Here is a 115,343-nt window from a genome sequence, read left to right as displayed (position 1 = left end):
GACTCCGCGGCACACCGCCGACCACAGGGCCCGGTGCCCCGGCGAGCCGCTGAGGCTGTACTCGTGGGCGGCGAAGCGTCCGCCCGGCCTCAGGAGTTGCCGGACGGCCCGCAGGACCGCGTCCGGGTCGGTGACGTTGCGGAACAGGTAGGCGGCGAAGACGGCGTCGAAGGGGCCTTCGTCCTCACGGGTCGTGGCGAACTCCTCGGCGGTCAGGTGGAGGAAGCGCACGCGGGCGGGCCACGGTTTGACCAGTGCTCGGCGCAGCATGCCCGCGGAGGCGTCCACGGCCGTGATCCGGGCTCGTGGCGCGGCCCTGAGGAGGGCCCGGGTGGAGGCGCCGGTACCGCACCCGAGGTCGAGCAGATGCAGTCCGGCTCCGTCGGCGGGGAGCGCGAGACGGCGGGCGGAACGCAGGAGGCCCGTGCGGTAGCCGGGGTTCAGGGCCGTGAGGCCGTCGTAGGTGTGGGAAGCGTGGTCGAAGGCGCGGGCCAGGTCGTGGTCGCGCAGGAGTGTCATCGGTTGTTCCCTCCGGTTCGGGCGAGGGGCTGGGACCGGCGTGGCAGGAAGGGCACTTCGGCCGCGGTGCGCAGCATCGGCCGGACGGGAGTGCGCAACCCGATGCCCCACTCCTCCCGGAGGGAGGTCGTGCCGTCGAGGAACCTCAGCAGGCGCTCGGCCGGGACCCGGCGGAACAGGTCGGTGAAGAAGCGCGGTCCGTCGATGCGACCGGTGTCCAGCGCACGCAGCAGGACCGCGTCCATGGCCCGCGCCCGTCGCCCGTGCGGTGCCGGGACGCGGTCGTGGCCGTCCCGCAGGGCGGCGGCGATGGCTCCGCTGTGCCGTTGCACCGCGGCGAACGTGTAGCCGGTGGCGGGGCGAGTGGCACCGCCCGCGGTCCCGATGCGGTACACGGCCGGCCCGGCACGTCCCGGGAAGCGGGCGTCGGTCATGGGGATGACGCCTTGTTCCGTCCGTTCCACGGTGAGTTCGCCCAGTCCGAGGATGTCGCGGCAGTAGCGCCCGAGTGCCGACTCGTATTCCTCGGTGGTCAGCGGGGCGCGGGAGAACTCGGTGTACTCCACGAGCGCCCGGTCCGGCGCCAGCGGCAGGACGTAGCCGAAGGCGAGTCCGTGGGTCGGCTGGGGCACGCGGAAGTCCATCAGGTCCGCGACCGCCGGGTCGAACCGGTCGGTGCGGGTGTGTACGAACCAGCCGCGGAAGTGCTGCAGCAGACACGTACGCGCCGGCGGCAGCTCGGGAAGCGGCCGTGAGTCGAAGACCCGCCGGGCGTACAGCGTCAGCGGCCGGCCTCCGGGCAGCGTGCAGCGGACCTCCGTGCCCGCGGGCACGGCGCGAACCGATTCCGCCGTACCCCGCAGAAGGCGCGCACCGTCCGTGCGGGCCAGGCGGCCGTGGACCATCCGCTCGAAGTCGGCGGAACGCACCATGCGGTAGGTGAACGGGGCCGGATCGACGGTGACCGACCCGCCGTCGGCGCCGTGCAGACGCAGCACGGACCAGGACGCGCCGACCGCCTCTTCCAGGCCGTCGGCGGCCGCCCCCCAGTAGCACCAGGTGCGCTCCGCGGGGCGCAGCGGACCGTCCGGCGGCTCGATCAGGGTCACGGCAGGGGCCGTGCCGTTCTCCGTCAGCCGGTGGGCGAGGCTGAGTCCGGCCGCACCGCCACCGATGACGAGCACGTCGGAGTCCTGGGCGGAACGGGGTGTCACCACAGTCGCCGTTCGACGACCGGGCTTCCGTCGGGACCCGGGTGCGGCGGCTCGGCGGGCGTCGGGCGGTCGGCCTCCATCAGTACCCCACCACCCCGTCACCGGCCTTCGCGGCCGCGCCGCAGGCCCGTGCGGCGCCTGCCACCGGGACACGCACACGCTTCGGTTCCACGCTTCACCCCTCGTACGGACGGCGGGTCCGTCCGGTCGCCCTGGCTTCGGGACCGAGGCCGTCCTTGGATGCGGCCGGGCACGACTTCGTCATCGGCCTCACCTCTGCGGTTCCCGGTCGGCCCGAACCTCCCGCGCCGCGCGCGTGCCCGAGGCCAGCGCGCCCTGTACGGAGCCGGTCGCCCGGTGGTCTCCGCACACGTACCGGCCGGAGCCGATGCGGGTGGTGCGGCTCAGCGGCCAGGGGGGAAGCATCGCCGGCAGCGCGCCGTCGACCGTGCGGGCCGCGACCTGCTCCCACCCGCTCGTGTCGGTGCCGTACAGCTCGGCCAGCCGCCGGAGCACCGCCTGTCCCCTGCCGGGCGGGTCCGTGCCCAGTACGGAAGTGGAGACCAGTCCGGTGCCGGGGGGCGCGTACGTGGGAGCGACCTGGCTGAGGACGCACGTGTTCAGGACGGCTCCGGTGCTGTCCACCGTGAGGATCGGTTCGGCCGTCGGCGGGCTGTCGGTGGCGTGGTAGTAGGTGGTGACGGTGCGGGTGTCCGGGACGGTCAGGTCCGGGAGCAGCCCGGCGGCGGTCGCCGGGTCCGTCGCCACCACGACGACCCGGGCCGGCACCTCGCCGCCGTCCCCGAGCAGTACTCCGGCGTCCGTGATCTCCGCGACGGGCGTGCCCAGGCGCAGGACGCCGTCGGGCAGGCCGTCGGCCAGCTGGGCCGGTACGGCGCCGATGCCCTCCGCCGGCAGGCACAGGGACCCTCGGACCATGCTCCGCCAGACCAGGTGGAAGAACCGGGCTGAGGTCTCCAGCCGGTCCTCCAGGAAGACGCCGGACAGGAACGGCCGCAGGATGCCGGCGATCGCCGCGTCCGACAGTCCCACCCGGGACAGGGCCGCCGAAGTGGGACGGTCCCGGCGCCGTCGGGTGACGGCCACGGGCAGAACGGCGTCCCGTGCGGTGAGTGCCGCCAGCGCGGCCAGATCGCGGGCCGGCAGAGCCCGCCCCGGCAGCAGCGTCCCCGCCGCGCGGGGCTCCCTGGTCGGATCGGCGAGGCGGACGGGCCCGTTCGACGTGTGGGCGACGACACCCGCCGTGAACGGCCTCAGTCGCAGACTCTTCAGCTCCATGCGCCGCTTCACCTGCGGATAGGAGGTGTTGAACACCTGGAACCCGCGGTCCAGCAGGAATCCGTCCCGCCGGTCCGTGCGCATCCGGCCGCCGACACCGTCGGAGGCCTCCAGCAGTGCCACCCGCCATCCGGCGCGGCACAGGTCGAGGGCGCACGCCAGGCCGGCCAGACCCGCGCCGACGACGACCGCGTCCGCTGCCCGGCGTTGTCCGTCGCTCATATGTCTCCTCACTCGACGTCACGTCCGTGATGCCCAGGGGCAAAGGCCGGCCGGTCGGCCTCTCCGCCCCGGCCGGTGCCCCGGACCGGTCGGCACGGTCGGGGGCCGGAAGCCGGTGCGAGTGCGGGGAAACTCCCGCCGGCCGACGACCGGGCCACGACCACCGGGTCAGCGGACCACGTCCCCCGGCCCATGCCCAGGCGCCACGACCAAGGACGGCCGGACGACAACACCTCACGGGTACACCGACGGCTCCAGAGCGGCGACCGCCTCGGCAAGCCCCGACGGACGCGCCAGACCGGCCACCGCCTGGCCCGCCCATCCAGGGCCCAGGGTCAGGACGACGGGCCGGCGCCGGGCCCCGCGCACTCCCCACTCCATGGCGGCCACGTGCTGGGCCAGCGGCCGGCTGGCGGTGGTGCGGGACTGCGACCACAGCCCCACCGCGGCGGGCCCGGTCCTGCGCACCGCCGCGACGAGCGACTCGACGGGCAGCGCACCGCCGAACATCCGCACCGGGACGCCTCGCTCCGTGAGTGCCGCGGACAGTACCTCCAACGGCAGAGTGTGGTTCTCCCCCGGTACACAGGCGAGCACCGTGGTGGAACCGGGACGGTCCTCGACCGCGGGGGGCGCGGCGCGGCGGAGCGCCCCGGACACGTGCCAGGACAGGAAGTGCTCGACCTCGACGTACTTCTCGCCGGACGTCTCCCACTTCCGGCCGACTGCCTGGAGCGTCGGCACGATCACCTCGGTCCAGGCCGCGACCAGCCCGTGTTCGGCGATCGCGGCGAGCAGCAGTTCGTCCAAGGCGGCGGCGTCCAGACGCAGGGCGGCCCTCGCGATCCCCCGGCACTCCTGTCGTACGTCGCCCAGTTGCAGGCCGCTGCCCGCCCGGCTCCGGCGCCCGGTGGGAGCACGTCGAGCCGCGTCGGTGTTTCGGGCTCCGGCCGCCGTCGGACGCTCTTCACTGCGCGCGAGCCGTGCCGCCTCGGCCGGTGGCAGCCCGGTCGCCGTCAGGGCGCACATCCGTTCCAGCCTCGCCAGGTCCGCCGCCGTCCAGCGCCGGTGCCGTCCGTCGACGTGCGCGTCCGGCCCCAGCCCGTACCGGCGGTCCCACGTGCGGACCGTGGTGGGCGCCACCCCCAGACGCCGGGCCACCTCGCCGGTGGTCAATCCGCCACGGGGCGGACCGCCGTCGTCGACCGGCTCGTCGCCGTCTCCCGTGTACGCGTTCACATGCTCACTATACGACGCACAAACGACGCATGTTGCTTGCGTCGTTTCCTCACCCAACACTGGGACCACGCACACGGCAGCCACGCAGGGCAGACCGGCGACGTGCCGCTCGGGGACGGCCCCTCCCGTCCCCGTACGACGCACGGCAGGAGGAACGGGCATGAACACGCGTACACGACCGACCACCACCCCGGTCCCGCCCGTGGAGGAGACGCGGTACGAGGAGGAGCTGGCGCAAGGCCTCGTGAAGGCCGACGAGGACGCGTTCGCGGCCATCTACCGGCGCTGGGGGTCGCTCGTGCACACTCTGGCCACCCGGTCCCTCGGCGACACCCACGAGGCGGAGGACGTGACTCAGCAGGTCTTCGTCGGCGCATGGCGCGGGCGGCACGGTTTCCGGCCCGAGCGGGGCACACTCGGCGCCTGGCTCGTCGGCATCACGCGTCGGAAGGTCGTCGACGCGCTGGCCGCCAGGACACGGCGCCTGGCGCTGGTCGAGTCGGCCGGGCAGGACATCGCGCCCGCCCGTCTCGTCCAGCCGGCACCGGACGAGGTACTCGACCGCGTACTGCTCGTGGAGGCCCTGTCCCGATTGCCGCAGGCCCAGCGGGATGTGCTGTGCATGGCCTTCTACGAGGACCTGACGCAGGCGCAGATCGCGGAACGCACGGGGGTTCCCCTGGGCACGGTCAAGAGCCACGCCCGCCGCGGCCTGCATCGGCTGCGCACGGCGGTCGGCCCGGGCGCCGCACATGACACGTGCGTCTGACCGGGCCGGAGCAGAGACGCCCCGGGGCGCATCCACGGCACCGGTCGCCGGCGAAACACCCTCGAGACCGCCCAGCAGACGGAAACTCCCTACGGAGGGGTGATTCCCATGATGTCCCGGACCACCATCGCCGTCGCCGGCTCGGCCGGGGCCTGTGCCCTGGCCCCGACCGCACCCGCCGCCACGGCTGCTCCCGAGCAGGCGCAGGACACGGGCCTGGTGTCCGTCTTCCACGGTATCCCCGGCACGACGGTCGACGTCCACGCCAACGGCGACGAACCACTCGGCGACTTCCAGCCCGGCACGGTGACCGATCCGCGGTCCCTCGACGCGGGGACCTACGACATCGAGGTCTTCGAGGCCGGTCGGGATCCCGATTCGACGCCCCTCGCGGTCCACCCGGGCGCCGGCGGCACGGCAGCCACCCCGAACTCGTCCGACCGGTGGCGTGCCCGGGCCGCGACGCCGGCACGATCGCGGTGACAGCCGTCCTCGCCGCCTCGAACCGGCCGCCGGAGCCCACGCCGGACCGCGCGACCGTGACGGCCCCCGTCCTCACACAGTCCGCGTGGAGAAGACGAAGCCCGAGACACAGGAGGGCGCAGTGGGTCACGTGCATCCGTCGCACCTGGTGGAGCTGGCACTCGGTCACGCCAGTGGCGAGGCGGACGTCGGCGCCCTGCGGCATGCCGCGTCATGCCCGCGCTGCCGCGAGGAACTGCTCCGGTTGACCCGCGTGGTGACGGCTGCGCGCGGCGCGGAAGCATCGGACCTGCCAGTGCCTCCGCCCGAGCGCGTGTGGCAGCGCATCGCCCTCGAAGTACTCCCGGAGACCGACCGGGTGCCCCGTCTCCGGGTATCCTCCGCTCACGGGTCCGCCGACGAGAGGGTTCGCGGTTCCCGGCGCCGGTGGACCGACCACGCGGGCGACGGCCTCCTCGGACTGGCTCTGGCCATCGCCGTCCTTCTGCTCCGGCGGTGGCGGATCAGGGCCGGCTCGGGGAACTGATCACCGAGGTCCGCGTCTCCCGCGTGCACCTGTCGTCCCGTCGACCGCCGTGCACGCAGCCCATGTCCGCACCCTTTCCGAGTCCGCCCGCACGTGGCGGCCTGTCGTGAACGGCGGGTTCAAGTGGGCGGGTCCAGTCCGTACAGGGTGCGGCCGCCGACCAGCTCCCGGCCGCTGACCAGGTCCGGCGCGATGCGCACGAAGACCTCCACGGGCCAGGGCACCCAGGAACGAGGACCGGTGCGAACGAGTTGCTCGTGTTCCCCGGGATCGGTGACCACCGAGGCGAGGCCGGTGACGACGACGCTCCAGCCGGAGTGCGTCACGGCGTCGACTTCGTCGGCCTCGAAAGCGACCACGGCACCGTCGACGGCACGGACCAGCTCCGAGGAAGCCGACGTGCGCAACAGCACGGCACCGCTCTCCTCCAGAATGAAGTTGACCGGCAGGACGGCGGGCAGGGCGTCGCGGGTGTGCACGATGCGGCCCACGGGCGCGTTGGCCAGCCGCTGGAGGCTCTCCTGTCGGTTCAGCTCGCGGAATCCGTCGTTGCGGTACATCAGCCGGGTGTCTCTCCGTGTGTCGTCCGGTGCGTTGCGCGTACTCCCATCCTGCAGCCCGTCGGCGACCGCGACGGCGAGTTCGGCGGTGTGCGGGGCGACGTGCTCGGCGTGGTACTCGACGAGGCCGACGCCCTGTCCCGCACGTTCGGCGAGCAGGGCCCGGTGCCCGCGCCGAGCCGGCGCGCACACGGTGTCCGCGGCCGGGCCGGCGGAGCGGGAGCCGGCCGAAAAGAAGCGCAGGCGGCGGTTGTCCGGTGACATCTCCGCGTAGAGCCCCTCCAGTTGCTCGTGGTCCCCGGCTCGACGGCGCGGATACGGACGGTGGTGCCGTCCGTGAGCAGCGCGTGGACTGCGGGGCGGTGTGGCGTGTCGTCCTTCATGGCGGTTCTCCTTCGAGCCGCTCGGGTCCTGTGTCCTGCCGAGCGTCCGTCACGACGTCGGACGCGCCCAGGGACCGACCGGGGGTGCCCGCGGGGCACGTCCGGCCCCCGGTCTCCCGCCGGCCGTCCCGGGCGGCGGCCTCGGGCGGTCATGTCGTGTCGGGTACGACCGCGACCGGACAGGCGGAGTGGTGCAGAAGGGTGTGGGCGACCCGGCCGAGGCGGTGCCCGAACTGCCCGGGACGCCGCCGGCCGACGACCAGCAGGTCCGCCTCGTGGGAGGCGGCCGACAGCACTCGGCTGGCCGGTCCCTCGGCCGTACGGCGGCGCAGGCGCACGTCCGCCGGGGCGTCGGCGAGCGCGGCCTCCAGCTCCTTGGCCGCCCGTTCCTCGTGAAGACGCTCGGGCGTGCCCGCGAGCAGCGGGTGGTCGACCGTGTCGTGGGTGGGGCATCTCCATGCCCGTACCGCGTCCAGGGCGGCGCCGCGCCGCCGGACCTCCTCGCAGGCGAAGCGCACCGCAGCGGTGGGCGCGTCGGCCACACCCACCACGATGCGGCCGCGCCGGCCGCCACCGGCGGCACGGTCGTCGTGGTCCCCCCGGGTCACGACGACCGGACAGTCCGCCATGGTGGCCACCGTCAGGCTGACGGAGCCGAGCAGCAGGCCGGCGAGTTCGCCCCGCCCGCGGGTGCCCAGGATCACGGCGGACGCGTTGCGCGCCTCGCGCAGGAGGACGTACTCCGGTTCCTCGGCCGTCGCTTCGGTGGTGACGGCGAGGTCCGGGTGGTGACGACGGGCGCGACGGGTGGCGACGGCGAGGATGTCGTCGGTGGTGACGTGACCGGACGGCTTGCCGAGCTCCCGGGCGAGGGAGGCGCCCTCGTAGCGGTCCCAGCGGTAGGCGTGGACGATCCGCAGGGGTACTTCGTGCAGGGCGGCCTCGTCAGCCGCCCAGTCGACTGCCCCGAGGCTCGACTCGGAGCCGTCGACTCCGACGACCATGGGCAGGTACATCGTTCTCAGCCTCCCGCGTTGAGATCGAACACGATCCGGGCCTTGACCTGTCCGCCGAGGACCTCGTCGATGCAGTCGTTGACGGCGGCGAGCGGACGGGTCTCCCGGATGACCTTCGTGCGGCCCTCGGCGTGGAGTTGGAAGACCTCGGCGAGATCCTGCCGGGTGCCGACGATGGAGCCGATGACCGAGGTGCCGTTGAGGACGGTGTCGAAGATCGGGACCTGGAGGGTGCCGTGCGCCGGCAGGGCAACCATGACGAGTTTCCCGCCGCGCCGCAGACCGGAGTTGACGGCCTGGAAGGCGGCCGGGTTCACCGCGAGGGCGAGGGCGGCGTGCGCGCCGCCGTGTCGCTTCAGCTCGGCGCCGACGTCCTGGGTGCGGGCGTCGATGACGAGGTCGGCGCCGAGTTCCCGGGCGAGTTGGAGTTTGTCGTCGGTGACGTCGATCGCGACGACCCGCGCTCCGGCGATCTTCGCGTACTGCACCGCGAGGTGCCCCAGTCCGCCCACGCCCGAGACGGCGACGAGCTGGGCGGGCCCGACTTCGGCGACCTTCAGTGCCTTGTAGGTGGTGACGCCCGCGCAGGTGAGCGGGGCGGCGTCGAGGGCGCTGACGCCCTCGGGCACCGGCTGCGCGAAGTCGGCCCAGGCAAGCATCTTCTCGGCGTACCCGCCGTCGCAGCCGTACCCGGTGTTGACCTGGTCCTCGCACAGGGTCTCCCAGCCGGACCGGCAGTGCTCGCACCGCCCGCACGCCTTGCCGAGCCAGGGCACGGCGACGCGTTGTCCGACGGCGAGGTGGGTCACGCCGTCGCCCAGCTTCTCGACCAGGCCGACGCCCTCGTGCCCGGGGACGAACGGCGGGGTGGGCTTGACCGGCCAGTCGCCGTGGGCGGCGTGGATGTCGGTGTGGCACAGGCCGGATGCCTCGACGGCCACGAGCACCTGCCCCGGACCGGGCTCCGGGTCGGGCCTGTCCTCGATGACCAGGGGCTTGCCGAACTCCCGGACGACCGCTGCCTTCATGGTCCTGCTCCTTCTGTGCTCGTCTTCGGTGGGCCGCGTCAGTCGTGCGCGACGACGGCGACGGGGGTGGTGGCGTGGTGCATGACCGCGTGGGCGACGGCGCCGATGTGCACACCGAACGGGCTGCGGCGGATACGGCGGCCGACGACGACGAGGGAGGCGTCGCGGGCCGCGTCGATGAGGTGCTCGGCGGGACTGCCGAGCCGGCACGTCTCGGTCACCTCGACGTCCGGGTACTTCTCCCGCCAGGGCAGCAGTGCCTCGCCGAGTGCTTCGGCCTGGGCGCGGGCCAGTTCCTCGCGCGGGTCGAACCCGGCGGCGATGCTGTAGGTGTAGGAGGACGGCAGGTTCCAGGCCCTCACGGCGGTCAGCGGGGCCCGCCGGCGCCGCGCCTCCTCGAAGGCGAAGGAGAGGACGGCCTCGTCCGGGCTGCCGGTGTCCAGTCCCACGACCACGGGCCGGAAGCCCGTGGCGGCGGACGGGATGCCGGTGGGGTCCTTGAGGTGTTCGTCGGCGGCCTGTTCCCCCGCGCGGACGAGGATCACCGGCGTCTCGGTGCGGGCGATCACGGACTGGCCGACGGATCCGACCAGGAAGCCCGTGAGCCCGCTGAGGGCGCGCGAGCCGAGCACCAGCAGTTCGGCGTCAAGGGTGCCGGCGAGCAGGGCGTCCGCCGGATTCCCGGTCGCCTGCTCGGTGGTCACCTCGACCCCCGGGTGCCGCAGCCTCAAGCCCTCGGCCGTGTCCCGGGGGATCCGTTCGGTCCAGTGCTGGTGGGTCTCGGCGCCGAGGAGCGGAGCCTGGGCCATGGGCTCCGGTACCGGCTGCCAGACGTGGAGCAGTCGTACCGGCACCCGGCGCAGCGTGCCCTCGCGGGCCGCCCACTCCGCGGCTGCCCGGCTCTCGGGCGAGCCGTCGAGTCCTACGGTGATCGTGCGGGCCATTCCGGCCACCTCCTGTGTCTTCTGTTCTGTTCTCAGCGTCTCTTCGGGCGGTCTACGGGGGCAGGGGCCTGTGGTCCCGGGACGGGGCCGACCGTCCCTGCCCGCAGGGTGATGGGACGGGTCCTCGGGCGGGCCCGCCCCACCGGTCGTGTTCAGCGCAGCCACGCGTGGTCGCGGACGATCGGGAGCCTGGCCCACAGCCGGCCCAGTCCCAGGGCGTCACCGGCCGAGACAGCGGCCAGCGCGATCAGCAGCACCGCGTACAGCACGTGGTAGTCGGCGAACGGATTCGTCGACATGCTCGCCGACCCGTCGGACAGGTGCTTCGCCGGCGGCCACTCCGCCGCCCACATCAGCGCCATCATCACCGTCCCCGCCACCGCGGCCGGCCGCAGCGCCACCCCCGCCGTCAACGCCAGCCCGACGCCGAGCAGGCCCAGCATGAACAGCCAGTCGGCCCACGCCGCCCCGGCCCACGAGTGGAACGTCGACTCCATCGGACCGACCGCCACGTGCCCGAGGAAGCCCTCGGTCGGCGAACCACCGTCGATCCAGCCCTTGCCGGAGGCGGTGGCGTAACCGAACCCGAACGTCTTGTCCAGGAACGCCCACAGGAAGACGAAGCCCATCAGCACCCGGGCCGACGCGAAGACGAAAGCCCGGGCGGTGAGCGCGCCGGCCTCCACCGAATCTGCCGCCCCCGGCACGGATACGGCGCCGTTACGGCGCGAGGACGGCAGGTGGAAACCCGAACCACGATGCGTGGACTGGTGCATGGCCATGACAGTGACCCCTTCGGAGAGGATGCGGTTGGTTCCTGACACCACTCACTCTCCCGGGCCCCGCCACCCCGCACCCGACGCCGAAAGTCCGCACCCCGGGGGCTCAACAGCCCCAATCCGCGGGGACCTTCGGCCGGCGGTGCCCGTACGGCCCTTACGCGCGCGTCCGCGAGGGCCGAGGCGGGGAGGTGTTCGCCCACCGGCCCGGCCGGCCTCGGACGTGGGCGGGAAGGAGGAGTAAGGAGGAGTTCCGATGAGTTCGTCAACCTCGACGCCCCGGTCGCGGAGCGGCTGGTCGCGACGGCCGTGGCCGCGCCGTCCCTGCGCACCACCCAGCCCTGGCGCTTCCGGCTCGATACCGACAGCCGCACGGTGCACATCCACGCCGCCGCGGATCGGGCGCGGCGCCACACCGACCAGGTGGGCCGCGCCTCGCACCTGTCGGAGGGTTGCGCGGTGCTCAATCTGCGCGTCGTCGCCGTCCACTTCGGCCGGGAGCCGGTGACCCGCCCGCTCCCCTGCCCGGACCGTCCCGCTCTGCTCGCCACGGTCCGTCTCGCCGAATCCGTGCGCGATGCACCGGAAACCGGCCTGTATGAGACGGTGTGGCGTCGGCACAGCAGCCGTTCCCCCCTCTCGGGGCGCCCGCTGCCGTCGGACCTGCTCACGGAGCTGATCGAGGCCGCTCACCTGGGGGGCGCGACCATGCGTTTCTCCGGACGCCACGACACCGAGCGGGAGCTGTGCGCCACGTGGGAGGTGGAGTGGCGCAATCGCGCGGACACCGACCGCTCGGCCCAGAGTCGCCGACTCGTCAGCGGCCCGCACTCCCCGTCGCTGGGACTCCCGTCGGCGGCGCTGGGTCCGCAGGACGCGCTGGACCCTCTGCCGATACGGAACCTCGGAGCCCACCGGCACCCGGAGGTGCTGCCCGCCCGCGCCTTCGAGCCCCGGCCGCTCCTCGCGCTCCCGTCCGCCGCGCACGACCGGCGGACGGACTGGCCGCGGGCCGGCCAGGCCCTGGACCGCGTACTTCTCCTGGCCACCCGGCGCGCAGTGCGCGCATCACTTCTGCACCAGGCCATGGAGTGGCCCGACCTGCGCCGGGCCCTCGACGGTCTCCCGGTCGACGGCCCCCGGGGGCACACGCAGATGGTGCTCCGGCTCGGATACGGACCGCGGGGGCCCGCCTCACCGCGCCGTCCGGTGGAGGAGACGACGGCGGACCACGAGTGATCGGGTGCCGTCCGTCCACCGACGCCGTGCGTCAACGGGCGGACCGGCCGCCTTCCGCCCTGTCGGGGGAGTCGGCCAGCGGCGCGTGCCACACCAGCCGCGTCCCCTTCCCGCCGGGGCTTTCCAGATCCATGCCGCCGCCGAGCTTCTGCGCTCGCTCGGCCATGTTGGTCAGGCCGCTGCGCCGGCCTCCGTCGGGGATGCCGACGCCGTTGTCCGTGACCGTCAGACGGACCTGCTTGCCGTCCGTCTCCAGCACGACGTCGGCCCGGTCGGCCCGGGCGTGCCGGGCGACGTTGGTCAGGGACTCGGTGAGAACGGCCATGACGTGGTCGGCGGTCCGGGCGGGCACGTGCGTGTCGAGCAGGCCCTCCATGCGGACGCTGGGAGCGAAGCCCAGGAGCGGGGCGGCCTCGCCGACCGCGCGCACCGCGCGGGAGCGCAGCCCGGGCACCGCGTCGTCGTCGCGGGAGCGGAGGCCGAAGATCGTCGACCTGATGATCTTGATGGTTTCGTCGAGATCGTCCACGGCCCGCAGGATCCTCTCGGAGGCCATCGGGTCCTGGACGCGGCGACCGGCGCTCTGCAGCGTCATACCGGTGGCGAAGAGCCGCTGGATGGCCAGGTCGTGCAGGTCGCGGGCGATGCGGTCGCGATCCTCCAACAGGGCGATCTGCTCGGCGTCCGCACGTCGTTCCGCCAGCTCCATCGCGACTGCGGCCTGGGCGGCGAAGACCAGGAGCGGCTCGGTCTCCTCCTCGGAGAACTCCTGACCACCCGACTGCCGGACCAGCAGCACGACACCGCGGGCCTCGGCGCTCGAACCGATCGGCACGGCGACGCCCGGCCCCAGCCCCTCGAAGCGCGGCGGACCGGCCGAAACCCGGGAGTCACGGCACACGTCCGCGCTGTGGACGGGCGCCCGCTGAACGAAGGCCTGCCCGATGAGCGTGCCCTCGACGGGCAGCACGATCCCGCGCCATGCGTCGGCCTCGTGACCGACCGCGAGTTCCACCGCGAGGGTGTCGGTCCCGCTCACCGGCGTGGCCACCACGCTCAGGGTGGACCCGGTGATTTCCCTGGCCCGCTCGGCGATCAGCGGCAGTACCCCACCCTGGTCCGCTCCGGACATCAGCGTGTGGGTGATCTCGGCGTTCACCTGGAGCCAGCGCTCGCGCAGCCGTGACTCCTCGTAGAGGCGGGCGTTGTCGATCGCCACGCCGGCCGCCACGGCCAGCGTCGCGAGCACCGACTCGTCGTCCTCGTCGAACTGCTGTCCGCCGCGCTTCTCCGTCAGGTACAGGTTGCCGAAGACGTGGTCCCGCACCCGGATCGGTACGCCGAGGAAGGTGTTCATCGGCGGGTGATGGGCCGGGAACCCGTAGGAAGCGGGGTGGTCGGAGAGTTTCGCCAGGCGCAGCGGCTCGGGATGTCGGATCAGCTCGCCCAGGATGCCGTGGCCCTCGGGATAGGGGCCGATACGCGCGATCTGCTGCGCGTCGACGCCCACGGTGTGGAAGGCCGACAGCCGCTTGCCGTCCGGGCCGATCACCCCGAGCGCCGCGTACTCCGCGTCGACCAGGGCCGCCGCGGCCTCGACGATGCTGCGCAGTGCCTGCTCCAGGTCGAGTTCGCGGCCGACCGACAGCACGGCCTCCAGGAGGCTGTGGACCCGGTCCCGGGTGCCACGCGCCGCGTCCAGACGGGCCTGCAGCTCCTCCAGCAGCTCGTCGAGCCGCAGCTGGGGCAGCCGCACCCTGGCCTCGCGGGTCTCCTCGGCGTTCTCCACCGCTGCTCCTCCAACGCCTCACCGCTTGCCGGCAGCCGTACCGTGCACCTGCCACGGTAGCGGCTCGAACAGGGAGACGATGAGAGATCGGCGCCGTCACGCGACCCGACCGGCCGGAATCGTCAGTTCTGGCCTTCGGTGCGCATCCGGTCCCGTGCCTGGGTGGCAATGACGGCGGCCTGGATACGGCGTTCCACGCCGAGCTTGGCGAGCAGGCGGGAGATGTGGTTCTTGACCGTCTTCTCGGCCAGGTAGAGCCGCTGGCCGATCTGCCGGTTGGTGAGCCCCTCACCGATCAGTTCGAGGATCTCGCGTTCCCGGTCGGTGAGCCCCGGCAGCATCTCGGGCTCCTCCGCCGGCTGCTGCCCGCCGCCGCGCAGCCGTGCCATCAGCTTGGTCGTGGCGCTGGCGTCCAGCAGCGACTGGCCGCGGGCCACCGTACGCACGGCCGAGACCAGGTCCGAGCCCTGGATCTGCTTCAGGACGTAGCCGGCCGCTCCCGCCATGATCGAGTCCAGCAGCGCCTCCTCGTCGTCGAAGGAGGTCAGCATCAGGCAGGCCAGGTCCGGCATCTGCGACCGCAGCTCCCGGCAGACGGTCACGCCGTCGCCGTCGGGCAGGCGCACGTCGAGGACGGCCACGTCGGGGCGCAGGGCGGGCACCCGGACGAGCGCCTGCTCCACCGTCGCCGCCTCTCCGACCACGGTGATGTCCGGTTCGTCGTCCAGCAGGTCGTGCACCCCGCGTCGTACCACTTCGTGGTCGTCCAGGAGGAAGACCCTGACCGGGCTTCCCGTAACGTCGCCCTGCTCGCTGTGCGCCATCGGATGCTCCTCGCGATGTCTCGGCCCGTGTCGGAATCCTTTCTTCCCAGGATGGCCGAGGTCCAGGGCCGGTCGGCCCCGTTTCGCCCGCGTCAGTGGGCCATGAGGCCGTGCTCGCGGAACCGGACCCGTACGCGGTCCACCAGCGTCCTGTCCGGGACCGGGGTGTCACGCAGCGGGAAGGGGACGCCCAGGGCGTCGTACTTGGCGGCGCCGAGCTTGTGGAAGGGCAGGATGTCGACCCGCTCCACGCAGGCGAGGCCGGAGAGGAAGGCGGCGAGTCCGTCGACGGCGTCCTCGTCGTCGGTCCAGCCGGGCACCAGGACGTACCTGATCCACACGCGCCTGCCCAGCCGGTCGAGACGGGTGGCGAAGTTCACGGTGGGGGCGAGGGCGCCGCCGGTCAGCTTCCGGTACATGGGGACGTCGAAGGACTTGACGTCCAGCAGCACCAGGTCGGTGTCGGCCAGGAGCTCGTCCGAGGCCCGGGCGCCGAGGAAGCCGGAGGTGTCGAGCGCGGTGTGCAGGGCGGCCTCCTTGCAGCGGCGCAGGACCGCCGCGGTGAACGCCGGCTGGAGCAGGGGCTCGCCGCCGGTGAGGGTCACGCCCCCGCCGGCGGTGGTGAGAAAAAAGGCGGTACTTGTCGATCTCCGCCATCACCTCGTCGACGCCGGCCTCCCGGCCGTCCCGCATGTGCCAGGTGTCGGGGTTGGCGCAGTAGAGGCAGCGCAGGGGCAGCCGCTGGTGAAGAGGACGAACCGGGTCCCGGGACCGTCCACGCCGGTGGACAGGTCCCAGGAGTGGATCCGGCCGGTGACCGTCCCGGGTGCCGTGGTCGGGAGCATGGTGCTCACAGCGATCCGTGGAAGGTGCGGCTGATCACGTCGAGCTGCTGCTCGCGGGTGAGGCGGACGAAGTTCACGGCGTAGCCGGAGACCCGGATCGTCAGTTCGGGGTACTTCTCCGGGTGCTCCATCGCGTCCTCCAGCACGGCGCGGTCCAGCACGTTGACGTTCATGTGGAAGCCGCCCGCGGACATGTAGGCCCGGAGCCGCGCCGCCGTGCGGCCTCGAAGGCGAAGTCGAGCACTTCGTCGCAGGGGCGGTCCACGCGCAGCCCGAGCACCACGTCGCGGTACGGGGTCTCGGGAATCTCTTCCGGAGCGAGGCCGTCGGCGGCGGGCAGATGCTCGTCGGCGGCGCTCCGCCCGGCCCGGACCAGCACCACGGGGTGGTCGGCCCGGGCGACGACGCGCTGGGAGACGGACCCGGTCACGAAGCCGCCGACCGGTCCCGGGCCGGGAGACCCGAGGACCAGCATCTCTGCGTCGTCGGCGGCGGTGACCAGGGCCGTGACCGTCGCGTCGCACACGAGGCGTTCGGTGATCCGCAGGCCGGGATGGGCCGAGCGCACACTGCGCACGGCCTCCTCGAGGGTCCGTTCGGCCCACGCTCGCTCGGTACCGCCGACGCGGAGGTACGGCGTGGGACGGGCGCGGCGGTGCCAGACGTGCACCAAGGTGATACCGCTCCCCCGCCGCCGGGCCTCGTGAGCCGCCCAGTGCGCGGCCGCGAGGCTCGCGGGCGACCGGTCGATCCCCACCGCGATGTCGTACTCCATGACGTTTCCCCTGCCTCGTCGATCGGTTTCCGGACGTCCCCGAGCCTCCTCCTCGCCGCGGCGGGGCCGCAGGGGCCGTCCAGCCCTCCTCCGAGCCCTTCGGACCCTGCGGGGCGGGGGCGGCACCGGGCCGACCGGCCCTCCGGCCGGGACCGCCGGTACCTCGCGCTCAGGAGGCCGGCGTTCGACGCTGGAAGGACCGAGCCCGCGACCGAGGAGCGCAGCGCCATGGCCCGTTACGTGTACGACTTCACCGAGGGCGGCCGTGACATGGCCGGACTGCTCGGTGGCAAGGGATCGAATCTGGCCGAGATGACCCGGCTCGGGCTGCCGGTGCCACCGGGGTTCACCCTCACCACCGAGGCGTGCCGGAGCGTCCTGGACACCGGTGGTGAGCCTCCCGGCCTGTGGGAGGAGGTTGCCGGGCATCTGACGGACCTGGAGACCGGCTCGGGCCGGCTGCTCGGACAACCGGACAACCCCCTGCTGCTGTCCGTCCGCTCCGGCGCGAGGTTCTCCATGCCCGGCATGATGGAGACGATCCTCGACATCGGTCTCGACGACGACTCCGTCCACGGGCTGGCCAAGGTCTCCGGGAACGAGCGCTTCGCCTGGGACTCCTACCGGCGTCTCGTACAGATGCTCGGCACCACCGTCATGGGCGTCGACCCGTCACTGTTCGAACGGGCCCTCACCCAGCTCAAGGAGGCGCGCGGCGTCCCGGACGACGTGCACCTGGACGCCGAAGACCTGGCCCGGCTCGTGGAAACGTACAAGAACGTCATCCACCAGGAGACCGGCGAGCGCTTCCCGCAGTCACCCGTCGAGCAGTTGCGCCGGGCGGTCCTGGCCGTCTTCGCGTCCTGGAACGGCGAACGGGCCCGCCTGTACCGGCGCCGCGAGCACATCGCCGACGACCTGGGCACCGCCGTCAACGTGCAGCGCATGGTGTTCGGCAACCTCGGCTCCGACTCCGGCAGCGGCGTCGCCTTCACCCGCGACCCGGCCACCGGGGCCCGGGGCCTGTACGGCGACTACCTGCCGAACGCCCAGGGCGAGGACGTCGTCGCCGGGATCCGCAACACCGTGCCGCTGACCGAACTGAAGCGCCTGGACCCCGGCGCGTACGGCCGGTTGCGGGCGCACATGGAGACCCTGGAGCGGCACTACCGCGATCTGTGCGACATCGAGTTCACCATCGAACGCGGCACCCTGTGGATGCTCCAGACCCGAGTGGGCAAGCGCACCGCCGAGGCCGCCTTCGTCCTCGGCGCCGATCTGGCCGACGAAGGGCTCATCACCGCGGACGAGGGCCTCGCCCGGGTCAGCGGCGAGGGCCTGGCCCGGTTGATGTTCCCGCGCTTCGACACCGCGGTGACCGGTGACGTGCTGGCCCGCGGTGTCCCGGCCTCGCCGGGTGCCGCGGTGGGTGCCGCGGTCTTCGACTCGGCTGAGGCCGTCCGCCGCGCCGCCGACGGGGAGAGGGTGGTCCTCGTCCGGCAGGAGACCACGCCCGACGACCTGCCCGGCATGATCGCCGCTCAGGCCGTGCTCACCAGTCGCGGAGGCAAGACGAGCCATGCCGCCGTCGTGGCGCGCGGCATGGGCAAGGTCTGCGTCTGCGGTGCCGACGAACTCACCGTGGACACCGGGGCCCGGCGCTGCACCGCACCGGACGGGACGATCGTCGAGGAGGGCACCGTCCTGTCCGTGGACGGTACCGCCGGGACGGTGTACGCGGGCGCGGTGCCGCTGGTCGACTCGGCCGTCATGCGCTACCTGGAGGCCGGGGCGGGCGGCCGGGCGACGACCGGTGTGGTCGACGCGGTGGCCCGGGCGCTGGCCCGCGCGGACGCCGTCCGGCGGCTGGAGGTGCGGGCCAACGCCGACACGCCTCAGGACGCCGTTCGCGCGCGCCGGTTCGGCGCACAGGGAATCGGTCTGTGCCGCACCGAGCACATGTTCCTCGGCGAGCGGCGCAAGCTGGTCGAGGAGATGATCCTGGCGGGGACGGACGCGGGGCGCGAGCGGGCGCTCGCAGCCCTGCTGCCGCTCCAGCGCGAGGACTTCACCGGCATCCTGGAGGCGATGGACGGCCTGCCGGTCACCATACGGCTCCTCGATCCGCCGCTGCATGAGTTCCTGCCGGACCGCGCCGACCTGGCGGTGCGGATCGCCACCGCCGAGGCCCGCGGCGAGGAACCGGACGCGCACGACGCCGAGCTGCTGGCCGCCGTCGGCCGCATGCACGAGGAGAACCCGATGCTCGGGCTGCGCGGGGTGCGCCTGGGCCTGGTGGTCCCCGGCCTGGTCGCCATGCAGGTGCGGGCGCTCGGTGAGGCCGTGGCGCAGCGCCTCGCGGCCGGGGGCGCCCCCCGGGCGGAGATCATGGTGCCGCTCGTCGGGGACGTGCGGGAACTGCGGCTCGTGAGGGAGGAGGTGGAGCGGGTCCTGGCCGAGGTCTCCGACACCTCGGGAGTGCCGGTCACGTGCCCCGTCGGCACCATGATCGAGTTGCCCAGGGCGGCGCTCACGGCCGGCCGGATCGCCGAGGACGCCGAGTTCTTCTCCTTCGGAACCAACGACCTGACCCAGACCACCTGGGGGTTCTCCCGCGACGACGTCGAGGCCGAGTTCTTCTCCGCCTACCTCGACAGGGGCGTCTTCCCCGTCTCGCCCTTCGAGACACTCGACCGCGACGGCGTGGGCCGGCTGGTCGGCATCGCCGTCGAAGAGGGCCGCGCCACCCGGCCGGACCTCACGATCGGCGTCTGCGGCGAGCACGGCGGTGACCCGGACTCGGTGCACTTCTTCCACTCCGCCGGCCTCGACTACGTCTCCTGCTCCCCGTTCCGGGTCCCGGTGGCTCGGCTGGAGGCCGGGCGGGCCGCGCTGGACCTCGCCGATGCCGGCGACAGCCGGTGAAGCGGGACCGTCGGCCCCGGCCTGGGGGGGGCCGGCCGCCCCTGGAGCGGCGGCACCGGGGCGCGACAGGCTGGAGCCGTTCCGTAGCGATCCCGAGGAGTTGAGCACATGGCTGCCAAGGACATCGGTGCACGCGGTCTCGGTGCCACCGTCCGGGTGCGCGCCGAGGGCGACGTGGACGAGGGGTCGCTCGCCCACCTCCGGGAATCGCTCGCCCACCTCCGGGAAAAGGTCGCCGCCGTGCTCGACCGTCCCGGCCTGCCGTCGGCGAGCGGCGAGGTGCGCGTCGTCCGGGCGGCGGCCCACCACGTCGAGCTGCCGTGGTCCGCCGGCGCGGAGATCCGGCTGGGCAACCACCTGGTGGTCGTCCACGCCCGCGAGGCGAGCGCCCGGGAACTCGCCGACCGGCTGGCGGACCGGCTGCGCGGCAACACGGACCGCGTCACACACCGCGGCGACGCCACTCCCAAGGCGGCCGCACCGCCCCCGTGGCGTGGCGGTCCGGGGCGCTAGATGTGTCGTTTGGATCAGGCCGGCCGCGGCCGACGGTGCCTTGTGGCCGACCCGAGCGGGGTCTGGTGCCTGCAGCTGCAAGGCGGAGGAGAGCGACAGGGCCAAGCCCTGGCAACCGACGACAACGCCGCAGATGCGCGTGCCAGACCCCGCGACCCCGGCAAGATCCAAACGCCCCCCAGGCGCCGCCCGGCGGGCCCGCCGACCTGGGGGGCGGGGGCGGGACCGGTCCGGTCCCCAGGCCCGCCGTGCTCAGAAGGAGGAACCGCCGTGCCCAGTCGCACTGTTGGCGAAGTGATGTCCAGGAACGTCGTACGGGCCGCTCGGACGACACCGTTCAAGGAAGTCGTCCGGCTCCTCGACCGGCACCGGATCAGCGGTGTGCCGGTACTCGACGACGACGACAAGGTGCTCGGAGTGGTCTCCGGGACCGACCTCGTGCGCGCGCAGGCGCACCGGGCGGGCCGTCGGCCGGCCCGTGCGGTCACCGCGGCGGACGTGATGTCGAGTCCCGCGATCACCGTGCACCCGGAGCAGACCGTCCCGGACGCGGCCCGGCTGATGGAGCGCCGGCGAGTCGAGCGGCTGCCCGTGGTGGACGAGGAGGACCGGCTCATCGGCATCGCCACCCGGCGGGACCTGCTCCGCGTCTTCCTGCGCACGGACGACGACATCCGCGACCAGGTGACCGCGGAGGTGGTCGTCGGCGGCCTGGGGCTGCGGTCCGGAGCCGTCCGCGTCCTCGTCCGCGACGGCGTCGTCACCCTCGACGGCCGGGTGGAGCGGCGCAGCCAGGTGCCGGAAGCCGTGCACGCCACCTGGCGGCTGGAAGGCGTCGTCGGTGTGGTGAACGCCCTGACCGCCCGCGTCGACGACTGCGCCCCGCCCTCCGGCCACGAGCCTCGGGCCCGCCTTCGCCGTTCCGCTGCGGACCCGTGAACGAGTGCGGGGCGCACGTGCTCGTGGACAACGCGCCGGGGGTCACCGTCTTCCCGTAGGCGGTCGTCGACCTGATCACCGCGTTCGGCGACCAGGCGGCGCTGGCTCTGCACGTGACGGGATCGCACGGGATGTGCACGACCTCGTCATCCAGCGGCTCTTCGCCGGTGCTCTCTCCCCGCAGCCGGCTCTCGGCAGGGTCACCGGCCGGCCGAAGGCGAGTGAGCGGATCCAGCGGGTCGTGGCGGACCTGGACGACACCATCAAGGTGATCCGGTCCACGATCCACGCCCTGCGGGAAAGCGACCGACAAACCGGCACCGCTCTGCGCTCCCGTCTGGTGGGCGTCACCGACCGGGCGGCCGAAGTCCTCGGTTTCGCCCCCGCCCTGCGCATGACCGACCTGCTGGACACGGCCGTACCGGCGGAGCACGGTGCACACCTGCTCGCCGTACTGGAGGAAGCCCGGTCGAACGCCGCCCGGCATGCCCGGGCGAGCGCGGTCGACGTCGGTGTCGACGTCGCAGGCGCCGTCACGCGGTTGCGGGTCGCCGACAACGGCCGCGGGATCGCCCCTCGGATGACTCGCCGCAGCGGACTGGCCAACCTCCGGGGGCGCGCCGAGGCACTGGGCGGCACGCTGGACCTGTCCGCCGAGGAGGGCGGGGGCACCCTCGCGCGGTGGACGGTACCGCTGCCTGCGTCCGCCGCCGCGGGCTGAACGCCGCGCCGCCATCCGGTGTCCGCCCCGGACCGGGCAGACCCTCGCGGTGCCGGATGCGCAGGGCGTCGGACTGCTCCCGCCCGGGTGAGGAACCGTCGGCTGCGCGCCGGCGCCTCGGAGAGCTGCCCGTCGAGCGCGGGCTGTTGCCCCGCTCGCCTGGGCGCGTTACGTGGAGCGGTCCGCCCGGCGCGGACTGCGCGCCGGGCGGAGCGGTGGGTGACGAGGGAGGGACATCACGGGTGCCGGACGGCGAGGGGATGCCCGGTGCGGCGCGGGTTACGGCAGCGATCGCGGCAGCGCGCTGCCGACCCGCGCGCGGACCTCCTCGACCACTTCCCAGTGCTCGGGGTCCAGGAAGGCGAGGGCCGCCGGGAAGACTCCGTCCTGTTCCTTGAGGATGTGTTCGCGCAGCAGGCCGAGTGCGTCGATCAGACGCCGCGGCCAGGTCGGGTCGTTCAGGAACGGCCCGTTCGCCTCGTACAGCACCGCCTCGATGCGGCGGTGCTCGTCCTCCAGTGCCGCGATCTGCTCGGGGAACTCGAGGGCCATCGCGGGAAAGAGCCCTCCCTCCTCGACCTCGGTGTGGGGTGCCAGCACGGCGCCGATCTCACGGGCGAGTTCGGCCATGGCGGTGACCCTGCCGTCGCGGTGGGCGTCGCGCACCCGGCCGATGAGGTCGACGACGGCATCGTGTTCACGGGTCAGTCCGTCGATCGCCGCGAGCGACTGGCAGCCGCAGTACTCACACATCGTTCCTCTCCGTCCGTGGTCAGTGCGAGTGCGCGGTCGCGCGACGAGAGACGGCATGGCTCAGTCCGGTGCCGGTGAAGGCAAGCGCCGCCGCCGCGACCGCGGCGAGCAGGATCAGGCCGATCGCGTACGAGCCGAAGGAACCGTACAGCGTCCCCATCACCAACGGCGGGAGGAAGCCGCCGAGTCCGCCGGCCGCGCCCACCATGCCGGTGACCGAACCGACCTTGTTCGCCGGCGAGAGGAAGGCGACCAGGGCGAACACGGCGCCGCTGCCCGCACCGAGCGCGGCGGCCATGGCGAGGAAGGCGATCGTACCGACCGGCATCAGGGCCGGGGTCGGCGACTGGGCGAGCGCTCCGGCCAGCACCACGGCCAACGAGCCGGCCAGGACCTTGACCGGCCCCAGTCGGTCGGAGAGCCAGCCGCCCATCGGGCGCATGGCGACCGCGAGCAGAACGAATCCCGCCATGCGGTTGGCCGCGTCGGCCTGGGTGAGGCCGTAGCCGGTCTTGAGGTAGGTGGGCAGGTAGACGGAGAAGGCGACGTAGCCGCCGAAGGCGACCGCGTAGAGCGCCGACGCCTGCCAGGTGATGCCCAACTTGCACGTGGCCGCCATGCGGTGGCCCAGGGACTCCGCGGGCACGGTCCGGCCGGGTGCGTCGCGCAGCAGCAGTGCCGCCACCACGGCGTAGACGGCCAGGACGGCGGCGGTGACGAGGAACGGGTTGGCCATGCCGTACGCGTCGACCAGCTTCACCGTGGTCAGGGCGCTGATGGCGGTGCCGCCCATGCCGGCGCCGAAGATGCCGATGGCCAGGCCCCGCCGCTCGGGCGGGAACCAGGCGCTGGTGAAGGGGACTCCGACGGCGAACGCGGTGCCGCCGATGCCGAGGAGGAAGCCTCCGACCAGCAGGGCGGTCAGGGAGGAGTGCCCGGCCAGCCCGAGGTAGAGGACCGGGACGATGGTGGCGGCGGAGACGAGCGGGAACATCACTCGTCCTCCGAACCGGTCGGTCAGCGCGCCGACGGGTATCCGCCCCAGCGAGCCGACCACCACCGGTACGGCGACCAGCAACGACTGCTGGAAGGAGCTCAGGTCCAGGCTGTCCTTGAACCGGGGGCCGAGCGGGCTCAGCAGTGCCCAGGCCCAGAAGTTGAGGGCGAAGCCCAGGGTGGCGAGTGCCAACATCAACCAGGCCCGACCGGGTACGGACTGCGATGTGATCTCGCTGTGCTGTGTCGACGGCTGGAGCATGCCGCCCTTCCCTCCTGGTAGCAGTGGACGCGGTCCCGTTGTGGACCGCCGGCCGCCGACCGCTCGACGCGGACCGGTGACGTGCCCTCACTATTCGTGGTCCGGTGCCTTCAGAGGGTGGGCCGAGGGTCCCCATCGAGAGGTCCGGCGGTCCCGGTTCTCCTTGTCCGCGGCGCAGCCCGCCCCGCCGACCGACACGGTGTACACGACCGGGCCCTGGAAGCCGGGACCCCATGGGGCCATCCGGCCCTAACACGGCGCCGGCCCCGGAGAGACGATGGGGGGATGAGTTCCGAAGACGGCTTCCGCGCACTGGAGCGGGCGGAGTGCCTGCGTCTCCTGGGCAGCGCCCCGGTCGGTCGCATCGTGTACACCCGTGAGGCGCTGCCCGCTGTGCTGCCGGTCAACTTCTCGCTTGACACCGACGCCTCGGTGGTGCTCCGCACCTCGGCGGGATCCGATCTCGTACGGGCCGTCGACGGGGCGGTGGTCGCGTTCGAGGCGGACGCCTTCGACGCCCACGACCGGTCCGGGTGGAGCGTCGTCGTCACCGGGCGGGCCACTGTCGTGACCGACCCCGCCGCACGAGCGCGCCTGGCGGAGAACGGCCCGCGCTCCTGGGTGGTTTCGCGCGACGGGCTCTACGTACGGATCGAGTCCGAGATGGTCACCGGGCGGGAGATCGCAGGCGTCGGCTGAGCGGCGACGACGTGCGCTCGCGGGGCGCGGCCGCGCGCGGGTGACGCGTAAGCGGCCGCCCCCACCGCTCGTTCCCGGGATCAGGTTTCCCGCTCTCTCGGCCGAGCGGACGGCCGGTCGGGCTCCGGTACGCGGGCGCGGGGCGCCTGCCCGCCCTCCGGTCCGTACCCGAATCTGATCAGGATCTGCGGGTTGCACCGCTGCTGCGGGAGACGGGCCGCCGCGCGCAGGTCCGGCCACTCCATCGCCTGGTGCAGCATCGACGTGCGCACTCCGCGCGCGGTCGCCGTCAGCAGTACGCGTTCCAGGGCCTGCCCCGCGCGCAGCCAGTCCTGCGGCCGGTCGTGGGCGGTCCACAGCAGGGCCACCTGGGCATGGCGCTCGAAACGGCGGGCCGGCGGGTGGGGCACGGGCAGCGGGCCGGAGAAGTCCCGCATCGGTATGCGGCCGCTCAGGTCCTGCGGGCCGAGCGCGGTCAGCGGGATGCCGTAGGGGCTGACGGTTCCGGGGGCGGTGAGCCAGTGGCGCGTTTCGGTGATACGTCCCGAGCTGGTGCGGTTGCGGGTTTCGGCCACGGCGATCGGTTCCAGCAGACGCCAGGTACTCACGATGTCCGGAACGTAGAGCCGTGCGCCTTCGGACTGGGCCGCCGCGGTCATCTCCGCGACCACGTGCTCGGGCACCGGGCGGCCCGTGAAGGGCAGACGACTGGTGTGGCGGCGTTCGACCGACGGGTACAGCCACCGGTAGTCGGGCGGGTTCCCACCGGAACCGGTCGGCCGAACCTCGGCCAGCAGGTCGGCGTCGTGCGGGTCGGGCAGCAGTCGGACGACCGGTTCCCAGCCCATGTGCGCGGCCGCGACACGGAGGTTGAGGACGGCGGCTCCCACGGAGAGGTACTGGGCGCGCCGCCGGGGGTCGGCCAGCGGCAGGACCCGTGTCCGGTCGGCCCGGACCTGGAGCAGGCCGGTGGCCGTCTCCACGCGGAAGCGCCACGGCTGGGTGTTGTGGATCGACGGCGCCGCCACCGCCGCGTCCAGCACCGTCTCCAGCGCGGCGGCGTCGACCCTCGGGCTGTACGTGGACATGGCCACTCCTTACTCACGCCGCGCCTGCCGGTGCGACGGGCGGGCCCGTCCCCGATACTTCCCGGCGGCCGGACGCCGGGCCAGGGCCGTCCGGCCCCGTCAGCGGCCGAAGGGGCCCAGGAGGGCGCCTGGTGCCCCGCCTGCGCGGCATGGCACGCGCCGGGAGACGGGACCACCGGGCGAGGGACCCGGGCTTGCGTACCGCGCGCCCTCACGGTGCGGACGGTCGGTCGTGCCGGGGCGGCGCGGCGCGAGTCCGGGGTCCGTGAGCGGCACGGGCTGACGGTCCGGAGTGTGCGGGGCCGCGCCCGTGCGTGGGTCCGCCCCGGTCGTCGCGCCGGGGCCGCGGCCGGGATCGCGGGCCTCAGGTGGCGGGCAGGGCGGTGGCGAGCAGGACGACGCCCAGGGACATCACCGAGACCACCGCGGTGGCCGTGGAGCCGGCCGGGCCCTCGGCCCTTTCCGGCGGCTCCCCCGGCCCGCGAGGGCCAGGAGGCCTCCGCCGAGAGGCGAGCGCGGGACGGTCGGGCGCCTGGGCAGGGACCTTCGGCCCCGGGTCCGGCGCGACCCCCGCGCCTAGCGTTCTGGCCCATGGAGAACGATCAGAACGCACGCCGAGGCCGGCCGGGCGTCGCCCGGGACTGGCCTCTCGCGGCCCGGCGGCTGCTGACGCGCCGTGAGGTGTCGGCCGACGGACGTGCCGTCTTCGGCACGGGTGACGACAAGTGGGAGGGGTTCTACCGTGACCGGTGGGCGCACGACAAGGTGGTGCGCTCCACGCACGGGGTCAACTGCACGGGGTCGTGCTCCTGGATGGTGTACGTCAAGGACGGCATCATCACCTGGGAGCACCAGGCGACCGACTACCCCTCGATCGGCACGGACTGCCCCGAGTACGAGCCGCGCGGCTGCCCGCGCGGGGCGTCGTTCTCCTGGTACACGTACTCGCCCAGCCGGGTCCGCTACCCGTACGTACGGGGCGCGCTGCTGAAGCTGTGGCGCGAGGCCCGCCGGCGGCTCGGCGACCCCGTGGCGGCCTGGGCGGAGATCACCTCCGACCCGGCGAAGGCCCGCGCGTACAAGAAGGCCCGGGGCCGGGGCGGCCTGGTGCGCGCCGGCTGGGACGAGGTGAGCGAGCTGATCGCCGCCGCGCAGGTGCACACCGTCAAGGCGTACGGTCCCGACCGCGTCGCCGGCTTCTCGCCCATCCCGGCGATGTCGATGGCGTCCTTCGCGGCCGGTGCCCGCTACCACTCGCTGATCGGGGGCACCCTGCTGTCGTTCTACGACTGGTACGCCGACCTTCCGGTCGCGTCGCCGCAGGTCTTCGGCGACCAGACGGACGTTCCGGAGGCTGCCGACTGGTGGAACGCCGGCTACCTGATCATGTGGGGCTCCAACATCCCCGTCACCCGCACGCCCGACGCGCACTTCCTCACCGAGACCCGCTACAACGGCACCAAGGTGGTCGCCGTCAGCCCCGACTACGCCGACAACGTGAAGCACGCCGACGAGTGGCTCGCCCCGCACCCGGGCACGGACGGCGCCCTGGCGATGGCCATGGGGCACGTGATCCTGCGGGAGTTCCTTGTCGAGCGCGAGGTGCCCTACTTCCAGCAGTACCTGCGCACGTTCACGGACGCGCCGTTCCTGGTCTCCCTGCGCGAGCACGCGGACGGCGGTCTGGTCCCGGACGGGTTCCTGACCGCCGCCGACCTCGGCCACGAGGTGGAGAACGCCGGCTCCAAGACCGTCCTGCTGGACTCGGCGACGGGCGAGCCCGTGGTCCCGGGCGGCTCAGTGGGGTTCCGCTGGGCCAAGGAGGAGCAGAGCCGCTGGAACCTCGACCTGGGCGACGTGGTGCCCGAACTGAGCCTGCTGGAGCGGGCCGAGGACACGGTGCCGATCGCCCTGCCTCGTTTCGACGAAGGTGCCACCGAGGGCGGCGGCAGCATGGTCCGCGGGGTCCCGGTGCGCCGACTCGGCGGACGGCTCGTCACGACCGTCTTCGACCTGATGCTCGCCCAGTACGGGGTCGGGCGCCCCGGTCTGCCGGGCGACTGGCCGTCCTCGTACGACGACGCGGACCGGCCCCACACCCCGGCCTGGCAGGAGACGATCACTTCCGTCCCGGCGGAGCAGGCGGCCCGGATCGCCCGCGAGTTCGCCCGCAACGCCGAGCGTACGGGTGGCCGTTCGATGATCGCCCTCGGGGCGGGCACCAACCACTGGTTCCATTCGGACACCATCTACCGGGCCTTCCTGGCGCTGACGACCATGACCGGCTGCCAGGGCGTCAACGGCGGCGGGTGGGCGCACTACGTCGGCCAGGAGAAGGTGCGCCCGCTGACCGGACAGCAGCATCTGTCGTTCGCGTTCGACTGGCAGCGGCCCACCCGGCACATGGCGGGCACATCGTACTGGTACCTGAATTCCGACCAGTGGCGCTACGAGGCGTTCGGGCCCGACGAGCTGGCCTCTCCGCTGGGCGAGGGCCGGTTCAAGGGGAAGGCCTTCGCCGACTGCCTGGCGCAGGCCGTGCGGCTGGGCTGGACGCCGGGGCACCCGGGCTTCAACCGCAACCCGCTCGACCTGACGGACGAGGCGAGGGCCGCGGGCCGGCCGGTCGCCGAGCACATCGTGGACGAACTGAAGTCGGGGCGGCTGCGGTTCGCCGCCGAGGACCCCGACGACCCGGCCAACTTCCCGCGCGTGCTGACCGTGTGGCGGGCCAACCTGCTGGGCTCCTCGGGCAAGGGCAACGAGTACTTCCTGCGCCACCTGCTGGGCACCGACGCCGCGGTGCGCTCCGAGGAGACCCCGCCCGAGGGGCGTCCGAAGGACGTGGTGTGGCGTGAGGAGGCTCCCGAGGGCAAGCTCGACCTCCTGGTCACCATGGACTTCCGGATGACCTCCACCGGGCTGCTCTCCGACGTGGTCCTGCCGGCCGCCACCTGGTACGAGAAGGACGACCTGTCCAGCACGGACATGCACCCCTTCGTGCACGCCTTCACCCCGGCCATCGCCCCGCCGTGGCAGGCCCGCACCGACTACGACAGCTTCCTGACCCTCGCCGACCGCTTCAGCGAGCTGGCCGCCGAGCACCTCGGTACCCGCACCGACGTGCTGCCGGTGCCGCTGCTGCACGACACCCCCGACGAACTGGCCCAGCCCGGCGGGGTGGTGCGGGACTGGAAGGCCGGCGAGTGCGAACCGGTCCCGGGCCGCACCATGCCGAAGCTGGCCGTCGTCGAGCGGGACTACGCCGCGATCGCGCAGAAGATGCGCGCCGTCGGTCCGCTGCTGGACACCCTGGGCACCACCACCAAGGGTGTCACCGTCCACCCGGACCGGGAGATCGACGACCTCCGCCACCGCAACGGCACCGTCCGCGACGGGCTGGCCGCCGGGCGTCCCTCGCTCGCCACCGCCTCCGACATGTGCGAGGCGATCCTCGCCCTGTCCGGCACCACCAACGGGCGGCTGGCCACCGAGGGATTCCGCGAGCTGGAGCGGCAGACCGGCAGCGAGGGCCTGGTGGAACTGTCCGCCGAGCGCGAGGCGGAGCGCATCACCTTCGCCGACACCCGCACCCAGCCGCGCTCCGTCATCACCTCGTACGAGTGGTCGGGCTCGGAGACCGGCGGACGCCGCTACTCCCCCTTCGTCATCAACACCGAGCACAAGAAGCCCTGGCACACCCTCACCGGACGCCAGCACTTCTTCGTCCAGCACGACTGGATGACGGAACTCGGTGAGCAACTCCCCGTCTACCGACCGCCGTTGAATTCGCCGCGGCACTACGGCGACGAGCGGTTGCACGAGGACGGGCGGGCCGAGGTCACGGTGCGCTACCTCACCCCGCACTCGAAGTGGTCCATCCACTCCAACTACCAGGACAACAAGTACATGCTCGACCTGTCCCGGGGCGGCCCCACCATCTGGATGTCGCTCCAGGACGCCGAGAAGATCGGCGTCAAGGACAACGAGTGGATCGAGGCGTACAACCGCAACGGTGTCGTCGCCTGCCGGGCCGTGGTCACCCACCGCATGCCCGAGGGGACGGTGTACATGCACCATGCCCAGGACCGCACCGTGAACGTGCCGAAGACCGAGGTCGGTGGCAAGCGCGGCGGCATCCACAACTCCCTCACCCGGCTGCTGCTCAAGCCGACCCATCTCGCGGGCGGCTACGCCCAGTTCACCTACGCCTTCAACTACTACGGTCCGACCGGCAACCAGCGCGACGAGGTCACCGTCATCCGCCGCCGCGACCAGCGAGTGGAGTACTGACATGTCCCGAGACGAAGCCACCGTCGGACGCGTCATGGCACAGGTCGCGATGGTGATGAACCTCGACAAGTGCATCGGCTGCCACACCTGCTCGGTCACCTGCAAGCAGACGTGGACCAACCGCACCGGCGTCGAGTACGCCTGGTTCAACAACGTCGAGACCAAACCCGGCGTCGGCTACCCCCGCCGCTACGAGGACCAGGACCGGTGGAAGGGCGGCTGGATGCTCGACCGGCGTGGGCGTCTCGTCCTGCGCTCCGGCGGCCGGGTCAAGCGGCTGCTGTCGCTGTTCTCCAATCCGGACCTGCCCTCCCTGGAGGACTACTACGAGCCGGTCACCTACGACTACGACAACCTGGTCGGCGCCCCCGCCGGACCGGACATGCCGGTGGCCCGCCCCCGCTCGGTCCTCACCGGCAGGCCCACCTCCATCACCTGGGGCGCCAACTGGGAGGACGGGCTCGGCGGCGCCCCCGAGAACGCCGGCGCCGACCCCAACCTCAGCGGCGAGTGGGCCGAAAGGGTCAGGTTCGAGTTCGAGCAGACCTTCCTCTTCCACCTCCCGAGGCTGTGCGAGCACTGCCTCAACCCGGCCTGCGTGTCGGCCTGCCCGTCCGGCGCGATGTACAAGCGGGTCGAGGACGGCATCGTCCTGGTCGACCAGGACAAGTGCCGCGGCTGGCGGATGTGCGTGACCGCGTGCCCGTACAAGAAGGTGTACGTCAACCACGCCACCGGCAAGGGCGAGAAGTGCACGTTCTGCTTCCCGCGGATCGAGGCCGGCCAGCCCACCGTCTGCTCCGAGACCTGCGTGGGGCGGCTGCGCTACCTCGGTCTCCTGCTGTACGACGCCGACCGGGTCGGCGAGGCCGCCGCCACCCCCGACGAGAAGGACCTGCTGGACGCCCAGCGCGGCGTCTTCCTCGACCCGGCCGACCCCGACGTCATCGCGGCGGCCCGGGAGTCGGGCATCCCGGAGGACTGGCTGGCGGCCGCCCGCCGCTCCCCCGTGTACGACCTGGTCGCACGGCACAAGGTGGCCCTGCCGCTGCACCCGGAGTACCGCACCCTGCCGATGGTCTGGTACGTACCCCCGCTGTCGCCCGTCCTGGACGCCGTCGACGCGGCGGGCGGCAACCAGGACGACCCGGACCACGTGTTCGCGGCCGTCACCCGGCTGCGCATCCCCTTGGAGTACCTGGCGGAGCTGTTCACCGCCGGGGACACCGACGTGGTCGGCGGGGTGCTGATGAAGCTCACCGCGCTGCGCTCCTACATGCGCGCACGCACGCTGGGCGAGGACGGCGACGAGGCCGCGCTGAAGGCGGTGGGGCTGACCGCCCGCGAGGCCGAGGACCTGCACCGCCTGCTGGCCGTCGCCAAGTACGAGGACCGGTACGTCGTACCGGCCGCGCACAGAGAGGACGCCGCGGCGCTGAGCGCGATGGAGGACCGCTGCCCCGTCGAGACGTCCGGGGACCCGCAACCGGCCGGGTCCGGCGGCCGGATCATGCTCGGCATCCCCACCCTGCGCCGCTCCTCGGCCGCCTCGACGGGAGACTCCGCATGAGTCCGCTGCCCACCACCGTCCCGGACATCGTCCGCGCCCGCGTCCGATCTGCCCTGCGCCGCCCGGACGGGACGGCACGCTCCGGCCGTGCCGCCGCCTCGTTCGGACCGCGGGAGCCGGAGACCCGCGCGCTGCTGCTGCGGCTGCTGTCGCTGCTGCTGCAGTACCCGGACGCCGCGCTCACCGCCGCCCGGCCGGTGCTCACCGCCACCGTCGAGGCGCTGCCGCCGTCCCCCGTCACCGAGCACCTGTCCACGTTCACCACCTGGTTCACCGGTCAGGAACCGGACGCGCTGGAGCAGCACTACGTGGAGACCTTCGACCTGCGCCGCCGTAGCGGTCTCTACCTCACCTACTACCTGCACGGCGACACCCGCCGCCGCGGCATGGCCCTGCTCACCCTTGCCCAGCGCTACCGCGCCACCGGCTGGGACACCGACGGCGGGGAACTGCCCGACCACCTCCCGGTCGTCCTGGAGTACGCCGCGCTCGCCGGGCCGCGCGCGGGCGAGGCCCCGCTGCGCCTCCACCGACGCGGACTGGAACTGATCCACCACGCGCTGAGCGACGGCGGCTCCCCCTACCGGCACGTCCTCGCCGCGCTGCTCACCCTGCTGCCGCCCGCCACCGAGGCCGACCGCGCGGCCGTCGCCGAACTCGCCGCCCAGGGCCCGCCCGCCGAGGACGTCGGGCTCGACCCGTACGGCGCCGGCGGGTTCGCACCGCCGGGCGCCTTCGTCCCGCCCGAGCAGGCCCACCCCACCCTCATGCCGCCCCTGACACCCCCGGAAGGCCCCCGATGAGTGCCGCACCCGCCGCACCCGCCCCCCTCGCCGCAGCGAGCGGCTCCGTCCTCCTCCTGTGGGTGGCCGTCCCCTACATCTGCCTGGCCGTGTTCGCCGTGGGGCACGTCTGGCGCTACCGGCAGGACCAGTTCGGCTGGACCTCGCGCACCACCCAGCTCCTCGAACACCGTTGGCTGCGCTGGGGCAGTCCGCTGTTTCACCTGGGCGCGTTCATGGTGATCGCCGGACACGTCGTCGGCCTCGCCGTACCGGCCTCGTGGACGGAGGCGGCCGGGGTCGACGAGCACACGTACCACACGACCGCCGTGTGGGCGGGCTCGGTGGCCGGTGTGGCCATGGTGGCCGGCCTGGGCATGCTGTGCGCCCGCCGACTGCTGACCCGCCGGATCCGCCTGGGCACGGACCGCAGCGACAAGGTGCTCTTCCCGCTGCTGTCGGCCACCGTCCTGCTGGGCATCACCGCGACCGCCGCGCACAACGTGTTCGGCGCGGGCTACGACTACCGCTCCACCGTCTCGGTCTGGTTCCGCGGCCTGTTCACCCTCCAGCCGCAGCCGGAGGCCATCGCCGGGGCGCCCCTGCTGTTCCAGCTGCACGCGCTCAGCGCCTGCCTGCTCTTCGCCGTCTGGCCGTTCACCCGCCTCGTGCACGTCTGGAGCGCGCCCGTCGGCTACCTCGTCCGCCCCTACGTCGTCTACCGGCGGCGCGCGGCCGCGCCCGGACGCACGGCGGGCCCCGCCCGGCGCGACCGACACCCCGTATGACCACCGACCGGGGCCTGTTGCGAAAGTGCCGACTCCGCCGCACAACGCGACGTCTGATTGCCGCCAGCGAGAACCTCCCGTGGTGACCATGCTGACGGCATGACGATGCCATCCACTACGGACTCAGCAACAGTGCTCACCGGCATGTATGCGGCTGAGGCGGAATACTTGGCGGCAGGAGGCCCCGGCGAGGCTTCGTTCGACCTGCTCGCCCCCTTCTTCGCGCCGGATGTCGAGCTGCATCAAGCAGATGCTCTGCCCTATGGCGGCACTTGGCGTGGGCACCAGGGCATGACGCAGTTCTTCCTCATGATGGGAGAAGCGTGGGAGTCGTTCGACATGGTGGAGCAGGAGTTTCTTGCCACCGGTGAGACTGCGGTCGTGCTCACACAGGTCCGTGCTCGCGCTCGTGCGACGGGCCGTGAACTCAGCTTCCCGATTCTGCAAGCGATCACGGTCAAGGACGGGCGGATCACCGAGGTTCGTCCGTTCTACTGGGACACGCGGGCTATCGCCGAAGTCTGCGCCGTGCCCACACCGACAGACTGACGTCGACAGGAAACCCGCTGGTCACAGCCACTCGTTGCGGACCGCCACCAGCACGGTCGCCTCGTAGCGGACGGCAAGCTTGTCGTATCTCGCGGCCACGGCCCGGTGACGCTTGAGGCGGTTGATCCCGCACTCATCCGCGTGGCGCTCGCGGTAGTCGGTCTTGTCGAACTTCGGCGGCCGACCGCCTCGGGAGCCGAGCCTCCTGCGGTTACGGACTCGGTCTGCTGGGACCGGAGTGGTCGTCCTGATATCGCGTCTGCGCAGGTGGACGCGGTTCTTGCGGGGATCGTACGCATTGTCGGCCCGCACACGGTCCGGTTTCCTGCCTTTTCGCCGCCCCGGCCGCGTGCTGGTCGGCCCGGCAGACGGTGGAGTCGACGTTCACGTCCCAGATGTTCAGGCCCTTCGCGTCTGCCTCGGCCTGGAGCCGGGTGCCGATCCTGGCCCAGACGCCGTCCCGCTGCCAGCGTCGGAACAGGTCATACACCCGGTCCCAGGGCCCGTAGCGTTCCGGCACATCGCGCCAGGGAGCACCGGTCCGGGTCCGCCGCCTCATGCCGTCCATCAGCTGCCGTCGCGTCCGCACCGGCGGACGGCCCGGCTTGATGCCCTGTGGCAGCAACGGCTCCCGCCGGGCCCACTGGCCGTCCGTCAGGTCACTGCGCCCCACGGTGCGTGATCACCCACGACCAAGATCCACACCTCGGTGGACCCCGCCCCGAAACCACTCACCGCGGCTCCCCGCACACCCGGTACCTGCGGCCGCCGAGTCCGTGCAGCCGCACCAGGAGAACGGCCGGCCCAGGACATCGGATGAGGAGACACACAAGGTCCACACAGGTCAGCCCCCTGGTCGGCCCGACCAAGGGCCCCGCTGATGGCGATACCTGAAATCGAGTCGGCCGCGATCCCGTAAAGGATCTCGGTTCTGCGGCAGGTTGCCACTGGATCGGTCTCGCCTCTCGACCGCGCTGTCGAAGCGGCAGCGCCGGCGAGCGCCGGATTACCGATGCGGCGCTTGTCTTCGGCAGGATGGGCGCATGACCGAGATCCGAACACCCCGTCTTCTCCTCCGTAGCTGGCACGACGACGACCTCACGCCGATGGCGGACATCAACGCGGACCCACGGGTCATGCGCTGGACTGACGACGGCTCGGTGCGCGACCTGGACCACACAGCCGAGGACATCGAACGGTGGGAGGAGGAATGGGACGAGGAGGGCTTCGGACTCTTCGCCGTCGAACTGCTGGCCTCGGGCGAACTGATCGGTTTCACAGGACTGTCCGTGCCCGAGTTCCTGCCGGAGGTGATGCCCGCAGTGGCGATCAGCTGGCGGCTCGGCTCACCGTTCTGGGGTCAGGGATACGCGTCCGAAGCCGCGCACGCCACACTGGAGTTCGCACTCCAGGACCGCGGCCTGGACCGTGTCATCAGCATCAGCCGGATGGGGGACAACGCATCCGAGAACGTCATCCGCAAGCTCGGCATGACACCCGAGCGGGAGACGACCCACCCGGTGTACGGCTACCCACTGCGCGTTCACGCCATCGACCTCACCGAGTTCCAGGCATGAACCCGCCCAGTCGTCGTCATCACAAGGCAGCCGACCGCAGCCCCTGCGTCCCTGAACGCATCGATCGCGGCGACACGGACACCCAGGAACGGATGGCTCCTCCCTGCCACTGACATGCTCCTTCACGGAACCGGAGTAGGTGACCGGGAAGTTGGTGGCAGAGACCTCCCGCACCCGGTCGCGGGAGGCGTAGCCGTAGACGGTGGTGATGCCCCGACCGTCCTCGACCGTTGCCACGCGGCCCAGCGCGTCGTAGGTACAGGTCGTCTCTCCCAGCGGCGCTGGCGGCTTTTCCGTACAGGGCCCGCCGGTCCGGCGCCCGCGACCAGCGGAGGCTCGGAAGAACCCGCCTGGCACCCGTCAGGGCTCGTCGATCAGCTCCATCGCGCGTGTCACAGCGGCGAGGGCGTCGGGGCAGCCTGTGCGCCGGTGAACATCGAGGCAGGTGTCGGCGAGCTTGATGACGTGTTCATCCTGGTGGCGGACGGCAAGGGCGAAGGTCTCTTCCGCCGACCGGTGGGCGGTGGGCAGGGCGTGCCGAGGTAGGGGTTCGGCAGGGGCGTAGGCCGCCGTCACGGCCGCGCTGGCCGCCCAGGCCGCGTGCAGACTCACGACCCACTGGGTGCTGGGGAGTGCGGGCAAGGTACGCAGGACAGCCATGGGCGCGGTCGCGGAGTGAATCAGCATGACGGGTGAGCCGTGCGCGTTCGGGAGGTAGCGCACGGCGGCAGCCGTCGTCAGACCGGCCAGCAGGTCCCGGGCCTGCCCCGCGTCCGCGGCGGGTCTCAGCGCGGCCAGCGCCGCGGGCCAGCCGCTCAGCCCGGTGAGCTGGCCGAGCCGGTGGTCGATGTCCGCGCTCTGATCTGCAATACGCGGAACGCCCGCAAGAGCCGACGCCGGGCCGGAGGTTCCGGAAGGGGCAGCGGACGGCACCTGCTGCCAGCGCGCCGCCCAGTAGCCGAGCGCCTGGCCGAGCTCGGCCAAGCGTGGGCCGTCCTCGTGGGCCAGCAGGGCGTGGACGGCGTGGCCAGTACGGATCACCCCGTGGGTGGCCCCGGCCGCGATGCCGGGCACGAGCCGTGGCCACCACACCTCCAGTACGGCGCGCCAGGGCTGTTCGGTCACCTCGCGGTCGAAAAACGCAAGCCAGTCCCCAAGACGGCGAGGATCCCCAAGCGCCGAGCGCCATCCGACGGCGGGGATGGGACAGGCGCCACGAGGCCGATCGTCCAACCGACGCATGTAGAGGTCCAACCAGCGGTGAACCTGTCGGGCGTGTCCACGTCTGACCATGGACTCCACCGCCATGGGACCGTGATTGGACAGCCGGCCTCCGAACTCCGGCCCGGTCCGATACAACCGTTCCAAGGCCTCATCGAGCGTGCCATCAGTCCCCATACGAACCGACACTATCGACGCAACGGCCCAACACCATCGGCCCAGAGACCCAGACGCACCCCTGCGCCAGACCTAGTACTCCAGCAGGACTTTTCCGTCCGACCTGCGGCTTTCGCATCGAGGGGGTGCGTCCAGAGCGCGAAACAGATGTGGGGCCCGGATGACCACCGGGGTCCGCCGCTGTCGCGGGTGGCACCGACACATGTCCCTCGCCGAGATACGACGGCTGATCACCCGCCTCACCGACTGTCAGCCCGCACCAGTCACCACAATCGACGCGGACACCCCCCCTGACCTGGCCACCAGTCACGGCAAGCACCGTTGCGGTAATGGCGGGTACAGCGGCCGTCCGGGCAGCGACGAGGGGCACAGTCCCGTACGCAGGCAAGGTGGTCGGACAGGCGGCTTTACTCTCAGGCACAAGCGGGCAGCCACGGACTCCGGCGCAGCCGACGACGTAAGCCGCCTTACGGCCGCTTGCTGCCCGTCTTCGCGAGTTCGCGGGAGATCGCCGCTTCGCCCTGCCCCTGCACGGTCTCTTCCAGACTGTGGTCGTCGCGCCGCGAGAACCGCTCGCCCTTGGCGAAGTCGTCCTCGCTCAGCACCATGCCGCACCACTCCCCCCGCCCGGCCACACGGTCGTCGAACGGCACGGCGGCCCCTTCTCCGAGGACGACCCACTGATCGGCCTCCCAGCGCAGGGCAAGCACATACATGTGCCCGATCTCCAGCCGCGGTGCCTCGGGAGCCGTGCCCTTGGCCCGTTTGCCGTTGCGGTACACCGACCAGCCGGGGGCGGTCATGTCGAACTCGCTCCCCAACTCATGCCGAGGGGTGGCGGCGGACCACAGCACCCTCTCCTTCCGGAGCGTCACCGTCCGGTCTACGGTGTACCTCACCGCACCCATGGCGACTTCCTCCCTGTTGGTTTCCCGCTCGGCGGTCGGCCGCGTCACCACCACGTGGTCCGCGCCCGCTTTCCAGTCCGCCGCGGTCCGCGAGGGGAAGCGGTCGTCGGGCGCGCCGCAGCCCACCACGGTGCGGAGACTCTCCCGGCCGATCAGTACACCCGCGGTGATGCCGACGAGCGCCAGCACGGCTATGGCAGGTCTGCCGGACAATGACAGATGGACCGGGGAGTTCAACTCAGGGCTCTCTTTCTCGAACAGCATGGGGCCAGTCGTCCCATATCTGCATTGATCGCTTTCCTTGCCGGTCGGTTCCGCGAGGGCGGCAGCGATGTCACGGGCAGCACACAGGTGGCGCTCCCCTGAATCAGTCGCGCGACCGGTCGGAGGAGGTCGGTGGTTCCGCCAAGGCCCATGACGCCAGCAGGCTCAGCGACTTGGCGGACGCCGATCCGGGTTCGGCGGAGTAGAGGAAGAGGGTGCTCTCGCTGTGCCGGGGCAGTGCGAGGTCTCGTACTCGCCGACGAGCGCCTCCGTGGCCTGCCGGTCCGATTCGCGGTGGGTGCAGAGGGCATGGCATGGCCCCCTCAAAGCGCTCTCCCGCACATCACGCTTGAGTCAGCGCCGGAACAGCGGTCCTGATCCGGCCTTCGCCCCCCTGTCTACCCAGGGGCCTGCTCGCCACTCGCCTGCTGTCGACACCGCTCGCCCGTCGGCCCGAGCCGGTGCTGCGCGGCGACGAGCGGATCCTCGCCCTGCTCGCGGACCTGGACGAACATCACGCTCTCGCCCTGCACCGCGCCTTCACCGCCTGGCTCCTCGGCTATCTGATCGTCGAACTGCGAGCCATGGACGACGCCCCGGACGAGCCGGACCCCGCCTTCCGCATCGGACTGCACCGCATCTCGGCCCAGCAGCTGCCGCATCTGCGTGCCACCGCCACCGGGCTGACGGAGCGGGGCGGTCCGGAGACGCTGGCCAAGGGACTCGACGCCCTGCTCGACCGGTTCGGCTGACCGGGTCATCCACCTCTCGCCCACTCTGCGGGACCGTGCACGCAACGTGCCATGGAGGGCGAACGACCAGGTGCATCGTCCGCCCGCCCGATGTCAGGTGTGCGCGCTGCGAGTAATCCGTGAACACCGCCGACTCCGGCAGTGACCCTCACCGAGGCGGCCGCGTGAACGACGGCCGGGCCGACTGCTCGCGTCTGGGTCATGCGCAACCCGGTGGTGACCTCGCCCATCGTCGGGGTCACCAAGCCGACCCAGCCGGCCGACGCGATCGCCGCGGTGGATGTCTAACTCGACGAGGACGAGGCCTCCTACCTGGAGGAGCCCTTCTGCCAGCGGCAGCCTATGGCGAGCCCCCGGTGGCCCGGGGCTGCCGCCGGGCCCCGACGAGTCCTCGGCCCCGGCCTTCATCTTGAGGACCCCGTCCCGGGCGCCCCATCAAAATCGACGCAGTAACGATAAAAATCGACAGGGTGTAGATTTATCACTCAAGAGAGCGTTCCGGCTCCTCGCAAGACCTCGCTGGAGGAACAGTGCAAAGGCAGAACTGGCTCATCACCGGCGTCAGCACCGGCCTGGGGCGCGCTTTCGCGCAGGCCGCCCTGTCCGCCGGGCACACCGTGGTCGGCACCGTCCGCTCCGAGAACGACGTGCGGGCCTTCGAAGAACTCGGACCCGGGCACGCCCACGGCCGCATCCTGGACGTGACGGACGGTGGCGCCGTTAACGGCGTGGTCGCGGAGGTCGAGCGGAGCGTCGGTCCTCTGGACGTCGTCGTCGCCAACGCCGGCTACGGCCTGGAGGGAACCTTCGAGGAAACCCCGCTGGCCGAGGTGCGGCGGCAGTTCGACGTCAACGTGTTCGGGGCGATGGCCACCCTGCAAGCGGCGCTGCCCCACATGCGCGCGCGCCGCCGCGGACACCTGATGGCCGTCACGTCTATGGGCGGGCTCATGGCCGTGCCCGGCATGTCCGCCTACTGCGGCAGCAAGTTCGCTCTGGAAGGCATCCTCGAGGCGCTGGGCAAGGAGGTCGCGCAGTTCGGGATCCATGTGACGGCGATCGAGCCCGGCTCCTTCCGCACCGACTGGGCCGGACGGTCCATGACGCGCGCCGCGCGGACCGTCGCCGACTACGACGACCTGTTCGCCCCCATCCGGGAAGCGCGGCAGAAAGCCAGCGGGAACCAGCTGGGCAATCCGGCCAAGGCCGGGGAAGCGGTCGTACACATCACCTCGGTCGATCAGCCGCCGGCCCACCTCGTTCTGGGCTCGGACGCGCTGCGACTGGTCACCGCCGCGCGTACGGCAGTGGATGAGGACATCCGAGCGTGGGAGGCGCTGTCGCGTACGACCGACTTCCCCCAGGGTGCCCAGCTCTGATGCCCGGCCGGCCTTCCCCGCTCGGTCGTCGCGGCATCGAGCGCAAGGGCGATGTACGGGAACGGGCCATCCTCGACACCTGCGAGGCCTTGCTGGCGGACAAGGGCTACGACGCCATGACCGTCGGCGACATAGCCCAGGGCGCCGGTATCACACGGGGGGCCCTGTACTTCTACTTCGGTTCCAAGCACGAAGTGGTCGCGGCACTCGTGGCTCGGACCGTCGAGCATCTGTGGGAACGGTCCCGGGTCACCGCGCAGACGGACGAGCCGCGCCAGGCCATCGCGGCGGCCATGCACCGCACGGTCGAGCTGTGGAACGAGCACGGTCTGGTCATGCGCACGGCGATCGATCTGTCGTTGACCGTGCCAGAGATCGGCGAGCTGTGGAGTCACACGGCTGACCTGTTCATCGCGGCCATCACCGCTGTCCTGGAGCGGGCCGGCATCCAGTCCGGCACCGCACCCGAACAAGCCTCAGCGATGGCACGTGCCCTGTGCTGGATGATCGAGCGGACCTTTTACCACGCCTCACAGGAGTCCCGCGAGAAGCTCCAGGAGGCGTCGGCGACCTGCGAGCACATCTGGCTGGTCAGCGCCGGGCTGATCACCTGAGGTGTCCGTCATGGAGGCGGTGAGCCGCGGAACCGTGTTCTACCGGGCGGGGCTTGCCACGTGAAGTGGACGCCCGTTCGTGTCGTCGTGCGGCGGTCGGGGACGTGGCGCCCTGGTCGGTTCCAGGGCGATCTGATCGGCTCGCGTTACGACGTCCGGATCGGCAGGCCCACGGCCCGGGTACGCCGGCCGTGACAAGCCGGGTACGGCACCGTCACGCGTCGCCGCGACCCGGACGGCGCCGGACGGCGGCCTTGGGCGGCGCCGGGTCCTTGCCGGGGCCCGCATGCAGGCGGCGCGCTGCGTGCGGCTGTATGCCGCACGCAGCGCGCCGCCGGGTCGGTACGGTACGGGTTCGACGAGTGGGCGAATCACTCGCCGCGGAGCGCCGGTGAAGCACCCCGGCCTAGAAGAAGTGCTTGCGTCCACCGACCGCGCGACCGGTCGCACCCAGGATCCACAGGATGGCGCCCACCAGGATGAGGATGCCACCGATCGTCGTCAGCAGACCCATGCCCACAAGCAGGCCGATGATCAGCAGAATAAGCCCAAGAATGATCATTTCAAACCCCATCCTCAATCGCGACTCAGGCGCGTGTGCGCAAAGGCCCCACAACGGCCCGAGTTCGCCTGTCAGTTGACAGATCTCTACCGGCCCCGAACGTCAGGACCTCGGTTCGACAGCCCTTGTGCCCGGCCACACGGTGTTCACGCACTTCCTGGAAACTTCACTGACCGATCGAGGCGGCGAACAGCTTGACGGCGTCGGCTCCGGCACGCCGGGCGGCGACGGCCTCGGTCGGCGTGAGATCTCCTGCCGGCACCGGCAGGCCGACGCGGACCGAGGCGGCCACGGACTCGGTGAGCGCAGGGGTCACGATCCAGCTCGCCCCCTCTGAGCAGCGCAGTCGCATACCGGCCACGCGGCACGGTTGACGAGGGGCCTGACAACGCGGGGACCGACGCAGATCCGCGTCGCGCCGTAGGTTGACGGAATGGGCCTTCTCACGGGCTCATCGCAGCGTCTGTGCGCCGATCACGGAGAGCAACTGGAGCTTTTCGTAACTCTCGCCGCCGGGCGTGGCGGTGTAGACGAGAAGCATGTGCGCCTGGCTCGGATCGAGCAGCGTCTGGCAGGTCAGCTCCAGTGCGCCGACCTCGGGATGGACGAAGTGTTTCACCTCCTTGGGCCGGATTCCGACCGTGTGCTCCTTCCACACCCGGCGGAATTCTTCGCTCTGGGCAAGCAGCAAGTCGGCGTAGTGGGCCGCGCGGGAACCGGGGCCTCGCAGCGTGGCCACCTCCCGCAGGCCGGAGGCGAACATCCGGGTGAGGAACGCGTGGTCGTCAGGGTGGTAGAGCTGTCGTGTGGCGGGGTCGGTGAACCAGCGGTAGCCGATGCTGCGGGCCGGGCCGCTGTAGCGGGTCTGGTCGCCGGTGAGTGCGATGCCGAGCCGGGTCTGCCGTAGCGTTTCGCCGAGCTCGGTGACGATCTCCGCGGGAGTGTCGTCGAGGCGGTCGAGGATGCGCAGCAGGCCGGGACTGATGTGTTCGCCGTCCGTGCCCCGCGGGGGCGGGGTGTGTCCGGCCAGCCGGAACAGGTGGTCCCGCTCGTCGAGGGAGAGGTGCAGGCCCTGCGCGATGGAGACGATCATCTGCTGAGACGGCTGGGGCCCTCGCTCTCGCTCCAGGCGTGCGTAGTAGTCGGTCGACATGTGGCACAGCGCGGCCACCTCTTCCCGGCGAAGCCCGCTGGTCCTGCGGCGCCGTCCTCGCGGGAGGCCGACGTCCTCGGGCTGCAGCGCCTCCCGGCGATGCCGTAGGAACTGTGCCAGACCGGATCGATCGATCACTGTCCACGCCTTCCGTGACGTTCATGGCCCGTTCTGCTCAGATCTACCTGAGGCGCTGCTTGATATCCACGGATTCCTGATCCCCCCTTCACTCATTGTGAGACGTGCGGTGCCGGCCCAGGATGAGAGACGTGCTCCATGATCGCCGTGGGCTTGCCCGGCCTTCCGGTACACGGTGGCGACCCGGCTCCTCCCCCGACCTGATTTTCCGCACTCGTCCCGCACTCCCCGCTCTCGCTCTCGCTCTCGGCGCCCCTGCGCCCGCCCGCGCCCCCACGAGAACAGGTGCTCAGCATGACTGACCTGCGCAACAAGACCGCCCTGATCACCGGCTCGGACCGCGGCATCGGGCGAGTCATCGCCCTGCGCTACGCACGGCTCGGCGCCCGGGTGGTAGTCAACGGCTCCCGCAGCGAGGACGCCGCGCTCCAGACCGTGGAGGAAATCCGCACTCCGGGTGCGGAAGCCGTCGCCGTGCAGGGCGATGTCGCCGATCTGGACGCCCCCGAGAACCTGTTCCAACAGTGCATCGACACCTTCGGAAAGCCGGACATCGTGGTTTCCCATGCCGGCTGGAAATCGTCGACCAGCCGATCAGTGAGGTCACGACGGAGCAGTTCGACCGGCTCTTCGCTCGAGTACTTCGCCGGCCCGCTCGCCCGCCGGGTCAGCGGCCAGCACCTCCTCATCAGCGGTGGCGCCCCGGCGTGACCGGCGGCATCCCACTGCGTCCAACCGACTCCTCAGGAAGCTGACTCACATGCCACGTCGACCCATTGACATCACGATTCCCGACCTGCGTGACACGCGGGCCGTCGTCACCGGAGCGAGCGACGGGATGGGACTCGGTATGGCGATCCGCCTGGCCGCAGCCGGCGCGCAGGTCGTCCTTCCCGTCCGCAATCCACGCAAGGGTGAGGCGGCGCTGACCAAGATCCGTCAGCACGCCCCCGACGCGGATGTGTCGCTGCGCAGCCTCGATCTGTCCTCACTCGCCTCCGTCGCGGCGCTCGGCAAGACGCTGCTGGAGGAGGGCCAGCCCATCCACCTGCTCCTCAACAACGCCGGCGTCATGACCCCGCCCGAGAGGCAAGCCACCGTCGACGGATTCGAGCTGCAGTTCGGCACCAACCACCTGGGGCACTTCGCCCTGGTAGCCCACCTGCTGCCGCTCCTGCGGGCCGGACAAGCACGCGTCACCTCGCAGGTCAGCATCGCGGCCAACCAGCACGCCATCAACTGGGACGACCTGAACTGGGAACGCTCCTACAACGGCAGGAAGGCCTACAGCCAGTCGAAGATCGCCCTCGGGCTCTTCGGTCTGGAACTCGACAGGCGTAGCGAGGCAGGTGGTTGGGGCATCACCAGTAATCTCTCCCACCCCGGGGTCGCTCCTACGAGCCTGCTCGCGGCCCGCCCCGAGGTCGGCCGGGACAAGGACACCGTGCTGGTTCGCATGATCCGGGCCATGTCTGCCCGCGGCGTCATCGTGGGGACCGTGGAGACCGCGCAGCTTCCCGCTCTCATGGCCGCTACTTCCCCCGCCGCCAAGCCCGGCGGATTCTACGGGCCCAGCGGCCCAGGCCACCTGGGTGGCCCACCCGGAGAACAGGAGCTCTACTCCCGCCTGCGCAGCGCCGATGAGGCCCAGCGCGTCTGGCGAACCTCCGAAGAACTCACGGGCACCCACCTGCGCTGACAACCGGAACCCGCGGCGCTTCCAAAACTGTTCGACTCGATCACGGCGGAGCGCGAGGGCATCGAGTCCCAGAAAGTCAAGCTCCTGCGCCACGCCAGACCAACGGCTCCTACGACAGCGCCCTGGCCGCCCTCACCAGCAGCCACCGATCCCCCACCGGCACAGAACTGATCACTCCTCTTGTGGGGGACGCCCTCCAGTGCTGCTTCCGGAGCGCGGCGTGCCGGCGGACTCGGAGTGTGAGAGTCCAGCGAGGAGCCGTAGTTTCTCGTCGCTGTCGCTGTCCTTGTCGGGGTAGTACACGACGAGGATGACGTCCTCGACGGGGAGTTTGTCGCGGTGGAGGTGTAGGTCACCGACGACGGGGTGGTGGACGGTGGTGCTGCCTCCGTCGAGGCTGCGGACTTCGTGGCGGGCCCACAGGGTACGGAACCGCTGACTGGACAGGGAGAGCTCTCCGACGAGTTCGACGAACCGGGGGTTGTCGGTGTCGTCCCCGATGGTCGTGCGAAGGGCGGCGACGAAATCGGCGGTGGCCTTCGGCCAGTCCTGGTGGAACTCCTGTTCCTCAGGGTCGAGGAGGAGATCGCGAAGCCGGTTCTGCCCGGGCCGCAGGCGGGGGGAGAGAGCGACGGCCATCGGATTGGAGGCCAGGACGTCGAACGCGCGCCCCTCGACGAACGCGGGGATCGGAAGGTGGGCGAGCAGCTCGTGCACGCGCGCCGGTACGTGCTCGGGCCGCTTGCGGCGCGGCGCTCTGGGGCGTGCCGCGGCGAGGCCGAGCAGATACGTCCGTTCGATGTCGTCGAGTTGCAGGACGCGTGCGAGTGATTCGAGGACCTGCGGTGAGGGGTTCTTGTCACGGCCCCGTTCCAGACGCAGGTAGTAGTCGGGACTGATTCCGGCGAGCAGGGCGACTTCCTCCCGGCGCAGGCCGGGCACGCGGCGGTTGCCGCCGGGCGGGATCCCTGCCTGGGCCGGGGTGATCAGCTCACGCCGGGCGCGGAGGTAGCTGCCGAGCCGGTTGCCGGATTCGTCCTTCATAGCGACACCGTAATGCGGTGCGTGGACTCAGTGGGGGCCCTGACAGGACCAGGGAAGACGGGGGAACTGCCAAGTCCGACGGAGTCCGGCAAGGCTTACGGCACCACTGTTCGACGGGGACAGAGGACCTCACCGTGTGCGCCACGGGGCTGCACGCCGTCGCGCCCCGGACTGAAGGGAAGAACTCGTGGATCTCTCCAACCGCACCGTTCTCATCGTCGGCGGAACCTCGGGCATCGGGCGAGAGCTGGCCTGCCGGTTCGCCGCTGCGGGCAGCGTCGTGGCCGTCGCCGGCCGCAGTCCGAGAGCGCTCTCGGAACTCGCCGAAGAAGGCTGGGGCACATTCGGTGCGGATGTCACCGACAGTTCTTCGGTCGAGTCCCTGCGTGACGCCGTGCTCGACCGGTATCCCGAGCTGGACACCGTGGTGACCATGTCGGGCGTCATGCTCCTTGAGGACCTGCGCGACCCCGCGCACTTCGAGGCGGCCAGAACGACGATCGACACCAACCTGCTCGGCACCATCCGGGTCATCGACGCCTTCACCCCCCACCTGGTCCGGCGGGGTGCCGGCACCTTCATCACCGTCTCCTCCGGCATCGCCTTCCTGCCGTTTCCGCCGATGCCCAGCTACGCCGCTTCCAAGGCCGCGGTGCACGCCTACTCCGAGGCCCTGCGCGCGCAACTCGACGGCACCGGTCTCGGCGTCGTCGAGCTCGTCCCGCCGGCCGTCGCCACGGCGGGACAGGAGGAGGTGAATCCGCACGCGCTGCCACTCGAGGACTTCGCCACCGAGGTCATGCACCTGCTCGCACAGGACCCCACCCCCGACGAAGTCCTCGTGAAGGGCGTCCTCACGCACCGCTGGGCCGAGCGCGACGGCACCTATGACGACCTCGTCGCACGGCGCTCCCGTGCCCTGGCCATGCTCCCCGGCCGGCCGGCTGACGCTCTCCTCCCGCGGCCTCCTCACTCATCCTGGGCGCGACCGTGCACGGTCGCCACAGGCACGATCGCACCCGCGCGCATCAGCCTCGCTCTCGGCTCGAAGGACCGACATGCACGAAGCCGTCCATGAACTCGCCTGCTGCCTCATCACCCGACGGCAGCTCAGGACGTCGTTCTGAGCTGCCGACGCAGGGCTACTGGGCGCCCCGGGAATGTCCGCGGCCCGTGCCATGATCCGACCTCATGAGTGACCGTTCGCTTTCCTCCGCCTGGCTGGCCTCGTGGACCAGCAGGGTCGCGGAGACCCTGGAGGCCATGACAGACGAGTTCGAGCGCCGGCACGGCTTTCCCCCGGGCGTCAACGAGGTACGGCGGGCCGACAGCGCCGACCAGGCCGCGGCTCGCACGCTCGCCCGGGACAGTCTCGTCCCTGCCGACCTGGTCACCTTCTACGACAGCATCGGCGAGGTTGCCTGGGCGGACGTCGGTAATGGCTGCTTCCTTGATCCGGCAGCCGATGTCCTTCTGCGGTTCAAGCACTACGGCACTGTCGATGTCGGTGCGGGCCAGAAGGACCGCGGCCTGGTCATCGGCTCGAACGGTGGAGGCCTGTCCTATGTCGCCGGCCCTGGCGGAATGATCCACCGAACACGAACGGCGTCGCTGGACGAACCCGAACTCGACCGGGTGGCTGATGACCTGCGACAGTTTCTCGAACTGCTGGAAGGATCCCTGAGAAGTTGTTTCCGAAGTAGGCGCCCTCACGGTGGTTTAGGAGCCGGAGCGATAGTCATGCATGGTGATGCAGAGTGCATCGGTTGCCCGGCTGTGGTAACGCGTCTCCTCGAAGCATCAAGGCATCGTGGGATGTTTGCGGTAGTCGCCGGGCGGCATTCCCAGGACCCTTTTGAAGGCGACGCTGAGGGCGCTTTCGGATCCGTATCCCACGGAGTGGGCGATGGAGGCGAGTGTTGCGTTGCCTTCCCGTAGCTGGCGGGCGGCGAGCTCGATCCGCCATCGCGTGAGGTATTCCAATGGCCCTTGGCCGACTGTGGCTTTGAAGCGGGCGGCCAGGGTGGAACGGGACACCGCGGCGGTGTCGGCCAGGTCGGCCACGGTCCAAGAACGCGCCGGATCGCGGTGCAGGCAGGTCAGCGCTGTGGCGACCACGGGATCTGCGAGGCCGGCCAGCCAGCCTGACACCGCGTGCGGCGCGCGTTCGAGGTGCAGGCGCAGCACATGAACGAGCATGATGACGGCCAGGTGCTCCGCGATCAGGGTGGAGGCCATTGGCCGATGTGTCAGCTCCTGGTCGATGGCGGTCAGTGCCCACTGCACCGTCTCCGCGTGCGGGGTGTCGGCGGGCACATGGACGATCGGGGGCAGCCTGTCGAGCAGCAGCTCCTGGGCGCGGGTGCCGAAGGAGAAGCCGCCGCCGATGAGGAACACGTCGTCGCCCTGGCCCGCTCTGGCGATGCCGTCTTCGGCTCTTGCGAACACGACTCCGCCATCGACAGGAGCAGTTTCCGGATCGCTGCGGAGCGTGAAGGAGCGTGGCCGTGTCAGGAGGTAGCAGTCGCCCTCGGCCAGGTCGATCGGCTCGTCGATCCCGTCGACCTCCAGCTGGCAGGTGCCGCGGCGAACGGCATTGAACTTCACCACGCGGGGGGCGTCGAACCGCACGGCCCAGCGTCCTCCCGCGACCAGGCTCGCTGAGAGATGGCTGCGGGTCTTCAGCAGGGTCAGTACATCCTCAAGAGGATCCACACTCACCCTCCCGGATTGGACGATCGCTAAAAGGAGAAGGACTCTCAGTCATAGAGCATCCAGTCGCCTCATCGTAGCGTGGACGCATGACGACGAATCCCGACGGCGGCAGGCACGCGCGAAACGACTCCGCCCTCCTGACTACCCCCTTCGACTCTCACGCCCGCGCGCAGGAGGTGATCGACGGCGTGGATCTCACCGGCCGCCGTGCCGTGGTCACCGGCGGTGCCTCGGGTCTCGGCGCCGAAACCGTCCGGGCCCTGGCCGCCGCCGGCGCGGAGGTCACCATCGCCACGCGCCACCCGCAGTCCGCCGAGCCCCTGGTCCAGGAGGCGGCCGCCGCCGGTGCGGGCCGGGTGCACGCAGAGGCCCTCGATCTTTCCGATGTGGCCTCCGTCGACAGCTTCGCGCGGGCATGGCGCGGGCCTCTCGACATCCTCGTCGCGAACGCGGGGATCATGGCCCTTCCCACACGCACCCTCACCCCGTACGGCTGGGAAATGCAGCTTGCCACCAACTACCTCGGCCACTTCGCTCTGGCCACTGGCCTGCACGCGGCTCTGCGGGACGCCGGCTCCGCCCGCATCGTGGTCGTCAGCTCCGGCGCCCACCTGGGCACGCCCTTCGACTTCGAAGATCCTCATTTCGCACGGCGGCCGTACGACCCCTGGGCGGCCTACGGGCAGTCCAAGACCGCCGACGTCCTGTTCACGGTGGGTGCCCGCCGCTGGGCAGCCGACGGGATCACGGCCAACGCGCTCAACCCCGGCTACATCCTCACCCGTCTGCAGCGGCACGTCGACGACGAGACCATGCGCGCATTCGGCGTGATGGACGACCAGGGCAACGTGAAGCCGCTGCCGTACTACAAGACTCCCGAACAGGGGGCGGCCACCTCCGTCCTGCTGGCGGCCTCTCCTCTCCTCAACGGCGTCACCGGCCGCTACTTCGAAGACAACCAGGAGGCCCGGACCGTCGAGGACGGGGACGTCCAGCCCGGCGGCGTAGCCGCCCACGCACTCGACCCGGAGGCAGCAGACCGGCTCTGGGAGTACGGCGCTGACACCCTCAGCGCCGGATGACCGGCCGCCGCGGTGGAATCCAGGCGAGCGTGCGAGGACCCGACGGGGGACAACGTGGTGTGCGACGTGTGCCAGCAGGCCATCGCCGAAGGCCGGCGAATGCGGTATGCGGTGCCGGACTCGTCGGCGGTCTCTGTGCATGACCTGGCACATGACGGTCTGCGCCTCGTCACCGCATGCTCCCAGGAGCATCTGGACGTCCTCCGGCAGCGGTATGCGCGTCGGCCCTTCATCGAGGAAGAACTATGGATCGGCAAGATCGCCCGGGTGCTCGACAAGTATCCCGACGGGCTCAGAACCGACCGGCTGGCTGAGGCTGCCGGGCTGACAGCGGGGCAGCTCGAGCTGGCTCTTCAGTGGCTGAACCGGCGGGCCTCCCAGCGGTGGCAGCAGTACTGACCTGCGGGGATGAGTCGGCTGTCGCCTTCGGCTTCTTCGACCAGCCGGTGGGACCCGTGCGGGTCAGACGCTTGGTCATCACCGTGATCGCTGCCCAGGTGATCAGGGCCTCGGAGTGCTGGATCAGCCGCTCGTAATCTCGGGCATGACGGCGGGCGTTCATCATCCAGGCCAGGCTCCGTTCGACCACCCAGCGGCGGGGCAACAGAACCCAGCCCGAGGTGTCCTTCGGGCGGCTGACGGTCTTGATCGTGAGGTTCAGATGCTTCTTTGCCCAGGTCACGAGCTTGCCCGCATAGGCGGAGTCGGCCCAGACGAGGGTGATCTCGGGGTGCGTCAGGCGAAGTCGGAAGAGGACTTCCTTGGCGACGGCGGAGTCGTGCAGGTCGGCCGGGGTGACCATCACCATCAGCGGCAGCCCCTTGGTGTCGACCACCATGTGCCGTTTGCGCCCGTTGATTCTTTTGCCCGCGTCATAGCCGCGGCTGTCCTTGCCGACGGTCGAGGCGGCTTTCACCGACTGAGAGTCGATGATCGTCGCGACGGCTCTTGGCCCTCGGCCCATGTCGCGGCGAATTCGTTGGGCCAGGGCGTCACGGAGCTGGCCGATGACTCCGACCGCCGCCCAGCGGGCCATGAAGCCCCAGACTGTCCTCCATGGAGGGAAGTCCGCAGGTAGGGCCCTCCATTTGCAGCCGGTGTCCACAACGTATCGAATCGCGTCGACGATCTCGCGCCGGGGATGCTTCTCCGGCCGCCCGCCGCGGGCCGTGTCACAGGCCGGCGGCGGCAGCAGCGGTTCGACCAGTGCCCACTCTGCGTCCGTCATGTCCGAGGGATAGAGGCGGTGACGCATTTCTCCTCCCGTCACTGACCTGCGGCGGGGGCCGACCGGCAGAGCAGGTCGGCCCCCGCGAGGAAGGCTCAGGCACTGGCGATGAGGTCGAGGGTGGATTCGATGGAGTTGAGCTGAGCGACGATGTGCTTGACCCACTTGTCGTTCGGGTGGGCCGCGGCATGCGGGGTGACGGTCCCGGTGATGAACCGGCGGAACTGGGTCAGCTTCTCCCTGACCACCGCCCGTTCGTATGACTCCAGCGCCGCCCGTTCAGCGTCGAGCTGATAGCCGTCGGTCCGGGTCCAGATCAGCGGTGGCCAGCCCTTGGCCGCCGCCTCGTCGCGCAGGGCCGACAGCCCCGATCTGACCTGACTGTCCGACAACCCGCTGGCCCTGATCAGCTGGTGCATCGCCAGACCCGCCGGCCTGGCCTCGAACAGAACGAACCGGATGGTGTCCGCATGCCGTCGGGCGGCATCTCCCTTGCGCCGTGAGGCGCGAGGCACGGCTACTCGCCTCGCAGCATGCGAGCCAGTTCGCCGTCCATGTCGACCTTGCCGGTGTCGACCGCGGTCTCGATCCAGTCGAGCGTCGCCCGTACCTTCGCCACGTTCTCGTGGACAATGGTGCGTTCATCCTCGCCCAGGGTGCGATCACGCAGCCCGGGGACCGCCCGGCCGGCCGCGGCCACGAACGAGTGACAGGCGGTGACCAGGTCCAGGAACTCCACCGTCCGGTCGATGTGACGGACCGCCGGGGCAACCGGATTGGTGTCCTCGAAGTGCTCGCGGGCCTGCCGACCTCGCTCGACCTGAGCCTGATTGACCTGGTGGCGGGCGGTGTCGTCGCTCATTGCCTTGTACGCCACTTCAGGGCGACGCAGCAGACCGGTGGTCACCTGGCTGGCGACGCGCTCGTCGCGGGTGAACTCCTCCACCACCCGGACCTTGTCCTGGTCGGAGACCTTGGCCGCCACCGTCGGACGTTTGAGGAAGTCGCTGGTCACCACCGCAGCGACGTCCTCGTCCCGGGCCAGATGGTGGATCGCGGAAATCTTCTCCTGAGGCGATGCCGGACGCTCGACCTGGCGACCCACCTTGCGGTTGGCCTCGTCCCCCGTCCACCGCGTCTTGCCCGCGGGGGGTTTGGCGATGGTCGCGAACCGCTCAGCCTCATCCGCGATCTGGGCCAGGACTCTGTGGACCCGAAACGACACGCCCTTCTGCCGCTTGTCCTTCGGCCACCGAGACGCCGTCCACCTCGCCTTTTCCACGGTCCTGTAGGCCAGTCCGATGTCCTCGGCAAGACGGTGCAGCGTCTCGCTGACCGTGAACAACTCCTGGCCCGGAGCAACCTGCTGGCCACCGCCCCGCTCACGCATCGGCTCGATCTCCAGCGCGCGGTCCCCGATCGTGAACGAGCCCTGTGTCTGCTGTTCGACCACTTCCCGCAACTCGGCCACGATCTGCTCGTAGCGGCGCTGACTGACACTTCCAACCCTGTCGATCTCCTCCGGCATGGTGTTCCACCACCCATACGGGCCGCAGCACGGAGCTGACGTCCGTGACGCGGACACGACCCGCTCATCACCGAGAGTCAGACCGTAAATCCACTGATCACAACGAATGACCACGGATGTCCAGTTTCTGACCAAACTTGAACTCAGGATGTGTTCGCGTTGCCGTCACTGTGCCCGTTCGCCGAACGTTTCCTTCCGGCGCCTCCAGGCCCTCACCACACACCGGCGCGAGCAGTAGACGGCGTCCGAGCGCCGATCGACGCCGACGACCCAGCGGACCCCGCACTCGGGACACTCCACCTCACCGGCACCGCCCCGGACGGCCGCCAGGCGCTTGCGTAACCGGCGTTCCGCCCGCCACTGCCTGGCACGACATGCCGAGGAACAGAACAGCGCATCAGGCCGCGAACCCGGCCTCAGCCCTTCGCCACAAGCCCGACAGTCCCTTTCCCCGGCCCGCCCGGTACCCCTGGACACCACGCCAGCCTAGGACGCAAGGCTACTCAGAACCGGGGATCAGAAACAGCTACTGACACGGTTCGTCACCAACGGCGATCCGGGGTGCCTGTAGTTGGTGCCTCAGCGGTTCGTTGTATTCGCTGCTGTGAGAGAACTGTGTCCAGCTCAGAGTCTGCCGCCCTGCTCACCCTGGACCGCCGGCCAGAGCCCGCTTGATCTCTGCTGCGGGGAAGGGAGTGCGCTTGCTCTGAGTAAGCAATCGGTGATGAAAGTCGTCCAGGACGATCGCGTGCGGAGCGTGACGGTCGATGATCGCGCCGATGTCGGGCGCAATGTCGGCGGGTTGGTGGCCGTCGACCCATTCGCGCAGGAAGGCTCCGTGCTCGGTGCCACCACGCACGTCGTGTGGCAGGTGGTGGCGAAGCAAGTGGTCCGGTGCGTAGGAGCGGTCGTACACGAGGTGATCATCGAGGAAATCGCGCTCCTCCGCCGAGAGTTCGAAATCGCGGCTCAACGCGAGCCCGAAGTCCGCGAAGTACACCCGCTGCCCGTCGGTGAGCAGATTGGCGAAGTGCGCGTCGAAGTGGACCAGTCCGCGCGCGCTCATGAACTCCGTCCCCCGTAACAGCGCATTCTCGACCCACGGATAGGGCGACTCGCCTCCCGACTGCCGCGGGGCCGTGTCCCGGCTGTCGACCAGCCACTCGGCGAGCGTCTGTGGCACATGCTCCAGGAAGAGCACCAGGCTGAAGGAGGAGCTACCGATGGCCTCCAGCCGACGACGCACGGCCGACGATCCCTCCCAATGTGCCACGGCGCCCTCCACTCCGCCGACCCCGTCAACGAAGCCGGTAGGCGAACTGTCCGGCAATACCCGCCAGTGATACAGCAGCGGGAAACCCGCGTACTCGTTCTTCAGTGCCCACCCCGTCGTCATGATGTGCGCGGCCAGCTCACGCCAGGCGCCGAACCCGTCGACCCCACGCCGTACTGGTAGAAGAGAGGGAGACCGAACACATTGGCCGTCGACCGCACGTGCTCCGGCTGCAACTCGACGTCTGTCAACGGGACGCGCTTGACGAAGACGCGCGTCCCCTCGACGTCCAACTCCGCCGACCTACCCCCGATACCGCGGCCGAGATTCGGCGCGGCGGACACCGCATTCCCAAGCCGACGGTCACTCAACAGGGACAGCCGTGCTCCCACGGCCGCGTAGGCGGACACTCGCGCGGCATGCCCTGACTCGGTCACATCCATCGGCGGCTCCAGCCTGACGTCAGAACCGGATTCTGCTGATCATGCCAGGGTCTTGAAACCGACTCCCGAAGCCGACGCCGAATGACTCCTTGCCGACGTCTCATGACTCCTCGGGGAACCTCCACAGCCAGTCTGCCTCTTCGCAGGCCGACGGGTCAGGCAGTAGGCGGTGCGGCGAACGGCACGGCGAGCAGCCGGTGTTGATTGACACCAGAGTGTTCGCTCCACAGCACCGGCCAGGTGCCACGCTCCGCCTCATGCGGCCCGTCGAGCACCAGACCGGTTGCGGCGTCCTCCAAATGGTGCGCGCGATGGCCGGGAGCTGGCTTGAGGCGCCGATGCCCTCGTTCCGTCTCCGGCCGAAGCCGGCTGACACAGCGCGTCGGCCCGGCTGGATGCTCTCCGTCGGCTCAGACCACGCCGGCCGTGGGTGCCGGACAGCTGGCACGTATCACGGTCGGCACCCCGCGGTTTCACTGCCACGTTCCCTCATACTCGACGAAGTTGCCTTTCGTGCCGTCGTGACAGGCCCGTGCGGCGACCATGCGGGGCCTGTTAGGCGGCGGCTTCGGCTTCGATGTCGAAGGGGACACCGGTGAGCTGTTCGCTCGCCGCCCAGAGCCGCCTGCCCTCCGCGGGGTCGTCGGCGCCTGTGGGGAGTTTGGCGGGCCTGGGGGTGCCGGAAGTCTGGTCGCGTCCGGCGGGGCCGATGAACCAGCCCGACTGGACGTGCGGGCTGGTCGCCGCATACAGGGAGGGCCAGGCGGCACCCTCGGCCGAGCCCATGAGCAGGCGTGCGGCGATCGGGGTCACCATGCGGCTCAGGGGGCCGGTGCCGTGCTGCTGCAGATTGGTCATCGCCGCCCCCGGGTGCACGACGAGGGCCTCGACGGGGCTGCTTGCGGTACGGCGCGCGAGTTCGAGGGTGTAGACGATGTTGGCGCGCTTGGACTTGGCGTAGGCGCCCATGGCGCGGTAGCTCTTTTCACTCATCAGGTCCTCCAGCCTGCCCACCGGCCACCGCGCCGCGATGGCGCTGACGGTGACCACGCGCGGTGCGGGCGAGCGGCGCACGGCGGGCCATACCTGGGCGTTGAAGGCGAAGTGGCCGAGGTGATTGGTGCCCACCGTCATCTCGAGGCCGTCGTGGGTGGTTCGCCGCTCGGGCAGGTTCATCACGCCCGCGTTGTTGAAGAGCAGGTCGACCGTCTCGGTCTCGGCGATCCGGGTGGCGGCGTCGCGGACGGAGGAGAGGTCGGAGAGGTCGAGCACGAGGGTGTCCGTCCGGGCCTCGGGGGTCGCGGCGCGCACCGCCTCCGCGGCCTGGCCCAGCCTGGTCCGGCTGCGGCCGGCCAGGATGACGCGGGCCCCGTGCCGGGCGAGCGCGCGGGCGGTCTCGAGACCGATCCCGCTGTTCCCGCCGGTGATCAGCGCGGTGCGGCCGGCCTGGTCGGGGATGTCGCCGGGGGTCCAGTGGTTCACTGTCGTCACGCTCCTCGGATTCTTTGACTTGTGCTCGGCCATGCGGCGCTCGGGCTTGTGCCGCTGAAGGCGCCGGCGGCACTGGGGCGCCGCGACTGGCCACGAGGCGTCGGTGTAGCCGGAGTTCTCCCGGGCTGCCGCCGCACCAGGTCGTGTCGTCCGCCCGGAACTGATCGACAACGTCGAGACAGTCCCTGTTAACGGCTCCCTAGATGAAGGGAGCGTCGGTCCTGAGGCCGCGGTGCGTAGCCCAAGACCTGCCCCTCCCCTTTTCAGACCGGCGGTCTGTTCGGCTGGGACCAAACGTAGAAGACCGTCGGTCTGATGTCAAAAGACCGGCAGTCTGTAACCTGGGGGCATGACGAACTTCCAGCGCGCGCGCAGTGAGGAGCAGCGTGCGGTACGGCGCCAGGCCATCCTCGACACCACCGCCGCCATGCTCGAGGAGATGCCCGTCGGCGAGGTCAGCCTGAACGAGCTGAGCCGCCGCGTCGGTCTGGCGAAGTCCAATGTGCTGCGCTACTTCGAATCGCGTGAGGCCATCCTGCTGGAGCTGCTCGACCGTGCCTGGCAGCAGTGGGTGGCCGACTTGCCTGCCCTTGTGCACGCCGGCGTCGACCAGGGGGCTCCGGTGAGCCGGCGGGCAGAGCAGTTCGCCGCCGTCATCGCGGCCTCCCTCGCCGGGCGCCAGGTCCTGTGCGACTTGCTCAGCGCGCAGGCGGGCGTACTGGAGCACAACGTTTCCCTGCAGGTGGCCGCCCGCTACAAGCGCGCAGCCGTGGCCAACGTCGCCGACATCGCGGCATTGGCCCACCAGCACCTTCCTGAGCTGGGCGCCAGCGCACCACAGTTGACCGCAGCCATGATCATGGCCGTCGGGGCCGTATGGACACACGCGCGGCCCTCCCCCGCGATGCTCTCCGCCTACGAAGCGGATCCCTCGCTCACCGCGTTCAAGCTGGACTTCGTGACCACCCTGCAGGAGATGCTGGCGACGCTCACCGCAGGCACCATCGCCCGCGAATCCGCCTGAGCCCGGCCAGGCAGTGGCCGTGAGCCAGAGCGCGGAGGCCGGCGCGCCGTGGCGCGTCGCGACCTGGTTGAAGCACGGGCTCGCCGGTGGTGTTCGTTTCGCTGAAGCGCGCATCAACCGGAACGTCGGCGATGGGTTACTCGCAACCTTGGGGGCGGAGTCCGTCGGCGCCCTGGGGGCGGAGTCCGTCGGCGCCCGGAGTCGTCGGATGCGTACAGCGTGACGCGCACGTCTCAGGCGCCGTCAACCTGTCGTCTTCGTCTCCCCCTGGTATCCCCTCCGGCTGCTCTTGCTTCCCCTACCCTTGACTTGCATGGACGCACCGGGGGACATCGTTCATGGCCGCTCGCCGATCAGAAACCTCGGAGGGGATCCGATGACGTTCATCAGGCGCTTCGACCACGTCGGCATCACCGTCTCCGACCTCGAGGCCGTGACGGCGTTCTTCGTCAGTCTCGGCCTGGAGGCCGACCGGAAGATGGCCGTCGAAGGCGAGTTCCTGGACACGGTGATCGGCATGACCGACGCCCGCACCGAGATCGTCATGCTGCGACCGCCCGGCGGAGGTACGACGCTGGAGTTGTCGAGCTTCACGCGGCCGGACCACCTTCCGGGATCGCCTGCCGCGCCGGCGAACGAACTCGGCCTGCGCAACGTCGCCTTCGAGGTGCACGACCTCCAAGCCGCGGTCGACCATGCCGTCGTCGACGGCTACGGCCTGGTGGGGGGCATCGGTGAATACGAAGGCGAGTGGCGGATGGCCTACGTCCGCGGGCCAGAGGGGATCATCGTCTCGTTGGCCGAGCGCATCGAGAAGTGAGGGGACATCATGAGCGCGACCGTGACTGACGAACAGATTCGGGCTCTGGCCGCAACCGCGAAGCCCTACAGCCTGGCGTTCCTTCGATGGGGGCCGGAGCGGACCATGGACGGGGCGGACGCGATCGAACTCGAACACCAGCGGCGCATGGTGTCGCTGCGTGCTGAAGGGGTGATCGCGATCCTGTGCCCGGTCGCCTCCGACACCGTGGCCGGCGTCGCGATCATGACTGTGTCGGCCGAGGAAGCCGCGGCGATCATGGCCGCAGACCCCTGCGTGCGAGCAGGGATGATGCGTTGCGAGGTTCACCCGTGCCACGGCTTCCCCGGAGACGCCCTCCCCGCGTGAACGATCGATCCCGGCCGGGACAATCGGCACCTCTCCAGTGGCAACTCGGTGGTCGGGGCGACAAGCCGTCGATCGAGCCGATGACTCCGAGTACTCCCCGCCGGCCGTGGGGGTGGCGGGCGGGAACGCCTCGGCAGTACAGGCAGGCCGCCCCAGCCACCGCCTCGACAGTCTCCAGAGCGTCCCGCACCTCCTCTCCACCGACACGGGGTGGCGCTTGGCGGGTACGGATCGGGATGCGGAGCCTGGCCAGGCTGGGCGGAAGGTTGTCGGTGACGGAACTCGGTGTCCCGGAGCTGCTGCGCGAAACGGAAACCGCGTACGTGCTCGGCATGCGCGAGTACGTGGGGATGCCGTTCGTCCCTGTGCGCAGCTCGACCCTGGGGGTCCGCCGGCCCAACGGCCCAACGTGAACCCGGCCTACACCCGACGGGTGCGGGACTCGGTACGTGAGGCCAGGAACGTGCTGCGGGGCTGCTCCTGGACCACCGCGTGCCCCGGGCAGTTGTCCGTGCGGCTCGGCGGCCCCGACGCACCGGCCGCGACCGGGGCGTTCCCCCGTGTCGTCCCGCTCTCCGCGCAGACCGCGTCCTCCTCCAGACGACCGAGACGGGGACGGCGGAGACCGACGACGCCGTGCGCCGTGTCTGCGAAGCCCGGACACCCCGCAACCTCGAACCTTGATTCGATTATCATCTCACCCGTGCATGAGAACCCACCTGCTCGGCGACGTGGCCGCTCCCGCCGGGAGCAACGGCGTCGTCGCAGGGCCAGGCGACGCCGCATCACGTGGACCGTGACCTCGGTCGTGGTCCTGATCGGCGGCGCCGCCTATGCCATCACCGGGACCGACTCCGGTGAGTCGTCCGCGCCCACCCGGGCGAAGGCTCCGTCCTCACCGGCCGTCTCGGCCCGGGCGAAGGCGGGCGAGGCGCCTGCGGACGCGGAACCGCTGCCGTCGCCCACCTCGACGCTGAAGCCGTTCGACCTCGAACCGGCTCTGGCCCCCGTGACCGCGCTCTTCGGCGACAACCGGATGTCGGTGGCCATGCTGGACGTCGAGAGCGGTGCCATGGCGACGTACGGACACGACGCCTTCGACACCGCCAGCATCGTGAAGGTGGACATCCTGGCGACCCTGCTGCTCCAGGCCCAGGACCAGGGGCGGAGGTTGACCACCGAGGAGCGCGCCCAGTCCGCTGCCATGATCCAGAAGAGCGACAACGACTCCACCAGTGCTCTGTGGACCCGGATAGGCAGTGCCCGCGGGCTCGACGCTGCCAACGAACGGCTCGGCCTGACCCAGACACAGGGCGGTGACGGGACCGTCTGGGGCATCACCCAGACCACGGCGGAAGATCAGATACGTCTGCTCCAGTCGGTGTTCGGCGACAAGTCGCCCTTGAGCGAGGCGTCGCGTGCTTACATCCAGGACCTGATGCAGCACGTCGTGGGAAGCCAGACGTGGGGCGTGTCCGCAGCAGCCGACTCGGGCACGACCGCACTGAAGAACGGTTGGCTCAAGCGGACTCAGACCAAGAAGTGGGACGTCAACAGCATCGGTCGGATACAGCGTGACGGTCGCGTCTATCTGATGGCGGTACTCCTCAACAACTGCAGCACCCAGGAGGTCGGCATCAGCATCGTGGAGCAGGCAACACACGCGTCCGCGAAGGCGTTCTCCCGAAAGCTCAAGGAGAAGCCCACCACCTGACGCCCCGACCAGGGCCGAGACGCCTCCTCGAACCGCTTCGCGCGCGTTACGGCCGCCTCCCGCTCTCGAACGCGTTCACGTACTTCCCCTACCGGTTCGGGACAGCCCGTCATAGGGACTACGGGCGATGAGTCCCCCCAGGGGCCCCGAGCAACGGGGGCCCCGAGCAAGGGGGGGCGGTCCGACCAACAACGTGCAAGCGTCGAAACCGCCCACCACACCAGTCCTTGCGCGCCAGGCGGACCCGGGAGTGGGGGAATCAGCTGCTGGGCCGTCTGTTGCCCGGCCTCCTTCACATGGCGCGACGGCCCGCTCGGACCGAGTGAGCCGGGCTGCTATGCGGTCTGCGGCTGGAGGTAGCGGGCCAGCAGGTCGTCCAGGCTCACGATGCCGGTGAGCCGCCCCGCGCCGTCGCGGACCACGGCGAGCGACGCCCGCCGGCGGCGCAGGACCTCGATGGCCTCGGCGACCGTGGCGTCCTCCGCCAGTTCGGGCACGGGACGTGCCAGCGCGCGGGCACCGGTCGCTCGCCCTTGCGCTCGCGCCACCAGGACGTCGCGGGCGTGCACGGAACCGAGAATCGCGTCCTCCTGGCGGACCAGCAGCCGGGTGCGGTCGTGCGCGGCGGCCAGGGCGAGGATCTCCTCCGCCTCGGCACCGGCGTCGGCCGCGACGATGCCGGCGGCCGGGGTCATCAGGTCGCGCACGGGCGTCTCGGGCTCGGTCAGTGAGCGGGTCAGCAGGTCGGAGTCGGTCTCGCTGATCAGACCGAGCCGTTCGGACTCCTCCACCAGGTGGGTGAGCTGGTCCCGGTTGTGGACGGAGGCCAGTTCGTCGCGCGGGGCGACCCGGCAGAGGCGGACCAGGGCGTTGCTGATGCGGTTGAGGACCCGGATCAGCGGCCGTACGGCGGTCGTGACGGCGCGGAAGGGCGGGGCCAGCAGCATCGCGGAGCGCTCGGGGTGGGCGATCGCCCAGGACTTGGGCGCCATCTCGCCGAGGACCATGTGGAGGAACACCACGACGATCATCGCCAGGGCGAAGGCCACGCCGTAGCTGAGCGCGGCGGGCAGGCCCAACTCGTGCAGCAGGGGGTCCAGTTCGTGGGAGATCGCGGGCTTGGACACCGAGCCGAGTCCCAGCGTGCACACGGTGATGCCGAGCTGGGCTCCGGCCAGCATCAGCGAGAGTTCCCGCATGCCGGCCAGTGCGGCCTTGGCGCCGCGCTGCCCGTCGGCCACGGCCTTCTCCATGCGGTGCCGTTTGGCGGCGACCAGCGCGAACTCGGCCGCGACGAAGAACCCACTGCCGACGAGCAGCAGGACGGTGACGAGAAGAGCCAACGGGAAACTCATGCCTGCTCCTCCGCCTTCTCGGCCAGCCACTCGATCCGGATCCGCTCGGGCACGTGCCGGTCCAGAGTCCGTACGTCGATCACGGCGCTGCCGCCTCCACGCAGCTCCACGGTGAGCCGGTCCCCGATCGCCGGGAAGCGGCCGAGCCGGTCGACGACGAGCCCGGCCACGGTTTCGTAGTCGTCCTCCTCGGGCAGCTCGACGCCGGTGGCCTCGGCCACCTCGTCCAGGCGGCGCCCGGCGTCCACCAGCCAGCCCTCGCCGTCCGCGACGGCCACCGCGGTGACGGTGTCCGACTCGTCGGCGATGTCACCCACCAGTTCCTCGGCGATGTCCTCGTAGGTGACGACACCGGCCACGCCTCCGTGCTCGTCCAGGACGACGGCGAACTCGTCGTCGTCCTCGCGCATCCGCTCCACGGCATCCGGCAGTGGCAGGGTGTCCGGCAGCAGCAGGGGCCGCCGGGCCGCTGCCCCGGCCGTGGTGGCGGTGAACTGCCCGGCGGGCAGTCCCATCAGCTCCCGCACACCCAGTACGCCCGCGACGTCGTCCGGATGGTCTCCGAGTACGGGGTAGTTGGAGTGGCCGTGCCGGGCGATGAGGGTGACGGCCTCCGCGGCGGTGGCGTCCTTGCGGACGAAGACCGCGTCGGCCCGCGGCACCATCACCTCATGCAGCGTCCGCTCGGAGAACTCCAGCGCGTGGTCGAGCAGCTGGGCCGTTCCCCGCGGCAGCTCTCCCTGTTCGTGGGACTCGCCGATCAGGTGGCCCAGCTCCTCCAGGGTGGCGCCGTGGTGCAGTTCCTCGACCGGTTCGATACCGACTCCGCGCAGCAGCCTGTTGGCCGCCCCGTCGAAGATCCGGACGACCGGGCCGACCACCTTCAGGTAGCCCAGAGTGGAACCGGCCAGTGCCGTGGCCAGCCTTTCCGGTACGGCGATGGCGAGGTTCTTCGGGGCCAGCTCGCCCAGCACCATCTGCACGACCGTGGCGAGGACGAAGGCGAGGACGACGGAGATGCCGGTGACGGCGCCGTCGGGGATGCCGACGCCGGACAGCACGGGCCGCAGCAGCGCGGAGACGGAGGGCTCGGCGATGAAGCCGACCACCAGACCGGTCACCGTGATGCCGAGCTGGGCGCCCGAGAGCATGAACGACAGTCGCTCCAGCACCCTCAGGGCGCGCGCGGCCTTCTTGTCCCCCTCCTCGGCCTGGCGGGCGAGAGCAAGCCGGTCGGCCGAGACGTAGGCGAACTCCTGGGCGACGAAATACCCGGTACCCGCGGTCAGTACGAAGACGGCCAGCACACCCAGCCAGGCTTCCACGGCGCTCATCCCGCATCACCCCACCGGGTGCCGTGCTCAGGAAGTACTGGGCGCAATGGTCGAGGACCGTGCTGCGCGGGGTCCGTCGGTCTGGCGGACAAGCTCTGGCTCCCTCAATAAATGTGCGGACAGAAACAGATTGTGGCCGAAACCGCGTTCCCGGCGCCGCCACGCCCCGGCCCGGTGTCGGGACCGCTGTCTGCTCCGTCCTGTCGGATCATCGAAGGCCGACCTCTCGGTAGGGCCTCTTTGGCCAGGTCAGGAGCGTCTTTCGGCCTTTCCGGACGCGGCACGCCCGAGCGCGCTCCCTGCCGGTCGGGTCAACTCTATGCTTCTACTCGTTTGTAGAAACAGGGCCGGGGGCAACCCGGGCCGCACACTCATGGAGACGACACTTGGTTTCGGTCGAGCTCGACCATGTGCCGGTGGCGGACCTGGCGGAATCGAGGTTCGTCCGCCGGGCCCGGGCACTCGCCGCTCTCGAAGCCGCCAAGTGGTCCTCCGGCAGGTGGGCTCACTGCCGTCCGCGCGCCCCCTTCTGATCGGACGGCACTATCTCATGGGACACAAGTACGCGTAAGGAGTGGACGCCACGATGGTGTTCAAGCGACTTCTGGGCTCGCTCGGCGTGGGCGCCCCCACGGTCGACACGGTTCTCGATCCGGCTCCGGTCCTGCCCGGCGGCACACTCACCGGCCAGGTTCACCTCGAGGGCGGGCAGACCGACTTCGACATCGAGCACATCACCCTCGAACTCGTGGCCCGGGTCGAGGCGGAGCACGAGGACGGGGAGGACGAGGGTGTCGTCGTCTTCGACCGGTTCACCGTCGGCGGTGGCTTCCGGCTCGGGGCGGAGGAGCCGCGCAGCGTGCCCTTCCGGGTCACGCTGCCCTGGGAGACGCCGATCACCGAGCTGTACGGACAGCCGCTGGGCATCGTGCTCGGCGTGCGCACCGAGCTGGCCGTCGCCGGCGCCAAGGACAAGGGCGACCTGGACCAGCTCACCGTCACGGCCCTGCCGGTCCAGGAGGCCGTCCTGGAAGCCTTCGGGCAGCTCGGTTTCGGCTTCGGGTCTGCCGACCTGGAGTACGGGCACATCGGCGGTACGGGCCAGCAGCTGCCCTTCTACCAGGAGATCGAACTCGTCCCCGCCCCGCAGTACGCCGACCGGCTCAACGAGATCGAGCTGACCTTCCTGGCCGGACCCGGCGGGCTCGAAGTGGTCCTGGAGGCGGACAAGCGCGGCGGGCTCCTCTCCTCCGGCCATGACGCCGTCACCCGCTTCTCCGTCGGCCACCACGACGCCCGCGACTGGGCCGCCGAGGTGGAGGACTGGGTCCGGCAGCTTGTCGAGCACCACACGACGTACGGGGCGCCAGGTACTCATGGGCACAGCACGCCGTACGCCGGCCACGGACACCACGATCCCCACGGCAACGGCGGTCGTCATCACGACGACCATCGCTCAGGCCCGGGTGTGGGCACGGCCGTCGCGGCCGGAGCGGCCGGACTCGCGGTCGGCGTGGTCGGTGGCATGGTGGCCGCGGAAGTCGTCGACGAGGTCGGCGACTTCTTCGAAGGCGACGACGAGGAGGAGGACGAGGGCTGAGCGCCTGCGCCCGCCCCCGGGAGCACAGGTTCTGAACGGTGTCACGCCCAAGCGACCACCGATGCCGGATCAGTGCGCCCGTGACGGCATGACGGCACCGCCGAAGACACGGGCACACCCGCCGTCCGGCCCCGACGGGACCACGGCGGCGCCGACCCGTCGAACTCCGCCGGGACGAGACGTACTTCTCCGCGCCGAACACCTGGCCTGGCTGCGCGAGCGCGGGCTCTGCGGGTGGTCCGCCACGAACGGGGCCCCGGGGGGGCCTCGTAAGGTGCCGGCCCGTCCGTCGTCGACGCGGACGGGGATGGGGATGGTGACCGGGCCGACGCTGCGGGCGTCCTTGCGGCGCCGGTGGCCGCCGGCGACGATGTGCGGCGCCCCGTCGGTGCCCCGGCGTCGCTTCGGGCACGTCGGTGGCACCGGCCGGCTCGCCTTCGGGACGGGCACGGTGTCCGTTCCCGTGCCGGCAGTTCCTTCAGGAGCGCGTGCCCGCCCAGGCGGTCAGCGCCCGGGCACGCTGGTCGTCGCGTGCACCGCCGTCGGTGGTCCGGGTGGCCCAGGCAACGTGGCCGTCGGGACGGACGAGGACCTCGGTCACGCCGTCTAGGTCCGGGTGCTCGTCGTACTTGTCGACGGCGACGGCCGTGACCCGCGGGCCCCAGCCCGCGTCGACGGACTCCCGAAGGGCCGGGTCCCCGGCCAGGGAGAGCAGGACGAAGCGGCCCCCGTGGAGCAGTTCGTACACTCGCGTCGCCTCCGAACCGGCAGCGGTCAGCCCGACGTCGGGCATGCGCCGTCCCACCAGCGGATCGGCGCCCGGGTCCGGCGGCGGATAGCCGGTGCCGAGCGCGGAGACCTGGTCGGCGAGCCGGCGGTTGACCTCCGCCATGCCCAGCAACTGGTCGAGAAGTCTGCGCAGGGCCTCAGCCGGGCGCCGGTACTGCGCGACCAGCGTCAGCTCCGCCAGCAGGGTCTGGACCTCGGTGTTCTCGGTCACCGACCGGCCGACCGGGCGGCGCTCACCGTCGTAACCGTCCAACAGCCCGGGCGGGGCCCAGCCGCCCACCACGGCAGCCAGCTTCCACCCCAGGTTCATGGCGTCCTGGAGCCCGGTGTTGAGGCCCTGCCCCGCTGCGGGGAAGTGGATGTGGGCGGCGTCGCCCGCCAGCAGGATGCGCCCCGAACGGTAGCTCTCCGCGAGCCGCGTGGCGTTGCCGAAGCGCGACAGCCAGACGGGCTCGGCGACGCCGCAGTCGGAGCCGGTGATCCGGGTGAGCGACGTACGGAACTCCTCCAGGGACACCGGCTCCCGGGCCGGCACCCGTATCCGCTCCGGATCCAGGTAGACGAACCGAGTGACCCCTCCTTCCAGCGGCGCGACGATCACGCCACCGGCGCGGGCGGCAGCAAGGGCACCGGGCTGCGGGTCGACGACCGCGAAGTCCCCGAGTACGCCGGTCAGGGTCTCGTCGGTGCCGGGGAAGCCGATCCCCGCGGCCTGCCGCACGATGCTGCGCCCGCCGTCGCACCCGACCGCGTAGAGGCTGTGCGCGGTCTCGGTGCCGCCGCCGGGTGCGCGTACCTCCACCTCGACGCCGTCGCCGTCCTGGCGCACGCCGAGGACCTCGTGGCCCCGGCTGATCTCCACCCCCAGCTCGTGCGCACGCCGCTCGAGGATCGCCTCGGTGCGCGCCTGGGCCAGGAAGAGGGTGTAGCCGTGCCGGGAGTCGAGGGCGCTGAAGTCCAGTTGAGTGCGCAGGCCCGCGAAGTGCCAGCCCGGCACGGCCCGGCCGAGCGGGAGGAACCGGTCGAGCAGCCCTCTCTGGTCCATCAGTTCCACGCTGCGCGGGTGCAGGCTCAGTGCCCGCGAATCGCGCTGCGGTTCGGTGCGGCGCTCCAGGACCCGGGTCCGTACGCCCGCCAGTGCCAGCTCGCAGGCGAGCATCAGCCCGGTCGGACCCGCGCCCACGACGATCACATCGGTGCTCATCGGAGATGACCTCCTCATTAATGAACAGTGTTCACGTGAATGGTGTTCACTATAGTGACGTCCATGAGCCTCCCGTCAAGCCGGACCCGAGGTCGGCCCGCCCGACTCGACCGGGCCCGCACCGTCCAAACCGCCCTCGACCTGCTGAACGAGTCCGGCCTCGACACACTGACCATGCGCCGGCTCGCCCAGGCGATGGACGTCCAGGCCGGTGCGCTGTACCGCTACTTCGCGGCCAAGCAGGACCTGCTCACCGCGATGGCCGAGCACATGGTCGACGGCGTCGCCGACGCCGCCGGGGCGACGGGGGACGGCGACTGGAGCGAGAGAACGGCGCGCCTCGCCCGCGCACTGCGCGCGGCTCTGCTCGCCCATCGCGACGGCGCACGGGTCTTCGCCGGCACGCACGCGACCGGTCCGAACACCCTGCGCTTCGCCGACGGCCTCGTCGGCGTGCTGCGCGAGGCGGGCTTCGGCGACGGCGACGCCGCACGGGCGCTGTACTCCGTGGCCAACTTCACCGTCGGCCACACGCTGGAGGAACAGGCCGCCCTCACGCCGGGGGGCGGTGGGCCCCTCGACGAGGCGACCCTGCGCGAGGCGGTGGCGGCAGGGACCTATCCCCACCTCGCCGCAACCCTGCCGGTGCTCACCAGTACGGATTTCACGGCACACTTCGAGTTCGGGCTGCGGCTGCTCCTGGACGGACTGCGCGCCGTCCGGCAGTGATCCCGGTGCCCCCCTCGGGCTCCCTCGGCGCCGTGTCACCTCCGCGTGCCGGGCGAGGGCGGTCGGTGGACGCGTGCGAGGCCGGTTCGGCGGGCGATCGCGACGAGTCGGGCGCGGTGACGGGGCACGTCCGCCGCCGGCAGTCCGGACGGGGCGATGACGACGGTGGCTCCGGCGAGGACGGCGGCCGCGCCGGCCGCGCCCGTCGCCCGGCCGGCGGCGTCCTCGGCGTCCGTCCCCCGAGACGTCCTCCAGGACGGCCGGGAAGCGGGACTGACGGTGGCGGACAGCGGCTCGGCCCTACGATCCCGGAGGAACACGTGCCGCAGCCGTGGCTCCCTGGTGTGCGCGGTCAGGCGGTCCGGAGTTCCGGGTAGTGCGGGAGCCGCCAGGCACCGCCCCGGTCCTCCTTCGAGAAGCGGGTGGCCAGGCCGGGCACACGCAGCCTGGTGGCCATGCCGGTGACGGTGAGGAAGGCGTCGATCGCCCGCTGGGTCATGGGCATGGCGAGCTTCAGGAGGCGGGGGTTGACCTCGCCCTGGATCTCGTCGGTGAAGGGCCGCAGCGTGGTGTCGTAGTGCGCCAGCGCGGTCGGGAGATCGTCCGGGCGCCGGTTGATCTCGCCGGCCAGGACGTGGGCGCCGACCAGGCCGCCGGAGGTTCCCATGCCGCTGTAGGGAGATGCGCAGTGCGCGGCGTCGCCGGCGAGGACCACGCGCCCCCTGGACCAGGTGTCGGTGCGCACCTGGACGATCTCCTGGGAGTAGAAGAACGGGCTCGTCCTCATGCCTTCGACGAAGCGCTCGGTCTGCCATCCGGCGTCGCGGAACCTGCTCGCCCAGAACTCCTGCTGCTTCTCGACGGGTTCGCGGTGGATCGCCGATGCCTGCGCGGAGTCATCGCGCAGGACGAAGTACACCTGTGTCTCGGTCGGGTTGTGGCTGCGGCGCATGATCTGGCGGCCGCCCGGGACCATACAGGTGTCGCGGACGTTGCTGTCGGAGGCGATGCGCGGGACGAACCAGTAGGCCATGTGGATGCCGACCCGCCAGTACGGGTCGGTGCCGTCCGGCAGGATCGCCCGCCGCAGGCGGGAGCCCTGCCCGTCCGCGGCGACCAGGAGGTCGTAGGTCTCGGACGATCCGTCGGAGCAGTGGGCGACGACCTCGTGCTCGTCCTGGTCGAAGCCGTCCACGCTCGTGCCGTAGACGTACTCCACGTCGTTTCCGGTCGCCTCGTGAAGGATGCGGACCAGGTCGCCGCGCATGATCTCGTACTCGGACGTCAGGCTCTGCCGGCCCCGGCCGGAGGTGTTGGCCATGAGGGTCGCCCTCGGCCTCCCGCGGGCGTCGAGGAAGGCGACACCCGCCTCGTCGACGAGCCTGCCGCGGACGGTGTCGAGCAGCCCCATGCGCCGGACGGCCTCGATGCCCTGGCCCCGGAGATCGATCTGGGCGCCGGTGGCCCGCAGATCCGGGTACCGCTCCCGCACCGTCACCCGGTGCCCCCCTCTGGCCAGCCAGTACGCCAGGGCGTGTCCGGCGATCCCACCGCCGGCCACGAGAACCCGCAGGGAAGTCGTCCCTGACCGCTGCGCCATTGCCCTCACCCCAGAATCTATCGGTGAATGATTCCTTTCCAGAGTCATCTATCAGCGATAGGTTGTCAACGTGACCAAGATGAACCGGGAGACGGTGATCACCGAGGCGCTCGACCTGCTCGACGAGGTGGGACTGGACGGCGTCAGCACCCGGCGGCTGGCGAAGCGCCTGGGTGTCGAGCAGCCGTCGCTGTACTGGTACTTCCGCACCAAGAGGGATCTGCTGACGGCCATGGCGCAGGCCGCCATGGCCCCGCACGCGGCCGAACCGCTGCCGGAGCCGGGCGAGGACTGGCACGGCTGGTTCCTGCGGAACACGCGCAGTTTCAGGCGCACTCTGCTCGCGCGCCGTGACGGTGCACGCCTCCACGCCGGCAGCAGACCCACCGCCGACCTCGACAGGGTCCGCCGCAAGATGGACTTCCTCGTCGCGTCCGGGGTGCCCGAGCGCCACGCGCAGATGGCGATGCTCGCGGCCGGCCGCTTCACCGTCGGCTGCGTCCTGGAGGAGCAGGCGGAGACCGGCGCCGGTGACACGGCGGACCTCCCGGCCGATGTGCCGGAAATCGATCACGAGTCGGCGTTCGAGGCGGGGCTGGCCCTCATCACGGACGGGCTGGTCCGGCATGTGGACGCGAGGTAGGCCGACCCACCTCGGTCGGTGCGCCCCGGCCCGGTCGCCGTCGGCCGGCTCCGGCACGGTCTCGTGGCAGAGGCGGACGAACGGGGGCCGGGGCCGCGACGTGGCCGAGGTGACCGCACGGCTTCCCGCCCTGCCGGAGGTGATCGGTGAAGGCGACGCTCCGCGGGTGTCCGACGCGGTGGAGCCGCAGCGGGTGCGGGACGTCTGCATCGCCGTCGCCGGGCATTCCGGCGAGCCGTTCACGGTCGAGGGCGCTCAGCTGGTCCCCCGGTCCTCTGCCAGGGGCAGGCATTCGGCGAGCAGGTCGACGACGTCGCGCCAGGCGCGCTGCGCGTGCCGTGGGTGGTAGCCGACGCCGGGGACCGTGGGGTGGTCGACGGGCGGGTGGTGGAACGCGTGCAGGGCGCCGCCGTAGACCGTGAGGCGCCAGTCGACGCCCGCGGCCTGCATCTCGGCGGTGAACGCGTTCCGTTGCTCGGGCGGCATGATCGGGTCTTGCGACCCTACGCCGGCCCACACGGGGCAGCGGATGCGCTCCGCCTCGCCGGGCCGGCCCGTGGTCAGTGCGTTGACTGTCCCGATCGCCCGCAGGTCGACGCCGTCACGCCCGAGTTCCAGCCCGACGGCGCCCCCGGTGCCGTAGCCGACGGCGGCGATCCGGCCGGGGTCGGTCCGCGGTTGGGTGCGCAACACGTCCAGCGCCGCATGGCCGATGCCCCGCATCCGGTCGGGATCGGCGAGCAGCGGCAGGCAACGGGCCAGCATCTCCTCGGGGTCGCCCAAGTAGCGCCCGCCGTGCAGGTCGAAGGCGAGCGCCGCATATCCCAGCTCGGCGAGAGCATCGGCCCGGCCGCGCTCGACGTCGCTGAGCCCCATGCCCTCCGGTCCGAGCAGCACCGCGGGCCGGCGGTCGGCTCCAGGCGGGAGCGCGAGGTGCCCGATCATCGTCAAACCGTCTGCCGCGTACTCGACCGTACGCGTCGTGATCGTCGTCATGGGACCGGACTGTAGTGATCGTCGAGCCCGGTTCGGCCGGTGTTCTGCCGCCGGCCGAACTCGACCTCGCCGGGCCAACCGTTGGCGCGGGCATCGCGGACGCGCTCCCGGAGGATCTGGATGCCACCGGCCTCGCAGCCACCACCGCTGCCACGGAGCTGCCTGCGCCCGCGTCAGCCCCGGGCGGGGAGGGTGATGCCGTAGGCCCGCATCTTGCGGTAGATCGTCGTACGGGAGATGCCGAGCCGCTGGGCCGCGAGCAGTTTGTTGCCGTCCGCCTCCAGCAGCGCCTGGACCAGGGTGTCGCGCTCGGACGCCTCCCAGACGCTCAGGGACCGGCCGCCCGCGCTGTGCAGGGACGGCGGCAGGTCGCCGACCTCGATCCGGTACGTACGCCGGGCCGCGGCGGCCTTGCTCAGGACGAGGCTCAGTTCGCGGACGTTGCCGGGCCAGTCGTGCCGGCGCAGCGGCGGCAGCACCTCCGGTGCGCATCCCACGCCGCCGCCGATGCGCCGCAGCAGGCAGTCGACCAGCGCCGGGAGGTCGGTGAGGCGATGCCGCAGGGCGGGTACCGCCGCGGCTTCGAGGAAGCAGTGTCTGAGCGGCTCCGGTACGCCCGGTGCGCGCTGCACGGTGCCGACCACCCAGGTGCCCCGGGCCGCCGCCGTGTCCAGTGCTTCGGCGACGGCGGCCGCGTCCTCGGGGCCGACGTCGTCGACGTTGCGCAGGATCAGGGCGCGGCCCGGTCCGGCGGGCGCCGCGCGCAGGGCGGCTGCCGGGTCGTGACCGGCGTGCGGGAGACCCGGGGCGGCGGCGTCCACGACGACGGGCGCCCAGGCCGCCCCCGTCAGCGCGTGCGCGGCACGGACCAGCGTGGCCTTGCCGGTGCCGGTCTCGCCGTGGAGCAGGAGCGGCGTGCGGTCCCGTGCGCAGCGCGCGGCCGTGCGGGAGACCGAGTTCCAGGCCGGGTCCGTCCCGGCCAGACCCGGCAGCGGCCGGGGCCCGGCAGCGCCGCCCTCCGCGCGGGAGCCGTGGCGGGTTCCGGTACGGGATCCCGTACCGGGGCCCGGGGCGTCGGCGGGTCGGTCCGTGAAGGCCAGCTCCAGCAGGTATCCGGCCGCGCCCGCCGAGCTGTCGACCTGCCGGCAGCGCATCATGACGCTCTCCCCGCCGGTCAGCCGCACCTCCCTGCGCGTGCGGGGCGCGTGCCCGAACTCGGCGGCGGCCTCGTGCAGCAGCCGGTGGTCGTCGCCGGTGAGCCTCGCCGAGGCGGCGGTGTTGGCCAGCACGAGATCCTGGCCGAGACAGAGCACCGGCCGGTCACCGTAGTGGGTGACCTGCTGGAACGCCTCCAGCAGAGCGCGCTGGTGCGCACTGCTGAACTCGTACATCACGCGTTCGATGTCGTCGACGGCTTCCTGCACGAGGGCTGCCATGAGAAGGCGAGCCGGACCGTTCCAGCAGGTCAGGTTCATGGCTCCCTCGACCCGCCCGGTGACCGTGTTGCGGATCGGGGCGGCCGCGCAGGAGACGCTCTGCAGGCGCTCGTTGAAGTGCTCGGTGCCCAGGACCACGTTGGGCCGGCGTTCCTCCAGCGCGACCCCGATGCCGTTCGTGCCGACGAACTGTTCGGCGTAGTTGAAGCCGGGTGCCAGGTGAACCCGGTCCAGGTGCGCCGAGAGCCGTTTCTCCCCGACGCGGCGGTCGCGCACCCAGCCGTTGCGGTCCGTCACGATCACACTGGCGTCCGAACCCGTCAGTGCCTGTTCCAGCCGGTCCAGGACCGGTGTGGCGGCGCGTACCAGGCGACTCTCCCGGTCGTAGTCCGGCTGGTAGGGGACGACCACCTCGTCCGTGCCGATCCCCAGGTACTTGGAACGCTGCCAGGAGTTGAGGATGCCCTCGGGCACGACCGCCGCAGGCAGTTCCGCGTTCTGAAGGAACTTCAGGCGTGCTCGCGCGATGGTTCGGTCGCGCGCTGTGCTGTCACTGAGCATGGCGCCCCTCCGATGAGCGTGTTTCCGCCATATTACGAACGCGTTTGCACCTGTCAACGGGGGGTTGGGTACGGCTTTTCCCCGCGTTCGCCGTGCCCTGATCAGGGGCGGGCCGGGTGTGTTCCACATTGAAAAAGTCGACGGCGCTCCCCGCCCGCACGCTGTTGGGCAGCACCGCACGAGAGCGCGGAGGCTCCCCGCCGAGCAGTCGAACCCTGGAGGACCCATGACTTCCGTCGACAACGCCACCCCCCGTACCGCCGTCGTCACCGGCGCGGCCCGGGGCATCGGCCGCGGCATCGCCGAACGGCTGGCCGAGGACGGTCTGGACGTGGTCGTCGCCGACCTCCCCGGCATGGCCGAGGAGTTGGGCGCGGTGGCGGCCGGCATCGAGAAGACGGGCCGCCGGGCCCTCGCCGTGCACGCCGACGTGACCAGCAAGGAACAGACCGACGCACTGGTCGCCGCGGCGGCGGACCGCTTCGGCCGGATCGACGTCTACGTGGCCAACGCCGGTATCGCCCGGGTGACCCCGCTGCTGGAGACCGACCTCGACGAGTTCGAGCAGGTCATGGCCGTGAACCTGCGCGGTGTCTTCCTCTCCTACCAGGCCGCCGCGCGGCAGATGATCGCCCAGGGCGGCGGCGGCAAGATCATCGGCGCCGCCTCGATCGTCGCGCACCGCCCCTTCGCGCTGCTCGGCGCCTACTCGGCGTCGAAGTGGGGCGTACGCGGGCTGACCCAGGCTGCGGCGATGGAGTGGGCGCGCCACGGCATCACCGTCAACGCGTACTGCCCGGGCATCGTCGGCACCGACATGTGGGACCTGATCGACGAGCGGCTGGCCGAGGAGGCGGGCATCGAGAAGGGCCAGGCCATCAAGAAGCACGCGGAGTCGATCGCCCTCGGCCGGGTCGAGGAACCCGCCGACGTAGCGGCCTTCGTCTCCTACCTGGCCTCACGGGACTCGGACTACATGACCGGCCAGTCGGTGATGATCGACGGCGGTATCCAGTTCGCCTGACCCGCGCCGTCCGGCCCTTCTGCCCCGCACCGCCGAACACCGGCCCGTTCGGCCCACCGTCCACCGCGAACCGAGGAGTGACCGATGTATTCCAAGGACGGCGAGAACTATTTCATCGTGGACGCGCACGTCGCCCTCTGGGACGCGCGCCGCGAGAACCAGCGCAACATCCACGGCAAGCAGTTCATCGACTGCTTCTACGACTACCACCGCAACCTGAGCCCGGCGTCGGAGCTCTGGCCGTACGAGGACTTCCTGTACCAGGGCGGCGAGCGGCTGATGAAGGACCTGTTCACCGACGGGTACGTGGACCACGCGATCTTCCAGCCGGCGCATCTCGGGGCGTTCTACAACACCGGCTTCGGGCAGACCGAGGATGCCTTCGCGCTCACGCGCAAGCATCCCGGCATGCTCACCTACAACCACTGCTTCGACCCGCGCTTCGAGGAGGCGGGCCTGAAGCAACTGCGCGAGGACGCCGCCCGCTTCGGCCTGAAGGGCGTCAAGCTCTACACCGCCGAGTGGAAGGGCGACTCCCGCGGCTACAAGCTCAGCGACCCGTGGACCTACCGCTACCTGGACGCCTGCCGGGAGCTGGGCATCAAGAACATCCACGTCCACAAGGGCCCCACCATCCGGCCGCTGGACCGGGACGCCTTCGACGTGGCCGACGTCGACGCGGCAGCCAGCGACTTCACCGACCTGAACTTCGTGGTCGAGCACTGCGGTCTGCCCCGCCTCGAGGACTTCTGCTGGATCGCCACCCAGGAGCCCAACGTGCACGCGGGGCTCGCCGTCGCGATCCCGTTCATGCACACCCGGCCCCGCTACTTCGCGCAGATCATCGGCGAGCTGCTGTACTGGCTGGACGAGGACCGCATCCAGTTCTCCAGCGACTACGCGCTGTGGACGCCCAGGTGGATCGTCGAGCAGTTCGTCGACTTCCGGATCCCCGACGACATGACGGGCGAGTACCCGCAGCTCACCGTCGCCCAGAAGAAGAAGATCCTCGGGCTGAACGCGGCCGCCATGTACGACATCGAGGTCCCGGCGGGCCTCGGACTCGCCGAGCCGGCGGTGGTCTGACATGTGGGCCGCGCAACTCGAGGTGGCGGCGCGCGCCGCGCTCGACACGGTGTACGACCCCGAGCTGGACGAGCCCGTCACCGACCTCGGCTTCGTGCGCTCGCTGACCGCCGAGGACGGCCGCGTCACCGTGCACCTGCGGCTGCCGACCTCGTTCTGCTCACCGAACTTCGCCTACCTCATGGCCTCCGACGCCAAGGACGCGCTCAGCGCCCTGCCCGGTGCCCGGGAGGTCACGGTCCTGCTCGACGACCACCACGACTCCGATCTCATCAACCGGGGGCTGGCCGCCGACGCCGGGTACCGCGGCACCTTCGGCCACGAGGCGGAGCAGGACCTGGAGGAGCTGCGGGGCATCTTCCGGCGCAAGGCGCACACCGCCGCGATGGAACGGGCGCTCACCGCGCTGCTGCGCGCCCGGCCCGACCTGGCCGAGGAACAGCTCGGCGACGTCGTCCTCGGCGACCTGCCGGACACCTCTGCCACCCGGGCACTGCTGCGCCGCCGCGCCGCCCTCGGGCTCGGCACCGCCCCTGCCGACCCGGCGCTCGTGGACGACGACGGCCGGCCCTGCCCGCGGGGGGAGGTCCCGTTGCGGCTGCGGTTCGCCCGCTCCGTGCGCATCTCCATCGACGGCAACGCCCACTTCTGCCGGGGCCTGCTGCGCACCCGGTACCCGCAGTCCGCGGCCGACCAGTCCGCGCGCCCGGAGGAGTTCCCCGCGGGCGGGGAACCCGTAGGGGCCGGGGAAACCGTACCCGCGGGTGAGCTCTTCCGGCTCTCCGCTCCGGCGAAGGAGAACGTCTCGTGAAAGCAGTCCAGGTGGTGGGCTACGGCAAGAACCTCGAGATGGCCGAGGTCCCGGCCCCCGAGGTCACCGGCCCGTACGACGTGATCGTCAGGATCGGCGGCGCCGGGGTGTGCCGTACCGACCTCCACATCCTGGAGGGGCAGTGGGCCGAGAAGTCGGGGGTGGAGCTGCCGTACACGATCGGTCACGAGAACGCCGGGTGGGTGCACGCGGTCGGCAGCGCCGTCACCAACGTGTCCGAGGGCGACAAGGTCATCGTGCACCCGCTGATCACCTGCGGGCTGTGCCGGGCGTGCCGGGCCGGTGACGATGTGCACTGCGAGAACAACCGGTTCCCGGGCATCGACACCGCGGGCGGTTACGCCGAGTATCTGAAGACCTCCGCGCGCAGTGTCGTACGGCTCGACGACTCCCTCGAACCGGCGGACGTCGCCGCTCTCGCCGACGCGGGCCTCACGGCGTACCACGCGGCGGCCAAGGCGGCCCGGAGACTGAGGCCGGGCGACCGCTGCGTCGTGATCGGCGCGGGCGGTCTCGGGCACATCGGCATCCAGGTGCTGGGCGCCCTCACCGCCGCCGAGATCGTCGTCGTCGACCGCAATCCCGACGCGGTCGACCTGGCCGTCTCCGTCGGGGCCGACCACGGTGTCCTCGCCGACGGCGGCCACGTGGACCGGGTGCGCGAGCTGACCGGCGGGCACGGAGCGGAAGCGGTGATCGACTTCGTCGGTGAGGGCGGCTCCACCGGGGACGGCATCGGCATGCTGCGTCGGGCCGGCGACTACCACGTGGTCGGTTACGGCGAGAACATCGACGTCCCGACCATCGACGTCATCTCCGCCGAGATCAACTTCATCGGCAACCTCGTCGGTTCCTACAACGACCTGTGCGAGCTGATGGTCCTCGCGGCGCGGGGCCGCGTGCGCCTGCACACCGCCAAGTACTCTCTCGACCGATTCCAGGACGCCCTGGACGACCTGGACGGCGGCCGCATCCGGGGCCGCGCGATCCTTGTCCCGTGACCCGGCCCCGGGTGACGGAGCCCCGAGCACGAACAACGAAGGAAGCAAGACCTTGATCTTCATCACCGCGAAGTTCCGTGTCCTCCCCGAGCATGCCGACCAATGGCCGCAGGTCGTGGAGGACTTCACCCGCGCGACGCGGGCCGAACCGGGATGCCTGTGGTTCGACTGGTCCCGCAGCCTCGACGACCCGACCGAGTACGTCCTCGTGGAAGCCTTCCGGGACGACGAGGCCGGTGCGGCCCACGTGGGCTCGGCGCACTTCAAGGCGGCCCAGCAGACGCTGCCGCCCCACCTCGCGACGACCCCCAGGATCGTCAACGCCAACGTGCCCCAGGACGACTGGTCGCTGCTCGGCGAGATGGCGGTCGACGCGGGCTGACGCCGGCGAGCGTGGCAGAGGGGCGACAGCCGGTCGTACGGCTGCCGCCCCCACGGCCGGTCCGGCGGCCCGGCCGAGGTCAGCCGATCTGCTTGATCACGCGGGCGGGCACTCCCGCGACGACGGTGCCCGCAGGGACATCACGGGTGACCACCGCACCGGCAGCCACTACCGCGCCCGCACCGATGGTCACCCCCTGCGTGATCACGGCGGCCGTGCCGATCCACACGTCGTCCTCGACGACGATCGGGGCGAAGGAGAGGTGTGCGCGGCGCTCGGCCAGGGGCAGCGGATGGCCTCCGGTGATGAGGCTGGCCTTCGGGGCGATCATGACTCGGTTCCCGATGCGGATGCCTCCCTTGTCCATGAAGGTGCATCCCTGATTGACGAAGACGTTCTCCCCGAACGTCGTGTTCAGCCCGTACTCGGTGAAGAACGGCGGGTAGATCGTCACCGATTCCGGCAGCGGGCCTCCGAACACAACGGAAAGTAGTTCCGAACGACCTGCACTGTCGCTGAACGGAAGCACGTTCAGTCGAGACGTCGCATCGGTCACCTCCACGATCCGCTCCGCATGACGTGCGAACTCGGGCGTATGGACATACATGATCTGCTCTGTGCGGGTGGACATGCGCCGATCCCATCACCGCGCGGAACCTTCGATCAAACAACCCTCACCGCATCGGACACAACCCGCAGTTGTGGAAGTAGGCTGATGGCGTGGATGTGGAAGCGCTGCGGACGTTCGTGGTCGTCGCCGGGACCGGTCAGTTCCAGGCCGCCGCCGACGAGCTGGGGATCAGCCAGCAGGCGGTCTCCAAGCGGATCGCGGCCCTGGAGAGGCATGTCGCGGTCACGCTCGTGGTGCGAAGTTCCCGAGGCTCCCGGCTGAGCCTGGACGGGCAGGTCTTCCTGCCGCACGCCAAGAAGGTCCTGACCGCCGTCGAGCAGGCCGAGCGGGCCGTCAACCCCGGAAGCCGCCCGTTGCGCGTCGATGTCCTCAATCGGCGCATCTCCCCCGCCCAGGCCGTCTACCGGTTCTACCGCTCCCGCCCCGAGACGGACCTGGACGCGGTCACGCTGGACAAGGAGAACGCCGCACAGGCCGCACAGGCGGTGCTCGAAGGGGTGGTCGACGCGTCCTTCCGCGCCTTGCCGGCAGACCGGGTCCCGACCGGGATCACCGCCGAACGACTCCTGGACGAACCCCTGGAACTGCTCGTCGGCCCCGGCCACCCGCTGGCCGACGCGCCCCGGATCAGCCCGGTGGACCTGGCCGGCCACCGCATCTGGATCCCCGGGATCAGGCCGGGCACGGAGTGGGCCGCGTTCTACCAGGCACTGTCCGAGGCCTTCGGCCTGAGCATCGACGCGCTCGGCCCCAACTTCGGTGACGAGGCCCTGATGGACGCGCTGGCCGACTCGGCCTCACTGGCCACCCTCGTCGGGCGGGGAGACCGGTATCTGTGGCCCCGAACCCACGATCTGCGGCGCATCCCGTTGCACGACCCGACGCCGTTCTACCCGCACCTGCTGCTGTTCCGCACCGGAGACCGGCACCCCGTGCTGACCGCGCTGCGTGACCACCTGCGCACCACGGCCCCGCGCACCCCGCACGACGCGTGGACGCCGGACTGGACAGTGACAGTGCACTGATCGTGCGTCTCCCGGACCGGCATTCAGGGCAGGTACTGCTCAATGCTGCGGTGGCGGACGACGCCGTGCGCGAAGTCGGGTACGTGTGCGGTGCCCTCCCGCAGGTCGTCCAGGAACCGTTGGTAGGCGTGGGCGACCGCATAGGCCGGCGCGTCGGCCCGGGGTTCCAGTCGCGCGACACGGGCGTACGCTTCCGGCACCATCAGGGGTGCGAGGGCGGTGGACGTTCCGCGGCCGCCCTCCAGGGTGAGCGGGCTGAGCTGCGGGTGGCCGACCGGGGCGGTGAGGACGAGGTCGCCCTCGGTGCCGTTGATCTCCCAGCGGAAATTGGTTCCCCGGGACATTCCTCCGCGGTAGTGGAATGTGGCGACCGCTCCGCCCGGCAGCCGTCCCGAGGCCACCACCTGGTCTGCGGCGGTCATCGGCACGGGCCGCCCGGTCTCGGTGTCCACGGCCGACGTACGCCGGGACGCCGCCTGGATCCGCAGTTCCTCGGGCTCTCCGAGGACCGACGCGACTCCGTCGAGGGCGTGACCGAAGGGAACGGTCAGCAGCGTCGCGCCGTTCGCCGCGTCGAGTACATGGTGGTCGGCGGGGCCGACGGTGGCGCCCCAAGCGCCGCCGGAGCCGACGACCGTCGTGGACAGCACCTCCCCCACGTAACCGTCGGCCACGAGATGCCGGGTGTAGGCGAACGCCGGGTGGGACCGTGCCTGGAGACCGACGACGGTCGGTACGGCGTGAGCGCGAGCCAACCGCGCCATGTCCTCCGCCTCGGCGAGCCCGTTGCCCAGCGGCCACTCGCACAGCACGCTCTTGCCGGCGTTCAGCACCGTCCGTACGAGTTCCCGGTGGTGCGGCACCTTCACCGCCACGACCACGAGGTCCACCTCGTCGCAGGCCGCCAGTTCGGCGGCCGTACCGAAGGCACGGCGCACACCGTGCTTGTGTCCGGAGCGCTCCGCCGATTGCTTCGAACTCGTACTCAGGGCCCGCAGCTCGAATCCCCCGACGGCACGCAGGGCGGGGAGGTGAGAGCGTTCGGCCCAGCTCCCGTGCGCCCCGAGTCCTATGACTCCCACGCCGATGGGCCTGCCGGAGCGGGCCAGGTCGGCAAGCGCTGACCCGGGTGTGTTCATGATTCGTCACCTTTTCCAACGGACCTGCTAGCGTTGACATCTCAACATTAGGAAGGGTGCGTTGACATGTCAACACGCGGCCGGGCTCCCGATCCGCAGGAGGGCACGAGCGAGGCAGCACTGGATCCCATCGGTCTGTGGTCCGCCTTCAAGCGCGCCCACGAGGTGGTCCGAACCCGCGTGATAGCCGACGCCGCGGAGGCGGCGGGCCTCTCCGAGCCGGACCTGACCATCCTCGCCGACCTCAACAAGGCGGGAGGCGCCTTGCGCCAGAGCGAACTCGCCGCGTCGCTCGGCTGGGACCGCACCCGCGTCTCCCACCAGCTCACCCGCATGAGCAAGCGCGAACTCGTCACCCGGCGGCGCGCCAACGGCGTGATCGTCGCTCTCACGGACGCCGGGCATCAGGCCATCACCGCCGTGTACCCCGGCCTGGACGCCGCGGTACGCCGCCACTTCACCGACAAGCTCTCCACGCAGGAGGTCGAAACACTGGCCGCCGTCCTGGACCGGCTGTAACCGTCCCGGCCCCGCCACCACACGGTGTGCCGGCGCGACGGGCGAGAGTCACCACGGAGTGTCACGCTGGATCACACAGGAACTGCGAAAGGGAACGTCCGTGATCACCAACGACTTCGCCCCCGGCTCCCCCTGCTGGCTCGACCTCGGGTCCCCGGACGTCGCCGGGACGGCGGCCTTCTACGGCGGCGTGTTCGGGTGGACGTACGAGGCCATGGGGGAAGACGCGGAAGGCGGCATGTTCCGCAAGGACGGCAAGATCGTCGCCGGTCTCGGCAGGCTCACCGAAGAAGGCGCGCGCTCCGCCTGGATGATCTACTACTCCGTCACCGACGCGGACGCCACCACTCAGGCGGTGCAGCGCGCCGGCGGCACGGTGCGGGTGGCGCCGACGGACCTGGACGACTGGGGCCGGATGGCTCAGTACAGTGACCCGTCCGGCGGTCAGTTCGCCGTATGGCAGCCGGGCCGGACCAGGGGCGTCGAGCTCGTGGACCAGCCCGGGACGCTGTGCTGGACGGAGCTGTACACGAGCGACGCCGCGGCGGCCAAGGAGTTCTACGGCGGGGTCCTGGGCTGGCGGTTCGGCGACATGGCGGTGCCGGGCGGCGAAGGCACGTACTCCCTCATCACTCCTTCCGGCCTGTCCGAGGACCGGATGCACGGCGGCCTGATGCAGCTCGACGAGCGGGATCTCACCCTGACGGGCGGCCGGGCGTACTGGCACCCGGTGTTCGCCGTCACCGACTGCGACGCCGCGGTCTCCGCGGTCACGGCGCATGGCGGCAGCGTGCAGATGGGGCCTGCCGACGCGGAGGGCGTCGGACGTCTGGCGGTGTGCCTCGATCCGTCGAAGGCGGACTTCGTGGTGCTGGCTCCGGCCTCGGGATGACCACCTGGGCGCGGCGGCCGGGCAGCCCCCGCCGCGGCTGATCACGTGACGGGCTCCGGCGGCGTCGAGGCGGTCGGAACCCCGGGGCCGGTCGCCGCCGCCTGCCACGCGCCCGGACGCTCACCCGTGGCCTTGTGGAAGAACACCGAGAAGTTGGACGCGTCGGGGAAGCCCAGGACGCCGGCGCAGCGGGCGGCGGTGAGTCGCTCGTGCGCGAGGAGCCGCTTGGCCTCCAGCACGAGCCGTTCCACGACGTATGCCTTCGCCGTACGGCCGGTGGCCTGCCGCACCGCACGTGAGAGGGTGCGGGGCGCGTATCCCAGCGTGCGGGCGTAGTAGCCGGCGTCGTGGTGCTGCCGGAAGTTCGCCTCGACGCTGGAGCGGAACAGGCGGAACACCGGATGGGCGAGTCGTGCTTCGGCGTGCGGCGGGTGCAGCCGCGCGATGAGTGCGGAGAGCAGGATCGCGGGCAGTTCCGTCGAGGAGTCACTCGGTGGGGCGGACGCTTCGAGGCGGAGATGGCCGCGCGCCGCGTCGACGAAGGGCCAGTCGGCGGCGGGGACGATCCAGTGCGCTGCCGGGTCGGGGGAGGCGACGAGTTCGCGGGTGGCGTGGGTGACGGGAGCGGTCGGCACGAACAGTACGAGGTCCCCCTCCACCTCGGCGACGTCGTCCCACCGGTGCACCGCGCCGGGGGGAATCCACACCGCGGACCGGTCCTGGAGGGGGTGGAGGCGGAAGTCGACCGTGACGGAGCCGCGTCCGGCGTCGACGGCGGCAAGGACGTGGAAGTCGGCGCGCTGCGTGCCGCCGTCGTTCAGCTCGCGGAGGCGGCCGAACGTCATCGTCTCGACCGAGGCGGCGCCGCGGCCGGGGGGCTGGTAGGTCATCTGCCGGATCTCGCTCACGTGTCCAGTTTTCACCATCGCGCGACCGCTCACGCCGATGCCCGGTCCGGGTGCGAGGGGTTCGATGGACACACGGGGCAGCCGCCCCGGGCATCGAACGAGAAGAGCCATCATGAGCACCACGCAGCACACGCTTGTGCCCGTTTACGACCATCGGACCGGGACCGGGCCGACCCTTGTGTTCCTTCACTACTGGGGTGGTTCCGCCCGCACCTGGGACCTCGTCGTCGACCGCCTGCCGGGCCGTGCCGTGGCCGCGGTCGACTTCCGCGGGTGGGGCCGGTCGAGGGCGCTCCCCGGCCCCTACACGCTCGGTCGGTTCGCCGACGACACGCTCGCCGTACTCGCGGACGCGGGCATCACCGACTACGTGCTGGTGGGACATTCGATGGGGGGTAAGGTCGCCCAGCTGGTGGCGGCCACCCGGCCCGCGGGGCTGCGCGCAATCGTTCTCGTCGGCTCCGGACCCGCGAAGCCCGCCGCCCGGGTCACTCCCGAGTACCGGGAAGCCCTGTCCCACGCCTACGACTCCGCCGAGTCCGTGGCCGGGGCACGGGACCACGTCCTCACGGCGACCGAGCTGCCCGCCGCGCTCAAGGCGCGGATCGTGACCGATTCACGGAACGTCACCGACGCCGCCCGCATCGAGTGGCCCCTGCGCGGCATCGCGCAGGACATCACCGAGCACACCCGCCGGATCGACGTGCCCGCTCTCGTGGTCGCCGGAGAACACGACCAGGTGGAACCGGCCGGTGTACTCCGCGACAACCTGGTGCCCTACCTCGCCCGAGCCGACTTCGTGGTGGTCCCCCGCACCGGGCACCTGATCCCGCTGGAGGCTCCGGCCGACCTGGCCGACGCCGTCACCGCGTTCGCCACGGCGGTCTGACCGTCCCCGCGGCTCCGGGCGGGCTGGGCGCGGGGCCCGTTGCGCCCCATATCCCCGCGAGCGGCCGACACTTGATCAATGGCTCGTTTTCGTCTACCGACTGTCAGTGGCGTGGGCAATGGTTGCGCATGTCCGGGCCCCGACCGGGGCCCTGCGTTTCGAGTCCGTGCACCCCAACACCCAAGGGAGAAGCATGCGTACCGAGATCGTTCTGTCCCACGAAGCCCCCGAGCTCGACCTCGACCTGGACCTGCGCGTCTCCGATCTCCCGGAGCAGGCCGCGTCGTTCGGCGAGGGCACCTTCACGTCGCCGAGCAGCTACGCGATCGGCACGCGCTGCCCCATCTGCTGCTGACGGACCGAGGCCCCCTCGGGGCTCTTCCGAGCGGGGCGGCCCGAGTCCGCCCCGCTTTCCGTACGACGGCGAGGAGCACACACGTGGCGGCGGAGTCCGAAGCCCACCGGGCAGCAGCGGTCTTCGAGGTACGGGAGCCCGTACTGGTCCGGATGGCGAGCCGGCCGCGGGGAGCCGCTCCGGCCACGGTCGACGCGGCCGAGCCGGTCTCCGGAGCGCGGCAGCTCGCCGCCGATCCCCTGCTCGGCCAGGCGGTCCGGGTCGCCAGCGGCTCGCTGGCCCACAGCCTGGCCCGTCTGACCACTGACGAGGGCGCCTCCGCCCTGGGGCGCAAGCGGACCCTGAGCGCCGCGCGGACCCTGACCCGGTACGCCCGCCGCGCCGGAGCGCGCCCCACCCCGTTCGGCCTGTTCGCGGGTGTCGGCACGGCCCGGTTCGGTTCCGTGGCCAAGGCCGGGCCGGGGACCGGTGAGGTCGCGGTCCGGCTCGACGGGGCGTGGCTGCGCCGACGGGTACTGGCCTGGCTCGAGGAGCCGTCCGTCCGCCGGCGCGTGGACGTCGTACTCAACGACCTGTGTTTCGTGCGGGACGGGCGGCTGTATCTGCGTACCGGTGCGCAAGAGCAGTCGGTGCGCGACAACGCGCTGGTCGGCGCCGTGCGCGAGCGGGCGCGGAATCCGGTGCCGTACGCGGACCTCCTCGTGTCGCTGGCGGAACGCTTCCCGGCGCTGGACACCGAGCGGCTCGACGGTCAGCTGGCCGGTCTCCTGCAACACGGCTTCCTGCTCACCTCGATCACCCCGCACCGCATCGACGTCGCGCTGCTCGACGGCATCGAGGCGGTCCTGGACGGGGCGCTTCCCGACGACGCGCGGGCGCTGCGGGACGTACGGGCGGCCTGCGCCCGGCATCAGCAGGATCCTCCGGGGATGGGCGGCGACTCCTGGCAGGACGCCCTGGACGCGGTCCGCCGACTCGACGTCCCCGGAACGGGCGACGACACGCACGCCCGGCCGCCTCTGCACGTGGATCTGCACGTGCCCGGGGAGTTCGTCGTCCCCGAGGCGGTCGGCCGGGAGGTGTGCCGGTACGCGGCCGCGATCTGGGCGATCACCCCGCAGTGGACGACGCTGGCGTACATGCGGGACTACCGCGAGCATTTCATCGAGCGCTACGGCACCGCCTGTGCCGTGCCGTTGGGCGAGCTGGTCGACCCGCACCGCGGACTCGGCCTGCCCTCCGAGTACGGCGCGGAGCCGGTGTACGCGCGCGGCGGCCCCGGCGACGAGGCGGACGGGCCCAGGCGCGCGATGATCGGCGAGCTGTTGCAGGAGGCCGTCCTGTCCGGCGGTGACCTGGTGCTGACCGACGAGGTCGTAGGGCGTCTCGGCGAGGTCGCCGGGCACGATCCCGCAGCCGCGCCGCCGCGCAGCCTCGAACTCTGCTTCCAGGTGCTCTCCGAGAGCACCGCGGCGCTGGACCGCGGTGAGTTCCGGCTGCTCGGCAGCCCGCACATCGGCGCCTGGACCGCGGGCGCCACCGCGGGGCGGTTCGCGGCGGCGGCCGGCCTCACCGACGAACTCGCCCGGCTGGCCGCCGAGAGCACCGACGACACGGTGATCACGGCGCAGGTCGAGCTGATGCCCCACGAGCCGCGCGGGCTCAACATCGTCCAAGTGCCCCGGCTGCTGCCGTACCGCATCCCCGTCGGCGTACCCGACGACCGGCGCGACCCCCGCTGTCTGGACTGGCGCTCGCTGCTCGTCGCCGCCGGCTCCGACGGACTGCGGCTGCTGAATCCGCGGAGCGGCCGTCCGGTCCGTCCCGTGCTGCCGCACATGCTGGCCCTGGACACGCAGGCGCCGCCGGTGGCCCGGTTCCTCATGGATCTCGCGACCGCCCGGCCCCGCGTGTGGTCGGGCTGGAACTGGGCGGGGCACGACGCGCTGCCGTATCTGCCGCGGGTCCGGTACGGGCGGGTGGTGGCCGTGCCCGGGCGCTGGCTGCCGGGCCGACGGCTGCGCGACGCGGCCCGGGCACAGGGCGCCGGGGCATGGGAGCAGGGCCTCGACGCCTGGCGACGGCGGCTGGCCGTACCGGACCGGCTGCAGATCGCGCGCAACGACCAGATGTACCCCGTCGACCTGCGTGAGCGTTGGGACCGGGACCTGTTGCGTGCCGAACTGACGGCCGCACAGCCTCGGTTCGTCCTCTACGAGGATCTGACGGCGGACGGCGCCGGGCTCGGCTGGAACGGCGGGCACAGCACGGAGATCGTGGTGCCCCTCGCGGCGGCGCGACGGGCCACCGGGCGCACGGCGCCGGGGCGCGCCGAGCCGGCGCGGGGACGGACCGTCCCGCCCGTGCGGCCCGTTCCCGTCCGGCCTGCTCCGGTCCGGATCCATCTGCCGGGCGAGGACTGGCTGTTCGTCAAGTGGTACGCCGAACCGTCGGCCCACGACGCTCTGCTCACCGAGCATCTGCCCGCCCTGCTCTCCGAGGTGGAGGACGAGGTCGACCGCTGGTTCTTCCTGCGCTACCTGGACCCCGAGCCGCATCTGCGACTGCGGTTCCACGGCGACCCCGGGGCGCTGAACGGTCGGGTGCTGCCCGCGATCAGCCGGGTGACTCGGGCCCTCGTCGAGAGCGGGGCCCTGCGGACGATGGCCCTCGACACGTACCGGCCCGAGAGCGACCGGTACGGGGGTGAGGCCGTGCAGGAGGCCGCCGAGCGCTTCTTCCGCACCGACAGCCTGTCGGCGCTCGTGCAGTTGCGCGCGCTGCGGGGCCCCGCGCGGGCGCTCCCCGGTGCCGTGCTCGCCGGGCTCGGGCACGCGGTGCTGCTGGAATCCCTCGGGGACTGGGACTGGTGCGGCTGGGTCGACCGGATGTTCACGAAGACCGTGGAGCACGAGGTCTACCAGCGGCACCGGGCCGTCGCCGACCGGCTGATCGGGCCGGGCCGCGCGGTGTCGTCGGCCGCGGCGGCACTCGGGGCGCCGTCCCTCGGCGCGCTGTGGTCCGAGTCGCCCGAGCCGCGCGCCTACGGGGAGTTGATCCTGTCCGCCCCGGAGGCCGACCGCGACGAGGCCCTCCTGTCGCTGCTGCACATGCGGCACAACCGCCTCTTCGGCATCGACCGGGCGGCCGAGGCGCGGGGGTACGCGGTGCTGCGTGGCGCGGTACGCACCCATGCCGGCCGCCGGCGGCACGAGAGCGGGAGCGGGATCGGGAGCGGACGATGAGCGGCACCACCGAGGGCGGGTCACCGGAGCACACGATGGACGGGTTCAGCGGGAGCGGGACGCGCGAGGCCCCGGCCGGCGAGTCCCCTCGGGCCCTCCGGGAACGGGCCGGAGCCGTCTCCGCCGAGATCCTGGACCGGCTCGCCGACCCCGCCGCCACGGTGGCGGCCACGCGCATCCCCGCCCAGGCGGCGGACGACGGGGTGGCCGAGCCGATCTGGGCCGAGCTCACCCTCGGCAGCGGCAGCCCCGGGCTGGCGCTGGCGTTCGCGGGCGCCTCCCGGGACGCGGCGCGGCAGGTGCCGCGCGCCCACGCGTATCTCACGGCGGGAACCCGCGCCGTCTCGGGGCGGCCCGGCACCGCGGGCGGGGTCTTCAAGGGGCCGGGGGCCCTGGCGTTCGCCGTGCTGCTCGCCCACCGCACCACCGGGGGCTACGTCTCCGCGCTCCAGCGCTTCGACGCCTACCAGCGCGACCTCGTGCGGACCGTCCTGCCGCCCGTGGAGGACCGGCCGCTGCCCACCATCGGTCACTACGAGGTGGTCCGTGGTCTGACCGGCGTGGGCCGCTATCTGCTGGCCCGCGCGGAGAGCTGCGAGGAGCCGCTGACGGCGGTGCTCGACTACCTCGTGCGCCTGTCGCTCGGCACCGTGGAGCACCAAGGCGCGGACGTGCCGCGCTGGTGGGCCCTGGACGCGCCCAGGATCGGCTCCGAGGCGGCGTTCCCCGGCGGCCATCTCAACCTGGGCCTCTCGCACGGCGTCGCCGGGCCGCTCGCCCTGCTGGCCCTGGCCTGGGAGCAGGGTGTGCGGGTGCCGCGGCAGCGGGAGGCCATGGAGGCGACGGCCGCGCTGCTGCGGACCTGGGCGGTCGCGGACCGGTACGGCCTCTTCTGGCCCGGCTACCTCTCCTTCGCGCAGTGGCAACGGGGGCCCGCCGCCTACGACGGCACCGCGAAGTGGCCGGCCTGGTGCTACGGGGCTCCCGGAGTTTCCCGCGCCCTGCAACTGGCCGGACGGGCGCTCGGCCGGGCGGACTTCTCCGACCTCGCCCGCGCCTCGGTGGAGCGGCTGCTGGTCCTCCCCCGGCCGGCCTGGGGCATCGACGACCACGCACTGTGCCACGGTTGGGCCGGGGCGCTGCACCAGCTCGGCCGGCTCAACGAGGGGTGGCAGGACTCGCGGCTGGCCGAACTGCGGGACGGCATCGCCGCCGACCTCGTCTCCGCCTTCGACCCTGAACTGCCGTTCGGACTGCGCTTCACGATGACGAAGGTGCCGTTCGGCTCCGACGTCTCCGGCTACCTCGACGGGGCCGCCGGTGTCGCGCTCGCCCTGGACTCGTACGCGGCGGCCGGCACACCGGCCGACTGGGACATGCCGTTGCTGCTGGCCTGACCCGCGGGGCCGGAGACGATCACGTGACCGCCCGTTCACGGCGATCCGGGCTGCCCTCGGCGTTGCGGAAGGCAGCCGTCTTCCGCGTCGCGGTCTGAGAGTGCGCATGGGCTCAGCCTCCGGGAACGGATGGGGAGTCAGCCGCCCGACGGTGCCTGGCCTGCCGACCCGCCTCGTCGTTATGCGACAGCATTGACAAAGTTTCGCTCTTGCTCATCAATATGTTGTCCACGGTGCCCCACTGGCAAGAGGTGCGGCGCGAATCCCTTCGGAGGGGAACCATGGGCGCACACACGGCGGTGGCGCCACCGCATCCAGGTGCCGGTACGTCGCCGGGCGGGGCCTCGGCGCCGCGCCGGACTCGCCGGCCCCGCGACGACCGGAAGGCGGCGTGGCTGTTCCTGGCGCCGGCCCTGCTCGGCTTCGCGCTCTTCTACGCGTATCCGACCGTGCGGGGCATCTACTACTCGCTCACCGACTACAGCCTCATCGCCACGCCCGACTTCGTCGGCGGGGACAACTACAGCCGGCTGATCGGCGACGAGCAGTTCTGGAACGCACTGCAGGTCACCGGCTACTACGTCCTGGTGAACATCGTGTCGCAGACCCTGCTGGCACTGGTCCTGGCGACGCTGATGCACCGTCTGACCCGATCGGTGGCACTGCGGGCGATGCTGCTGGTCCCCTGGCTGGTACCCAACGTGACCGTGGGCCTGCTGTGGATGTGGCTGCTCGACACCAACCTCGGCCTGGTCAACCATGTACTGAACGCCATGGGCATGGGCACCACGGGCTTCTTCACCTCCCCCGACTGGGCGATGCCGAGCGTGGCCGCGGTCAACACCTGGGCCTACACCGGCTACACGGCGCTGCTGCTCTACGCCGGCATGCTTCAGGTCCCGCAGTACCTCTACGAGAGCGCCTCGCTGGACGGGGCCGGTGAGTGGCGGATGTTCACGAGGATCACGCTGCCGCTGCTGCGGCCGGTGCTCTCGCTGGTGCTGGTGGTGTCGCTCATCGGCTCGTTCCAGATCTTCGACACGATCGCCGTGACCACCAAGGGCGGGCCGGTCAGCGCCACCCGGGTCATCTACTACTACATCTACGAACAGGCCTTCACCAACTTCCACATGGGCTACGCCTCCGCCGTGGCCGTGGTGCTCGCGCTCATCCTCGGCGTACTGACGGCCGTACAGATGCGCCTGCTGCGCGCTTCCCGCTCGGACCTGGCCTGAGGAGCAGACCATGACACGCATCAGGACCAGAGTCTCCCCCGGCCGGATCGCCGCGTGGGCCCTGCTCGTCGTCGCGCTGTTCGCGACCGTCTTCCCCTTCTACTGGATGGTCCGCACCGCGCTGACCCCGGCGGCCGACCTGTACACCGATTCCACCGGGCTGGTCCCGGACCACCCCACGATGATCAACTTCCTGCGGGTGCTGGGACTGACCAGCCAGGAGGAAGCCGTGGCGGCCGGGGGCTCCGGCGCGCAGGTCGACTTCCTGCGGTACCTGCTCAACTCGGTGGTCTACAGCGGGCTGATCGCCGTGCTGCAGACGCTGTTCTGCGCGATGGCCGGCTACGCCTTCGCCCGGCTGCGCTTCCCCGGCCGAGACCTGGTCTTCGGGGTGCTGATCGCCGCGCTGATGGTGCCCCCGATCTTCACCGTGCTGCCCAACTTCGTGCTGGTGAAGGACCTGGGCTGGCTGAACACCTTCGTCGGCATGGTCGCGCCGAGCGTGCTGATGACGCCGTTCGCGGTCTTCTTCCTGCGGCAGTTCTTCCTGTCGGTCCCCCGCGAGGTGGAGGAGGCCGCGATCCTGGACGGCGTGGGTCCCTGGGGGATCTTCTGGCGGGTGGTGATGCCCATGACCCGGGGCCCGCTGCTCACCGTCGGACTCACCACCACGGTGTGGGCCTGGAAGGACTACCTGTGGCCGCTGCTGTCCGGCCGGGACGAGGAGACGCGGGTACTCACCGTCGCCCTCGGCATCTTCCAGCAGCAGTCGCCCAACACCCAGCCCGACTGGACCGGACTGATGGCGGGGTCCGCCCTCTCCGTGCTGCCCGTGCTCGTCCTCCTGATCCTCCTCGGCCGCCGGCTCGTCGAGTCCCTGAACTTCACCGGCATGAAGTGACCCGCCCCCGCGGAGCCACCGCCCGCCCCCACCGATCCCGTACGAGCCAGGAAGGCCCCTCGCGATGAGACCCCGACACCTGCGCGCCGGCGCGGCCCTGCTGTGTCTGACTGCCCTCACCACTCTCGTCTCCTGCGGCAGCTCCGACGAGGCGGGCGACGGGCGGACCACCGTCGACTACTGGCTGTGGGACGACCTCCAGCTCCCCGCCTACCAGGAGTGCGCGACCGCCTTCGAGAAGGCCAACCCGGACATCGCGGTCAGGATCACGCAGACCGCGTGGAACCAGTACTGGCAGAACCTCACCACGCAACTGGTCTCCGGCGAGGCGCCCGACGTGTGGACCAACCAGGCCACCTACTATCCGCAGTTCGCCGCCGGCAACCAGCTCCTGGACCTCCAGCCCTACGTGGAGCGGGACGGGCTCGACGTCTCCGCCTACCAGGCGGGCCTCGCCGACACCTGGGTGAAGGACGACAAGCGCTACGGCCTGCCCAAGGACTGGGACACCATGGCCGTCGTCTACAACACCGACATGCTGAAGAGGCAGGGCGTGGACCTCGCCGCCCTGAACGACCTGACGTGGAACCCGGCGGACGGCGGCACCCTGGAGCAGGTGATCGCCAGGGCCACGGTGGACAGCGAGGGCCGCAACGGTCTCGACCCCGCCTTCGACAAGGACCACGTGGAGGTCTACGGCTTCCTGCCCGAATGGGCCGACGGCGCCCAGGGCCAGAACGGCTGGGGCAACTTCGCCGCCGCCAACGGGTTCGAGTACCTCGACAAGAACCCCTGGGGCACGCACTACAAGTTCGACGACCCCAGACTCGCCGAGACCGTCTCGTGGTTCCGGCACCTGATCGACAAGGGCTACGCGCCCCGCCTCGACCAGCAGTCGAGCGTGGCCAGGACCGAACTGCTCATCGCCGGGAAGGGCGCCATGTCGCTCGCGGGCTCCTTCACCGTCTCCAGCTTCACCGGGCCCAAGGTCAAGCAGGACTTCGGGTTCGCGGCGATGCCGGTCGGCCCGGCCGGCCGCAAGAGCGCCCTCAACGGCCTCGCGGACTCCGTCTGGGCCGGCACGGACCACAAGGAGGAGGCGTGGAAGTGGGTCAAGTACCTCGCGTCGGCCGACTGCCAGGACCGGGTCGCCGCGCACGGTGTCGTCTTTCCCGCGCTGAAGAGTTCCACCGAGAAGGCCCTCGCCGCACACGAGGCCGACGGTGACGACGTGCGCGCCTTCACCGACGCCGTCGGGACGAAGGGCGTCACCTTCCAGCTTCCCGTCACCGAGCACGGCACCGAGATCAGTCCTCTCGTGCAGGACGCCATCCAGTCGGCGATCCTCGGCCAGGAGGACGCCGCCGATGCCCTGGAGTCGGTCAACGGCAAGGTGAACGGCCTCTTCGACTAGGGGGTGCCCACCGCGTACGCGCAGGCCTCCCCGTACCGCACGCACCCCTGTCCCTGTCCGCACCGCGGAGTCCATCCGTACCGCAAGCCCCACCCGTACCGCAGGTACCGCAACGCAAGGAGACCCATGGCCCAGCTCGTAGAACTCGGCGGGCGCACCCTCGCCGTCGAGCTCGCAGGCGACGCGCCGCCCCGAGCCGTGGAAGGCGGTCTGCTGCTGCCACCCGGCCGGACGGCCGTGCTCCACGGTCTCGGGGACGCGCTCTTCTACCGCCACGGCCACAACTCGTGGAGCCCGTGCGGCTGGCGCCGGCTCTCCGAGGCGCCGCTGCGGATCGAGAGCGCCGAACGCCGTCTGACCGCCGACGACACCGTGTGGGACGATCCCGCCCGCCACCACTCGTCGGCCGTCGCCGCCCTGGAGGGGCCGGACGGGCGGGTGCTGCTGCTCGGCGCGCTCGGCCTCGACGTCCCCCGCCTGACCGCCGACCGGGACACCCTCACCGGGTGGTGCGAGCGCGACGGAGCGCCCTGGTTCCTCGCCCTCGGCAGCGAGGAGGAGGTGTTCGCCGCCTACGCGCGGCACCTCGGCGACCGGCTCGGGCGCAGCGACAAGCGGGCGGGCAACGTGTGGTGCAGCTGGTACGCGTACTACGAGAGCATCACCGAGGAGCAGCTCACCAAGGACGTCACGGCGCTGCGCGGCCTGCCCTTCGACGTCGTCCAGGTCGACGACGGCTGGGAGCGGGCGGTGGGCGACTGGGAGGCCAACGACAAGTTCCCGTCCGGGATGCGGGCGCTGGCCGACCGGATCACGGACGCCGGGCTGCGGCCCGGACTGTGGATCGCCCCGTTCATCGTCCTGCCCGGCTCCCGTACCGCCCGGCAGCGGCCGGAGCTGCTGCTGCGCGACGGGCGCGGCGAGCCGGTGGTCGCCGGGCACAACTGGGGCGTCGGCTACTGGACGCTCGACCTCACGCTGCCCGCGGCGCAGGAGCACCTGCGCGAGACGATCCGCCGGGTCGTCCGGGAGTGGGGGTTCACCTACCTCAAGCTCGACTTCGTCGGCGCCGGCGCCGTGCCCGGAGTGCGTTTCGCCGACGTGGGCCGCGAGGAGGCCTACCGCACCGGCCTCTCGATCGTCCGGGAGGCGGCGGGCCCGGACGCCTACCTCCTCGGCAGCGGCGCCCCGCTGCTGCCCTCGCTGGGGCTGGTCGACGCCATCCGCAGCGGCCCCGACGTCGCGCCGATGTGGGAGCACTACGCCACCCGGGACCCGTCCGACGCGCTGGCCCGCAACGCCGTCGTCAACACGGTGCACCGGTTGTGGCAGTCACCGCTGCTGGAGGTCGACCCGGACGTCGTGTACTTCCGCAGCCGCCTGAACCTGCTGACCGAGCAGCAGCAGGGGCTGCTGCGCGACCTGGCCGACGTGTGCGGTTTCCGGGCCGTATCCGACCCGCCGGGATGGCTGCTCCCGGAGGAACTGAAGGCGATGGAGGCGTACTTGACCGGCCGCCCGGAGGTGCGCCGGCTCGGGCGCTACCGCTTCGCGCTCGACGGCCGGGAGGTGGACTTCGGCGCGGCCGTGACCCCCGGCGACGAGCAGCGCTATCCCCTCGCCTGACCTCGTACCCGCACGCGGCCACCGCCACGAATTAGTAAACTCTTCAGCAATATTCGGCGGTGGCCACCGCAACGCCTCCAGGGAGCACCAACATGGCGACGACCGGAACGGACATGTCCCGGATGCGTGAGATGAACCAGCTGTCCATCGTGGGAGCACTGCGCGGCAACCCGCCCTCCACGGTCACCGAGCTGGCGTCCCGCTCCGGCCTGTCCCGTCCCGCGGTGGACGTGCTGGTGCAGTCCCTGGTCGCCGACGGCTGGGCGGAGGTGGAGGAGCCGGGGGCCAGCAGTGTGGTGGGGCGTCCCGCGCGCCGGTACCGGTTCAGGGCCACCGCCGGGCACGTGCTGGGCATCGACATCGGCGTGCACAAGATCCTCGTGATCCTCAGCGATCTGGAGGGGAACCTGGTGCGCACGGTGCGCCACCCGGCCGCCCCGGAGGCGGCGCCCGCCGAGCGGCTGGCGGCGGTGGACCGGGTCGTCGACGAGGTGCTGGCGAGCGCGGGCATGGCCGCGGGCGACATCTGGGCCGTGACCGTCGGGGTGACCGGTCCGGTCGACCGCAGCGGCCGGACCTCGCTGTCCAGCCCGCTGCCCGGCTGGAGCGAGGCCGACCCGGCCGCCCACCTCGGCACCCGGTTCTCCTGCCCCGTACAGGTGGAGAACGACTGCAAGCTGGCCGCCGTCGCCGAACGGTGGCGGGGCGTCGCGCAGGACGCCGACGACATCGTGTACCTCCTCGCCGGTCTGCGCACCGGCGCCGGTCTCATCCTCGACGGCACCCTGCGCCGGGGCCACGGCGGCGCCGCGGGAGAGATCGGCGCGCTCAAGGCCGTACGGTGGCTCACCGCGCCCGACCACCTGCAGTCCTGCCCCGGGATGCCGGCGACCGCCGCGGAGGGCGAGGCGGCGGCCTGGGTCTTCCAGGCCGCCCGGGACGGCGACCGGGACGCCCGGACGGCCGTCCGGCGCTACACCCGCGACCTCGCGGTGGGGGTGGCCGCCCTGGTCCTCGCCCTGGACCCGCAGGTCGTCGTCTACGGCGGCGGGTTCTCCCGGTCCGCCGACGTGGTCCTCGGTCCCCTGCACCGCGAGCTGACCAAGCACTGTCTGCGGATGCCGGAGCTGCGCGCCTCCACGCTCGGCGACGAGAGCGTGGCGCTGGGGGCGGTGCGGCTGGCCCTGGACGAGGTCGACAGCCGGCTGCTGAGCGACGGTCTGGCGGCGCCGACCGCACCCCGGCGGTAACGACAGGGCCGGGCACGCACCCGGCGCTCGTACGCAACACCAACACCCGACAGGAACGAAGGGACAGCCCAGTGAGCACCCGTGACCAGATACCGGACCGGCACCTGCGCGTCGGCGTCGTCGGCGTCGGACAGCGCGCGGACATGGCCGCGCTGGTGAACCGTTCCGGCGCTGCCCGGATCGTGTCCTGCGCCGACCCGGACCCGCGGGGCCGGGAGGACGCCAGGCGTCTGTTCGGCGCGGACGTCGTGGTGCACGACCGGTACGAGCGGATGCTCGACGACGAGCTGGACGCCGTGTTCGTCCTCACCCCCGACCACCTGCACACCGAACCCGCGCTGTGCTTCCTCGCGGCGGGCGTGGCGGTGTTCGTGGAGAAGCCGCTGACCATCACGGTCGCCGACTGCGACGCGCTGCTCATGGCGGCGTTCCGCTCCCGCACCCGGCTCTACGTGGGCCACAACCTGCGTCACCTTCCCGTGCTGCGCCGGATGCGCGAGCTGATCGACGACGGCGCGGTCGGCCGCGTCCGCGCGGTGTGGTGCCGCCACTTCGTCGGCCACGGCGGGGACTTCTACTTCAAGGACTGGCACGCGCAGCGGGCGAACACCACCGGTCTGCTGCTGCAGAAGGGCGCCCACGACCTCGACGTCGTCCACTGGCTCGCCGGGGGCTTCTCCCGCAACGTGGTCGCCCAGGGTGCGCTGGCCGTCTATGGCGACAACCCGCGCCGGGCCACGCAGGAGACGGTGCCGCCCGGTCAGCGCATGCCCGACTGGTTCGACCCGGAGGTCTGGCCGCCGTCCGCCCTGCGCGACCTCAACCCCGTCGTCGACGTCGAGGACATCAGCATGATGCTGGCCCGCCTGGACAACGGCGTCCTCGCCAGCTACCAGCAGTGCCACTTCACGCCCGACTACTGGCGCAACTACACCGTCATCGGCGACGAGGGCCGCCTGGAGAACTTCGGCGACGGCATCGACGGCGATGCCGCACGGGTCGACGTGTGGAACCGGCGCCGCTCCGGCTACCGTGCCGACGCCGACCTCTCCGTTCCGGTCGTGGCGTCCGACGAGGAGACGCACGGCGGCGCGGACCGGGCGCTCGTCGAGGAGTTCCTGCGCTTCGCCGCCGCCGGAGGCCCGACCGAGACCTCACCCGTGGCCGCCCGCGAGGCGGTCGCCGCCGCGGTCGCCGCCACGACCTCGCTGCGCTCCGGCAGTACACCGGTCGACGTTCCCCCGCTCGACCCGGCGATCGTCCGCCACTTCGCGGAGCACCAGCCCGCCGAGGGGGCCGACGGGAGCGGTCCGCAGCCCCGGTGACAGTGGCGGCGGGATCTGGCCCACCGACCGCCGGTCGGTCGCGTCCGCGCCACTGCGTCGCCTCCTGGCCGACCGGCCGGCCGAGTGCTCGGCGCGGAACTGCGCCGACGGCTGAAGAGCGAGCTGCCGGTTCCTGCCACGGTGGTGCTTCGGCCGGCGTCAGCGGCTCGCTCGGGCCGGGTCACGGGTGGAAGCGCCACCGGCCTTCGGAAACGACATCCGCCTTGCCGTCCCTGACACGCACCGCCGTCTCGTCGTCGATGAAGTAGATCGGGAAGTCCGCCCGCGCGGTGATCCGGTCGGCCCAGGCGTCGTCCCGCTCGGGGAAGTCGGGCGAGTAGAGGTGGGGCTTGAGGTACCAGTCGAAGAGACCGAACGGCGGCTCCACGCTCGTCGCACCGAGCACGTGGAGGTCCGTGGCGTCCCCGATGACGTCGGCGGAGTGTCCGGTGAGATTGCGGCTGAAGATCATCGACCCGGCGCTGACTCCCACGTAGACACGGCTCTGCAACGCCTCCAGGAAGCCGTCGGCCAGGCCGTTGCCGGTGATGCTGCGCGCGAGGTGATAGTGGTTGCCGCCTTCGACGTAGACGACGTCGGCGTGGAGCAGCCGGTCGAGCACCATCTGCTGGGGCAGGCCGTTCAGCTCAAGGATGTCGAACTCCCGCCAGCCGAGGCCGTGCAGGCGGTTCATGTCCGCGACGACCCACCCGTGGTCCCCGGGGTCCGCGACGGATGCCGTGGGAACGAACACGACGTTCGCCGATCCGAACGGTTTGCCCAGCATGTCCCGCAGCGCATCCCGCAGTGTCTCGTTGCGCAGGCCGCTCGCCGTCAGCAGGAAGTTCATCGGACGAGCCAAGCACGGCTGACGGGCGGCACGCAAACCATCCCCGGGCCCGCACGAACGCGCGGTTGTCAGTGGCCCCTGCCAGGATGCGCCGATGACCTCAAGCGACCACCCGCTCAAGGCGTCCCTCGACGAGCCGCGGGCCCACCTCCTCGATCTGATCGGTGCTGTCGAGCCGTGGGACGACCTGGAGCACACCCATCTGGAATCCGCCAGGCACTGGATCGCCGGCGGCGCCCCTCTCTACCGGGTGCGCAAGCCGGACGTTCCGCCCATGCACCTGGTGAGCTACTTCGCCGTCCTTGACGACACGCGCGGGCAACTCCTGCTCGTGGCGCACCGCAAGGCGGGGCTGTGGCTGCCTGCCGGAGGACACGTCGAGTCGGGTGAGGACCCGTGGGCCGCGGTGGTCCGCGAGTGCCGTGAGGAGCTGGGCATCGAGGCGGTGGCGTCGCCCGTCGCGGGTGAGCTTCCGTTCTTCCTGACCGTCACCGGAACCCGGGGGCAGGGCCCGCACACCGACGTCTCGCTGTGGTACCTCCTCGATGCCGACGCCCACACCGTCACCGATTACGACCGGGGCGAGTTCAGCGCCGTCCGCTGGCTGACGCACGAGCAGGTTCTCGCCGAGTCGGCCGAACTGCTCGACCCCCACATGCACCGCTTCGCTCGGAAGCTGGCGTGGGCGTGGGCGCGGGCGGGTCGGGGCGGGTGAGAATTGCGGCGTCCCCTGCTCGAGAGCGGCGGCTGTTTGTCGGCACGTGTCCACCCCGAGTCCCCGAGGACGATCCACCATGACCATGCAGCCCTGGTTCAACGAGGCGAAACTGGGCATATTCGTGCACTACGGCATCTACTCGGTCGACGGAGTACCCGAGTCCTGGGCCCCTTTCGACCAGGTGGTGCCGCACGAGCAGTACATGCGCCAACTCGACGGCTTCACCGCCGCCGCCTTCGATCCCTCCGCCTGGGCCGGGCTCTTCGCGCGCGCCGGGGCCGGCTACGCCGTGCTGACGGCACGGCACCACGACGGAGTGGCCCTGTGGGACACGCGGTTGAGCGACCTGAGCGTGGTCGGGCGTACCCCCGCGGGACGCGACCTGATTGCCGAGTACGTGAGCGCGATGCGCGACCGGGGCCTCAGGGCCGGTCTGTACTACTCGCACTCCGACTGGAACCATCCGGACTACGCATCGGTACGGCACCCCCGGCCACCGCATCCCGAACTGGTCGACAGCCCCTACGTCTCCCCCGCCCCGGGCGCCGAGGACCCGCGTGCCTGGGAGCGCTACCTCGACTACCGGGACGGCCAGGTGCGCGAGCTGCTCACCCGGTTCGGACCGGATCTGCTCTGGTTCGACGGCGAGTGGGAGCGCTCGGCCGAGCAGTGGCGGATGTCCGAACTGGCGCGGTTGATCCGTGATCTGGCACCCGACACGGTGTGCAACTCCCGGCTGCTCGGCCACGGCGACTATGCCACGCCCGAGCAGGGCCTGCCGATGTCGGCGCCGGAGACCGACTGGGAGTTGTGCCTGACCGTCAACGACTCCTGGGGCTACCGGCCACTGGATGTGAACCACAAATCCGTGGGGCAACTCGTGCGGTACTTCGCGCAGACGATCGGCATGGGAGGAAACCTGCTGCTCAACGTCGGCCCGCGCGCGGACGGCACCATAACTCCGGAACAGGCTCAACGGCTCGAAGGGCTGGGCGACTGGATACGGCGCCACTCGGCGGCCGTCCACGGCACCGTGGGGGGCCTGCCGCCGGGACACCACTACGGTCCGAGCACCCTCTCCCCCGACCGCCGTACGCTCTACCTCGTCTGCTTCGACCCGCCGAGCGAGACCGTCTGCGTCCGCGGCCTGCGCAACGCCGTACGCCGGATCAGCGTCCTGGGCACCGGGAGGGAACTCGCCCACCGGCGCACCGGCGGCCTGCACGACGTCCCCGGAGACCTCTGGATCGAGGCGCCCGCACCGGCGGACCTCGCCCCGCACGGCACCGTCCTCGCCCTCGAACTCGACGGCGAACTGGAGCTGTACACCGGTCGGGGACGTGAGTGAGTCGGGCGCCGCCCGGGCGTCACGTCCCCGCGTTGCCCGCGTCGGCCATGTCCCCCGGATGCGGTGCGAACGGGCCGTGCAGGGCCGCCCACTGCAGGAGAAGGATGGTCTTGCCGTCGGCTATGCGTCCGTCGCGGGTCATGGCGAGCGCTTCGGTGAAGGGCATTTCGAGGACCTCGATGTCCTCGCCCTCCTCTTCGACGCCCCCGCCGGTTCCGGTTCGGTCGGCGGGGGTGTAGGGGGCGGCGAAGAAGTGCAGGCGCTCGGTGACGGAGCCGGGGCTCATGTAGGCGTCGAGGACGTGGGTGAGCGGGCCGAGGGCCACGCCGAGCTCCTCGGCCGCCTCTCGGCGGACGGCGGCGGGCGCATCGTCCGCGTCGAGCAGCCCTGCGGCCGCCTCGACGAGCATCCCGTCCGGGTGGTCGTTGACGTACGCCGGATAGCGGAACTGGCGGGTGAGCAGGACCCGGCCGCGTCCGGTGTCGTAGGGCAGGACGACGGCGCCGTTGCCGCGGTCGTAGGTCTCCCTGGCCTGCGTCTCCCAGCGTCCGTCCCGGCGGCGGTAGTCGAAGGTGGTGCGTCGCAGGACGTGCCAGCCCTGCGAGGTGAGCTCGACGTCGCGGACCACGACGCCGGGGTTCCGGTCGAGCTCGCGTCCCGCTCGGTCGAGGCCGGTCCGGCCGCGGTGGTCCGGGGCGTCCACACCGGGGCGGGCCTTCACCGGTCCGCCTGCCGGTCGAGGGCCGGGATCTGCGCGACGTCGTAGTAGACGGGCAGGCCGCGGCGGCGCGCGTGGGCGACGTCCTGGTCGGCTCCGGTGGAGTGCCCGGGCAGCCGCAGGACGGCGTCGCAGCGGGCCAGGAGGCGCTCCGCGGTCGGGTACAGCACCTGGTCGGCGAGGGGGTCGGTGGGGCCCGCGCCGGCCGAGTGCAGCACGGGCAGGGCGATCCATTCCCCGATGACCGGGAGGTGCCCGGCGGCGAAGACGGGCCACGCGGCCGCTTCGAGGCGTGCGAGGTTGGCGGCCATGGCCCGGGGGTCGCCGTCGGTGCCGGAACGATAGGGGCCGGCGATGAGTATGAGCATGGGCTTGTCGGTCACGGCCGCTACAATACATGCAGAAACGTGCAAGAACAGGAGAGAATGCGGATGCTGGCTGCTGAACGGCGGGACCACCTGCTGGGTCTGCTTGCCCGGCAGGGCAAGATCGTCGCCAAGGATGTCGCCGCCGAGCTGCGGATTTCCGAGGACACCGTGCGGCGCGACCTGCGCGACCTGGCGAGCGAGGGGCTGTGCCAGCGGGTCTACGGCGGGGCGCTTCCCGTTTCGCCCGCCGTGGCGGACTACGGCGCCCGGCGGACCGTGGCCCCGGACGGCAAACGGAAGGTCGCCTCGGCGGCGGCCGGGCTGGTGCGGCCCGGCGGCGTGGTGATCCTCGACGGCGGCACGACCGCGCTGGCCGTCGTCCACGCGCTCCCCGAGGACCTGGACTGCACCGTGATCACTCACAGCCCGACGATTGCCGCCGCCCTGCTCGACCATCCGCGCGCCGAGGTGTTCGTACTCGGTGGCCGTCTGTTCAAGCACTCGGCGATCGCTTGTGGCGCGGCGGCGGTCGAGGCCGCGCAGAACGTCTCCGCCGACCTCTTCCTCCTCGGCGTGACCGGCGTGCACCCCGAGGCGGGCCTCACCACCGGTGACGCCGAGGACGCCGCGATGAAGCGCGCCCTTGCCGCACGCGCAGCGGACACCTACGTCCTCGCCTCGTCCGAGAAGATCGGCACCGCTTCCCGGTACCGCGTCCTGCCCTGGGAAGAGATCAGCGGACTGGTCACGGACACGCCGCCGCACGATCCGGTGATCGAGCAGCTCACGGCAGGCGGCGTCGACGTGCTGGCGGCGGACTGACGGCGCGGCGCCGGGTCGGTCGGTGCCGGGCAGGCGGCCCGGTTCCAGGACCTGGATGGGGTGCGACGCGTTGCGGCCCTCGGGTTCGCGGAAGGCGGAGATGCCGTTCGAGATCGCTTCGAGTCCGGTGAGGGAGGAGCCGCCGTTGGCGAAGGACCGCAGCACGGCAAAGAGGGGGGCGCCGTACAGCCTGCCGTCGCCGGGAGCCCCCAGGGGGACGACGCCGGGAGCGGGAGGGCGGACCGTACGCCCCGGTGCATGCCTGGCCGGCATCCGGAGCTCTGCGCAGGTTCAGGCGATAGTCGCCCTCCAGCAGGACGAGGAGTCTGCCGAGCAGGCGGGCACGGTGGCTGCGGGCCCTGCGGTGCAGGCGGCAGGAGTCTGCCGGGCCGTCACCTGGCGAGGAGGCAAACCACCGAAAGACGACCGCACCAGCTCAGCAGTCCCTCCGAAGAGCGCCACCGTACTCCTGCCCGCTGTCACGAATGCCGGGCGGCTGACGGCATCGGGCCATTTCTTGCGCGCGCCCTGCCGGGTGATGCCCCAGACGGCCCCCAACTGCTCATAGCTCGCGCCGTAGGAGCCGGCGGTCACTGCCGCCCGTTCCGTGAGCCGCTTGACCTCGCCATCCGGCACCTTCCACGCGGCCAGGACGGACAGCGCCACTTCGACCGGACCTGCGTCCCACATGCCGTCGGTGGGCAACCCTGTCTCCCGGGAGCGGATGGCCACAGTTTCCACACCCGCACCGCCTGTCGTCCGCACCAGAGAGACCGGTCTGCGCTTTTGTGGAACACAGTTCGAAACAGCGAGCAGATTCAATCACGACTGCACTCTTTCCATCAGCCCTCAGCGCCTCTACTGTGAGCGCGCGCTGACGGTGCGTGCCCCCGCACGCACCCGCTGCCGACGAGCCGCGGAGGAACATGACAATGCGTCACCTTCCCATGCGTGTACCGCGCGTCATCGGGCGCAGAGCCCTGGGCGCCCTCACCACCGCACTGCTCACCACCGGAGGCCTGGCGGTGAGCGCGCAGGCCGTCCCGGCCGCCGCACCGGACCCGGCTCCGGCGTCGTCCGGCCACGAGCAACTGGCCCTCACCCCGCCGATGGGCTTCAACAACTGGAACTCCACGCACTGCAGGGACGAGTTCAACGAGTCGATGGTCAAGGGCATCGCCGACCTCTTCGTCGAGCGCGGTCTCAAGGACGCCGGCTACGAGTACGTCAACCTTGACGACTGCTGGGCGCTCCCGGAGCGCGACGCCGACGGCCGACTGGTGCCGGACCCCAAACGCTTCCCGAACGGCATCGAGGCCGTCGCCGACTACGTCCACTCCAAGGGCCTGAAGTTCGGCATCTACACCAGCGCCGGCACGAAGACGTGCAGCAGCATCGGCTTCCCCGGCGCGCTGGGTCACGAGTACAGCGATGCCCGGCAGTTCGCCGACTGGGGCGTCGACTACCTCAAGTACGACAACTGCAACAACCAGGGCGTCGACGCGAAGCAGCGATACACCACCATGCGCGACGCGCTCGCGGCGACCGGCCGGCCGATCGTGTACAGCATCTGCGAGTGGGGCGAGAACAAGCCCTGGGAGTGGGCGGGCGACCTGGGCCAGCTCTGGCGCACCACCGGGGACATCAACGACTCCTGGGGCTCGATGTCGTCGATCATGAAGAGCAACCTCGAGCTCGCCGAGTACGCGCGTCCCGGCGGGTGGAACGACCCCGACATGCTGGAGGTCGGCAACGGCGGCATGACGGACACCGAGTACCGTACGCACTTCTCCATGTGGTCGATCATGGCTGCCCCGCTGCTGATCGGCACCGACCTGCGCACGGCGCCCGAGTCGGCGTTCGAGATCCTCACCAACGACGAGGTCATCGCCGTCGACCAGGACCCCCTGGGCAAGCAGGGCGAGGTCGTCTCCTCGGAGGGCGGCCGGTGGGTCGTGTCGAAGGAGCTGGCCGACGGCAGCCGGGCGGTCGCGCTGTTCAACGAGGGGTCGCGGGCCCAGCGGATCGAGACCACCGCGAAGGCCGTCGGTCTGCCGAAGTCGCGCGGCTACACCATGCGGGACCTCTGGAAGCACAGTGACACCAACACGACGGGCCGGATCGCCGCGACGGTGCCCGCGCACGGCACCGTGCTGGTGCGGGTGCACGCCGACAGGAAGTGGGCCCAGTACCCGCCCGCCGTGGACGTGCACGCGGGCGGCGACACGGTGACCGAGGCCGGGCGGACCGTGCGGATCACCTCCGAGGCCACCGACCTGGGCGGCACCGCGGCGCACTCGGTGAGCGTCGCCCTGACCGGCCCCGACGGCTGGCGCGTCACCCCCAGGTCCGCCACGTCGGCCCGGGCCCTGAAGCCGGGCGCGACCCTGGCGACGGACTGGGACGTCGTCGTCCCCGCGGGCACGTCCACAGGCGACCGGATCCTGACGCTCACTGCCAGGCACCGCACGCACTCCGGTTCCTGGCTCACCTCCACGGCACCCTTCACCGTGCGCGTCGGCGTCCCCCTGCCCGCGGGTGAGTCCGCACTGTCGGACGCCGATCCGCTGAGCGCCACCAACGGCTGGGGCCCCGTCGAACGGGACCAGAGCGTGGGCGAGCGCGGCGCCGGCGACGGCAACCCGATCACCATCGGCGGCACGACCTTCGCCAAGGGACTCGGCGTCCACGCGTCCAGCAGCGTCGAGTACTACCTCGGCGGCACGTGCGGCAAGGTGACCGCGCAGGTCGGCGTCGACGACGAGTCGGGCGACAAGGGCACCGTGGCCTTCGAGGTCTGGGCCGACGAGACCCGGGCCGCGTCGACGGGCACGCTGACCAACGCCGATCCCGCCCGCGCGGTCTCCGCCGACGTCTCCGGCGCGGACATCGTCCGACTGGTGGTCACGGACGCCGGAGACGGCAGCGGATACGACCACGCGGACTGGGCGGACCTGCGGGTCACCTGCACCTGAGTCACCTGGCGCGCCGCTCCGGTCGCCCTCGCCCCGAGCCGGAAGTCGCACGGTCGGACCGTTCCGGTTGGTGCCACTCAGCGGTCTTCCGTGTCAGGTGGGAGAGGGCTCCGGGCGAATGGGGCCCGAGCAGTGATAATCGGCGTCGTGAGTGGTCAGGAGCCCGAGGAGGCGACGCCGAGCCTCTCTGCTCGGAGCACGGTGCGATGGCGGACCTTCGTGCGGACCGAGACGAGCAGCGCGGTGTTCCTGCTTGCCGCGGTCGCTGCCGCCCTGGTCTGGGCCAACGTGGGTCCGCACTCCTACGAGGCGGTGTGGCAGGCCAGGTTCACCGTGGGATTCGACACGCGCCGCCTCTCGCTCACCGTGCACGAGTGGATCAACTCGGGGCTGATGAGCCTCTTCTTCTTCGTGGTGGGCCTGGAGGCGCGGCGGGACTTCGACATGGGAGAGCTGCGCGACCGCCGCTGGCTGCTGCTCAGCGCGATCGCCGGTCTGGGCAGCATGATCGTCCCGGCCCTGATCTTCGTCCTCGTCAACGCGGGGCGGGAGTCGGTGCACGGCTGGGGCACCGCCATGTCCACCGACACCGCGTTCGCGCTGGGCGTCCTGGCGGTGTTCGGGTCTCGGCTGCCCGCGTCGTTGCGCGCGTTCCTGCTGTCGGTCTCCGTCGTCGACGATCTGGTCGCACTGCTGGTGATCGCCGTCTTCTACAGCGACGAGATCCGGCTGCCCGCCCTGCTGGTCGCCGTCTGCGCGCTGCTGGCGATCGCCCTGCTGCGCCTGGCCGGCGTGCGCGGAGCCCTGTACTGCGCGGTGCTGTCGGTGGTGGTGTGGGTGGCGCTGCACGAGGCCGGGGTCGACCCGGTCGTCGCGGGTCTGGCCGTGGGCGTCCTGGTGGCGGCCTACCCCGCGCCCCGCGGCGATCTGGAGCAGGCGAGCCGGCTGTTCCGGCTCTTTCGCGAGCAGCCGACGCCCGAGCTGCACCGCAGCGCCGTCCAGGGGCTGGATGCGGCGATCTCGCCGAACGAGCGGCTGGAGCAGCGGTTCCTGCCGTGGGTGAGTTTCGGCATCGTCCCGCTGTTCGCCCTGGCCAACGCCGGTATCGAACTCTCCGGCCCGGCCCTCGCCGACGCCTTCACCTCGCCCGTCACCCTGGGCATCGTCCTCGGCTGCGTGGTGGGCAAGGTGATCGGCACGGTCGGGTCGATGGCGGCCGCCCGCCTGCTGTCGGGTGGGCGGCTGCGGCCGAACGTGGGCTGGGGGTCGGTGACCGTCGGCGGCGCGATCGCCGGGTCGGCGTTCACCGTGTCGTTGCTCATCGCGTCCCTGGCGTTCGACGGCGCGGAACTCGAAGAGGCGCGGATCGGCATCCTGGTCACGCTGGTCGGCGCGTTCCTGACCAGTTGGGCGGTGACCGCGGTGATCGGCCTGCTGCCGGAGCGACGCAGGGCGCGGGCGCTGCTGGGCGACGTCGACCCACTGACGGACCTGGCCGTGCCCGTCGACAGGCGGCACGACCGCATCCGCGGGCCCGAGAGCGCGGTGGTGACGGTGGTGGAGTACGGGGACTTCGAATGTCCGTACTGTGGACAGGCCGAACCCGTGGTGCGGGACCTCCTCGGCCAGGAGAGCGACGTCCGGTATGTGTGGCGGCACTTGCCGCTGAGGGACGTTCATCCCAGGGCCCAGCTGGCCGCGGAGGCGTCCGAGGCCGCTGCCCGGCAGGGCCGCTTCTGGGAGATGCACGACCTGCTGCTGGAACGGCAGAACGCCCTCGCCGCGCCGGACCTGCTGCGCTACGCCGGTGAGCTCGGTCTGGACGTCGAGCGGTTCCGGCAGGACCTCAGGGACCATCTCGGTGCCCGGCGGGTGGCGGAGGACGTCGACTCGGCGGATCTGAGCAGGGTGTCCGGGACGCCCACGTTCTTCATCAACGGACGCCGCCATCACGGCGCCTATGACATCGCCGCGCTCACACGGGCGGTGGAGCTGGCGCGGCAGCGTGCGCTGACCGGGTGACGGTGCGGGCCGGGTGGGTCGGCCCGGGACGTCGGACGCCGGCCTCAGGAACAGAGGCCGGCGTCGGCAGACGTCGTGGTGACTAGAAAGGAGGGTTGAGGCAGGAGATGTACGTGCCGCCCGCGGTATACAGCGGCCACCGCATCTGTTCACGGGTCGCCGGCCCGTAGTCGCCGTCGGCGCTCACGCCGAGCCGGTTGGCCTGCAGCCACCGGACGGCGTCTTCCGTGCCGGTTCCGTAGGACCCGTCCGCCCCGCCGGTGTCGATGATCCGCCTGGCGGCGTAGGTGCCGTCGTAGCACGAAACGATGGCTCTCTGCAGTGCCGTAACAGCGTTGTCACTGCCCGTCCCGTACTCCATGTAGCAGCTCAGGCCGTTGCCGGTACGGGCGGGGATCTTGTAGTGGTTGCCGGGGACGCCGCCGCTTCCCAGCCCATCCGTGCGCTTCACCGTCGTGTTGCACGGGCCGTAGGCGGCATGGGCGGGCGCGGTCATCATCGGGCTGGCCGTCAGGCCGGCGGCGAAGAGGAGAGCCAAAGCCCCCAACAATCCGGTCCGCGTGCGGAGCGTCGTCGGTACTCGTTGCACGATGCAGTCCTCCCGTTCGGTGATGGCGTCTCGGTGACGGCCTCGTCCATGGACCTTAGATTCACCGTGAGCCTCGGACTTTGTCGTCCGTGCGGGGGAATGTGTCAGTGGCGCACCGTCACTCGCTGACGCCGTGTCGGGCCGTTGCGCAGCGAGATCGAGTCCTGACAAGCTGACGGCGGGAACTGTCCTTGTCGGGGAGGGCGCTGGTGAAGGAACGGGCCGAGTCACGGTCGGGCCGGTTGTACGAGCGGCGCAGACGAAGGTCCGGCTCATGAGCCCGGTTCTGGACACGGCGTTCATACCGCCGCGCGACCGCGAGGAAGTGGTCCGTAACGCCGTGTGGGAATCCGTGGTGGCGGTCGACATCGATCACCGTCCTCCCGCTGAGGACCTGTCCGTTCGTATCGGCCTCGGCACGGTCGGACCTCTCAGAATCTGTTCGGCACGGGCGACCGCGGTCACGATCCGTCGCACGGAACGCCTGGCCCGGGAGGACGAGGAGCCCGCCGTCTTCCTCGGTCTGCAGGTGACCGGCACCAGCCTCGTGGCGCAGAACGGACGCGAGTGTGTACTGGGACCGGGGCAATTCGCCGTCTACGAATCGATCGCTCCCTACACGCTTCTCTTCGACGAGGGAGTCGACCACCACTTCCTGCGCTTCCCCCGCTCGGCACTCGCCCTCCCCGACCGGCTCCTGCGAGACACCAGCTCGGTCACCCTGGGGCCCGGCAACCCCACGGCGCGTCTCGCCTTCACCTACTTCTCCCAACTGGCCGCCAGCGACGAGTTGCACCGGGGTGTGCACGCCGACGCCGTCGTGGAGCCCAGCGTCGAACTCCTCCGCGCCGTCCTGACGACCCAGCACGGCGACCCGGGCCTCGCCAAGGGCCCGTTGGAATCAACGCTCGGCCTGCGGATCACCCAGTACATCCGGGCACACCTGGCCGACCCCGACCTGTCGGCGGCCCGGATCGCCGCCGCCCACGACATCTCCGTGCGTCATCTCTACACAGTGCTGTCCGGGTTGGGCATCAGCCTCGGAGACTGGATCCGTTCACACCGCTTGGCGGAGTGCAGGCGAGAGCTGTCGGGGCCGAACAGCCGGCTGCGGACCATCGCAGCGATAGGACGAAGGTGGGGCTTCGTGAACGCGACCCACTTCAGCAAGGTGTTCAAACAGGCGTACGGGCTCTCGCCTCGGGCCTGGCGCGACCAGAACCGCTCCCACCCCTCCGGGGGAAGGACACAGTCACCGCAGTCGGACGCTCGCCGCTAGTCGTGCTCGGTGCGAGTGAGGAAAAGTCCCGGACGTCTTCCGCGAGGAGCTCCGGCACTTCCATCGCGGCTAAGTGGCCGCCGCGCTCGAACTCCGACCAGCGCCTGTGCGGTCTGCGGGGTGCGGGCCTGCAAGGCCTGGTAGGGCGGGCGATTCGCCATCAGCTGCCGGGTCTTGTCCAGTCGGGCGCTGTCCGTTTCGGACAGTTCGATGCCGGCATCCGGGACTGGCCGGGTCGGCAGGCAGGTGACGTGCACCCCGACGACGTGCTCGGGTGCCACCGCGCCGAGCGCCGCGGAGATGCCCGCGCCGAAATCGCCGCCCTGCGCCCCGGCCGAAGCCGGCGCCGCCAGCCAGGCCGGGCTCGGCCGCCGCACCGGCGTCTACCGCAGCGACATGGTCGCCGTCCTCAATGAGCTGGCCGATGTCCGCGGTCACCCGCGCTCCAAGGACTCTTCGGGTGGCGGCGCCGTCGAGGCGCGTACCACGAGTTCGGTGGCGAGCTCGATGTGGTGGGACTCGACCTTCTCGCCGTTGGCGAGTCGGAGCGCGGTACGCAGGGCGGCGCCGCCCATCTCCCGCAGCGGCTGGCGCACGGTGGTGAGGGGCGGTGAGGCCATCCGGGCGAGGCTCGTGTCGTCGAAACCGACCACGCTCAGGTCTTCCGGGACGCGCAGGCCCCGGCCCCGGGCGGTCTCGACGACCCCGACGGCGATCTCGTCGTTGCCCGCGAAGATCGCCGTCGGTGGCTCGTCCAGGCCCAACAGCGCCGTGGCTCCGAGCAGTCCCGACTCGTAGGTGAACTCTCCCGGCCGGGCGTAGGCCTCGGGCACCCGGGCCCCTTCCGCCTCCATGGCGGCGCGGTAGCCGTGCATGCGTGCCTGGTTGCACACGGCCATGGCGGGTCCGCCGAGATAGGCGACCCGGCGGTGCCCCAGGGAGAGCAGGTGCTGCGTCGCGGCCAGACCGCCGGCGAAGTTGGTGGCCCCGACGCTGTTCACCCGGCTGTCCGGCAGGTGCAGGGGATCCAGCACGACCAGCGGCAGCCCGGACCGGGCCAGTTCGTTCAGGTGCGCCGAGGTGTACACGCTGGTGACCGCGATGACGGCACGACGTCCGGCGGAGACCAGGTCCCGGGCCCAGTGCGGGGCGCGGGACGCCTTGCTGATCACCACCGAAGCCCCCAGTTCGGAGGCGGAGTCGATGATCCCTTCCAGGGTTTCGGCGACGTACGACTTCAGGCTGCCCTGGAACTGCACCTCGATGGTCGGGCTTTCGACGGGCCCGCCGTGCCGGAACACCGGGGCGAGGTAGTCGTGGTCGTGCAGCAGCTCCTGCACCCGGGCGCGGGTCCGCGGCGCCACGTCACCGCGGCCGTTCACCACTTTGGACACGGTCGCCACGGAGACCCCGGCCGCTTGGGCGATGTCCGCCAAAGTGGTGCGTCTCGCGCTCGGTCGCATCGGTCCCCTCCCGTATACGTCCACCGGTGTGGTGAGTCGCCGTCGGGCCGGCGACGCGGGTGGAACCGGTCAACAGTACGGCACCCCCGCCACGAGCCCCGACCGGCCACGACGGCACCCGAGCGGGGATCACCGCCTGGCCTGCCTACCCTCAGTCAAGCATTTTCGAAACAATTTCGAGTCTCACGAGAACCTATCGGGCGTTGTCACTGGCCTTGACATGCCGTCAGCCCGAAACCTAACTTGCACGAACAGAGCTCGGAGAAGGCTGTTTCGAAAATCTTTCACCACGACTCACGAGAAGCCGGCGGCTCTCGAGTGCGGAGAAAAGACATGGCGCTCTCCCGACGTACCCTCCTCGGCCTGGCCGCCACTGTGCCGGTCTCCGCGGCACTGGCGGCCTGCGGTTCGTCCGGCCCCGGCAAGAGCGATGGCGGGGCCACGTACTGGTATCTGAACGGCCAGCCGCAGGAAGGCGTCCGAGCCGGCGCGGTGGACGCGTTCAACAAGGCCCGCCCCGACGACCGGATCGACGACACGACGTTCCAGAACGACGCCTACAAGACGAAGATCAAGACGGCCATCGGTGCCGGTCGGGCGCCCACCATCATCTGGGGCTGGGGCGGCGGGACCCTGCGCACCTACGCGGAAGCGGGCCAGGTCGAAGACCTCACGTCGTGGTTCGACGAGCACGCCGAGGTCAAGAAGGGGCTGTTCCCCTCGTCGTTCGGCGCGGCGACCGTCGACGGCAAGATCTACGCAATGCCGTGCGAGACCGTGCAGCCGATCATCCTCTACTACAACAAGAAGGTCTTCGACCAGGTCGGCGTAGAGCCGCCGGAGTCCTGGGACGACCTCATGGCGCTGGTGCCCAGGTTCAACGCCAAGGGCATAGCGCCGCTCTCCCTCGGCGGCCAGTCCCGGTGGACGAACATGATGTGGCTGGAGTTCCTGTTCGACCGCATCGGCGGTCCCGAGGTCTTCCAGGCCGTCATCGAGGGCGAGAAGGACGCCTGGTCCCATCCCGACGCCATCACCGCGCTGACCAAGGTGCAGGAGTTGGTCAGGGCCGACGGGTTCATCAAGGGCTTCTCCTCCATCACCGCGGACTCCAACGCCGACCAGGCGCTGCTGTACACCGGCAGGGCCGCGATGATGCTGCACGGTGCGTGGTCGTACGGCATCCAGCAGGCCGACGGCGGAGACTTCGTCTCCAGCGGCGGACTGGGCTACATGAACTTCCCGCCCGTCGACGGCGGAAAGGGTGATCCGAGCAACGCGGTCGGCAATCCCGCCCAGTACCTGTCCATCTCCTCGAAGGCCACCGACGAGGAGAAGAAGATCGCCAAGGACTTCTTCGCCACCGGTGTCCTCCAGGACGCCGAGGTGAAGGCGTGGATCGACAACGGGTCGGTCCCCGTGCGGCTGGGCACGGAGAAGCTGCTGGCCGCCTCCAAGAGCGCCGACTTCCTCCAGGTCAACTACGGTATCGCCAGCGAGGCCAGGACGTTTGTGCAGTCCTGGGACCAGGCCCTCAGTCCGACGGCCGCCGAGACCCTGCTGGACAGCATCGTCAAGCTGTTCCAACTGTCCATCTCGCCCGAGCAGTTCGCCGGCAACCTCAACGCGGTCATCGGCACATGAGCTCGCTCACGGGCCGTCCACCAGGTCGCCGACAGCGCAGCATCCTGCCCTGGCTGGCGACACCGGCGCTGGTGCTCTTCGTCGGCTTCGCCGTGATCCCGCTCGTCGGTGTCTTCGCGCTGAGCTTCACCACCTGGGACGGGATCGGCGCCATCCACCCGTCGGGGCTGGCCAGTTGGCGTGCCGTGCTCACCGACCCCCGGCTGCCGCACGCCCTCTGGGTGACCTTCATGGTGATGGCGGTGTCGTGGGCCGTCCAGACACCGCTGAGTATTCTGCTCGGCACGTTCCTCGCCGGCCGCCAACGCTACCGCGCGGTGCTGGGCGTGGTGTACTTCGTCCCTCTGATGCTCAGCTCCGCGGCGATCGCGATCGCGTACAAGGCCTTGCTGGACCCCAACTTCGGACTTGGCGCCGGGCTGAAGCTCCCCCTGCTCAGCCAGGACTGGCTGGGGCGGCCGGGACTCGCCTTCGGAGTCGTCGTCTTCGTCGTCTCCTGGCAGTTCGTGCCGTTCCACTCCCTGATCTACCAGGGCGGTGTCCAGCAGATACCCAAGTCTCTGTACGAGGCGGCCCAGGTGGACGGGGCCGGACGGATCCGGCAGTTCTTCAGCATCACGCTGCCCCAGCTGAAGTACACCGTCATCACCTCGTCCACGCTGATGGTGGTCGGGTCGCTGACCTTCTTCGATCTCATCTTCGTCCTGACCGAGGGCGGTCCCGGGGACGCCACCCGGGTCCTGGCCCTGGACATGTACAAGCGGGGGTTCCAGGCAAGTCTCATGGGACCGGCCAGCGTCATCGCGGTCATCCTGGTCCTGGTGGGGCTGGCCCTCGCCCTGCTGCTGCGCCGGCTCGGCGGCCGGGACGCCGGCGCGAGCCAGCTAGAGGGGGCCTGAAGTGACCACCACACTGCCCGAGGCACGACGCCCTCCCGGGACCTCTCCCCGCGACCGGCAACGCCGCTCCTCCCGGCCGGCCCGCCGTCGCAACTGGGTGGGCGGGCTGGCCGGATGGCTCTGGCTCGTCGTCGTCGCCGTACCTCTGTACTGGACGCTCATCACCAGCCTCAAGGCCCAGAGCCACTACTACGCGAGCAACCCGCTGGTGCCCCCGGGCGACCCGACACTGGACAACTACCGGCTGGTCGTCGAGTCCGACTTCCTCCGCTACTTCCTGAACAGCGTCGTGGTCACCGCGGGCGCCGTGGTGCCGGCGGTCGTCTGCTCCTTCATGGCGGCCTACGCGATCGTCCGTGGCCGCCACCTGCGGGTGCTGCGCGCGATGAACGGGCTCTTCCTCATGGGTCTGGCCATCCCGCTGCAGGCGACGGTCATCCCGGTCTACCTGATCATCATCAAACTGCAGCTGTACGACAGCTTGCCGGCGCTGATCCTCCCGTCCATCGCGTTTGCCGTCCCGCTCTCGGTGCTGGTACTCGCCAATTTCGTCCGCGACGTGCCCAAGGAACTGTTCGACTCGATGAGGGTCGACGGCGCCACCGAATGGACGACGATGTGGCGGCTGGCGGCGCCGCTCACCCGACCGGCCATCCTGACCGTGACCATCTTCAACGCCCTGACCATATGGAACGGGTTCCTGCTGCCGTTGGTGCTCACCCAGAGTCCGGAGCGCCGGACCCTGCCGCTCGCGCTGTGGACCTTCCAGGGCCAGTACGGGGTCAACGTCCCCGCCGTACTCGCCGCTGTCGTCCTCACCACACTGCCCGTCCTGATCCTCTACGCGTTCGGCCGCCGCCAACTGCTGAGCGGTCTGACCGCCGGGTTCAGCCGTTGACCGACACCGATGCCGACCGGCGACCCGGACGCGCCCCGTCCCGCGTCGAATCCTGCACGTCCACCTGTTCGCCCGTCGCGCCCCGGTCGGGGGCCCGCGGGCCGTGGGAGGGAAAGTGAACGCCGACGTGACCGTAGACCACACCGCCGAAGTCTCCCCCTGGAACGACACCACTGCTTCCGTCGCCGCGAGAGTCGACGCCCTGATCGACGCGATGACCCTGCGGGAGAAGACCGCCCAGCTGTACGGAGTCTGGGTGGGCGCCTCCGACGAGGGCGGTGAAGTGGCGCCCCACCAGCACGACATGGAGGAGGCCGTCGATCTCGACGCGCTCCTGCCCACCGGACTGGGCCAGCTGACCCGGCCCTTCGGCACCGTCCCGGTCGACCCCGCCCTGGGTGCGCTCTCCCTGGCCCGCACCCAGGCCCGGATCGCCGCCACGAACCGGTTCGGCATCCCCGCTCTCGCGCACGACGAGTGTCTGGCCGGCTTCGCCGCCTGGGGTGCGACGGCCTACCCCGTCCCGCTGTCCTGGGGTGCCACCTTCGACCCCGACACGGTGGGGCGCATGGCCTCGGCCATCGGGCGGGACATGCGTGCCGTCGGCGTTCACCAGGGGCTCGCGCCCGTCCTGGACGTGGTCCGCGACGCCCGCTGGGGCCGGGTCGAGGAGACCATCGGCGAGGACCCGTACCTCGTCGGCACCATCGGCACCGCGTACGTGCGGGGTCTCGAGTCGGCCGGGATCGTCGCCACCCTCAAGCACTTCGTCGGGTACTCGGCCTCTCGCGCCGGACGCAACCTCGCTCCCTCCTCCATGGGCCCGCGGGAGCGCGCCGACGTCCTGCTGCCCCCCTTCGAGATGGCGATCCGTGAAGGCGGCGCACGGTCGGTGATGAACGCCTACACCGACACCGACGGCGTCCCCTCCGCGGCCGACGAAGAACTGCTCACCGGGCTGCTGCGCGACACGTGGGGCTTCGACGGCACCGTCGTCGCCGACTACTTCGCCATCGCCTTCCTCAAGACCCTGCACGGTGTGGCGGCCGAGTGGGCCGACGCCGCCGGTCTGGCGCTGCGGGCGGGCGTCGACGTCGAACTGCCCGGCGTCAAGACATACGGCGCGCCCCTGGCGGAGGCCGTCGCCGACGGCCGTGTCCCGGAGACGTTGGTCGACCGGGCCCTTCGCCGGACACTCACCCAGAAGGCGCGGCTCGGCCTGCTCGATCCGGACTGGAACCCCCTGCCGGCCGCGCTCGAAGGGGCAGACCTCGACGATCCGGCGGCCCTGCGCGGCCGGATCGGCCTGGACAGTCCGGCGAACCGCGCACTGGCCCGCACGGTGGCCGAGGAAGCCGTCGTGCTGTTGAGCAACGACGGCACGCTGCCGCTCGCGAGGCCGCGCCGCATCGCCCTGCTCGGCCCCAACGCCGACGAGGCCGTCGCCGTACTGGGCTGCTATTCCTTTCCCCAGCACATCGGCGTCCGGTACCCCGGGACCCCGCACGGCATCGAGCTGCCCACGCTGCGGGTGGCGCTCGCCGCCGAGTTCCCCGACGCTCGGATCACGGTCGCCCGCGGCACCGGCGTCGACGACGGGGATCTCACCGGCCTCCCCGAGGCCGTCCGGGTGGCACGCGAGGCCGACATCGCTCTGGTGGTGCTCGGCGACCGCGCCGGGCTCTTCGGGCGGGGCACCAGTGGGGAAGGCTGCGACGTCGAGACGCTGGCACTGCCCGGGGCACAGCAGCGGTTGCTCGACGCCCTGCTGGACCTGGGGACGCCCTTGGTCACCGTGCTGCTCGCGGGACGACCGTACTCCCTCGGCCGTGCCGTCGAGGAGTCCGCGGCGATCGTGCAGTCCTTCTTTCCCGGTGAGGAAGGCACCCACGCGATCGCCGGTGTGCTCAGCGGCCGCGTCAACCCGTCCGGGCGGCTCCCGGTGGGGGTGCCGCGCGGGCCGGGGTCCCAGCCGGCCACCTACCTCGGAGCGAAGCTCGCCCACGCCGGCGAGGTGTCCAGCATCGACCCGACACCCGCGTTCCCCTTCGGTCACGGCCTGTCCTATACCCGGTTCGACTGGACGGACCTGAGCGTGGACCTCCAGGAGGCACCGACGGACGGCGAGTTCACCCTCACCTTCACCGTCCGCAACACCGGCGGGCGGTCCGGGACCGAGGTCGTCCAGCTCTATCTGCACGACCCGGTCGCCTCCGTCGTCCAGCCGGTGCAGCGGCTCGTCGGCTACGCCCGGGTCGACCTGGAGCCCGGTGAGGCCCGGCGGCTGCGTGTCACCGTCCCGGCCGATCTCGCCTCGTTCACCGGACGCGACGGACGGCGTGTGGTCGAACCGGGCGCGCTGGAGCTGAGGCTGGCCGCCTCCAGCGCGGACCCACGGCTGACCGCGAGGGTCGCACTGACCGGAGTCGAACGGCATCTGGACCACACGCGGCGCCTGCGCTCCGTGGTCGAGCAGGAGCCGGCTGCCCGTGCCCGAGCCGAGTGAGCCGGGACGTTCCGGCGGTCGCGGCGCCGGGGCCGTGCCGCACGTGGTCGAGGTGCCGACCGGCCATCGGCTCACACGTGGTTCAAGGGGCCGTCCGTCCCAGCCCGGTGGCGATGCGCGCGATGTCCGCCGGGGTTCCGGCCATGATGGTGCGCGCGTGTTCGGTGACCAGGTCGGCGGGCCAGTCCCACCAGGCCGCGCGCCGCAGCCGCTCGATGTCGGCGGCGTCGTAGCGCTGCCTGATCGGTCTGGCCGGGTTGCCGCCGACGATCGTGTAGGGCGGAACGTCGGCGGTCACCACGGCGCCGGCCGCGATGATGGCGCCGTCGCCGATCCGTACGCCCGGCATGACGGTCGCCCGGTAACCGAACCAGACGTCGTTTCCGACGACGGTGTCGCCGCGGCTGGGCATGGCGGTGACGATGTCCAGCGTCTGCTCGGCCCACCGGCCGCCGAACATGGTGAACGGGTACGTCGACACCCCCATCGTCGGGTGCTCGGCACCGGCCATCAGGAAGGTGGTGCCGGTGGCGATCGCGCAGTACTTGCCGATGGTGAGGCGCTCCGGCCCGTAGGCGTAGAGGACGTTGCGGTGCTCGAAGTCCGTGGCGCCGTCGGGGTCGTCGTAGTAGGTGTACTCGCCCACGGTGATGTTCGGAGAGGTGACCAGCGGGTTGAGGAACACCACGCGCTCGTGGGCGGGCAGCGGGTGCAGGGTGGTCGGGTCAGGGGACAAGGCCGGGGTCCTTTGCGTGGTTGCGGGGCGGTGTGCACCGCCCCGGGCGGGAGGTCGCGGGGTCGGGGCCGGATGACCCTGGCCCGGTGGGGTTGCAGGCGTTCTCCGGATGGGGCGCGTCCTGCCGGTCGAGGCGATTGTCGTGGTCAACGGCTGTGCGTGGAGGCCCCGTTCGGGGAGGTGACCGGGGTGGCGCCGGGGGCGGGTGCGGGGGACGTGGCGTCCTTGGCGGGCCTGGACCTCGTCAGCCACAGGCCGGTGAACACGGCGGCGGCCGCGGTGATGGTGCCGGCCACGAGGAAGGCGCTGTTGAGGCCGGTCTCGAAGGAGGTGCCGTCCGACTGCCGGGTGCGGACGACGGCTCCGAGCACCGCGACGCCGAGCACCGCGCCGATCTGCCGGGTGGTGCTGCTGATGCCGGACGCGAGGCCGCCTTCGTGCGGGCTGACCGCTTGGATGGCGGCGCCGGTCAGCGGGGACATGGCCAGGGCGAAGCCGGCGCCGGCGAGGCCCAGCCGCCACCACACGTTTCCGTAGCCGGTGTCGGCGTGCACCGTGCCGAGCGCCAGCAGTCCCAGGGCGGCCAGGGCGAGGCCGGCGGTGACCACGATGCGGAAGCCGTACCGGGCGGCGAGCCGGCCCGCGTACGGGCTGACGACCACCATGGCCACGGACATCGGCAGGGTCTGCAGGCCGGCGCGCAGGACCGAGCTGCCCTGGACGTACACGAAGAACTGGGAGAAGAAGAACGACGAACCCATGAGCGCGAACCCCACCACGACCATGGCGGTGTTGGACACGGTGAACAGGCGCTGCCGCAACAGCCGCAGCGGCAGCATCGGAGCGTCGCGGCGGGCTTCGACGGCGACGAAGGCGGCGAGGAGGATCACCGCGGTGGCGAAGCTGCCGAGGATGACCGGGGAGGTCCAGCCGCGGGCACCTCCCTCGATCAGCCCGTAGGTCAGCACCCCCACGGCCAGCACGGACAGCACCGTGCCCGGGACGTCGATCGCGGGCGCGCCGGGGTTGCGGGACTCGCCGAGGTGGCGCAGGCCGACCAGCAGCAGAACCACGCCGATGGGCAGGTTCACGAGGAAGATGGCGGGCCAGCCGAAGGCGTCCGTCAGTACGCCCCCGGCGACGGGGCCCGCGGCCAGACCGATTCCACTGATTCCGGCCCACAGCCCGATCGCCCGGACCCGTTCCTGCGGCACGGGGTGGGCGGCGGCGAGCAGGGCCAGCGAGGCCGGGCTCAGCGCCGCGGCCCCGATGCCCTGCAGCATCCGGCCGACGACCAGCCAGCCCAGTGAGGGCGCGAGGCTGCACAGCAACGACGCGACGGTGAACACGGCCACACCGCTCAGGTACACCCGCTTGCGGCCGAACCGGTCGGCGAAGACCCCGCCGGACAGCAGCAGCATGGCGACCAGCAGTACGTAGGCGTCCACGATCCATTGCAGTCCGGTCAGCTGCGTGTGCAGGCCCTCCCGCATATCGGGCAGTGCCGCTCCGACGATCGTGTTGTCGAGCAGCACCATGAACTGCCCCAGGCAGGTCACCGTGAGCAGCACGGCCCGGTCCGGCCGACTGCCTACGGTCGCATGCGGTGCGGCCATGGGATCCCCCTCCGTCGTTGGCTGCGCCCGGCCATCCGAGCGCTCCTAAAGCAGTCTGTGACTGCGTTAGGAGACTATAGGGAG

General features: G+C 71.3%; 99 protein-coding genes and 6 pseudogenes (1 of these 105 cut by a window edge). 57 read left to right on the top strand and 48 right to left on the bottom strand.

From position 1 onward, the window contains the following. The 4 genes from R2E43_RS38155 to R2E43_RS38140 all read right to left on the bottom strand — a co-directional run. A protein-coding gene (locus R2E43_RS38155) for a class I SAM-dependent methyltransferase (RefSeq protein WP_093455302.1) crosses the window boundary here: on the bottom strand, positions 1–519 show its 5' portion. Its footprint begins 222 nt before the window's first position; the window shows 519 of its 741 coding nt (coding positions 1–519); the start codon lies at positions 517–519; the stop codon falls past the left edge of the window. Continuing rightward, positions 516–1,733, bottom strand: coding sequence for a lycopene cyclase family protein (locus tag R2E43_RS38150; protein ID WP_030862107.1), 1,218 nt, complete (start codon positions 1,731–1,733; stop codon positions 516–518). Before R2E43_RS38150 ends, R2E43_RS38155 begins: the two co-directional genes overlap by 4 nt. Before the next feature lie 270 nt (positions 1,734–2,003). Next, positions 2,004–3,254, bottom strand: coding sequence for an NAD(P)/FAD-dependent oxidoreductase (locus R2E43_RS38145; RefSeq protein ID WP_189285190.1), 1,251 nt, complete (start codon positions 3,252–3,254; stop codon positions 2,004–2,006). Between the two features lie 234 nt (positions 3,255–3,488). Next, complete coding sequence (locus R2E43_RS38140) at positions 3,489–4,493, bottom strand: MerR family transcriptional regulator (protein WP_189285189.1); 1,005 nt, start codon at positions 4,491–4,493, stop codon at positions 3,489–3,491. 160 nt (positions 4,494–4,653) lie between these two features. Here R2E43_RS38140 and R2E43_RS38135 point away from each other — a divergent pair, with 160 nt between their 5' ends. From R2E43_RS38135 to R2E43_RS38125, 3 genes are all read left to right on the top strand, one after another. After that, a complete protein-coding gene (locus R2E43_RS38135) occupies positions 4,654–5,262 on the top strand; it encodes a sigma-70 family RNA polymerase sigma factor (protein WP_265697192.1) in 609 nt (202 codons plus the stop codon). A gap of 108 nt (positions 5,263–5,370) precedes the next feature. Further along, positions 5,371–5,745: a DUF4397 domain-containing protein gene (locus tag R2E43_RS38130; RefSeq protein ID WP_193484193.1), complete on the top strand. Its 375-nt coding sequence runs from the start codon at positions 5,371–5,373 to the stop codon at positions 5,743–5,745. Positions 5,746–5,830: 85 nt separating this feature from the next. Beyond that, positions 5,831–6,271 (top strand): hypothetical protein, encoded by a 441-nt coding sequence (locus R2E43_RS38125; RefSeq protein ID WP_246549847.1) that lies wholly within the window; start codon positions 5,831–5,833, stop codon positions 6,269–6,271. Positions 6,272–6,390: 119 nt separating this feature from the next. Here the strand turns inward: R2E43_RS38125 and R2E43_RS38120 are convergent, their stop codons facing one another. The 5 genes from R2E43_RS38120 to R2E43_RS38100 form a co-directional block, all read right to left on the bottom strand. After that, entirely contained in the window at positions 6,391–6,831 is a 441-nt protein-coding gene (locus tag R2E43_RS38120) for a pyridoxamine 5'-phosphate oxidase family protein (RefSeq protein ID WP_003978669.1), read from the bottom strand. A gap of 532 nt (positions 6,832–7,363) precedes the next feature. Continuing rightward, positions 7,364–8,230, bottom strand: a complete 867-nt coding sequence (locus tag R2E43_RS38115) for a universal stress protein (protein WP_093455306.1) — start codon at positions 8,228–8,230, stop codon at positions 7,364–7,366. 5 nt (positions 8,231–8,235) lie between these two features. Next, positions 8,236–9,258, bottom strand: coding sequence for an alcohol dehydrogenase AdhP (gene adhP / locus R2E43_RS38110; RefSeq protein WP_003978667.1), 1,023 nt, complete (start codon positions 9,256–9,258; stop codon positions 8,236–8,238). Between the two features lie 38 nt (positions 9,259–9,296). Next, positions 9,297–10,202, bottom strand: coding sequence for a universal stress protein (locus R2E43_RS38105; RefSeq protein WP_003978666.1), 906 nt, complete (start codon positions 10,200–10,202; stop codon positions 9,297–9,299). 152 nt (positions 10,203–10,354) lie between these two features. Beyond that, complete coding sequence (locus tag R2E43_RS38100) at positions 10,355–10,984, bottom strand: DoxX family membrane protein (protein WP_173668689.1); 630 nt, start codon at positions 10,982–10,984, stop codon at positions 10,355–10,357. Positions 10,985–11,275: 291 nt separating this feature from the next. On the opposite strand from R2E43_RS38100, the gene R2E43_RS38095 reads away from it, so the two are divergent. Next, entirely contained in the window at positions 11,276–12,220 is a 945-nt protein-coding gene (locus R2E43_RS38095; protein WP_398896924.1) for an Acg family FMN-binding oxidoreductase, read from the top strand. Between the two features lie 31 nt (positions 12,221–12,251). On the opposite strand, the gene R2E43_RS38090 is transcribed toward R2E43_RS38095, so the two are convergent. The 5 genes and pseudogenes from R2E43_RS38090 to R2E43_RS38070 form a co-directional block, all read right to left on the bottom strand. Then, positions 12,252–14,009 (bottom strand): two-component system sensor histidine kinase, encoded by a 1,758-nt coding sequence (locus R2E43_RS38090; RefSeq protein ID WP_016325007.1) that lies wholly within the window; start codon positions 14,007–14,009, stop codon positions 12,252–12,254. A 122-nt stretch (positions 14,010–14,131) separates the two neighbouring features. After that, positions 14,132–14,833, bottom strand: coding sequence for a response regulator (locus tag R2E43_RS38085; protein WP_003978662.1), 702 nt, complete (start codon positions 14,831–14,833; stop codon positions 14,132–14,134). A 92-nt stretch (positions 14,834–14,925) separates the two neighbouring features. Beyond that, positions 14,926–15,678 (bottom strand): annotated as a pseudogene (gene pflA, locus R2E43_RS38080) (pyruvate formate-lyase-activating protein). 5 nt (positions 15,679–15,683) lie between these two features. Further along, positions 15,684–15,884, bottom strand: a pseudogene (locus tag R2E43_RS38075) (autonomous glycyl radical cofactor GrcA); the annotation flags it as partial. Further along, complete coding sequence (locus R2E43_RS38070; protein ID WP_011026925.1) at positions 15,848–16,453, bottom strand: universal stress protein; 606 nt, start codon at positions 16,451–16,453, stop codon at positions 15,848–15,850. The gene R2E43_RS38070 and the pseudogene R2E43_RS38075, both read right to left, overlap by 37 nt. Positions 16,454–16,681: 228 nt before the next feature. Between R2E43_RS38070 and ppdK the strand changes: the two genes are divergently transcribed. The 4 genes from ppdK to R2E43_RS38050 all read left to right on the top strand — a co-directional run bounded on the left by ppdK (position 16,682) and on the right by R2E43_RS38050 (position 21,551). Next, positions 16,682–19,378 (top strand): pyruvate, phosphate dikinase, encoded by a 2,697-nt coding sequence (ppdK, locus tag R2E43_RS38065; RefSeq protein ID WP_332057061.1) that lies wholly within the window; start codon positions 16,682–16,684, stop codon positions 19,376–19,378. A 108-nt stretch (positions 19,379–19,486) separates the two neighbouring features. Beyond that, on the top strand, positions 19,487–19,891 hold the full coding sequence (locus tag R2E43_RS38060) for a hypothetical protein (protein WP_265697178.1): 405 nt from the start codon (positions 19,487–19,489) through the stop codon (positions 19,889–19,891). Positions 19,892–20,161: 270 nt separating this feature from the next. Then, positions 20,162–20,830, top strand: coding sequence for a CBS domain-containing protein (locus R2E43_RS38055; RefSeq protein WP_265697176.1), 669 nt, complete (start codon positions 20,162–20,164; stop codon positions 20,828–20,830). Between the two features lie 4 nt (positions 20,831–20,834). Continuing rightward, complete coding sequence (locus R2E43_RS38050; RefSeq protein ID WP_011026929.1) at positions 20,835–21,551, top strand: sensor histidine kinase; 717 nt, start codon at positions 20,835–20,837, stop codon at positions 21,549–21,551. A 279-nt stretch (positions 21,552–21,830) separates the two neighbouring features. Here R2E43_RS38050 and R2E43_RS38045 read toward each other — a convergent pair whose 3' ends face one another. Both R2E43_RS38045 and R2E43_RS38040 read right to left on the bottom strand, forming a co-directional pair. Continuing rightward, entirely contained in the window at positions 21,831–22,304 is a 474-nt protein-coding gene (locus tag R2E43_RS38045; RefSeq protein ID WP_003978655.1) for a hemerythrin domain-containing protein, read from the bottom strand. A gap of 19 nt (positions 22,305–22,323) precedes the next feature. Further along, complete coding sequence (locus tag R2E43_RS38040) at positions 22,324–23,562, bottom strand: nitrate/nitrite transporter (protein WP_011026930.1); 1,239 nt, start codon at positions 23,560–23,562, stop codon at positions 22,324–22,326. A gap of 285 nt (positions 23,563–23,847) precedes the next feature. Here R2E43_RS38040 and R2E43_RS38035 point away from each other — a divergent pair, with 285 nt between their 5' ends. Further along, positions 23,848–24,261, top strand: a complete 414-nt coding sequence (locus R2E43_RS38035; protein ID WP_003978653.1) for a pyridoxamine 5'-phosphate oxidase family protein — start codon at positions 23,848–23,850, stop codon at positions 24,259–24,261. An 80-nt stretch (positions 24,262–24,341) separates the two neighbouring features. On the opposite strand, the gene R2E43_RS38030 is transcribed toward R2E43_RS38035, so the two are convergent. Next, on the bottom strand, positions 24,342–25,349 hold the full coding sequence (locus tag R2E43_RS38030) for an Acg family FMN-binding oxidoreductase (RefSeq protein WP_011026931.1): 1,008 nt from the start codon (positions 25,347–25,349) through the stop codon (positions 24,342–24,344). 591 nt (positions 25,350–25,940) lie between these two features. On the opposite strand from R2E43_RS38030, the gene R2E43_RS38025 reads away from it, so the two are divergent. From R2E43_RS38025 to R2E43_RS38005, 5 genes are all read left to right on the top strand, one after another. Continuing rightward, on the top strand, positions 25,941–29,642 hold the full coding sequence (locus R2E43_RS38025; protein ID WP_003978651.1) for a nitrate reductase subunit alpha: 3,702 nt from the start codon (positions 25,941–25,943) through the stop codon (positions 29,640–29,642). A 1-nt stretch (position 29,643) separates the two neighbouring features. Then, positions 29,644–31,212, top strand: coding sequence for a nitrate reductase subunit beta (gene narH / locus R2E43_RS38020; RefSeq protein ID WP_016325014.1), 1,569 nt, complete (start codon positions 29,644–29,646; stop codon positions 31,210–31,212). Then, positions 31,209–32,015: a nitrate reductase molybdenum cofactor assembly chaperone gene (narJ, locus tag R2E43_RS38015; protein WP_003978648.1), complete on the top strand. Its 807-nt coding sequence runs from the start codon at positions 31,209–31,211 to the stop codon at positions 32,013–32,015. Before narH ends, narJ begins: the two co-directional genes overlap by 4 nt. Then, positions 32,012–32,782 (top strand): respiratory nitrate reductase subunit gamma, encoded by a 771-nt coding sequence (gene narI, locus R2E43_RS38010; protein WP_003978647.1) that lies wholly within the window; start codon positions 32,012–32,014, stop codon positions 32,780–32,782. Before narJ ends, narI begins: the two co-directional genes overlap by 4 nt. Before the next feature lie 99 nt (positions 32,783–32,881). Further along, on the top strand, positions 32,882–33,331 hold the full coding sequence (locus R2E43_RS38005; protein ID WP_003978646.1) for a nuclear transport factor 2 family protein: 450 nt from the start codon (positions 32,882–32,884) through the stop codon (positions 33,329–33,331). 21 nt (positions 33,332–33,352) lie between these two features. Here R2E43_RS38005 and R2E43_RS38000 read toward each other — a convergent pair. Beyond that, positions 33,353–34,004, bottom strand: a pseudogene (locus tag R2E43_RS38000) (transposase). Between the two features lie 370 nt (positions 34,005–34,374). Here R2E43_RS38000 and R2E43_RS37995 point away from each other — a divergent pair. After that, positions 34,375–34,908 carry a GNAT family N-acetyltransferase gene (locus R2E43_RS37995; RefSeq protein ID WP_011026937.1) on the top strand — a complete coding sequence of 178 codons (534 nt, stop codon included), beginning with the start codon at positions 34,375–34,377 and terminating at the stop codon, positions 34,906–34,908. A 360-nt stretch (positions 34,909–35,268) separates the two neighbouring features. Here R2E43_RS37995 and R2E43_RS37990 read toward each other — a convergent pair whose 3' ends face one another. Together R2E43_RS37990 and R2E43_RS37985 are read right to left on the bottom strand one after the other, a co-directional pair. Beyond that, positions 35,269–36,306, bottom strand: coding sequence for a hypothetical protein (locus tag R2E43_RS37990; RefSeq protein WP_408649133.1), 1,038 nt, complete (start codon positions 36,304–36,306; stop codon positions 35,269–35,271). Between the two features lie 467 nt (positions 36,307–36,773). Further along, complete coding sequence (locus R2E43_RS37985) at positions 36,774–37,478, bottom strand: hypothetical protein (RefSeq protein WP_332057060.1); 705 nt, start codon at positions 37,476–37,478, stop codon at positions 36,774–36,776. Positions 37,479–37,939: 461 nt separating this feature from the next. Between R2E43_RS37985 and R2E43_RS37980 the strand changes: the two genes are divergently transcribed. The 3 genes from R2E43_RS37980 (at position 37,940) to R2E43_RS37970 (ending at position 40,223) form a co-directional block, all read left to right on the top strand. Then, positions 37,940–38,230 carry a hypothetical protein gene (locus R2E43_RS37980; protein ID WP_173943966.1) on the top strand — a complete coding sequence of 97 codons (291 nt, stop codon included), beginning with the start codon at positions 37,940–37,942 and terminating at the stop codon, positions 38,228–38,230. A 530-nt stretch (positions 38,231–38,760) separates the two neighbouring features. Beyond that, positions 38,761–39,609: an oxidoreductase gene (locus tag R2E43_RS37975; protein WP_011026943.1), complete on the top strand. Its 849-nt coding sequence runs from the start codon at positions 38,761–38,763 to the stop codon at positions 39,607–39,609. Continuing rightward, positions 39,609–40,223, top strand: a complete 615-nt coding sequence (locus R2E43_RS37970) for a TetR/AcrR family transcriptional regulator (protein WP_003978637.1) — start codon at positions 39,609–39,611, stop codon at positions 40,221–40,223. Before R2E43_RS37975 ends, R2E43_RS37970 begins: the two co-directional genes overlap by 1 nt. A 406-nt stretch (positions 40,224–40,629) precedes the next feature. Here the strand turns inward: R2E43_RS37970 and R2E43_RS37965 are convergent, their stop codons facing one another. The 3 genes from R2E43_RS37965 to R2E43_RS37955 form a co-directional block, all read right to left on the bottom strand. Further along, complete coding sequence (locus tag R2E43_RS37965) at positions 40,630–40,785, bottom strand: hypothetical protein (RefSeq protein WP_010059700.1); 156 nt, start codon at positions 40,783–40,785, stop codon at positions 40,630–40,632. Positions 40,786–40,951: 166 nt separating this feature from the next. Then, on the bottom strand, positions 40,952–41,101 hold the full coding sequence (locus tag R2E43_RS37960) for a beta/alpha barrel domain-containing protein (protein WP_246549852.1): 150 nt from the start codon (positions 41,099–41,101) through the stop codon (positions 40,952–40,954). Between the two features lie 135 nt (positions 41,102–41,236). Beyond that, on the bottom strand, positions 41,237–42,076 hold the full coding sequence (locus tag R2E43_RS37955; protein ID WP_011026945.1) for a helix-turn-helix transcriptional regulator: 840 nt from the start codon (positions 42,074–42,076) through the stop codon (positions 41,237–41,239). Positions 42,077–42,370: 294 nt separating this feature from the next. Between R2E43_RS37955 and R2E43_RS37950 the strand changes: the two genes are divergently transcribed. Beyond that, positions 42,371–42,787, top strand: coding sequence for an SDR family NAD(P)-dependent oxidoreductase (locus R2E43_RS37950; protein ID WP_332057059.1), 417 nt, complete (start codon positions 42,371–42,373; stop codon positions 42,785–42,787). A 49-nt stretch (positions 42,788–42,836) separates the two neighbouring features. Beyond that, positions 42,837–43,775 carry an SDR family oxidoreductase gene (locus R2E43_RS37945; protein WP_332057058.1) on the top strand — a complete coding sequence of 313 codons (939 nt, stop codon included), beginning with the start codon at positions 42,837–42,839 and terminating at the stop codon, positions 43,773–43,775. A 171-nt stretch (positions 43,776–43,946) separates the two neighbouring features. Here the strand turns inward: R2E43_RS37945 and R2E43_RS37940 are convergent, their stop codons facing one another. Then, a complete protein-coding gene (locus R2E43_RS37940) occupies positions 43,947–44,819 on the bottom strand; it encodes a helix-turn-helix transcriptional regulator (protein WP_003978631.1) in 873 nt (290 codons plus the stop codon). A gap of 187 nt (positions 44,820–45,006) precedes the next feature. Between R2E43_RS37940 and R2E43_RS37935 the strand changes: the two are divergent. Then, positions 45,007–45,759: pseudogene (locus R2E43_RS37935) on the top strand (SDR family oxidoreductase); the annotation flags it as partial. 860 nt (positions 45,760–46,619) lie between these two features. Here the strand turns inward: R2E43_RS37935 and R2E43_RS37930 are convergent. Next, entirely contained in the window at positions 46,620–47,534 is a 915-nt protein-coding gene (locus R2E43_RS37930; RefSeq protein WP_003978810.1) for an AraC family transcriptional regulator, read from the bottom strand. A gap of 86 nt (positions 47,535–47,620) precedes the next feature. Between R2E43_RS37930 and R2E43_RS37925 the strand changes: the two genes are divergently transcribed. Next, positions 47,621–48,616, top strand: coding sequence for an SDR family NAD(P)-dependent oxidoreductase (locus tag R2E43_RS37925; protein ID WP_046247901.1), 996 nt, complete (start codon positions 47,621–47,623; stop codon positions 48,614–48,616). A gap of 292 nt (positions 48,617–48,908) precedes the next feature. Here R2E43_RS37925 and R2E43_RS37920 read toward each other — a convergent pair whose 3' ends face one another. From R2E43_RS37920 to R2E43_RS37900, 5 genes and pseudogenes are all read right to left on the bottom strand, one after another. Then, positions 48,909–49,871, bottom strand: coding sequence for an IS5-like element IS4811 family transposase (locus R2E43_RS37920; RefSeq protein WP_003978807.1), 963 nt, complete (start codon positions 49,869–49,871; stop codon positions 48,909–48,911). 68 nt (positions 49,872–49,939) lie between these two features. Next, complete coding sequence (locus R2E43_RS37915) at positions 49,940–50,359, bottom strand: hypothetical protein (protein ID WP_003978804.1); 420 nt, start codon at positions 50,357–50,359, stop codon at positions 49,940–49,942. A 2-nt stretch (positions 50,360–50,361) separates the two neighbouring features. Further along, complete coding sequence (locus R2E43_RS37910; RefSeq protein WP_003978802.1) at positions 50,362–51,372, bottom strand: DUF6192 family protein; 1,011 nt, start codon at positions 51,370–51,372, stop codon at positions 50,362–50,364. A 643-nt stretch (positions 51,373–52,015) separates the two neighbouring features. Then, positions 52,016–53,088, bottom strand: a pseudogene (locus tag R2E43_RS37905) (protein kinase family protein). A 555-nt stretch (positions 53,089–53,643) separates the two neighbouring features. Continuing rightward, the gene (locus R2E43_RS37900) at positions 53,644–54,579 is read right to left on the bottom strand and encodes an oxidoreductase (RefSeq protein ID WP_003978627.1); all 936 of its coding nucleotides are present in this window, start codon (positions 54,577–54,579) and stop codon (positions 53,644–53,646) included. Between the two features lie 349 nt (positions 54,580–54,928). Between R2E43_RS37900 and R2E43_RS37895 the strand changes: the two genes are divergently transcribed. From R2E43_RS37895 to R2E43_RS37880, 4 genes are all read left to right on the top strand, one after another. After that, positions 54,929–55,603, top strand: coding sequence for a TetR/AcrR family transcriptional regulator (locus tag R2E43_RS37895; protein WP_003978626.1), 675 nt, complete (start codon positions 54,929–54,931; stop codon positions 55,601–55,603). 376 nt (positions 55,604–55,979) lie between these two features. Further along, complete coding sequence (locus R2E43_RS37890; protein ID WP_011026951.1) at positions 55,980–56,423, top strand: VOC family protein; 444 nt, start codon at positions 55,980–55,982, stop codon at positions 56,421–56,423. 9 nt (positions 56,424–56,432) lie between these two features. Further along, positions 56,433–56,771, top strand: a complete 339-nt coding sequence (locus tag R2E43_RS37885) for a hypothetical protein (protein ID WP_003978624.1) — start codon at positions 56,433–56,435, stop codon at positions 56,769–56,771. A gap of 703 nt (positions 56,772–57,474) precedes the next feature. After that, positions 57,475–58,485: a serine hydrolase gene (locus tag R2E43_RS37880; RefSeq protein ID WP_404780741.1), complete on the top strand. Its 1,011-nt coding sequence runs from the start codon at positions 57,475–57,477 to the stop codon at positions 58,483–58,485. A gap of 335 nt (positions 58,486–58,820) precedes the next feature. On the opposite strand, the gene R2E43_RS37875 is transcribed toward R2E43_RS37880, so the two are convergent. Next, entirely contained in the window at positions 58,821–59,840 is a 1,020-nt protein-coding gene (locus R2E43_RS37875) for a hemolysin family protein (protein WP_136207262.1), read from the bottom strand. Next, positions 59,837–61,174 (bottom strand): hemolysin family protein, encoded by a 1,338-nt coding sequence (locus tag R2E43_RS37870; RefSeq protein ID WP_332057056.1) that lies wholly within the window; start codon positions 61,172–61,174, stop codon positions 59,837–59,839. The genes R2E43_RS37875 and R2E43_RS37870 overlap by 4 nt, the downstream gene beginning before the upstream one ends. Before the next feature lie 586 nt (positions 61,175–61,760). Here R2E43_RS37870 and R2E43_RS37865 point away from each other — a divergent pair. Further along, positions 61,761–62,774: a sporulation protein gene (locus R2E43_RS37865; protein ID WP_016325035.1), complete on the top strand. Its 1,014-nt coding sequence runs from the start codon at positions 61,761–61,763 to the stop codon at positions 62,772–62,774. A gap of 478 nt (positions 62,775–63,252) precedes the next feature. Here R2E43_RS37865 and R2E43_RS37860 read toward each other — a convergent pair whose 3' ends face one another. Then, positions 63,253–64,767 carry a monooxygenase gene (locus tag R2E43_RS37860; RefSeq protein WP_011026958.1) on the bottom strand — a complete coding sequence of 505 codons (1,515 nt, stop codon included), beginning with the start codon at positions 64,765–64,767 and terminating at the stop codon, positions 63,253–63,255. Between the two features lie 63 nt (positions 64,768–64,830). On the opposite strand from R2E43_RS37860, the gene R2E43_RS37855 reads away from it, so the two are divergent. Beyond that, on the top strand, positions 64,831–65,496 hold the full coding sequence (locus R2E43_RS37855) for a TetR/AcrR family transcriptional regulator (RefSeq protein ID WP_011026959.1): 666 nt from the start codon (positions 64,831–64,833) through the stop codon (positions 65,494–65,496). Between the two features lie 352 nt (positions 65,497–65,848). On the opposite strand, the gene R2E43_RS37850 is transcribed toward R2E43_RS37855, so the two are convergent. After that, the gene (locus R2E43_RS37850) at positions 65,849–67,096 is read right to left on the bottom strand and encodes an FAD-dependent monooxygenase (protein WP_030862217.1); all 1,248 of its coding nucleotides are present in this window, start codon (positions 67,094–67,096) and stop codon (positions 65,849–65,851) included. 79 nt (positions 67,097–67,175) lie between these two features. On the opposite strand from R2E43_RS37850, the gene R2E43_RS37845 reads away from it, so the two are divergent. Beyond that, complete coding sequence (locus R2E43_RS37845) at positions 67,176–67,739, top strand: TetR/AcrR family transcriptional regulator C-terminal domain-containing protein (protein ID WP_030862219.1); 564 nt, start codon at positions 67,176–67,178, stop codon at positions 67,737–67,739. A 255-nt stretch (positions 67,740–67,994) separates the two neighbouring features. On the opposite strand, the gene R2E43_RS37840 is transcribed toward R2E43_RS37845, so the two are convergent. Together R2E43_RS37840 and R2E43_RS37835 are read right to left on the bottom strand one after the other, a co-directional pair. Further along, on the bottom strand, positions 67,995–68,735 hold the full coding sequence (locus tag R2E43_RS37840) for a dienelactone hydrolase family protein (RefSeq protein WP_011026963.1): 741 nt from the start codon (positions 68,733–68,735) through the stop codon (positions 67,995–67,997). Positions 68,736–68,908: 173 nt separating this feature from the next. Continuing rightward, positions 68,909–70,732 carry a sigma-54-dependent Fis family transcriptional regulator gene (locus R2E43_RS37835; RefSeq protein ID WP_030862222.1) on the bottom strand — a complete coding sequence of 608 codons (1,824 nt, stop codon included), beginning with the start codon at positions 70,730–70,732 and terminating at the stop codon, positions 68,909–68,911. 226 nt (positions 70,733–70,958) lie between these two features. Between R2E43_RS37835 and R2E43_RS37830 the strand changes: the two genes are divergently transcribed. The 5 genes from R2E43_RS37830 (at position 70,959) to R2E43_RS37810 (ending at position 75,057) form a co-directional block, all read left to right on the top strand. After that, positions 70,959–71,756, top strand: a complete 798-nt coding sequence (locus R2E43_RS37830; RefSeq protein WP_003978609.1) for an acetoin reductase — start codon at positions 70,959–70,961, stop codon at positions 71,754–71,756. An 84-nt stretch (positions 71,757–71,840) separates the two neighbouring features. Next, positions 71,841–72,842: an amidohydrolase family protein gene (locus R2E43_RS37825; RefSeq protein ID WP_189285350.1), complete on the top strand. Its 1,002-nt coding sequence runs from the start codon at positions 71,841–71,843 to the stop codon at positions 72,840–72,842. 1 nt (position 72,843) lies between these two features. Next, positions 72,844–73,653, top strand: coding sequence for an iron-sulfur cluster assembly protein (locus R2E43_RS37820; RefSeq protein WP_011026967.1), 810 nt, complete (start codon positions 72,844–72,846; stop codon positions 73,651–73,653). Further along, positions 73,650–74,675, top strand: coding sequence for an NAD(P)-dependent alcohol dehydrogenase (locus R2E43_RS37815; protein WP_003978606.1), 1,026 nt, complete (start codon positions 73,650–73,652; stop codon positions 74,673–74,675). The genes R2E43_RS37820 and R2E43_RS37815 overlap by 4 nt, the downstream gene beginning before the upstream one ends. Before the next feature lie 52 nt (positions 74,676–74,727). Continuing rightward, complete coding sequence (locus R2E43_RS37810; protein WP_003978605.1) at positions 74,728–75,057, top strand: putative quinol monooxygenase; 330 nt, start codon at positions 74,728–74,730, stop codon at positions 75,055–75,057. Positions 75,058–75,136: 79 nt separating this feature from the next. Here R2E43_RS37810 and R2E43_RS37805 read toward each other — a convergent pair whose 3' ends face one another. Then, the gene (locus tag R2E43_RS37805) at positions 75,137–75,664 is read right to left on the bottom strand and encodes a sugar O-acetyltransferase (protein ID WP_030862229.1); all 528 of its coding nucleotides are present in this window, start codon (positions 75,662–75,664) and stop codon (positions 75,137–75,139) included. Positions 75,665–75,777: 113 nt separating this feature from the next. Here R2E43_RS37805 and R2E43_RS37800 point away from each other — a divergent pair, with 113 nt between their 5' ends. Continuing rightward, positions 75,778–76,713, top strand: a complete 936-nt coding sequence (locus R2E43_RS37800; RefSeq protein ID WP_332057055.1) for a LysR family transcriptional regulator — start codon at positions 75,778–75,780, stop codon at positions 76,711–76,713. 23 nt (positions 76,714–76,736) lie between these two features. Here R2E43_RS37800 and R2E43_RS37795 read toward each other — a convergent pair whose 3' ends face one another. Further along, a complete protein-coding gene (locus R2E43_RS37795) occupies positions 76,737–77,852 on the bottom strand; it encodes a Gfo/Idh/MocA family protein (protein WP_332057054.1) in 1,116 nt (371 codons plus the stop codon). A gap of 66 nt (positions 77,853–77,918) precedes the next feature. Between R2E43_RS37795 and R2E43_RS37790 the strand changes: the two genes are divergently transcribed. Beyond that, positions 77,919–78,371 (top strand): MarR family winged helix-turn-helix transcriptional regulator, encoded by a 453-nt coding sequence (locus R2E43_RS37790; protein WP_003978601.1) that lies wholly within the window; start codon positions 77,919–77,921, stop codon positions 78,369–78,371. A 100-nt stretch (positions 78,372–78,471) separates the two neighbouring features. After that, entirely contained in the window at positions 78,472–79,263 is a 792-nt protein-coding gene (locus R2E43_RS37785) for a VOC family protein (protein ID WP_003978600.1), read from the top strand. A 41-nt stretch (positions 79,264–79,304) separates the two neighbouring features. On the opposite strand, the gene R2E43_RS37780 is transcribed toward R2E43_RS37785, so the two are convergent. Further along, entirely contained in the window at positions 79,305–80,171 is an 867-nt protein-coding gene (locus R2E43_RS37780; protein WP_332057053.1) for a helix-turn-helix domain-containing protein, read from the bottom strand. A gap of 112 nt (positions 80,172–80,283) precedes the next feature. On the opposite strand from R2E43_RS37780, the gene R2E43_RS37775 reads away from it, so the two are divergent. The 10 genes from R2E43_RS37775 to R2E43_RS37730 all read left to right on the top strand — a co-directional run bounded on the left by R2E43_RS37775 (position 80,284) and on the right by R2E43_RS37730 (position 93,808). Continuing rightward, positions 80,284–81,060: an alpha/beta fold hydrolase gene (locus R2E43_RS37775; RefSeq protein WP_030862246.1), complete on the top strand. Its 777-nt coding sequence runs from the start codon at positions 80,284–80,286 to the stop codon at positions 81,058–81,060. 193 nt (positions 81,061–81,253) lie between these two features. Then, positions 81,254–81,415 (top strand): SCO0268 family class II lanthipeptide, encoded by a 162-nt coding sequence (gene lanA / locus R2E43_RS37770; RefSeq protein WP_003978597.1) that lies wholly within the window; start codon positions 81,254–81,256, stop codon positions 81,413–81,415. Positions 81,416–81,498: 83 nt separating this feature from the next. After that, complete coding sequence (locus R2E43_RS37765; RefSeq protein ID WP_030862248.1) at positions 81,499–84,660, top strand: lantibiotic dehydratase; 3,162 nt, start codon at positions 81,499–81,501, stop codon at positions 84,658–84,660. Beyond that, positions 84,657–86,057, top strand: a complete 1,401-nt coding sequence (locus R2E43_RS37760; RefSeq protein ID WP_011026975.1) for a lanthionine synthetase C family protein — start codon at positions 84,657–84,659, stop codon at positions 86,055–86,057. Before R2E43_RS37765 ends, R2E43_RS37760 begins: the two co-directional genes overlap by 4 nt. 281 nt (positions 86,058–86,338) lie before the next feature. Continuing rightward, positions 86,339–87,292: a carbohydrate ABC transporter permease gene (locus R2E43_RS37755; protein ID WP_016325044.1), complete on the top strand. Its 954-nt coding sequence runs from the start codon at positions 86,339–86,341 to the stop codon at positions 87,290–87,292. A 10-nt stretch (positions 87,293–87,302) separates the two neighbouring features. Continuing rightward, positions 87,303–88,193, top strand: coding sequence for a carbohydrate ABC transporter permease (locus R2E43_RS37750; RefSeq protein ID WP_003978593.1), 891 nt, complete (start codon positions 87,303–87,305; stop codon positions 88,191–88,193). A gap of 64 nt (positions 88,194–88,257) precedes the next feature. Further along, the gene (locus R2E43_RS37745; RefSeq protein ID WP_030862253.1) at positions 88,258–89,607 is read left to right on the top strand and encodes an ABC transporter substrate-binding protein; all 1,350 of its coding nucleotides are present in this window, start codon (positions 88,258–88,260) and stop codon (positions 89,605–89,607) included. Between the two features lie 126 nt (positions 89,608–89,733). Next, complete coding sequence (locus R2E43_RS37740) at positions 89,734–91,233, top strand: glycoside hydrolase family 36 protein (protein WP_319216742.1); 1,500 nt, start codon at positions 89,734–89,736, stop codon at positions 91,231–91,233. 92 nt (positions 91,234–91,325) lie between these two features. Further along, entirely contained in the window at positions 91,326–92,483 is a 1,158-nt protein-coding gene (locus tag R2E43_RS37735) for an ROK family transcriptional regulator (protein WP_011026980.1), read from the top strand. Positions 92,484–92,554: 71 nt separating this feature from the next. Then, positions 92,555–93,808, top strand: a complete 1,254-nt coding sequence (locus R2E43_RS37730) for a Gfo/Idh/MocA family protein (protein WP_011026981.1) — start codon at positions 92,555–92,557, stop codon at positions 93,806–93,808. Between the two features lie 181 nt (positions 93,809–93,989). On the opposite strand, the gene R2E43_RS37725 is transcribed toward R2E43_RS37730, so the two are convergent. Then, positions 93,990–94,658: a peptidase E gene (locus tag R2E43_RS37725; protein ID WP_030862270.1), complete on the bottom strand. Its 669-nt coding sequence runs from the start codon at positions 94,656–94,658 to the stop codon at positions 93,990–93,992. A 94-nt stretch (positions 94,659–94,752) separates the two neighbouring features. On the opposite strand from R2E43_RS37725, the gene R2E43_RS37720 reads away from it, so the two are divergent. Together R2E43_RS37720 and R2E43_RS37715 are read left to right on the top strand one after the other, a co-directional pair. Further along, a complete protein-coding gene (locus tag R2E43_RS37720; RefSeq protein WP_030862273.1) occupies positions 94,753–95,373 on the top strand; it encodes an NUDIX hydrolase in 621 nt (206 codons plus the stop codon). Positions 95,374–95,419: 46 nt separating this feature from the next. Further along, positions 95,420–96,724, top strand: coding sequence for an alpha-L-fucosidase (locus R2E43_RS37715; RefSeq protein WP_332057052.1), 1,305 nt, complete (start codon positions 95,420–95,422; stop codon positions 96,722–96,724). A 19-nt stretch (positions 96,725–96,743) separates the two neighbouring features. On the opposite strand, the gene R2E43_RS37710 is transcribed toward R2E43_RS37715, so the two are convergent. After that, positions 96,744–97,445, bottom strand: a complete 702-nt coding sequence (locus tag R2E43_RS37710) for an NUDIX domain-containing protein (RefSeq protein WP_030862279.1) — start codon at positions 97,443–97,445, stop codon at positions 96,744–96,746. Beyond that, on the bottom strand, positions 97,442–97,825 hold the full coding sequence (locus R2E43_RS37705; protein WP_003978585.1) for a hypothetical protein: 384 nt from the start codon (positions 97,823–97,825) through the stop codon (positions 97,442–97,444). Before R2E43_RS37705 ends, R2E43_RS37710 begins: the two co-directional genes overlap by 4 nt. A 48-nt stretch (positions 97,826–97,873) precedes the next feature. Here R2E43_RS37705 and R2E43_RS37700 point away from each other — a divergent pair, with 48 nt between their 5' ends. Next, positions 97,874–98,632, top strand: a complete 759-nt coding sequence (locus R2E43_RS37700; RefSeq protein WP_193484236.1) for a DeoR/GlpR family DNA-binding transcription regulator — start codon at positions 97,874–97,876, stop codon at positions 98,630–98,632. A 291-nt stretch (positions 98,633–98,923) separates the two neighbouring features. Here R2E43_RS37700 and R2E43_RS39065 read toward each other — a convergent pair whose 3' ends face one another. Further along, on the bottom strand, positions 98,924–99,337 hold the full coding sequence (locus R2E43_RS39065) for a hypothetical protein (RefSeq protein WP_231909091.1): 414 nt from the start codon (positions 99,335–99,337) through the stop codon (positions 98,924–98,926). Between the two features lie 227 nt (positions 99,338–99,564). Here R2E43_RS39065 and R2E43_RS37690 point away from each other — a divergent pair, with 227 nt between their 5' ends. Both R2E43_RS37690 and R2E43_RS37685 read left to right on the top strand, forming a co-directional pair. Then, positions 99,565–101,607, top strand: a complete 2,043-nt coding sequence (locus tag R2E43_RS37690) for an NPCBM/NEW2 domain-containing protein (protein ID WP_011026988.1) — start codon at positions 99,565–99,567, stop codon at positions 101,605–101,607. Between the two features lie 147 nt (positions 101,608–101,754). After that, positions 101,755–103,629: a Na+/H+ antiporter NhaA gene (locus R2E43_RS37685; RefSeq protein ID WP_046247536.1), complete on the top strand. Its 1,875-nt coding sequence runs from the start codon at positions 101,755–101,757 to the stop codon at positions 103,627–103,629. Positions 103,630–103,711: 82 nt separating this feature from the next. On the opposite strand, the gene R2E43_RS37680 is transcribed toward R2E43_RS37685, so the two are convergent. Then, positions 103,712–104,218, bottom strand: a complete 507-nt coding sequence (locus R2E43_RS37680; protein WP_003978580.1) for a peptidoglycan-binding domain-containing protein — start codon at positions 104,216–104,218, stop codon at positions 103,712–103,714. A gap of 274 nt (positions 104,219–104,492) precedes the next feature. Here R2E43_RS37680 and R2E43_RS37675 point away from each other — a divergent pair, with 274 nt between their 5' ends. Then, complete coding sequence (locus R2E43_RS37675; RefSeq protein WP_191848967.1) at positions 104,493–105,497, top strand: AraC-like ligand-binding domain-containing protein; 1,005 nt, start codon at positions 104,493–104,495, stop codon at positions 105,495–105,497. On the opposite strand, the pseudogene R2E43_RS37670 reads toward R2E43_RS37675, so the two are convergent. Beyond that, positions 105,394–105,829 (bottom strand): annotated as a pseudogene (locus tag R2E43_RS37670) (alpha/beta fold hydrolase); the annotation flags it as partial. The gene R2E43_RS37675 and the pseudogene R2E43_RS37670 sit on opposite strands and share 104 nt — an antisense overlap. 102 nt (positions 105,830–105,931) lie before the next feature. Continuing rightward, positions 105,932–106,960 carry a LacI family DNA-binding transcriptional regulator gene (locus tag R2E43_RS37660; protein WP_319119965.1) on the bottom strand — a complete coding sequence of 343 codons (1,029 nt, stop codon included), beginning with the start codon at positions 106,958–106,960 and terminating at the stop codon, positions 105,932–105,934. A gap of 333 nt (positions 106,961–107,293) precedes the next feature. Between R2E43_RS37660 and R2E43_RS37655 the strand changes: the two genes are divergently transcribed. The 4 genes from R2E43_RS37655 (at position 107,294) to R2E43_RS37640 (ending at position 112,907) form a co-directional block, all read left to right on the top strand. After that, positions 107,294–108,604 carry an extracellular solute-binding protein gene (locus R2E43_RS37655; RefSeq protein ID WP_106517034.1) on the top strand — a complete coding sequence of 437 codons (1,311 nt, stop codon included), beginning with the start codon at positions 107,294–107,296 and terminating at the stop codon, positions 108,602–108,604. Next, positions 108,601–109,503 (top strand): carbohydrate ABC transporter permease, encoded by a 903-nt coding sequence (locus R2E43_RS37650; protein WP_093455334.1) that lies wholly within the window; start codon positions 108,601–108,603, stop codon positions 109,501–109,503. The genes R2E43_RS37655 and R2E43_RS37650 overlap by 4 nt, the downstream gene beginning before the upstream one ends. Before the next feature lies 1 nt (position 109,504). After that, positions 109,505–110,401 carry a carbohydrate ABC transporter permease gene (locus R2E43_RS37645; protein WP_093455335.1) on the top strand — a complete coding sequence of 299 codons (897 nt, stop codon included), beginning with the start codon at positions 109,505–109,507 and terminating at the stop codon, positions 110,399–110,401. A 115-nt stretch (positions 110,402–110,516) separates the two neighbouring features. Then, positions 110,517–112,907: a beta-xylosidase/alpha-l-arabinosidase gene (locus tag R2E43_RS37640; RefSeq protein ID WP_093455336.1), complete on the top strand. Its 2,391-nt coding sequence runs from the start codon at positions 110,517–110,519 to the stop codon at positions 112,905–112,907. Positions 112,908–112,989: 82 nt separating this feature from the next. On the opposite strand, the gene R2E43_RS37635 is transcribed toward R2E43_RS37640, so the two are convergent. Continuing rightward, positions 112,990–113,643, bottom strand: coding sequence for a CatB-related O-acetyltransferase (locus R2E43_RS37635; protein WP_003978572.1), 654 nt, complete (start codon positions 113,641–113,643; stop codon positions 112,990–112,992). Between the two features lie 146 nt (positions 113,644–113,789). Then, on the bottom strand, positions 113,790–115,259 hold the full coding sequence (locus tag R2E43_RS37630) for an MFS transporter (RefSeq protein ID WP_193484244.1): 1,470 nt from the start codon (positions 115,257–115,259) through the stop codon (positions 113,790–113,792). Between the last annotated feature and the right edge of the window lie 84 nt (positions 115,260–115,343).

This window comes from Streptomyces violaceoruber (genome assembly GCF_033406955.1).
Classification (GTDB): domain Bacteria; phylum Actinomycetota; class Actinomycetes; order Streptomycetales; family Streptomycetaceae; genus Streptomyces; species Streptomyces violaceoruber.
The sequence above is the reverse complement of the archived record's forward strand: the minus strand, read 5'-3'. Positions and strand labels throughout refer to the sequence as shown.

Coding starts and splice junctions, on each gene's coding strand:
- R2E43_RS37910 (WP_003978802.1), bottom strand. CDS start 51,372: ATGCCGGAGGAGATCGACAGGGTTGGAAGTGTCAGTCAGCGCCGCTAC.
- R2E43_RS37895 (WP_003978626.1), top strand. CDS start 54,929: ATGACGAACTTCCAGCGCGCGCGCAGTGAGGAGCAGCGTGCGGTACGG.
- R2E43_RS37750 (WP_003978593.1), top strand. CDS start 87,303: ATGACACGCATCAGGACCAGAGTCTCCCCCGGCCGGATCGCCGCGTGG.
- R2E43_RS37720 (WP_030862273.1), top strand. CDS start 94,753: ATGACCTCAAGCGACCACCCGCTCAAGGCGTCCCTCGACGAGCCGCGG.
- R2E43_RS37925 (WP_046247901.1), top strand. CDS start 47,621: ATGACGACGAATCCCGACGGCGGCAGGCACGCGCGAAACGACTCCGCC.
- R2E43_RS38005 (WP_003978646.1), top strand. CDS start 32,882: ATGACGATGCCATCCACTACGGACTCAGCAACAGTGCTCACCGGCATG.
- R2E43_RS37870 (WP_332057056.1), bottom strand. CDS start 61,174: ATGAGCGCCGTGGAAGCCTGGCTGGGTGTGCTGGCCGTCTTCGTACTG.
- R2E43_RS37820 (WP_011026967.1), top strand. CDS start 72,844: ATGTGGGCCGCGCAACTCGAGGTGGCGGCGCGCGCCGCGCTCGACACG.
- R2E43_RS37655 (WP_106517034.1), top strand. CDS start 107,294: ATGGCGCTCTCCCGACGTACCCTCCTCGGCCTGGCCGCCACTGTGCCG.
- R2E43_RS38100 (WP_173668689.1), bottom strand. CDS start 10,984: ATGGCCATGCACCAGTCCACGCATCGTGGTTCGGGTTTCCACCTGCCG.
- R2E43_RS37865 (WP_016325035.1), top strand. CDS start 61,761: ATGGTGTTCAAGCGACTTCTGGGCTCGCTCGGCGTGGGCGCCCCCACG.
- R2E43_RS37835 (WP_030862222.1), bottom strand. CDS start 70,732: ATGCTCAGTGACAGCACAGCGCGCGACCGAACCATCGCGCGAGCACGC.
- R2E43_RS37805 (WP_030862229.1), bottom strand. CDS start 75,664: ATGTATGTCCATACGCCCGAGTTCGCACGTCATGCGGAGCGGATCGTG.
- R2E43_RS38025 (WP_003978651.1), top strand. CDS start 25,941: ATGGAGAACGATCAGAACGCACGCCGAGGCCGGCCGGGCGTCGCCCGG.
- narH (WP_016325014.1), top strand. CDS start 29,644: ATGTCCCGAGACGAAGCCACCGTCGGACGCGTCATGGCACAGGTCGCG.
- R2E43_RS38145 (WP_189285190.1), bottom strand. CDS start 3,254: ATGAGCGACGGACAACGCCGGGCAGCGGACGCGGTCGTCGTCGGCGCG.
- R2E43_RS37950 (WP_332057059.1), top strand. CDS start 42,371: ATGACTGACCTGCGCAACAAGACCGCCCTGATCACCGGCTCGGACCGC.
- R2E43_RS38035 (WP_003978653.1), top strand. CDS start 23,848: ATGAGTTCCGAAGACGGCTTCCGCGCACTGGAGCGGGCGGAGTGCCTG.
- R2E43_RS37795 (WP_332057054.1), bottom strand. CDS start 77,852: ATGAACACACCCGGGTCAGCGCTTGCCGACCTGGCCCGCTCCGGCAGG.
- R2E43_RS37775 (WP_030862246.1), top strand. CDS start 80,284: ATGAGCACCACGCAGCACACGCTTGTGCCCGTTTACGACCATCGGACC.
- ppdK (WP_332057061.1), top strand. CDS start 16,682: ATGGCCCGTTACGTGTACGACTTCACCGAGGGCGGCCGTGACATGGCC.
- R2E43_RS37650 (WP_093455334.1), top strand. CDS start 108,601: ATGAGCTCGCTCACGGGCCGTCCACCAGGTCGCCGACAGCGCAGCATC.
- R2E43_RS37875 (WP_136207262.1), bottom strand. CDS start 59,840: ATGAGTTTCCCGTTGGCTCTTCTCGTCACCGTCCTGCTGCTCGTCGGC.
- R2E43_RS37990 (WP_408649133.1), bottom strand. CDS start 36,306: ATGGGGACTGATGGCACGCTCGATGAGGCCTTGGAACGGTTGTATCGG.
- R2E43_RS38045 (WP_003978655.1), bottom strand. CDS start 22,304: ATGTGTGAGTACTGCGGCTGCCAGTCGCTCGCGGCGATCGACGGACTG.
- narJ (WP_003978648.1), top strand. CDS start 31,209: ATGAGTCCGCTGCCCACCACCGTCCCGGACATCGTCCGCGCCCGCGTC.
- adhP (WP_003978667.1), bottom strand. CDS start 9,258: ATGAAGGCAGCGGTCGTCCGGGAGTTCGGCAAGCCCCTGGTCATCGAG.
- R2E43_RS38070 (WP_011026925.1), bottom strand. CDS start 16,453: ATGGAGTACGACATCGCGGTGGGGATCGACCGGTCGCCCGCGAGCCTC.
- R2E43_RS37690 (WP_011026988.1), top strand. CDS start 99,565: ATGCGTCACCTTCCCATGCGTGTACCGCGCGTCATCGGGCGCAGAGCC.
- R2E43_RS37825 (WP_189285350.1), top strand. CDS start 71,841: ATGTATTCCAAGGACGGCGAGAACTATTTCATCGTGGACGCGCACGTC.
- R2E43_RS37725 (WP_030862270.1), bottom strand. CDS start 94,658: ATGAACTTCCTGCTGACGGCGAGCGGCCTGCGCAACGAGACACTGCGG.
- R2E43_RS37890 (WP_011026951.1), top strand. CDS start 55,980: ATGACGTTCATCAGGCGCTTCGACCACGTCGGCATCACCGTCTCCGAC.
- R2E43_RS37985 (WP_332057060.1), bottom strand. CDS start 37,478: ATGCTGTTCGAGAAAGAGAGCCCTGAGTTGAACTCCCCGGTCCATCTG.
- R2E43_RS37740 (WP_319216742.1), top strand. CDS start 89,734: ATGGCCCAGCTCGTAGAACTCGGCGGGCGCACCCTCGCCGTCGAGCTC.
- R2E43_RS38040 (WP_011026930.1), bottom strand. CDS start 23,562: ATGCTCCAGCCGTCGACACAGCACAGCGAGATCACATCGCAGTCCGTA.
- R2E43_RS37855 (WP_011026959.1), top strand. CDS start 64,831: ATGAGCCTCCCGTCAAGCCGGACCCGAGGTCGGCCCGCCCGACTCGAC.
- R2E43_RS37675 (WP_191848967.1), top strand. CDS start 104,493: ATGAGCCCGGTTCTGGACACGGCGTTCATACCGCCGCGCGACCGCGAG.
- R2E43_RS37760 (WP_011026975.1), top strand. CDS start 84,657: ATGAGCGGCACCACCGAGGGCGGGTCACCGGAGCACACGATGGACGGG.
- R2E43_RS37860 (WP_011026958.1), bottom strand. CDS start 64,767: ATGAGCACCGATGTGATCGTCGTGGGCGCGGGTCCGACCGGGCTGATG.
- R2E43_RS37755 (WP_016325044.1), top strand. CDS start 86,339: ATGGGCGCACACACGGCGGTGGCGCCACCGCATCCAGGTGCCGGTACG.
- R2E43_RS37995 (WP_011026937.1), top strand. CDS start 34,375: ATGACCGAGATCCGAACACCCCGTCTTCTCCTCCGTAGCTGGCACGAC.
- lanA (WP_003978597.1), top strand. CDS start 81,254: ATGCGTACCGAGATCGTTCTGTCCCACGAAGCCCCCGAGCTCGACCTC.
- R2E43_RS37940 (WP_003978631.1), bottom strand. CDS start 44,819: ATGAAGGACGAATCCGGCAACCGGCTCGGCAGCTACCTCCGCGCCCGG.
- R2E43_RS38105 (WP_003978666.1), bottom strand. CDS start 10,202: ATGGCCCGCACGATCACCGTAGGACTCGACGGCTCGCCCGAGAGCCGG.
- R2E43_RS37850 (WP_030862217.1), bottom strand. CDS start 67,096: ATGGCGCAGCGGTCAGGGACGACTTCCCTGCGGGTTCTCGTGGCCGGC.
- R2E43_RS38060 (WP_265697178.1), top strand. CDS start 19,487: ATGGCTGCCAAGGACATCGGTGCACGCGGTCTCGGTGCCACCGTCCGG.
- R2E43_RS38130 (WP_193484193.1), top strand. CDS start 5,371: ATGATGTCCCGGACCACCATCGCCGTCGCCGGCTCGGCCGGGGCCTGT.
- R2E43_RS38120 (WP_003978669.1), bottom strand. CDS start 6,831: ATGTACCGCAACGACGGATTCCGCGAGCTGAACCGACAGGAGAGCCTC.
- R2E43_RS37790 (WP_003978601.1), top strand. CDS start 77,919: ATGTCAACACGCGGCCGGGCTCCCGATCCGCAGGAGGGCACGAGCGAG.
- R2E43_RS37745 (WP_030862253.1), top strand. CDS start 88,258: ATGAGACCCCGACACCTGCGCGCCGGCGCGGCCCTGCTGTGTCTGACT.
- R2E43_RS38115 (WP_093455306.1), bottom strand. CDS start 8,230: ATGTACCTGCCCATGGTCGTCGGAGTCGACGGCTCCGAGTCGAGCCTC.
- R2E43_RS37970 (WP_003978637.1), top strand. CDS start 39,609: ATGCCCGGCCGGCCTTCCCCGCTCGGTCGTCGCGGCATCGAGCGCAAG.
- R2E43_RS38135 (WP_265697192.1), top strand. CDS start 4,654: ATGAACACGCGTACACGACCGACCACCACCCCGGTCCCGCCCGTGGAG.
- R2E43_RS37700 (WP_193484236.1), top strand. CDS start 97,874: ATGCTGGCTGCTGAACGGCGGGACCACCTGCTGGGTCTGCTTGCCCGG.
- R2E43_RS37840 (WP_011026963.1), bottom strand. CDS start 68,735: ATGACGACGATCACGACGCGTACGGTCGAGTACGCGGCAGACGGTTTG.
- R2E43_RS37660 (WP_319119965.1), bottom strand. CDS start 106,960: ATGCGACCGAGCGCGAGACGCACCACTTTGGCGGACATCGCCCAAGCG.
- R2E43_RS37920 (WP_003978807.1), bottom strand. CDS start 49,871: ATGCGTCACCGCCTCTATCCCTCGGACATGACGGACGCAGAGTGGGCA.
- R2E43_RS37885 (WP_003978624.1), top strand. CDS start 56,433: ATGAGCGCGACCGTGACTGACGAACAGATTCGGGCTCTGGCCGCAACC.
- R2E43_RS38030 (WP_011026931.1), bottom strand. CDS start 25,349: ATGTCCACGTACAGCCCGAGGGTCGACGCCGCCGCGCTGGAGACGGTG.
- R2E43_RS38085 (WP_003978662.1), bottom strand. CDS start 14,833: ATGGCGCACAGCGAGCAGGGCGACGTTACGGGAAGCCCGGTCAGGGTC.
- R2E43_RS37630 (WP_193484244.1), bottom strand. CDS start 115,259: ATGGCCGCACCGCATGCGACCGTAGGCAGTCGGCCGGACCGGGCCGTG.
- R2E43_RS37845 (WP_030862219.1), top strand. CDS start 67,176: ATGAACCGGGAGACGGTGATCACCGAGGCGCTCGACCTGCTCGACGAG.
- narI (WP_003978647.1), top strand. CDS start 32,012: ATGAGTGCCGCACCCGCCGCACCCGCCCCCCTCGCCGCAGCGAGCGGC.
- R2E43_RS37965 (WP_010059700.1), bottom strand. CDS start 40,785: ATGATCATTCTTGGGCTTATTCTGCTGATCATCGGCCTGCTTGTGGGC.
- R2E43_RS37735 (WP_011026980.1), top strand. CDS start 91,326: ATGGCGACGACCGGAACGGACATGTCCCGGATGCGTGAGATGAACCAG.
- R2E43_RS37830 (WP_003978609.1), top strand. CDS start 70,959: ATGACTTCCGTCGACAACGCCACCCCCCGTACCGCCGTCGTCACCGGC.
- R2E43_RS37945 (WP_332057058.1), top strand. CDS start 42,837: ATGCCACGTCGACCCATTGACATCACGATTCCCGACCTGCGTGACACG.